Source organism: Nonomuraea sp. NBC_00507, from assembly GCF_036013525.1.
In the GTDB taxonomy this organism is placed as follows: domain Bacteria; phylum Actinomycetota; class Actinomycetes; order Streptosporangiales; family Streptosporangiaceae; genus Nonomuraea.
In genome coordinates, this window is sequence record NZ_CP107853.1 from 10064773 (window position 1) to 10180115 (window position 115343).

At 69.8% G+C, this 115343-nt stretch carries 99 protein-coding genes (2 of these 99 only partly in view); 37 read left to right on the forward strand and 62 right to left on the reverse strand.

Annotation, left to right across the window (positions count from 1 at the left end; genetic code table 11):
* The 10 genes in view from OHA25_RS48400 to OHA25_RS48445 are tightly spaced (at most 35 nt apart) and all read right to left on the reverse strand, a layout consistent with a single transcriptional unit that may run on beyond the window.
* Positions 1 to 889, reverse strand: the 5' portion of a protein-coding gene (locus OHA25_RS48400; RefSeq protein WP_327583592.1) for a phosphotriesterase family protein. Its footprint begins 62 nt before the window's first position; the window shows 889 of its 951 coding nt (coding positions 1-889); the start codon lies at positions 887 to 889; the stop codon falls past the left edge of the window.
* Positions 886 to 2109 carry an FAD-dependent oxidoreductase gene (locus OHA25_RS48405; protein ID WP_327583593.1) on the reverse strand — a complete coding sequence of 408 codons (1224 nt, stop codon included), beginning with the start codon at positions 2107 to 2109 and terminating at the stop codon, positions 886 to 888. Before OHA25_RS48405 ends, OHA25_RS48400 begins: the two co-directional genes overlap by 4 nt.
* Positions 2106 to 2798 carry an SDR family oxidoreductase gene (locus tag OHA25_RS48410; protein ID WP_327583594.1) on the reverse strand — a complete coding sequence of 231 codons (693 nt, stop codon included), beginning with the start codon at positions 2796 to 2798 and terminating at the stop codon, positions 2106 to 2108. Before OHA25_RS48410 ends, OHA25_RS48405 begins: the two co-directional genes overlap by 4 nt.
* The gene (locus OHA25_RS48415; RefSeq protein ID WP_327583595.1) at positions 2795 to 3559 is read right to left on the reverse strand and encodes an SIS domain-containing protein; all 765 of its coding nucleotides are present in this window, start codon (positions 3557 to 3559) and stop codon (positions 2795 to 2797) included. Before OHA25_RS48415 ends, OHA25_RS48410 begins: the two co-directional genes overlap by 4 nt.
* Positions 3556 to 4443, reverse strand: a complete 888-nt coding sequence (locus OHA25_RS48420) for an ROK family protein (RefSeq protein WP_327583596.1) — start codon at positions 4441 to 4443, stop codon at positions 3556 to 3558. Before OHA25_RS48420 ends, OHA25_RS48415 begins: the two co-directional genes overlap by 4 nt.
* Positions 4440 to 6416, reverse strand: a complete 1977-nt coding sequence (locus tag OHA25_RS48425; protein ID WP_327583597.1) for a GH36-type glycosyl hydrolase domain-containing protein — start codon at positions 6414 to 6416, stop codon at positions 4440 to 4442. Before OHA25_RS48425 ends, OHA25_RS48420 begins: the two co-directional genes overlap by 4 nt.
* Positions 6413 to 7213, reverse strand: a complete 801-nt coding sequence (locus tag OHA25_RS48430) for a carbohydrate ABC transporter permease (protein WP_327583598.1) — start codon at positions 7211 to 7213, stop codon at positions 6413 to 6415. Before OHA25_RS48430 ends, OHA25_RS48425 begins: the two co-directional genes overlap by 4 nt.
* The gene (locus tag OHA25_RS48435) at positions 7210 to 8127 is read right to left on the reverse strand and encodes a carbohydrate ABC transporter permease (RefSeq protein WP_327583599.1); all 918 of its coding nucleotides are present in this window, start codon (positions 8125 to 8127) and stop codon (positions 7210 to 7212) included. The genes OHA25_RS48430 and OHA25_RS48435 overlap by 4 nt, the downstream gene beginning before the upstream one ends.
* Positions 8124 to 9410, reverse strand: a complete 1287-nt coding sequence (locus tag OHA25_RS48440) for an extracellular solute-binding protein (protein ID WP_327583600.1) — start codon at positions 9408 to 9410, stop codon at positions 8124 to 8126. The genes OHA25_RS48435 and OHA25_RS48440 overlap by 4 nt, the downstream gene beginning before the upstream one ends.
* Positions 9411 to 9445: 35 nt before the next feature.
* Positions 9446 to 10213 carry a GntR family transcriptional regulator gene (locus OHA25_RS48445; RefSeq protein WP_327583601.1) on the reverse strand — a complete coding sequence of 256 codons (768 nt, stop codon included), beginning with the start codon at positions 10211 to 10213 and terminating at the stop codon, positions 9446 to 9448.
* Positions 10214 to 10339: 126 nt separating this feature from the next.
* Between OHA25_RS48445 and OHA25_RS48450 the strand changes: the two genes are divergently transcribed.
* Positions 10340 to 10489: a hypothetical protein gene (locus OHA25_RS48450; protein ID WP_327583602.1), complete on the forward strand. Its 150-nt coding sequence runs from the start codon at positions 10340 to 10342 to the stop codon at positions 10487 to 10489.
* Positions 10490 to 10993: 504 nt separating this feature from the next.
* On the opposite strand, the gene OHA25_RS48455 is transcribed toward OHA25_RS48450, so the two are convergent.
* The 5 genes from OHA25_RS48455 to OHA25_RS48475 form a co-directional block, all read right to left on the reverse strand.
* Positions 10994 to 11818: a carbohydrate ABC transporter permease gene (locus OHA25_RS48455; RefSeq protein ID WP_327583603.1), complete on the reverse strand. Its 825-nt coding sequence runs from the start codon at positions 11816 to 11818 to the stop codon at positions 10994 to 10996.
* A 1-nt stretch (position 11819) separates the two neighbouring features.
* Positions 11820 to 12776, reverse strand: a complete 957-nt coding sequence (locus tag OHA25_RS48460) for a carbohydrate ABC transporter permease (protein WP_305916297.1) — start codon at positions 12774 to 12776, stop codon at positions 11820 to 11822.
* Positions 12777 to 12848: 72 nt separating this feature from the next.
* Positions 12849 to 14120, reverse strand: coding sequence for an ABC transporter substrate-binding protein (locus OHA25_RS48465; protein WP_327583604.1), 1272 nt, complete (start codon positions 14118 to 14120; stop codon positions 12849 to 12851).
* Between the two features lie 169 nt (positions 14121 to 14289).
* Positions 14290 to 15984 carry a hypothetical protein gene (locus OHA25_RS48470; RefSeq protein WP_327583605.1) on the reverse strand — a complete coding sequence of 565 codons (1695 nt, stop codon included), beginning with the start codon at positions 15982 to 15984 and terminating at the stop codon, positions 14290 to 14292.
* A 134-nt stretch (positions 15985 to 16118) separates the two neighbouring features.
* Positions 16119 to 17516, reverse strand: coding sequence for a hypothetical protein (locus OHA25_RS48475; RefSeq protein ID WP_327583606.1), 1398 nt, complete (start codon positions 17514 to 17516; stop codon positions 16119 to 16121).
* Positions 17517 to 17641: 125 nt separating this feature from the next.
* Here OHA25_RS48475 and OHA25_RS48480 point away from each other — a divergent pair, with 125 nt between their 5' ends.
* The 6 genes from OHA25_RS48480 (at position 17642) to OHA25_RS48505 (ending at position 28333) form a co-directional block, all read left to right on the forward strand.
* Positions 17642 to 19108, forward strand: a complete 1467-nt coding sequence (locus OHA25_RS48480) for an extracellular solute-binding protein (protein ID WP_327583607.1) — start codon at positions 17642 to 17644, stop codon at positions 19106 to 19108.
* A gap of 184 nt (positions 19109 to 19292) precedes the next feature.
* Positions 19293 to 21086: an HSP90 family protein gene (locus OHA25_RS48485; protein ID WP_327583608.1), complete on the forward strand. Its 1794-nt coding sequence runs from the start codon at positions 19293 to 19295 to the stop codon at positions 21084 to 21086.
* Positions 21083 to 23872: a hypothetical protein gene (locus tag OHA25_RS48490; RefSeq protein ID WP_327583609.1), complete on the forward strand. Its 2790-nt coding sequence runs from the start codon at positions 21083 to 21085 to the stop codon at positions 23870 to 23872. Before OHA25_RS48485 ends, OHA25_RS48490 begins: the two co-directional genes overlap by 4 nt.
* Before the next feature lie 392 nt (positions 23873 to 24264).
* A complete protein-coding gene (locus OHA25_RS48495; protein ID WP_327583610.1) occupies positions 24265 to 24414 on the forward strand; it encodes a hypothetical protein in 150 nt (49 codons plus the stop codon).
* Between the two features lie 150 nt (positions 24415 to 24564).
* On the forward strand, positions 24565 to 25464 hold the full coding sequence (locus tag OHA25_RS48500) for a golvesin C-terminal-like domain-containing protein (protein ID WP_327583611.1): 900 nt from the start codon (positions 24565 to 24567) through the stop codon (positions 25462 to 25464).
* A gap of 193 nt (positions 25465 to 25657) precedes the next feature.
* Positions 25658 to 28333, forward strand: a complete 2676-nt coding sequence (locus tag OHA25_RS48505; RefSeq protein WP_327583612.1) for a helix-turn-helix transcriptional regulator — start codon at positions 25658 to 25660, stop codon at positions 28331 to 28333.
* A gap of 9 nt (positions 28334 to 28342) precedes the next feature.
* On the opposite strand, the gene OHA25_RS48510 is transcribed toward OHA25_RS48505, so the two are convergent.
* Positions 28343 to 29521 (reverse strand): NAD(P)/FAD-dependent oxidoreductase, encoded by a 1179-nt coding sequence (locus OHA25_RS48510; RefSeq protein ID WP_327583613.1) that lies wholly within the window; start codon positions 29519 to 29521, stop codon positions 28343 to 28345.
* Between the two features lie 209 nt (positions 29522 to 29730).
* Between OHA25_RS48510 and OHA25_RS48515 the strand changes: the two genes are divergently transcribed.
* From OHA25_RS48515 to OHA25_RS48530, 4 genes are all read left to right on the forward strand, one after another.
* Positions 29731 to 30093 carry a DUF6223 family protein gene (locus OHA25_RS48515; protein ID WP_327583614.1) on the forward strand — a complete coding sequence of 121 codons (363 nt, stop codon included), beginning with the start codon at positions 29731 to 29733 and terminating at the stop codon, positions 30091 to 30093.
* A gap of 56 nt (positions 30094 to 30149) precedes the next feature.
* A complete protein-coding gene (locus OHA25_RS48520; protein WP_327583615.1) occupies positions 30150 to 30560 on the forward strand; it encodes a hypothetical protein in 411 nt (136 codons plus the stop codon).
* Positions 30561 to 30605: 45 nt separating this feature from the next.
* Positions 30606 to 32069, forward strand: a complete 1464-nt coding sequence (locus tag OHA25_RS48525; protein WP_327583616.1) for an MFS transporter — start codon at positions 30606 to 30608, stop codon at positions 32067 to 32069.
* Between the two features lie 148 nt (positions 32070 to 32217).
* Entirely contained in the window at positions 32218 to 33354 is a 1137-nt protein-coding gene (locus OHA25_RS48530; RefSeq protein WP_327583617.1) for a hypothetical protein, read from the forward strand.
* Positions 33355 to 33528: 174 nt separating this feature from the next.
* Here the strand turns inward: OHA25_RS48530 and OHA25_RS48535 are convergent, their stop codons facing one another.
* Entirely contained in the window at positions 33529 to 33711 is a 183-nt protein-coding gene (locus tag OHA25_RS48535) for a hypothetical protein (RefSeq protein WP_327583618.1), read from the reverse strand.
* Here OHA25_RS48535 and OHA25_RS48540 point away from each other — a divergent pair.
* From OHA25_RS48540 to OHA25_RS48560, 5 genes are all read left to right on the forward strand, one after another.
* Positions 33699 to 34154 carry a hypothetical protein gene (locus tag OHA25_RS48540; RefSeq protein ID WP_327583619.1) on the forward strand — a complete coding sequence of 152 codons (456 nt, stop codon included), beginning with the start codon at positions 33699 to 33701 and terminating at the stop codon, positions 34152 to 34154. The two genes, OHA25_RS48535 and OHA25_RS48540, sit on opposite strands and share 13 nt — an antisense overlap.
* A gap of 233 nt (positions 34155 to 34387) precedes the next feature.
* Positions 34388 to 35923 (forward strand): AAA family ATPase, encoded by a 1536-nt coding sequence (locus tag OHA25_RS48545; protein ID WP_327583620.1) that lies wholly within the window; start codon positions 34388 to 34390, stop codon positions 35921 to 35923.
* A gap of 42 nt (positions 35924 to 35965) precedes the next feature.
* A complete protein-coding gene (locus OHA25_RS48550) occupies positions 35966 to 36103 on the forward strand; it encodes a hypothetical protein (protein WP_327583621.1) in 138 nt (45 codons plus the stop codon).
* A 443-nt stretch (positions 36104 to 36546) separates the two neighbouring features.
* On the forward strand, positions 36547 to 37167 hold the full coding sequence (locus OHA25_RS48555) for an L-threonylcarbamoyladenylate synthase (protein WP_327583622.1): 621 nt from the start codon (positions 36547 to 36549) through the stop codon (positions 37165 to 37167).
* Between the two features lie 3 nt (positions 37168 to 37170).
* A complete protein-coding gene (locus OHA25_RS48560) occupies positions 37171 to 37293 on the forward strand; it encodes a hypothetical protein (RefSeq protein ID WP_327583623.1) in 123 nt (40 codons plus the stop codon).
* A gap of 97 nt (positions 37294 to 37390) precedes the next feature.
* Here the strand turns inward: OHA25_RS48560 and OHA25_RS48565 are convergent, their stop codons facing one another.
* On the reverse strand, positions 37391 to 38698 hold the full coding sequence (locus OHA25_RS48565; RefSeq protein ID WP_327583624.1) for a jacalin-like lectin: 1308 nt from the start codon (positions 38696 to 38698) through the stop codon (positions 37391 to 37393).
* A 109-nt stretch (positions 38699 to 38807) separates the two neighbouring features.
* Between OHA25_RS48565 and OHA25_RS48570 the strand changes: the two genes are divergently transcribed.
* On the forward strand, positions 38808 to 40409 hold the full coding sequence (locus OHA25_RS48570) for a PHP domain-containing protein (RefSeq protein ID WP_327583625.1): 1602 nt from the start codon (positions 38808 to 38810) through the stop codon (positions 40407 to 40409).
* A gap of 218 nt (positions 40410 to 40627) precedes the next feature.
* Here the strand turns inward: OHA25_RS48570 and OHA25_RS48575 are convergent, their stop codons facing one another.
* From OHA25_RS48575 to OHA25_RS48605, 7 genes are all read right to left on the reverse strand, one after another.
* Positions 40628 to 41881, reverse strand: a complete 1254-nt coding sequence (locus tag OHA25_RS48575; protein WP_327583626.1) for a hypothetical protein — start codon at positions 41879 to 41881, stop codon at positions 40628 to 40630.
* Between the two features lie 157 nt (positions 41882 to 42038).
* The gene (locus OHA25_RS48580) at positions 42039 to 43595 is read right to left on the reverse strand and encodes an arylsulfatase (RefSeq protein WP_327583627.1); all 1557 of its coding nucleotides are present in this window, start codon (positions 43593 to 43595) and stop codon (positions 42039 to 42041) included.
* The gene (locus tag OHA25_RS48585; RefSeq protein ID WP_327583628.1) at positions 43592 to 45229 is read right to left on the reverse strand and encodes an alpha-amylase family glycosyl hydrolase; all 1638 of its coding nucleotides are present in this window, start codon (positions 45227 to 45229) and stop codon (positions 43592 to 43594) included. The genes OHA25_RS48580 and OHA25_RS48585 overlap by 4 nt, the downstream gene beginning before the upstream one ends.
* Positions 45222 to 46130 (reverse strand): dihydrodipicolinate synthase family protein, encoded by a 909-nt coding sequence (locus OHA25_RS48590; RefSeq protein WP_327583629.1) that lies wholly within the window; start codon positions 46128 to 46130, stop codon positions 45222 to 45224. Before OHA25_RS48590 ends, OHA25_RS48585 begins: the two co-directional genes overlap by 8 nt.
* Positions 46130 to 47740: an FAD-dependent oxidoreductase gene (locus OHA25_RS48595; RefSeq protein WP_327583630.1), complete on the reverse strand. Its 1611-nt coding sequence runs from the start codon at positions 47738 to 47740 to the stop codon at positions 46130 to 46132. The genes OHA25_RS48590 and OHA25_RS48595 overlap by 1 nt, the downstream gene beginning before the upstream one ends.
* A gap of 26 nt (positions 47741 to 47766) precedes the next feature.
* Positions 47767 to 48111 (reverse strand): ABC transporter permease, encoded by a 345-nt coding sequence (locus OHA25_RS48600; protein ID WP_327583631.1) that lies wholly within the window; start codon positions 48109 to 48111, stop codon positions 47767 to 47769.
* On the reverse strand, positions 48108 to 49163 hold the full coding sequence (locus OHA25_RS48605; RefSeq protein ID WP_327583632.1) for a LacI family DNA-binding transcriptional regulator: 1056 nt from the start codon (positions 49161 to 49163) through the stop codon (positions 48108 to 48110). The genes OHA25_RS48600 and OHA25_RS48605 overlap by 4 nt, the downstream gene beginning before the upstream one ends.
* Positions 49164 to 49371: 208 nt before the next feature.
* Here OHA25_RS48605 and OHA25_RS48610 point away from each other — a divergent pair, with 208 nt between their 5' ends.
* Positions 49372 to 50043: a glycosyl hydrolase family 28-related protein gene (locus OHA25_RS48610; protein WP_327583633.1), complete on the forward strand. Its 672-nt coding sequence runs from the start codon at positions 49372 to 49374 to the stop codon at positions 50041 to 50043.
* Here OHA25_RS48610 and OHA25_RS48615 read toward each other — a convergent pair.
* Positions 49950 to 51119: a DUF5685 family protein gene (locus tag OHA25_RS48615; protein WP_327583634.1), complete on the reverse strand. Its 1170-nt coding sequence runs from the start codon at positions 51117 to 51119 to the stop codon at positions 49950 to 49952. The two genes, OHA25_RS48610 and OHA25_RS48615, sit on opposite strands and share 94 nt — an antisense overlap.
* 96 nt (positions 51120 to 51215) lie before the next feature.
* Between OHA25_RS48615 and OHA25_RS48620 the strand changes: the two genes are divergently transcribed.
* A complete protein-coding gene (locus OHA25_RS48620) occupies positions 51216 to 51512 on the forward strand; it encodes a hypothetical protein (protein WP_327583635.1) in 297 nt (98 codons plus the stop codon).
* 62 nt (positions 51513 to 51574) lie between these two features.
* Here OHA25_RS48620 and OHA25_RS48625 read toward each other — a convergent pair whose 3' ends face one another.
* Positions 51575 to 52939, reverse strand: coding sequence for an ankyrin repeat domain-containing protein (locus OHA25_RS48625; protein WP_327583636.1), 1365 nt, complete (start codon positions 52937 to 52939; stop codon positions 51575 to 51577).
* Positions 52940 to 53070: 131 nt separating this feature from the next.
* A complete protein-coding gene (locus OHA25_RS48630; RefSeq protein ID WP_327583637.1) occupies positions 53071 to 53304 on the reverse strand; it encodes a hypothetical protein in 234 nt (77 codons plus the stop codon).
* A gap of 230 nt (positions 53305 to 53534) precedes the next feature.
* On the opposite strand from OHA25_RS48630, the gene OHA25_RS48635 reads away from it, so the two are divergent.
* Both OHA25_RS48635 and OHA25_RS48640 read left to right on the forward strand, forming a co-directional pair.
* Entirely contained in the window at positions 53535 to 54746 is a 1212-nt protein-coding gene (locus tag OHA25_RS48635) for an extracellular catalytic domain type 1 short-chain-length polyhydroxyalkanoate depolymerase (protein WP_327583638.1), read from the forward strand.
* Between the two features lie 100 nt (positions 54747 to 54846).
* The gene (locus OHA25_RS48640; protein WP_327583639.1) at positions 54847 to 55776 is read left to right on the forward strand and encodes an LLM class flavin-dependent oxidoreductase; all 930 of its coding nucleotides are present in this window, start codon (positions 54847 to 54849) and stop codon (positions 55774 to 55776) included.
* A 51-nt stretch (positions 55777 to 55827) separates the two neighbouring features.
* On the opposite strand, the gene OHA25_RS48645 is transcribed toward OHA25_RS48640, so the two are convergent.
* The 5 genes from OHA25_RS48645 to OHA25_RS48665 form a co-directional block, all read right to left on the reverse strand.
* On the reverse strand, positions 55828 to 56859 hold the full coding sequence (locus OHA25_RS48645; RefSeq protein ID WP_327583640.1) for a LacI family DNA-binding transcriptional regulator: 1032 nt from the start codon (positions 56857 to 56859) through the stop codon (positions 55828 to 55830).
* Between the two features lie 302 nt (positions 56860 to 57161).
* Positions 57162 to 58517, reverse strand: a complete 1356-nt coding sequence (locus OHA25_RS48650; RefSeq protein ID WP_327583641.1) for an ABC transporter substrate-binding protein — start codon at positions 58515 to 58517, stop codon at positions 57162 to 57164.
* 44 nt (positions 58518 to 58561) lie between these two features.
* On the reverse strand, positions 58562 to 59506 hold the full coding sequence (locus OHA25_RS48655) for a carbohydrate ABC transporter permease (protein WP_327583642.1): 945 nt from the start codon (positions 59504 to 59506) through the stop codon (positions 58562 to 58564).
* Positions 59507 to 59518: 12 nt separating this feature from the next.
* Entirely contained in the window at positions 59519 to 60463 is a 945-nt protein-coding gene (locus OHA25_RS48660; protein WP_327583643.1) for a carbohydrate ABC transporter permease, read from the reverse strand.
* Positions 60464 to 60466: 3 nt separating this feature from the next.
* A complete protein-coding gene (locus tag OHA25_RS48665; protein WP_327591155.1) occupies positions 60467 to 62605 on the reverse strand; it encodes an alpha-galactosidase in 2139 nt (712 codons plus the stop codon).
* Positions 62606 to 62913: 308 nt separating this feature from the next.
* Between OHA25_RS48665 and OHA25_RS48670 the strand changes: the two genes are divergently transcribed.
* Entirely contained in the window at positions 62914 to 64542 is a 1629-nt protein-coding gene (locus OHA25_RS48670; RefSeq protein WP_327583644.1) for a hypothetical protein, read from the forward strand.
* A gap of 19 nt (positions 64543 to 64561) precedes the next feature.
* Here OHA25_RS48670 and OHA25_RS48675 read toward each other — a convergent pair whose 3' ends face one another.
* From OHA25_RS48675 to OHA25_RS48705, 7 genes are all read right to left on the reverse strand, one after another.
* Entirely contained in the window at positions 64562 to 64852 is a 291-nt protein-coding gene (locus OHA25_RS48675) for a hypothetical protein (RefSeq protein ID WP_327583645.1), read from the reverse strand.
* Complete coding sequence (locus OHA25_RS48680) at positions 64836 to 64994, reverse strand: hypothetical protein (protein WP_327583646.1); 159 nt, start codon at positions 64992 to 64994, stop codon at positions 64836 to 64838. The genes OHA25_RS48675 and OHA25_RS48680 overlap by 17 nt, the downstream gene beginning before the upstream one ends.
* Positions 64995 to 65334: 340 nt before the next feature.
* Positions 65335 to 66966 carry a ricin-type beta-trefoil lectin domain protein gene (locus OHA25_RS48685; protein ID WP_327583647.1) on the reverse strand — a complete coding sequence of 544 codons (1632 nt, stop codon included), beginning with the start codon at positions 66964 to 66966 and terminating at the stop codon, positions 65335 to 65337.
* A 9-nt stretch (positions 66967 to 66975) separates the two neighbouring features.
* Positions 66976 to 68994 carry a glycoside hydrolase family 2 protein gene (locus OHA25_RS48690; protein ID WP_327583648.1) on the reverse strand — a complete coding sequence of 673 codons (2019 nt, stop codon included), beginning with the start codon at positions 68992 to 68994 and terminating at the stop codon, positions 66976 to 66978.
* A 27-nt stretch (positions 68995 to 69021) separates the two neighbouring features.
* The gene (locus tag OHA25_RS48695) at positions 69022 to 69864 is read right to left on the reverse strand and encodes a carbohydrate ABC transporter permease (protein ID WP_327583649.1); all 843 of its coding nucleotides are present in this window, start codon (positions 69862 to 69864) and stop codon (positions 69022 to 69024) included.
* Positions 69861 to 70727 (reverse strand): carbohydrate ABC transporter permease, encoded by an 867-nt coding sequence (locus OHA25_RS48700; RefSeq protein ID WP_327583650.1) that lies wholly within the window; start codon positions 70725 to 70727, stop codon positions 69861 to 69863. The genes OHA25_RS48695 and OHA25_RS48700 overlap by 4 nt, the downstream gene beginning before the upstream one ends.
* Complete coding sequence (locus tag OHA25_RS48705) at positions 70724 to 72091, reverse strand: ABC transporter substrate-binding protein (protein ID WP_327583651.1); 1368 nt, start codon at positions 72089 to 72091, stop codon at positions 70724 to 70726. Before OHA25_RS48705 ends, OHA25_RS48700 begins: the two co-directional genes overlap by 4 nt.
* Before the next feature lie 125 nt (positions 72092 to 72216).
* Between OHA25_RS48705 and OHA25_RS48710 the strand changes: the two genes are divergently transcribed.
* A complete protein-coding gene (locus OHA25_RS48710) occupies positions 72217 to 73227 on the forward strand; it encodes a LacI family DNA-binding transcriptional regulator (protein ID WP_327583652.1) in 1011 nt (336 codons plus the stop codon).
* A 79-nt stretch (positions 73228 to 73306) separates the two neighbouring features.
* A complete protein-coding gene (locus tag OHA25_RS48715; RefSeq protein ID WP_327583653.1) occupies positions 73307 to 74506 on the forward strand; it encodes an aminoglycoside phosphotransferase family protein in 1200 nt (399 codons plus the stop codon).
* Here OHA25_RS48715 and OHA25_RS48720 read toward each other — a convergent pair.
* The 13 genes from OHA25_RS48720 to OHA25_RS48780 form a co-directional block, all read right to left on the reverse strand.
* Positions 74496 to 76790: a polysaccharide lyase 8 family protein gene (locus tag OHA25_RS48720; RefSeq protein ID WP_327583654.1), complete on the reverse strand. Its 2295-nt coding sequence runs from the start codon at positions 76788 to 76790 to the stop codon at positions 74496 to 74498. The genes OHA25_RS48715 and OHA25_RS48720 overlap by 11 nt on opposite strands.
* Before the next feature lie 78 nt (positions 76791 to 76868).
* The gene (locus OHA25_RS48725) at positions 76869 to 77495 is read right to left on the reverse strand and encodes a cytochrome P450 (protein WP_327583655.1); all 627 of its coding nucleotides are present in this window, start codon (positions 77493 to 77495) and stop codon (positions 76869 to 76871) included.
* Complete coding sequence (locus OHA25_RS48730; RefSeq protein WP_327583656.1) at positions 77435 to 78019, reverse strand: hypothetical protein; 585 nt, start codon at positions 78017 to 78019, stop codon at positions 77435 to 77437. Before OHA25_RS48730 ends, OHA25_RS48725 begins: the two co-directional genes overlap by 61 nt.
* A 173-nt stretch (positions 78020 to 78192) precedes the next feature.
* Positions 78193 to 78939: a hypothetical protein gene (locus tag OHA25_RS48735; protein ID WP_327583657.1), complete on the reverse strand. Its 747-nt coding sequence runs from the start codon at positions 78937 to 78939 to the stop codon at positions 78193 to 78195.
* Positions 78940 to 79028: 89 nt separating this feature from the next.
* Positions 79029 to 79862, reverse strand: a complete 834-nt coding sequence (locus tag OHA25_RS48740) for a hypothetical protein (protein ID WP_327583658.1) — start codon at positions 79860 to 79862, stop codon at positions 79029 to 79031.
* 269 nt (positions 79863 to 80131) lie between these two features.
* Positions 80132 to 80275, reverse strand: a complete 144-nt coding sequence (locus OHA25_RS48745; RefSeq protein WP_327583659.1) for a hypothetical protein — start codon at positions 80273 to 80275, stop codon at positions 80132 to 80134.
* Between the two features lie 219 nt (positions 80276 to 80494).
* Positions 80495 to 81541, reverse strand: coding sequence for a trypsin-like serine peptidase (locus tag OHA25_RS48750; protein ID WP_327583660.1), 1047 nt, complete (start codon positions 81539 to 81541; stop codon positions 80495 to 80497).
* Positions 81542 to 81738: 197 nt separating this feature from the next.
* On the reverse strand, positions 81739 to 82530 hold the full coding sequence (locus tag OHA25_RS48755) for an alpha/beta hydrolase family protein (protein WP_327583661.1): 792 nt from the start codon (positions 82528 to 82530) through the stop codon (positions 81739 to 81741).
* Positions 82527 to 85118: a glycoside hydrolase family 78 protein gene (locus OHA25_RS48760; protein WP_327583662.1), complete on the reverse strand. Its 2592-nt coding sequence runs from the start codon at positions 85116 to 85118 to the stop codon at positions 82527 to 82529. Before OHA25_RS48760 ends, OHA25_RS48755 begins: the two co-directional genes overlap by 4 nt.
* Before the next feature lies 1 nt (position 85119).
* Complete coding sequence (locus OHA25_RS48765) at positions 85120 to 85947, reverse strand: carbohydrate ABC transporter permease (RefSeq protein ID WP_327583663.1); 828 nt, start codon at positions 85945 to 85947, stop codon at positions 85120 to 85122.
* Positions 85944 to 86876, reverse strand: a complete 933-nt coding sequence (locus tag OHA25_RS48770) for a carbohydrate ABC transporter permease (RefSeq protein WP_327583664.1) — start codon at positions 86874 to 86876, stop codon at positions 85944 to 85946. Before OHA25_RS48770 ends, OHA25_RS48765 begins: the two co-directional genes overlap by 4 nt.
* Positions 86873 to 88174, reverse strand: a complete 1302-nt coding sequence (locus OHA25_RS48775) for an ABC transporter substrate-binding protein (RefSeq protein ID WP_327583665.1) — start codon at positions 88172 to 88174, stop codon at positions 86873 to 86875. The genes OHA25_RS48770 and OHA25_RS48775 overlap by 4 nt, the downstream gene beginning before the upstream one ends.
* Before the next feature lie 276 nt (positions 88175 to 88450).
* Positions 88451 to 89473 (reverse strand): zinc-dependent alcohol dehydrogenase family protein, encoded by a 1023-nt coding sequence (locus OHA25_RS48780; RefSeq protein ID WP_327583666.1) that lies wholly within the window; start codon positions 89471 to 89473, stop codon positions 88451 to 88453.
* Positions 89474 to 89619: 146 nt separating this feature from the next.
* On the opposite strand from OHA25_RS48780, the gene OHA25_RS48785 reads away from it, so the two are divergent.
* The gene (locus OHA25_RS48785; RefSeq protein WP_327583667.1) at positions 89620 to 90516 is read left to right on the forward strand and encodes a helix-turn-helix domain-containing protein; all 897 of its coding nucleotides are present in this window, start codon (positions 89620 to 89622) and stop codon (positions 90514 to 90516) included.
* A gap of 147 nt (positions 90517 to 90663) precedes the next feature.
* Here the strand turns inward: OHA25_RS48785 and OHA25_RS48790 are convergent, their stop codons facing one another.
* Positions 90664 to 91677, reverse strand: a complete 1014-nt coding sequence (locus OHA25_RS48790) for a LacI family DNA-binding transcriptional regulator (protein WP_327583668.1) — start codon at positions 91675 to 91677, stop codon at positions 90664 to 90666.
* A 621-nt stretch (positions 91678 to 92298) separates the two neighbouring features.
* On the opposite strand from OHA25_RS48790, the gene OHA25_RS48795 reads away from it, so the two are divergent.
* Positions 92299 to 95523: a family 78 glycoside hydrolase catalytic domain gene (locus OHA25_RS48795; protein ID WP_327583669.1), complete on the forward strand. Its 3225-nt coding sequence runs from the start codon at positions 92299 to 92301 to the stop codon at positions 95521 to 95523.
* A 93-nt stretch (positions 95524 to 95616) separates the two neighbouring features.
* Here the strand turns inward: OHA25_RS48795 and OHA25_RS48800 are convergent, their stop codons facing one another.
* Positions 95617 to 96522, reverse strand: a complete 906-nt coding sequence (locus tag OHA25_RS48800) for a helix-turn-helix transcriptional regulator (RefSeq protein WP_327583670.1) — start codon at positions 96520 to 96522, stop codon at positions 95617 to 95619.
* Positions 96523 to 96695: 173 nt separating this feature from the next.
* On the opposite strand from OHA25_RS48800, the gene OHA25_RS48805 reads away from it, so the two are divergent.
* The 4 genes from OHA25_RS48805 (at position 96696) to OHA25_RS48820 (ending at position 100698) form a co-directional block, all read left to right on the forward strand.
* Positions 96696 to 97673 (forward strand): aldo/keto reductase, encoded by a 978-nt coding sequence (locus OHA25_RS48805; protein ID WP_327583671.1) that lies wholly within the window; start codon positions 96696 to 96698, stop codon positions 97671 to 97673.
* Positions 97674 to 97747: 74 nt separating this feature from the next.
* Positions 97748 to 98596 carry an aldo/keto reductase gene (locus OHA25_RS48810; protein WP_327583672.1) on the forward strand — a complete coding sequence of 283 codons (849 nt, stop codon included), beginning with the start codon at positions 97748 to 97750 and terminating at the stop codon, positions 98594 to 98596.
* Positions 98597 to 98710: 114 nt separating this feature from the next.
* The gene (locus OHA25_RS48815; protein WP_327583673.1) at positions 98711 to 99331 is read left to right on the forward strand and encodes a flavodoxin; all 621 of its coding nucleotides are present in this window, start codon (positions 98711 to 98713) and stop codon (positions 99329 to 99331) included.
* A 212-nt stretch (positions 99332 to 99543) separates the two neighbouring features.
* On the forward strand, positions 99544 to 100698 hold the full coding sequence (locus OHA25_RS48820) for an aromatic ring-hydroxylating oxygenase subunit alpha (protein WP_327583674.1): 1155 nt from the start codon (positions 99544 to 99546) through the stop codon (positions 100696 to 100698).
* 30 nt (positions 100699 to 100728) lie between these two features.
* Here OHA25_RS48820 and OHA25_RS48825 read toward each other — a convergent pair whose 3' ends face one another.
* Complete coding sequence (locus OHA25_RS48825; RefSeq protein ID WP_305916199.1) at positions 100729 to 101286, reverse strand: HhH-GPD-type base excision DNA repair protein; 558 nt, start codon at positions 101284 to 101286, stop codon at positions 100729 to 100731.
* Between the two features lie 238 nt (positions 101287 to 101524).
* Between OHA25_RS48825 and OHA25_RS48830 the strand changes: the two genes are divergently transcribed.
* From OHA25_RS48830 to OHA25_RS48840, 3 genes are all read left to right on the forward strand, one after another.
* Positions 101525 to 102466 carry an NmrA/HSCARG family protein gene (locus OHA25_RS48830; RefSeq protein ID WP_327583675.1) on the forward strand — a complete coding sequence of 314 codons (942 nt, stop codon included), beginning with the start codon at positions 101525 to 101527 and terminating at the stop codon, positions 102464 to 102466.
* Between the two features lie 58 nt (positions 102467 to 102524).
* On the forward strand, positions 102525 to 102905 hold the full coding sequence (locus tag OHA25_RS48835; protein WP_327583676.1) for a DoxX family protein: 381 nt from the start codon (positions 102525 to 102527) through the stop codon (positions 102903 to 102905).
* 89 nt (positions 102906 to 102994) lie between these two features.
* Entirely contained in the window at positions 102995 to 104008 is a 1014-nt protein-coding gene (locus OHA25_RS48840) for a pirin family protein (RefSeq protein ID WP_327583677.1), read from the forward strand.
* A gap of 77 nt (positions 104009 to 104085) precedes the next feature.
* Here the strand turns inward: OHA25_RS48840 and OHA25_RS48845 are convergent, their stop codons facing one another.
* The 6 genes from OHA25_RS48845 to OHA25_RS48870 all read right to left on the reverse strand — a co-directional run bounded on the left by OHA25_RS48845 (position 104086) and on the right by OHA25_RS48870 (position 110305).
* A complete protein-coding gene (locus OHA25_RS48845; RefSeq protein ID WP_327583678.1) occupies positions 104086 to 104937 on the reverse strand; it encodes a carbohydrate deacetylase in 852 nt (283 codons plus the stop codon).
* Positions 104934 to 106325 carry an MFS transporter gene (locus OHA25_RS48850; protein ID WP_327583679.1) on the reverse strand — a complete coding sequence of 464 codons (1392 nt, stop codon included), beginning with the start codon at positions 106323 to 106325 and terminating at the stop codon, positions 104934 to 104936. Before OHA25_RS48850 ends, OHA25_RS48845 begins: the two co-directional genes overlap by 4 nt.
* Positions 106326 to 106499: 174 nt before the next feature.
* A complete protein-coding gene (locus OHA25_RS48855; protein ID WP_327583680.1) occupies positions 106500 to 107441 on the reverse strand; it encodes a ThuA domain-containing protein in 942 nt (313 codons plus the stop codon).
* A 177-nt stretch (positions 107442 to 107618) separates the two neighbouring features.
* On the reverse strand, positions 107619 to 108404 hold the full coding sequence (locus tag OHA25_RS48860) for a citryl-CoA lyase (protein ID WP_327583681.1): 786 nt from the start codon (positions 108402 to 108404) through the stop codon (positions 107619 to 107621).
* Positions 108401 to 109558 (reverse strand): CaiB/BaiF CoA transferase family protein, encoded by a 1158-nt coding sequence (locus tag OHA25_RS48865; protein ID WP_327583682.1) that lies wholly within the window; start codon positions 109556 to 109558, stop codon positions 108401 to 108403. Before OHA25_RS48865 ends, OHA25_RS48860 begins: the two co-directional genes overlap by 4 nt.
* A 15-nt stretch (positions 109559 to 109573) precedes the next feature.
* Positions 109574 to 110305: an IclR family transcriptional regulator gene (locus OHA25_RS48870; protein ID WP_305916188.1), complete on the reverse strand. Its 732-nt coding sequence runs from the start codon at positions 110303 to 110305 to the stop codon at positions 109574 to 109576.
* A 246-nt stretch (positions 110306 to 110551) separates the two neighbouring features.
* On the opposite strand from OHA25_RS48870, the gene OHA25_RS48875 reads away from it, so the two are divergent.
* From OHA25_RS48875 to OHA25_RS48890, 4 genes are all read left to right on the forward strand, one after another.
* Positions 110552 to 112000, forward strand: a complete 1449-nt coding sequence (locus OHA25_RS48875) for an aldehyde dehydrogenase family protein (protein WP_327583683.1) — start codon at positions 110552 to 110554, stop codon at positions 111998 to 112000.
* On the forward strand, positions 111997 to 113814 hold the full coding sequence (locus OHA25_RS48880; protein WP_327583684.1) for a thiamine pyrophosphate-binding protein: 1818 nt from the start codon (positions 111997 to 111999) through the stop codon (positions 113812 to 113814). Before OHA25_RS48875 ends, OHA25_RS48880 begins: the two co-directional genes overlap by 4 nt.
* Before the next feature lie 109 nt (positions 113815 to 113923).
* Positions 113924 to 115066, forward strand: a complete 1143-nt coding sequence (locus tag OHA25_RS48885; protein ID WP_305916185.1) for an ABC transporter substrate-binding protein — start codon at positions 113924 to 113926, stop codon at positions 115064 to 115066.
* A 1-nt stretch (position 115067) separates the two neighbouring features.
* Positions 115068 to 115343: the start of a branched-chain amino acid ABC transporter permease gene (locus OHA25_RS48890; protein ID WP_327583685.1), read on the forward strand. 594 nt of this gene lie beyond the right edge of the window; only the first 276 of its 870 coding nucleotides appear in the window; the start codon lies at positions 115068 to 115070; the stop codon falls past the right edge of the window.

The window sequence follows — 115343 nt, forward strand, 5'->3', positions numbered from 1 at the left end:
CCTCGCCGAGCCCCTCCGCCTCCAGCCGCGGCACGAACCGCTCCAGCAGGTACGTCAGCCCCGGCCCGCCACCCAGCCCCGGCCAGTACGACCGCCGCGCCAGGTCCATGCCGAACAGCAGCCGATGCCCCAGCCCGCGCCCGGCCAGCTCGGCGACGAGCGCCACGATCTCGCTGTCGGGTCCGTACTTGATCCGCCCGGGGCGGTCGAAGGCCAAGTAAGCGCCTCTCTCCGCCAATGAGGCGAGATATCCGGCGTCGGGATTGTGGTCGATGTGCCCGAGCACCACCCGATCGGCCTCCACGCCGTCGGACGACAGCGCGTCCAGCAGCTCGTGCCCCATCGTGCCCTTGTCGCAGTGGGTGACGACCGGCACGCCGGTACGGAGGGCGGCCGCGGCCACCGCGCCGATCAGCCGCTCCACCCCGCGCCCGAACGCGTGGTACGAGGTCGCGATCTTGATGCCTCCCGCCCGCGCCGGCGACCGCCGAACCAGCGGCCCGACCAGCCCGTACTCGTCCATGCCGAGCTCGATCTCGGCCACCAGCAGCTCGGCGATCTCGTCGGGCGAGTAGCGGCGCAGCCAGTGGGCGTCGCTGTAGTAGGTGCTCTTGTGGAAGCCGGTCACCGCGATCACGTGCAGCCCGGTCCGCTCGGCCAGCGCCTTCATCAGCGACGGGCTGCGGCCGAACCCGAGCGGCGTCATCTCGACCACTGCGGACAGCCCGAGCCGCTGGGCCGCCGTCACCTCGGCGACGGCCGCGTCCAGGGAGTCGAGCCGGTAGTCGGGCTCGTTGCGGACGGGCCAGTCACCGGTCATGAAAAAGTGCTCGTGCGCATAGGTGACGCCGATCTCCTCGACGTCCCCCAGCACCGTGCGAACCGTCACAGGAGCGCTCCTTCCTCGCGTAGCCGGGCGCGCAGCAGCTCCACGTCCACCGCCGCAGGCTCCACCCCGGCCTGTACGGCCAGCGCAGCCGCCGTCCCGGCCGCCTGCCCCATCGCCATGCACTGCCCCATGGACCGGGCCGAGGCGTGCGCGTCGTGCGTGGCCGACAGGCACCGCCCCGCGACGATCAGCCCGTCAACCTCGACCGGCAGCAGGCAGCGGTACGGGATCCCGTAGGTCCCGTAGTCGTGCACGTACTCCCACCGGGTGGCCGCCCCGGCGGCGTGGTCCTCGATGGGGGCGCCGCACCGGGCGATCGTGTCGGGAAAATCCCTCCCGGCCAACACATCATCAGAAGTCAGGACATATCGTCCAACGAGCCGCCGCGACTCCCGCACCCCGATCCGCACGGACGTGCTCAGCAGCACCGCCGACTCGTACCCGGGCACCTTGGCCCGCAGGAAGCGGACGTACTCCCGCACCTGCGCACGTCCCTCGCGTTCGGCGCGCGACAGCTCGAACGGGTCGGTCGGGGCAAGCCCGCTCACTCTGGTCAGGTTGGTGTGCACGATCCCGTCGTTGACGGTCCCGTGCACGGAGCCCTCGCGCCTGGGCAGGTCGGCGTCGGCCATCAGCGCGTGCAGCTCGGCCGTGCTGGTGGCGGACAGGTCCACCCCGCCCAGCCGGAACGTGGCCGTCATCGGCTGCGACCGCATGCTCGGCCGCTCCAGCGTGGCCCCGGCCCGCCAGGCGACCTCGCCGTCGCCCGTCGCGTCCACGACCACCCGGGCCTTGACCAGGAACCAACCGGCCACGGTCTCCACCTCGACCCCGGTCCCCGGCACGTACGCGCACACCCGCGCGTGCAGCAGCACGCCGGCGCCGGAGGTGAGCTCGTCCCAGACGAGCTTGAGCTCCTCCGGCTCATACGTGACGCCGGTGCCGGCCCCGTACGTGTTGGGCCGCTCGAAAGCGGCTCCGGCGGAGAAGAGCCGTTCGCACACCTCCCAGCCGATCCCGCCGACGACCCGCCGCGAGACCGGGCCGGGGGCGTAGAAGCCGTAGAACGTGTCGAGCACGGCGACGCCGGTGCCGCCGAGGAAGCCAGCCGGCTCCACCAGCAGGCACGACGAGCCGGCGCGGACCGCCGCCGCGGCCGCCGCGCACCCGGCGCTGCCGCCACCGGCGACGACCACGTCGCCTTCCCACAGGACGTTCACCGCAGATGCCACCCTCCGTCGACGGGAATGACCGCGCCCGTGGTCCGCCCCGACGAGGGCGAGAGCAGCCACAGCACGGCCTGCGCGACCTCCTCCGGCCGACAGGGGCTCGCGCCGAGGGGCATCAGCGCGGGCATCCTGGCCTGGACGGCGGCGGACGTGCGGGCACGGACGCTCATCGGCGTGGCCACGAGGCCGGCCGAGACCAGGTTGACCCGCACCCCGCGCGGCGCGGCCTCGCGGGCCGCGGTCCTGATCAGCGGGATCAGCGCGCCCTTGGCCGAGGCGTAGGCCACGGTGCGGAAGTCGTCGTCGATCGACGTGCCGAGCGCCGAGCCGATCACCACGATCGACCCGCCCTCGGCCAGCGCGGGGATCGCCGCGCGCAGCAGCCGGAACACCGACTCGTGGTTGACCCGGTGCACCTCGTGCCAGGCCTCGTCGGTGCACTCGGCCACACCGCCGTCGCCGAGCCTGCGGCCGGACATGCCGACCGCGTGCACGACGCCGGCCAACCGCCCATGCCGGGCTGTGGCCTGGGCCAGCGCCTTCTCGACCCCGCCGGGCTCGGTGATGTCGATGCCGTCAGCGAGGTCCACGCCGTACGCGCTCGCGCCGGACGCCTCGACCGCCTCCACGCAGGCGCGGCCGATGCCGCCGTCCGAGCCCGCCACCAGGACGGCGCTCATGGCTTCCTGAGCACGGCGGCGGCGCGGCGCGCGTGTTCAAGGTAGGCGGCCTCGAACAGCTCGTCGGAGCGGGAGGTGCCGACGAGCTTGGCGCTGGAGATGACCGGCGGCGTCCAGCCGCCCGCGACCAGCAGCTCGGCCGTGCGGACCTTGATCTCGTTGACCACGGAGACGGCCGCCAGCGTGCTGCCGGGGCCGACCGGCTCGGCCAGCCCTTCGACGTGGCACAGCGCGTCGCCGACCGGGGTGCGCAGGTCGATCACCACGTCGGCGTGGTCGGCCAGCCGGGTGCCGCTGGGATGTCCGGGCTCGACGGCCATGGTCTCGTTCATCGAGGTCACGGCCACGACGGACAGGCCCGCCTTGCGCAGGCCCATGGCCATCTCGATGGGCACGGCGTTCAGCCCGCTGACGCTGAAGACGATGGCCGCGTCGCTCGGCCGCAGCTCGAAGTTGGCCAGGATGGCCTCGGCCAGCCCTTCGACCCGTTCGATGAACATGGCCTGCCGCATCCCGTTCGAGCCGGCCACCTGGGTGTAGAAGGTCGTGGACAGGTCGACGATGGGGTGGAAGCCGGGGTAGGAGCCGTAGCGGGGGAACATCTCCTCCACGCCCATCCGCGAATGTCCGGTTCCGAACGTATGCACCACTCCTCCGCCGAGTATCGCCTCAGAGGCGATGCGAGCGGCTTCGGCAAGGGCGTCCTCCTGTGTCCGTTCGATCTCGCCGAGCAGCTCCATGGCGCGGCTTATCCACTTCATCCAGATCTCCTCCCGTAGAGTGCGGCGCCGATGGCCCCCGCCATCTGGCCGAGTACGGCGGGCAGCACAGTGACGTCTCCGATCAGCGGTCGTCTGCGCGCGAGTTCGGTGTGCAGGGTGGTTCGCATGAGGTCGAGCGCGCCGGAGACGCCGCCGCCGACGACCACCGAGCCGACCCCGAAGAACGCGGCCGCGTCGCCCAGCGCCACGCCGAGCGCCCATCCGGCCTGCTCGAACACCTGGGCCGCCCGCCCGTCCCCGGCCCTGGCCGCCTCGGCGACCTCCGCCGCGGTGACCTGCGCCTTCGCCCCGGCGATCTTCGCCGCCGCCCCCGGGCCGAGGGCCCGCACGATGCCCGGTCCGGCGGCGAACGTCTCCACGCAGCCCCGGTTGCCGCAGCAGCAGACCGGCCCCCGGGGGGAGACGGTGACGTGGCCGATCTCGCCGAGGTTGTCGCGCGGCCCGACGAGGACGGCCCCGCGCAGCGCCACGGCCCCGCCCACGCCGGTGCCGAGCACGGCGAACAGCACGTCGGCCAGCCCACGGGCGGCGCCCAGTGCCAGCTCGGCGCGCGCGAAGGCGCGGGCGTCGTTGACGACGGAGACGGGGACCCCGGTCAGCGCGCGCAGCCGGGCCCCCACGGGGTAGCCGTCCCAGTCACCCGGCGGATTCGGGACGAACAGGGCGGTGCCGGTCTCGCGGTCCACGTGGCCGGGGAGCCCGATCCCGATGGACTCGGCGTGCGGGGCCAGCGAGGCCGCGAGCTTCACCGTCTCCTCGGGGCCGGGCGGCGTGGGGACGGTGCCCGAGCCGGAGACCGCGTCGCCCTCCAGCGTCACCCATTTGGTGTACGTGCCGCCGACGTCGATCCCAAGCGCCGTCATGGCCCGACCTCCAGCGCCCGGGAGGCGAAGCGGGCCCCGCCGCGCGGCCGCCGGAAGGGCTCGACACCGAGCAGCCGCAGGTAGGCCAGCAGCGGCTGGGAGTGGCTGTGCAGGTTCGCGACCGGGTAGGCCTGCATGGCCACGCCGACCTCGGCCAGGTCCCAGGTGCGCCCCGGGCGGCCGGTCTCGGGGGCCAGGTAGGCGTCGGGGCCCGACAGCGTGCCCTCCCAGACGTCCGGGTAGGCGGTCGTATGCGCGGCCAGCGTCATCCGCCGCCACCAGTCCCAGGCCAGGTCGGGGAGGTGTTCGGCGGCGGCCCAGACGAGCGTCATGTTGATCGCGTACCAGATCGTGCCGACCCCGCCGGGGCCGTACCCGTCGCGGGCGGGCCAGCGCAGCCGGGCGCCCAAAGGGGAATCGGCGGCGGAAGTCCGCTCGATCGTGCGCAGCAGCTCCACGGCCCGCTCGGGCGGGGCGGCGCCGCACAGAACGGCCCAGGGCTGCACCTCCAGCCACAGATCGTCGTCGCCGACGACCGCTCCCGGGCCGTACGCGCGGCGGTACCAGCGCCCGTTCCACTCCCCCGCGACCAGTTCGCGCAGCTCCTCGCCGAGCTTGCGGGCCTCGGCGGCGGTCGCGTCGTCGCCCAGGCGCTCGGCCAGCGTCGCGTAGCGCGGCAGGACCCAGGCGGCCATGGCGGAGTTCAGGACGGACTCGCCCTGGGCGATCATCACCTCGCGGGGCACGCCACTCTCGGTGATGGCCATGTCGTTCCAGTCGGCGTTGAGGATGCGGACATGCCCGTGCTCGCCCCGTCCGACCACATCGGCGAAGAATCTGAACTGCCTGCGCAGGTTCTCCCGCAGCGGCACCTCGGGCGCCTCGTGGATCGGGTGGTACCGCACGTCCGCGTGGAAGGCGGCCTCGTCGCCCGTCGCGCTCAGGTACTCGGCGGCCAGCCACAGGGCCCACAGGTTCTGGTCCGACGGGCGGAACAGGTCGGTCCAGGGCCGCTTGTCGGGTCCGAGCGCATAGGGCAGGTCGCCGTCGGGTCCGCCCCATGCGCACGTGTTGCGCAGCACGGACAGCGCCAGGTCGGGCTCGATGTGAACGAGCGGGAGCGCGTGCTGGAGCGGGTCACGGGCGGCGCCGTTGAAGCCGTGCCGAAAGGAGTAGCAGGATCCCTGGTCGAGGGTGTGGCCCCCGAGCACGCCGTCGGCGCAGGCGGCGCCGGTGAGCAGGGCCGCGTGCCAAGGGATCTCCCGCTCGGCCTCGGGCGCCCGCGCGGCGGACGCGCGCGGCAGCCGGGCGCGCAGGGCCTCCAGGCTCCCCTCGAACGCCGCGGTCTGGGAGGTGGAACCCAGCAGACCGTAGCGGAGGTCCAGCACCCGCTCCTCGCCCGCCGCCAGCTCCAGCGGGAGCGCGAGCCGTCCGGACCGCGTCCGGGCTCCGCCGATCAGCTCCAGCTCGAGCCCGGGGTCGTCCGCGTCGGCGGCGCCGGTGATGAGCTCGACCCGGGCCGTCCTGGCCGCCCACGCCTCGGTCAGCTCCAGCTGCGCCGGCGCGTCGAGCAGGTTGCGCACCCGCAGCCTGATCAGCACCCACGGCTGCTCGCCCTCCGGGCAGAGGACCGTGCGTTCCAGCGCCACCCGCTCGTCGGCCACCCGGACGATGGTGAAGGCGGGCCCGAAGATCCGCTCAGATCCTGAAATATCGGTGGAAAGCTTGCCAACGCGGGTCACGCCGGTCCCCCGGGTGAGCCACAGCAGGCCGGTGTGTTCGTCGAACAGGTCGCTCAGCCCGTAGTTGTCCGACACCAGCGTGATCCGCCGGTTGCCCACGTGCGCGAAGTGCCGCCGCGTGGGCGGGTCCAGCACGGGGTCCCACTCGGCGCGCGGGTCCCGCTCCTGGTCCAGCGTGTACGCGAACGCGGGCAGCCCGTACGCCGTCGTCCACTCCCCGTACGAGCTCATTTGCGCACCCCTCCCAGGGTCAGCCCGGCGATGTAGTAGCGCTGCAGCAGGAACATCAGCGCCAGCGGCGGCACCGCCGTGATCAGCGCGGCGGTGCTGACCAGGCCGATGCTGAAGTCGTACTCGGTCTGGAGCTGCGACAGCCCGACCGGCAGCGGCCACAGCTCCGGGTTGTTGGCCACAATGAGCGGCCAGAGCAAGTTGTCCCACTGCGCGAGGAACTGCAGCAGGAAGAGCGTCAGCAGCGCGGGCCGCAGCAGGGGCACGCCGATGCGGGCAAAGATGCGCAGCTCACCGGCCCCGTCCACGCGCGCCGACAGCAGCAGCTCGCGCGGCAGCGCCAGGGCGAACTGGCGGACCAGGAACACCCCGAAGGCGCTCATCATGAACGGCACGATCATGCCCTGGAAGGTGTCGATCCAGCCCAGCGCCTTGACGATGAGGTACATCGGCACGAGCACCACGATCGGCGACAGCGACAGCGTCCCCACGATCACCGCGAACAGCGCGCGACTGCCGGGGAAGCGGAGCTGCGCGAGCGCGTACCCGCCCGCGGCGGAGAGGATCACCTCGAGCACCGCGATGCCGAGCGAGAGGATCAGGCTGTTGCGCAGGTAGAGCGGGAAGCCGCCCTGGCCGAACAGCTGCGCCACGTGCGCACCGAGCTGGGAGACGTCGAACGACAGCCCACCCAGGTCGCTCGCATCCGAGGCCGAGGAGACCGCGAACATCGCGTACACCGGCAGCAGCATGACGGCCACGACCAGCGTCAAGACGGTCCCGCGTAAGACCTTCACCCGTCCTCGCCTCCCCGCAGCACGCGGAACTGCGCGATCGAGAGCATCAGCATGGCCACGAGCAGCACCATCGCGATGGCCGACGCGTAGCCCATGCGCTCGAACGTGAAGCCGGTCGCCCACATGTAGAGCGGCAGCACCTCGGTCGCGCCCGCCGGGCCGCCCTTGGTCAGCAGGAAGGCGGGCACGAACGACTGCATCGCCCCGACCACCGCGATGACCAACACGAACAGCAGCGTGCGGCGCAGCAGCGGCAGCGTGATGCGGAAGAAGATCCGCACCGGCCCCGCCCCGTCGAGCCCGGCGGCCTCGAAAACGCTCAGCGGCAGCCCCTGGAGGCCCGCGGTCAGGATGATCACGAACAGGCCGAGGTGCTTCCACGTCGTCATGATCACCAGGGCCCAGAGCGCCAGGCCCTCGTCGGTCAGCCACGTCTTCGGCTCCGCGCCGGCCAGCCCGATCAGCGCGTTGGCCAGGCCGTCCTCGGCGAAGATCACCGACCAGGTCAGCGAGGTGGCCACCAGCGGCATCGCGGCCGGGATCATGACGAGCGCACGGAGGAAGGCGTTGTAGCGGCCCGGCTTGCTCAGCGGCACGGCGATCGCTAGGCCGAGCACGATCGAGGGCACCACGGAGCCGACGGTGTAGACGGCGGTGACCCTGGCCGAGTTCAAGAAGCCGGGGTCGTCCAGCATCCTGCGGTAGTTGTCCAGGCCCGTCCACTCGGGGGCGCCGGCGAGGTCGTAGCTGGTGAAGCTGAGGTAGACCGCCGACACGAACGGCACGAACCAGAAGACCAGGAAGTACAGGGCGGCGGGGAGGGACAGCAGGGCGCCGGTGCGCGCCTCCGCCCAGCGCTGCCCGTTGCCCGAGACCCGCGCCACGCGAGGTGCGAGCCCCAGCGACAGCGTCATAGGGCGATCCGCATCGCCTGGTCGAAGCCGGCCGCGGCCTGCTCGGGCGTCTTCTTGCCGAACGCCACCGCGTCGCCGGCGTCGGTGAGCGCCTTGGCCATCTCGTTCCAGACGGGCGTCTGCGGGCCGAAGTCGGCGTGCGGGGCGGCGGCGGCCATGATGTCGATGGCCTTCTGATCGGCCCCGGGCAGCTTCTCCCAGCCCTTGACCGGGGTGAGCAGACTGGCGTTCTTGAGTTGCTTGGCGGCCACGTCCTCGCGCTGGAGGTATTCGATGAAGTGCCAGGCGGTGTACTGGAGCTTGGACTTCTGGGCGACCGCCCAGCCCCAGGTGTAGGCGGGCGCGACCGGCTGACCCGACTCCCAGCGGGGCATCGGCGCGATGTCGAAGCCCTTGCCGAAGGTCAGCTTGGGGTTCAGCGTCGGGAACAGGTCCATCCCGAACAGCCCGGACACCAGCATGGCCGCCTCACCGGTGGCGAACAGCCCGAACCCGGACAACGGGTTCGATAGCTTGGGGTTGCCCAGGCTGCCGTAGTAGCGCAGCGCCTCGACCCCGGCGTCAGAGGCGAGCGTGGCCTTGGTGGCGTCAGGGCTGAGTATCGTGCCGCCCTTGCCCTTGACCAGGGCGAGCAGCTGCATCAGCGTCCACTGCGGGCTGCCCAGGATCCACTGCAGGCCCACCTTCTTGCCGTCGGCCGAGGTCAGCCGCTTGCTGTACTCGGCGACCTCCTCCCAGGTGGTGGGCGGCTTGTCCGGGTCGAGCCCGGCTTCGGCGAACCTGTCCTTGCGGTAGTAGAGGTAGCAGATCGTGTAGTCGATGGGGGCGCCGTACAGCTTGCCCTCGTACGACAGCGAGCCGATCGCGTGCTCGTCGTACGCCTGGACCAGCGCCTTCTCGTCGGCCACGCCCATGGCCTTGGGGATGATCGGGGCGAGCCGGCCCTTGCGCGCGTGGCCCGGGATCGTCCAGCCGCCGATCTTGACCAGGTCGGGCGGGACGTCGCCGGCGAAGGCAGTCAGCAGCTTGGCGTCGAGCTTGTCGACCGGCACGTACAAGGGGGTGATGTCGACGCCGCCGAACTCCTGCATGTAGCTGTGCAGCAGCGGGTTGAAGACCTTGTCGTACGCCTTGGTCTGGTGCAGCCAGACGGAGAGCTTGCCGCGCGGCACCCCGTCGGCGGGGACCGGGGCGGCCGGTTCCGAGCCGCAGGCGGCGAGCAGGCCGGACGCCGTCGCGAGAGTGGCGGTTCTGAGCAGGGCACGGCGGGTCAACCTGGTCATGCTCGACCTCCCGGTAGTGGGCCGGTATAGGGGGGTTACTGGCCCATGAGTGCGTTGTTGGGGTCGTTGAGCTCCACGGAGAAGACGGTGAGATCGCCGCGGGCGTGGCGGATGGTGTATTCGAGGGCGATCCCGCTCTCAGTGCACGTGCTGCGGGCGGTGGCCAGCAGGGCCGCGGCCATGGGCACGCGCAGCAGCTCGGCGAGCCGGTAGTCGGCGTTGACCGCGCCGATCGTCTCCCGGCCGCTGGTGGGGCTGAGGCCGTACTTGGTGCGGAGCAGGTCGTAGAGGGAGCCGGTCAGGTCCTCGTCGAGGATGCCGGGGACCAGCTCGACGGGCAGGTGGGCGCTCTCGAGCATGCAGGGCACGCCGTCGAGCAGGCGCAGCCGCTCGATGAAGACGATCTCCTGGTCCTCCCGCACGCCGAGCGCGGCGGCGGCGTCGGGCCCGGCCTGCTGGAGGTGGGCCTTGAGCAGCCGCGTCGCGGGCTTGCGGCCCAGCCGCGCCATCGTCTCGGTGAACCCGACCGGCCGCGAGCCCAGCTCGGGGGCTACGGCCTGCGGGGCGGTGTAGGTGCCGCTCCCCTGCCTGGCCACCAGCAGCCCTTCCTGGACCAGGTCCCCGATCGCCCGCCGGGCCGTGGCCCGGCTCACGCCCGCGTAGACCATCAGGTCCTTCTCCGCGGGGATCATCGTGTCGGGCTCGCAGTCGCGGATCACCGCCCGCAGCCGCTCACGCAGCTGGTAGTAGAGCGGCACCGCGGCTGACGGGTCGAGCGCCAGCCTGCGTTCCCAGTCGGTCATGACATCTCCGCCTAAGCCTAAGTTGTACGGACGACCGTATCTTTTCTGCTCACTGGGCGAGTGTCAACCATGTGATTCCGCAGAGGCGTAAGCTCGTGGCCTAGGCCCAGGTCCACGCGGCTCTCTATGGTCACGCCAGCCGGGCAGCCCGACCGCGACGCTGCCCGGGAACTGCTGGCCCGACTGCGGATGCTGCACCCGCAGCTCACCCTGGTCTGGGGCGACAGCGCCTACGCCGGGACGCTGGTGGAGTGGGCCGCCGCTTTCTGCGCCTGACCTTGAAGATCGTAACTAAGCGGCCTGGTCAGACGGGGTTCAAAGTGCTCGCAAGACGTTGGATCGTCGAGAGGTCCCTGTCCCGGCTGATGAACGCTCGTCGCAATGTGGTCGACTTCGAACGCAGACCGTCGCACCTGACCGTTGCCTCGATCATGCTCATGACCAGGCGGCTAACTAGGAAAAGGCCGCAGGCATGGACCCGAAAGCCAGCGTTTGCGCCGCGAGCCGCCTGAGAGTACTACTGGCCCGGGAGACTGGCACGGGGACGATCAGGCAGGGAGGGTACCTGCGAGGCGATCTTGAATCATCTGCTGGCGTTCCGCTGGAAGGCGGCGAGCATTCATAGCCGAGTGCAGGAGCCATCCCGTCCAAGATCGAGGTCGGCGTCTGCGGCTCTCAGGGCCGTAAGTGCCGTGTCCAACGTGGTTGTTACATCTGTCAGCCGCAGAGATGGTTCACCGTCGCCCATGAGGCCAGAGTATCGATCATCGAAGACAGGCACTAATCCTTCAGGCCCGCGCTGAGGTCGGCGTTCATCACGTACTTCTGGAAGATCAGGTAGATCACGACAAGGGGGATCATGGACAGGACCGACGCCCCGAGCAGGACGGACCAGTTGACGTTCTCCGCGCCCACGATGCTCGCGACGCCGATCTGCAGGGTGAACTCGTTCGGGTCGTTGAGGACGATCAGGGGCCAGATGTAGTCGTTCCATCGCCACTGGAACGACATGATGGCGAGGGTCATGATGATCGGCCGGGAGAGCGGGAGCATGATCCGGATGAAGGTCGACAGTTCCCCGCTGCCGTCGATGCGGGCCGCGTCCAGCAGGTCGCGCGGCACGCTCAGGAAGAACTGGCGGAACAGGAAGGTGCCCGTCGCCGTGATCACCGAGGGGGCCACGACGCCGGCGAGACTGTTGTACAGGCCCAGGTCGCGGACGATGAGGAACAGGGGGGACAGGATGACCTCGCCCGGCAGCATCGTGGTGGCCAGGACGCAGATGGTGAACGCCCGCAGCCACCAGTTGGTGTACTTCGCCAGGGCGTACCCGCAGGTCGCGCTCGTCACGATGGTGATGAGGGTCGCGGACACGGCCACGATGAGGGTGTTGCCGAAGTAGCGGCTGAAGTCGAAGCTCGTCCAGGCGTCGGTGAAGCCGGAGATGGTCGGCTGCTTCGGGAAGATGGTCAGCGGATAGGAGAACAGCTCTCCCGCCGGTTTGAAGGAGCTGAGCAGGAACCACAGGACGGGAATGCCGTACAGGGCGACCATGAACCACAGGGCCGCCGTCGCCCAGACCTTCTTCGGCAGCAGGTAATCCATCTCAGGAGTCCTTCCGGCGGTTGATGACCAACTGCGTGATAGCGATGATCATCAGAATCAGCATGAGCACGAAGGACGCCGCGCTCGCGTAGCCGATTTGGGCGCGGCGGAAGCCGGTCGTGAAGATGTACTGGATGAGCAGGTTGTTTTCGGTGCCCGGACCTCCGGCGTTGACCGCTTGGATGAGCGCGTACTCCTTCATCGAGTGCAGGGTGGTGAGCAGGATCACGATGAAGGACGTGGGCGCGATCGAGGGCAGCGTGATGTGGCGGAACTTGGCCCACGCGCCCGCGCCGTCCAGGGACGCGGCTTCGTAGTACGCGGTCGGCACGTTCTTGATGGCCGCGACGAACATCAGCATGTTGACCGCGGTGCTACCCCAGGCTGCGGCGATGACCACGATGATCAGGGACAGGTTCGCGTTGGACTGCCACGGCACCGCCTCGCCGCCGAGCGCGATGATGACGTAGTTGACGAGCCCGAAGTTCTCACCGAAGATCCAGCGCCAGATGACACCGGCGATGATCGGGGAGATGAGCCAGGGCACGAAGAAGATCACCCGCGCGACCGGCTTGCCACGGCTGTACGGGCTGACGAGCAGCACGGCTGCGCTCAGCGCGGCGACGTACGTCAGCGGAACGACGGCCACCGTGAAGATCACGGTACGGACCAGCGCCGCGTAGAACGCCTCGTCGTTCAGCAGTCGCTGGTAGTTGTCCAGACCGACGAACGGCGCCGAGCCGACGCCCGTGTAGCTGGTGAAGGAGTATCCCAGGCCGATGACGGCCGGCCAGACGAAGAAGAGCAGGAACAGGGCGAGGTTGGACGAGATGAGCAGCAGGGGCGCCAGGGTGTAGCGGTCATGCCGCCGGGTCCGTCGGCGGGGCCACCGCCGCGACGCGATCAAGGCCGATGTCTCGTCGGCGAGCCCCGTCGACTGTGGGACACTCTCCGCCATTGTGCTCTCCTCTTTTCCGCATTCGTCCACGCTCGGCCCGCCGGCGCGGGGAAGCGCCGGCGGGCCGGACGATCAGCCGACCTGCTGGTTGAGTCCCGACACGATGTTGTCGACGGTCTTCTTGATGTCCTGCTGACCGTTGATCAGCTTGGCCATCTCGTCCTTGGTCGGGTCGTCCTGGATTGCCTTGCCGGCGAGCAGGAGCTTCGTCCCGTTCTGGTGTCCCGAGGAGGAGATCGGGTCCGCCAGCTCGATCTCCTTGAGGTAGAGCTGGAACGCGTCCAGGGCCGCCTGGTTCTTGAACGGGTAGTTCAGCGTGAGACCGGACTCCACCGGCAGGTAGCCGTTGATCTGCGCGAGCTTCGTGTAGTTCGCGGGCTGGAAGATGTAGTCCACCCACTTCTTGGCGGCCTCGGCCTTGTCACCGTTGTTGAAGGCGACCACCTTGCCACCGAGGTTGATGTCGGTGGCGTGGATGGGGCCCGGCGTCGGCGCGCTGGCCCAGTCGAAGCTCGTGATGCTTTCCGCGAAGTCCGCCACCTGCCAGACGCCGGAGAAGTACGCGACGACCTGGCCGCTCTTGAACAGGGCGTTCGGGTCGGCGCCCGCGCCCCAGACGGACTTCGGCATGACCTTGTCGTCGTTCAGTGAGGCGAACTTCGACATCGCCTGCACGGTGGCGTCGTCGGGGGTGGCGTACTTGTTGTCCGCGCCGAGCTGGAAGCCCTTGCCGCCGTGGCCGTAGATGAAGGCCCTGATGCGCGCGGGGGACTGGTCGTAGACCAGGTCGTACTTGGCGCCCGTGGCGGTGCGGACCTTCTTGGTGGCGGCCAGGAACTCGTCCCAGGTCCAGGTCTGGCTCGGGTCGGCGGGAATCTCGACCTTGGCCTTCTCGAACAGGGTCTTGTTGACGAACAGGCCGGCCGCCGTCAGGTCGGAGGGGATGCAGAGGACCTTGCCGTCCTGGACGGTGAGCAGGTCTTTGTTGATCTTGTTGGCCGGTGCGTTCGCCGTCGCGGCGAGGTCCTGGAGCTGGTTGATCCAGATGGTGTCGAGCGAGGGCACGCTGGCCGCGTCGGGCAGGGAGTTGGCCTGCGCCGCCTGGCGCAGCTTGTCCTGGTAGCCGTCGTAGGGGACGTTGACGATCTCGACCGTGACGCCCTCCTTGGCCTGGAACTCCTTGGCCAGGTCGTGGTAGCCCTGCGCCTGGGCCGAACTCGCCGAGAGCCAGAAGGTGATGCTCTTGGCGCCGGAGTCCCCGCCCGAGCCTGCGTCGGAGCTGGAACCGCATGCGGTGAGGGCGATCGCCGCGGCGACGGTCACTGGCAGCCAACGCCAGCGCATGAGTCGTCTCCGGGCTGTCGCAGAAGTCGTCATGGCGTCTCCTTGAACGTTGTCTGCCTGTGGCGTGGGACGGTAACTGGAAAGCGTTTGCCGGGTCAATAGTCAGTACGTAAGCTGTTTAAGATCTTTTGACATATAGACATCAGGACAAAGCTCACTAGCTGCGGTTTTATCCCGAGTCATGAGCAGCTGCGAGACCTAAACGCAACCTTCCCGGGATCCGTCCGGCGACGTAGAGCCGCTCTCCCGACACGGCGTCGGTGCCCCCGAGGAACCGGTACTCCTCGCCGGGCTCGTACGCGGGAACCGCATGGGAAGCGGCCATCGACATGGCGAGCACCGTGACCGTGATCGAGTCGTCGCCAACGCGGTAGACCGCGGGCTCGCCCGGGTCGAGCTGCCAGGCGTGCTCGTCCAGGGCCACGGCGCCCGTCATGCGCCCGCCGGGCCGGAAGGCCAGCTCCAGCGCCCAGTCCACGGCCGGGCCCGCCAGGTCGACGGTCAGGTCGGTCCCGGTGTCCGTGATGGCCACGTGGACGGCGGTGGTCAGCGTGACCTCGTCCCGCGTGCGCAGGCCGAAGTCCATCGCCGAGCTGAACCGGCCATCGTCCACCAGCCCGTAGTGGCCGCGCGCGTCGCGGTTCTGATCCGTCATCGGCTGGTAGTAGGAGGCCGACACGGATTCCGTGAGCATCGCGGTCGTGCCCCCCTGATCGTCCTCGACCAGCAATCGGGCGGCGCGGAACGGCCCCAGGCCGAAGAAAGCACGCGAGAGACGCACGTCTCCCAGGACGGCCGCCCCGGCGAACAGGCGGAGAAACGTCGGGGAGTTCGCCAGCCCGGAACGGATGCGTCTGTGGCGCGGATAGTCGGAACCGCCGAAGACCACGGTCGTCGTCGCGGGCCGATGGTCGACGAGCAGTCCCGCGGCACCGAAGACGCGTTGCCGCGGTCTCCGGGGCGGGACGGGTTCCGGCAGCTCCCGCGCGATGCCGGGGTCGAGGATCAGCTCCGTGGCCGCGCGCGCCGGTGAGACGACCCCCTGGGACAGCGCGAGCCCGGCCGCCCAGGCGAGGTCGCCGCGGCCGCGCAGCAGCGCGATCCGGCGCAGCGGGAGCAGGTAGGGCGCCAGGGGCAGCGGCTGCCGCTGGTCCTGGCGGCGCGACAGCACCGTCTCGACCGACCCGTCCGGCAGCAGCAGATCGAGCGTGGCGTCGAGGTTCCGTTCGACGGCGTCGACCAGGTCAGGACGGTCGAACACCTCGGCGATGGTGAGCAGCGACGGGTTCGACACGTACGCGGCGTAGTTGGCGCTGCGTTCGGAGTAGAGCCCGTCGTCGTCGATGTCGACTCCCTCGGCCAGCCACTGGCCGACCCGTTCCGCCAGCACCCGATCGGGCGCGAGCCGGTGCAGCCTGGCCAGGGCGGCCGAGATCTCCCAGCGGTGGTTCGGGGTGTGCACTCCACCCCGCGCCAAGGCCGGGGTGACCGCCGTCAGCAGGTCGTCGAGCAGGTCCGCCAGCCGGTGCTCGGCCGCGCCGGGAGGGTCGCGCCGCAGCAGCCGCAGGGCGTCGGCGAGATCGTTGACGCTGAACGCGGAGTCCGGCGGGGAGTCGACGTTGTCACCGCCGGTGAACAACCCACCGGGACCCTGTAGCTCGCGCAGCCGGGCGGCGAGCCGGGCCGCGTGATCGAGCAGCCGGCCGTCCCGCCCGTACGCGACGAGGGCCAGGATTCGTTCGGCCAGCCGGCGGTGTTGCAGGTGACCCCCGCCATCGCCCTCGTTGAGGATCGCCTTGACCTGCCCGGTCAGGGCAGCCTGGACCGCCGCGGTGAACGCAGCGTCAACATGTTTGTCGTTCATCTCTGCATCGACCAGCCATGAGCGGGTTCATCTGGAAGCTGTAGCGGGCCGCGGCGTAGAGGTGCGTGCCGTACTCCACGGGCGTGCCGCTGTCGTTGTAGGCGACGATGCCGGCCGGTTCATGCTGATCTCCTTCAGAGCGGCGAGATCTCGAGGGTGAGGCGGAGGGGGCCTGGGTAACGGATTCGGTAGGGGGCGGGTCTGGCGGCGGCGCCGGTGGAGACGGTCACCGACAGGCCCGGCAGGAGCCAGCGGTCCGCGCCGACGTCAGCCCGGCAGTCCGACTCGAACTCGAGGTCGCCCGCGGCGGTGACCTCGAGCACGCCGTCCTTGGTCACGGTGGCGTCGACGCCGGCGGACGGCATGACGCGCAGCCAGTGCGGCGCGCCGTCGTCGCCGCGCCAGTGGACGGTGACCGGGTGGTACTGATCGTCCGCATCTGTCTTGGCGCCGCCGGTGTCCTGGGCGCCGATCATGTGGTGCGGCCCGAGCCACGACGTGGCGATCCGCCGCGGGGACTCGGTGACGGTGGTGCTGACCCAGCGCGGTTCCTCCGGGGCCGGGGCGAGCAGCCCGGCGGCCTTGGGGTGGGCGCCGAGCAGGGCGAAGCAGGGGGCGAAGCACAGGTCGTGCGCGTGGACCGCCTGTGAGGGGTCGCCGGCGGGCAGCGGCGCGCGCTCCAGGCCGTCGGCCAGCGCGATCCATTGGCCGATCAGGGACACGTAGCCGGACAGGTCCATGCCGTACGAGCGGTCGTACGGACCCGCCAGGTTGCGCAGGCCGGGGTGGTAGCGCCGGCCGATCTCCGTCCAGAGGCCGACCTCCATCTCGTCACCGAGTTCGCGCAGGACCGGCGATGAGCTGCCGCGCCAGAGGGCCAGAGCGAACAGGTCCACTCCGTAGTAGGTGGGCGAGTTGAATTCGGCGAACGTCCGCGTCCGCCGCCAGATGTCGAAGACCTGCCGTCCCAGGCCCTCGCCGGCCGCGGCCAGCGCGGGATCGCCGCTCCGGACGCCGACCTCGTGCATGAGATGCGCGCTCATCAGGGCGATGTTGCTGTAGTGCGGCGACACCGCGCGTTCTCTGGCGTTGCCGGCCGCCAGGGCGAGCGCCCCGGTGATCCGCCGGACCAGGTCGTCCGGCAGCGTCTCGCCGTACTCGTGCAGGACGAGCAGGAGCGTGCAGCCGACGAACTCGCGCCAGTTCGGGTCGTAGTCGTTCCACAGGACCGGGTCGGCGGGGGGCTGCGGCTCCTGGGGCGAGCGCCGCCAGGTTCCGTCGTACGGCGTCCCCGGCGCCATGTACTGGTGCGTCAGGACCGAAGCCAGCGCCTCGGCGGCCCGCTCGGTGTCGGCCCTCATGAGCAGGCCGAGCGCGTACCAGGAGGTCTCCCTGACGCCATGGGTGCGCCAGGCGTGCGAGGACCTGGCGAGGGAGGTCGCCGGGTAGCGCAGGAGCCGCACTTCGGGGTCCCACAGCGAGTCCATCCACGCCATGGCCCGCGCCGCGAGCTGATGGCCTGGTCCACTCACAGGATCTACCTTTCACCTGTTGTCATGACATTCGGTGATTAGACCTGAAGGAGATGCGCAGTGTCAATAGTGGCAAATAGGATGGCAAAAGAACGGTTTCGAGCGTGCTGCACCAAGGGAGCGTGATGTCGCACAGTCAGCCGCCACCGCTGTACGAGCAGCTCAAGGCCCGCCTGGTGGCGGACATCAGGGCCGGGCGCTTCGGTCCGGACGGCAGGATCCCCACCGAGCAGGAGCTGTGCGAGGAGTTCGGGCTGAGCCGCACCCCGGTGGCCAGGGCGCTGACCGAGCTGGCCCAGGAGGGAATCGTCCTGCGGCAGCGGCGGCGCGGCACGTTCGTCAACCCCGCGTGGGCCAGCGGGGCGGCTCCGGCGGAGGAGGAGCAGGAGACGGCCGACCTGACCGTCCTGGCGACCGGCACGGTCAGCGTCGACCACCTGCGGACGGCGGCGGCCGGCGCGGCCGTCCGGCCGCGGATCCGCACGGTGCGATTCGACGAGCTCCACGCGGCCTTCCTGCGGGCCATCGCCGAAGGGCGCGGCCCCGACCTGGCCGTGCTCGACTCCGTCTGGGTGGCCGAGTTCGCCAGGGCGGGCTTCCTGACCCCGCTGGAGGACCTCGACGCCGACGGCTGGCTGGCCAACGAGTACACCCGCGACCTGCTGCCCCCGTTCTCCCACCGGTTCGGCGGACGGACGCCGGCGGTGCATGCACCGGCCGACGTCACCGGGCTGTGGTACCGGCGCGAGACGTTCGAACGTCTCGGGCTCCGCGCGCCCCGGACCTGGGAGGAACTGCGCGCCACCGGCCGGCTCCTGGCCGGGCGTCGTCCGGGGTCCGGGCACGTCCTCGTCATGCCGGGCGGGCGCCGGGCGGGGGAAGAGACCACGTACGCGCTGACCGGGCTGCTCGCCGCCAACGGCGCCCTCGTCCTGGGCGAGGCAGGCGAGGTGGTCCTGGACAGCCCGGCAGCCGCGGAGACCATGCGCCTGGTCCGGGAGCTGATCGCTGACGGGGTGCTGTCGCCGGACGTCGCCGGCTTCGGCAAGGACGAGGCCGTCGAACTGCTGGCCGCGGGCAGAGCCGAGATGTGCGTCGGCGCGAGCTACCAGGCCGGTGCGCTGGCGAAGGTGATGAGGCTCTCGCTCGATGAGGTGCACAGCAGGTTCGGCTTCGCCCCGATGCCGCGCGGCCCGGAAGGCCGCTCCGCGGTGATGTGCGGCGGGATGGTGTACGTGATCCCGCGGCAGGCCCGCCGTCCCGAGGCCGCGATGCGGCTGCTGCGGGCCGCCATGGCTCCCGACGCCCTGGTCCGGCTGTGCCTCATCACCGGGCAGCTGCCGCCGCGACGGACCTCGCTCCAGGCGGCCGCCGCCGTGTCGGCCTTCCACGCCCAGACCGCCGCGCTTCTCGACCGTGCCGTCCTGCGTCCGGTGAGCCCGGTGTACGCGCTCGTTTCCGCTCAGCTCCAGGTCATGATCGAGGAGGTTCTCCGCGGCGAGCGCGGCCCGGCCGCCGCCGTCGCCCGCACCGCCGATCTGATCCGCGCCGTCACGATGGCCGCTGACGTGACGCGACCTGCAGCGGGCTGACTACGGGGACCACCTCCGCCGCACGGTCAAGGCACGCTCCGGTGACAGCGCCTGTCCGCTCCGGGGCAGAAGCGGTGGGGCGGAAGCGACCATGTCTGATCATGATAGGACGATGCCCGCAATGAGCCGGCTTTCCGGCACCACTACTATGGCCGGCTGGTAACAACGACCGAGGAGTGAGGACGTGGAACGTACGTTCCAGGTCGATCTGCGAGGGATCGTCGACCTGTTCAGCCGACACCTGTACGCCAGTCCACGGGTGTACCTGCGGGAGCTCCTGCAGAACGCGGTCGACGCCATCACCGCGCGCCGGGCGATCGACCCGGATGCGCCGGCCGTGGTGTCGATCGAGCCACCCGAGGTCACCGGCGACGGGACACTGCGCATACACGACAGTGGTATCGGCCTGTCCGAGCCCGAGGTGCACGAGCTGCTCGCCACGATCGGGCGTAGCTCCAAGCGGGACGACCTGGGCCTGGCGCGGCACGAGTTCCTCGGCCAGTTCGGCATCGGACTGTTGTCCTGCTTTCTGGTGGCCGACGAGGTCCGGGTGACCACCCGCTCCGCACACGGCGGGCCGACGGTGGAGTGGACCGGCCTGGCCGACGGGCGCTATCGCGTGGCCCCCGCGACGCGCGATCGCACAGAGCCCGGTACCACGGTGACGCTCAGCCCGGTACCCGGCATGGCTCGCTGGCTGGCCGGCGAGATGGTGAACGACCTGGTGACGTCGTACGGGGACGCGTTGCCGGTGACGATTTCGATCGCCGGGCGGCGGGTGAACTCCGGTGCGCTGCCCTGGCAGCACGGGTACCCGTCGCCGGCCGCGCGAGCCGGGGCACTGCGCGCGTACGCCGAACGCGTCTTCGGCTTCGCCCCGTTCGACGTGATCGACCTGGCGGTCCCCGAGGCCGGGCTGACCGGGCTGGCGTTCGTCCTGCCGATGGCGGCCAATCCCGCGGCCCAGTCGGGTCACCGGGTGTACCTGCGCCGGATGCTGCTGGCCGACGGCGTCGACAAGCTCCTACCAGAGTGGGCGTTCTTCGTCCGGTGCGTGGTGAACACCGGCGAACTCCGCCCGACCGCCAGCCGCGAGGCATTGTACGAAGACGACCTGCTCGCCGACACGCGGGAGGCACTCGGCGCGCAGGTGAGGGACTGGCTCGTGCGCCTGGCCGCGACCGAGCCGGACCGCCTCCGGCAGTTCCTGGCCGTCCATCACCTGGGCGTCAAGTCACTGGCATTGCACGATGTGGAGATGCTGCGGGTGGTGGACCGGTGGTGGCCGATGGAGACCGACGCCGGGCCGATGACGCTCGCCGATTTCCGTCGACGACACCCGGTGGTGCGCTACACGGCGACCGCCGACGAGTTCCGCGTGCTGGCCGCGGTCGCCAGCGCGCAGAACTTCGGCCTGGTCAACGGCGGCTACGCGTACGACATCGAGATCATGCGCCGGCTTCCGCTGCTGGACCCGGCGATCGTCGTACGCCGGCTGGACCCCACCGAGCTGGCCACCCGGTTCGAGCCGCCGGACCCGATGCTGGAGGCCCGGCTGCGGCCGTTCCTCACAGCGGCCGCCGGCGTCCTGCGGAACCTGGCATGCGACGTGGTACCGCGTTCCTTCGACCCGCCTGCCCTGCCGGCCCTGTACCTGACGAGCCGGGCCGCGGTGCAGGCGGCGGAGATGCGGACGGCCCGGTCGTCGGCGGGTGAGTTGTGGTCCGGAGTGCTCGGCGCCGTGGACACCACTGACCCGCTGCACCGGCCGCAGCTGATCCTCAACCTGCGCAACCCCGTCGTGCGGCGGGTCGCCGAGGTGCGCGACCCGGCCCTGGCCGCTCTCGGCGTTCAGGCTCTGTACGGTCAGGCGCTGCTGTCCGGGCACCATCCGCTCCGCCCGGAGGACGGCGCGATGCTCAACCGTTCCTTCCTGGACCTGCTGGACTGGGCCATCGGCGCGGCAGGCGCCCGATGAGCCGGAGCGGGGCCGAGCTGGCCACCATGCTGGAGCAGGCCAGGCGGATGGGCCACGGCGAGGCGCAGACCGCGCTGCTGGAGGACCTGGTGCGGCACGCCGACGCCGGCGGACTGCACCGGCTGGCCTTCGCCGCGCGCCGCAGCCTGGCCAACGCGTACAGCATCGGTCGTCAGTGGGACAAGGCGTTCCCGCTGTTCTCCCGCTGCCTGAGCGAGTACGACGCACGGCCCGGCGAGTTCGGGCCGGAAGAGGATTGGTCGCTGCGCAGCTGGTACGCGAGCATCGCCCAGTCGATGGCCGAGTTTCCCGAGATCAGCCTGGCCCAGATCTACGGCGCCTTCGAGGACATGGAGCGCCGTTTCCGCGCCGGTGGTCACAGTCTGCGGCAGGTGTACGACGCACGCCGGTGGGTGGCACAGCTCGCCCGCGACTGGCCCGAGGAGGAGCGCTGCCACCAGCAGTGGGAGGCGGCCGGCGGGCCCGATCCGGACTCGGTGTGGGACTTCGAGGTCCAGGTCGAGCGGCTGGTCCTGCGCGGCGACGACGCGTCCGTCGCGCGGGCGCTGGCCCTCGCCGGGCCGGTGCTCGCGGGTGAGGTCACCTTCACGGAGCCGTCCGCTCCGATCCAGTGCCTGATGTTGCTGCCGCTGGCCCGCGCCGGGCGACTGGAGGAGGCGGCGAAGGCGTTCAACCGGGCACGCCGTGCGATGTACCAGGGCGTCTACCGATACGAGTACGGCGGCATGAAGATCGAGTTCTGTGCGCTGACCGGTAATGAGGAGACCGGGCTGTCGGCTCTGCGGGAGCAGCTGGCGGGCTTTCCCACGCTGAACCGGCCGAACGGCAAGATGGAGTTCGCCACCGCCGCGGCGGTCCTGCTCCGGCGGCTGACCGCGGCCGGCCGGGGCGACGAGACGGTCCGAGCGAACGGCAGCGACCTCACCTGGTCCGTGGCCGAGCTGTGCCACGAGATGGAGAGCACCGCGCGGGACCTGGCCGCCCGGTTCGACGCGCGCAACGGCACCACCTGTCAGGGGGACCGGATCCGCGCCCGGCTGACCGCGCCTCCCGTCGTCGACTTCCTGCCGCTCTCTCCGGGCGCCCGCCGACCGGTACGGCTGGAGATCCCGTCCGGCCTGCCGCCCGAGGCGTTGCTGGACCGGGCCGAGTGGCACGAGCGACGGGACGAGTCCGCCTTGGCCCGCCGGTATGTGGCCGCCGTCGGCACACCCCCGCTGCACCTGGCCGCGCGCCACGCCGAGCTGACCGCTCTGACCGACTCCGAGCGGGCCGAGGAACGGTTCCGCTGGGCGGCGGAGGCCTATCGGCAGGCCGGCGACCAGCAGCGCTACCTGCTGTGCACGTGCCGGCTCGGCAACTGGCTGTGCAAGCAGGACCGGTTCCACGAGGGCCTGCCGATGGTGACCTGGGCGATGGGCGAACTGCGCCGTACCGGCCGGCACGAGCTGATCGCCCGGGGCGAACTGCTCCATGCCCGTTCGCTGTCCTGGGCCGGGAAGGTGCCGAAGGCGTACCAGACTCTGGCGAATGGCGTCCGGCATGCCCTGGCCTGTGGCGATCCGATCCTGATCGGCTCGCTGGCGCTGACTGAAGGCCTCTGGCGGGAGTTCGACCGATTCCCGCCTGCCCAGGTGATCGGCCTGGCCGACACGGCACGGCAGGCGTTCGCCGCCGCGGGTTCACCCGGTCAGCTCGTCAGGGCGTTCGAGCTCCGGCGCCGCGGCCACGAACGGGCCGGCGCGCCGCATCACTTCACCGACCTGGTCGAACAGGAACTCGCCACGCTACCGCCGTCAGCACCGGCACAGCTGCGCGGCTACCTCCGGTATCGGCGCGGTGTCGCCCTCGTCCTCGCCGGTCGCGCGGCCGACGCACTCGACGACCTGATCGACGGAGTCGGCGAGGCACGCTCCCGCGACGCCGACACCGCCGAACAGGGCTATCACCTCGCCGTGGCGTACCGGGCTGCGGGCCGGGCCGAGGACGCGATGGAGACGGCCGCCGACGTGGCCGCGTGGCTGGACCACTTGCGGGAGCTAGGAAAGCTGGCCGAGCCGGACAAGGCCGACTGGAACCGTCTCCTGCTCGCCGAGTGCCATCAGATCCTCGGCCACCACGCCTCCGCGCTCGAAGAGTACGAGAAAGTCGCGGCCTCGGCCCGCGGCCGGAACGACGCGAGACTGCTTCTCCAGGCGCTGATGCCATCGGCGAAGATCCACGACCTCCTGGACGAGGACGCGGAGGCGGCCGCGACCTACCGGGAGGCCGCCGATGCCGCGGCCGGGCTCGGCGACGTGCACGCGGCGGCCGTCTGCCGCGCGTCCGAGGCGCTGTCCCTGCAGCGGACCGGTGACCTCGAGCGGGCCCTCGCCGTACTCGCTCAGGCTGAGGCCATGACCGGCGCGCTGCCCGCCGAGCCCGCGGAGCGCCTCCCGCGGAACTGGGCGATCACGTTTCGCAGCGCCGCGCACGTGCTGTCCGCGGCGGGCCGCCTCCAGGAGGCGGCGGACCGCGCGGCACGTGCGGCCACGGCCTTCCGGCAGGTGGGTGAGGTGACCGACGCGACGACCATGGACTTCCTGCATGCCCGTACCCTGGTCCGGCTGGGCCGTCCCGACCTCGCCGAGCCGCTGTTGCGAGCCATCATCGAGGCCGCCGGTCAGGACACGCCGCTGCACCAAGCGGCGGCTCGGGCGCTGGCGGAGACCCTGGAGCAGCTCCGCCGATCCGCCGGACCCAGCCGGAGCGCTCCCAACGGTTGAGCGGATGCCTGGATGCGGGGAGATCATGGCACAGCGCGTCCGCCGCCGAACTCGGTGGCGTGACGGTTGACTGGTTGCGAGCTCCGCGCGGACCTCGCCTTCCTCGGTTACAAACGATCGCTCAGGACGGTTGGCTGGGCGAACCCATCGAGATCACCAATCTGAACGAAATCCGCCAGGTCGAGCAGGTACACCGTGCGGTGTTCGGATCACGGACGATCGGGACGCCGGAGAGTATGGCCCGCCTGGGCCGCCACCTCCGCCTGCCGAACCGCCCTGCTGATCTGCAGTAGCGAGGGGTGTCGGAAGCTGATCCCGTGTAGGGCGCTTACGGCACCTCACCCCTATTCCGCAGACGCCAGCTCCAGCGTCGCAGTTCCGTAGCGCAGGTCGTGGTGCTGCATGTCCGCGATCAGGTCCTGGCCGCGATGACGGGCCGGCAAGTCAGGGGCGGCCGCCCCGCCACGCACCCGTCACCGCACAGGAAGTGGCTCGGCCGGCCGGTCTGGAACTCCGGCCGCGACGCCTGGGCCAAGAACTGATCTATGTAAATATCTTTCATTGACGCTCGCAGGTTGGTTAGATACTTTCGCCCGCGCTTCCCCTCAACCCCCCGGAGGGACCAGCTCGTGAAAATCATCACTCGTTTATCGGCCGCCGTCGTAACAGCCTCTCTGGTTCTGCTCGGCACTGTGGCGCCCGCGACCGCCGCAACCACCACGGTCGACAACGCCACCCCCGGCCAGTTCACCGCCGGCGCCGACTGGGGCACATCGGCATGGTCCGCGCAGCGGTACGGCGCGGACTACCGGTTCGCGACACCGAACACCGTCGCGAGCGACGCCGCCTGGTTCAAGGCGTCGATCGCAGCGGCCGGGGCCCACCTGGTCGAGGTCTGGTACCCAGCGGACGCCGGCTACAACAGCGCCACCCCCTTCCTGGTGGCGACCACCGACGGCACCCGTACCGTGGTCATCGACCAGCGCGCCAACGGTGGCCGCTGGGTCAGTCTCGGCACGTTCACCCTCGCCGCCGGCGACTACAACGTGGTCGGCGTCAGCCGCTGGACCAGCCAGCCCGGCTACGTCGTCGCCGACGCGGTCCGGATCACCTCGTCCACCGGAGGGGGCTCGTTCTCGCTGCCCCTTCCGCGCAACGCGCTGCCGCGCAGCGAGTACGACGACCCGCACCACGACTATCCCGCGATCGACCTCCCGGTCGGCACCGGCACCCCGGCGTACGCGGTGCGCGCCGGCACGGTGACGGTCATCGACGACAGCCTGTGCGGGCGAGGCATCAACCTGACCGGAACCGATGGGGCCATCTACACGTACTGCCACTTCTCGTCGTGGTCGGTCTCCAACGGCGCGTCGGTCGGCGCCGGGCAACAGATCGGGCTGACCGGCAACACCGGCAACTCGACCGGTCCGCATCTGCACTTCGGCATCCGCACCGGCAGCACCCGGCGGTGCCCGCAGAACTTCCTGCTGGCCGTCTACGACGGCGCCACCCCACCGGCGGCGAGCAGCCTGCCCACCACGGGCTGCTTCTACGCCAGCCGGTCGACGGAGCCGGTCATTCCGCTCGGCTAAGGGGCATCAACGGCCGGCCCGCCAGTGCCCACCGCAGACGCGAGCCGATGACGTTCGCGGTGCTGTCGGCGCTGCTCGGCCTCACCGCCGAGCGGCGCCGGCTGTGCCATGCCCGCGCGCGCCGTGGCCATGCTCAAGGCCTTGTAGCGGCGTTCTTGACTAGGGGAGCGATCCCCACCTAGCGTCTGTCCCGATGCTTTACGGTCGAGAAAAAGAGCAGGGCGAAATCGATCGACTTCTTGGCCGAATTCGTTCCGGTGAAAGCGGTGCGCTGCACATCTGGGGCGAGCCTGGCATCGGGAAGTCCGCGCTGCTCGAGTACGCGGCCTCGCGGTCCGACCGTGCGCGGGTGCTGCGGATAGCGGGAGTGGAGAGCGAGGCCGAGCTGCCCTACGCGGCCTTGCACCTGCTGTTACGCCCGGCGCTGCACCGGATGGACGCGCTGGCCGAGCCGCAGGCGGACGCCTTGCGTGGCGCGCTGGGATTGACAGGCGCAGTCGGCGCCGACCGCTTCCTCATCGGCCTGGCCGCGCTGACCCTGCTGGACGAGCTGGCCGGCGACGGGCCGCTGCTGTGTCTTGTCGACGATGCTCATTGGCTGGACGGCCCTTCGGCCGAGACCATGGTGTTCGTGGCCCGCCGGCTCCAGCACGAAGGCATCGCTCTGATCTTCGGCGCCAGGCCCGGGTTCGCCGCACCGGGGGTGACCGAGCTCAAGCTCGGCGATCTCGACCGGGAATCGGCGAGCTTGATCCTCGACACGCAGGCTCCCCGCCTCCCCTGGCACCTGCGCGACCGGGTGCTGGCTGAGGCCGAGGGCAACCCCCTGGCGCTCCTGGAGCTGCAACACCTGGCAACCGGCCCCACCACGCTGCCGACCGGACGCCTGCCGTTGCCACAGCGGATCCAGGACGCCTACCAGCGGCGCATCGGTGAGCTTTCGCACCCCGCCCAGGCAGTGTTGACCATCGCCGCGGCCGAGGAGACCGGCGCGCTGGACGTTATTCTGCGTACGGCCGACGCGCTCGGCGTCGTGGATGGCCTGGACGAGGCCGAGGCCGCGGGCCTCATCAGGATCATCGGGCCGGTGGTGACCTTCAGGCACCCGCTGGTACGGACGGCGGCCTACCAAGGCACCCCGTTCTCCCGGCGGCTGGCCATCCATCGCGCGCTGGCCGCGGTGCTGGACGGTGAGCGGGACGCCGACCGCCACGCCTGGCATCTGGCCGCGGCCTCACCCGGCCCCGACGAGAGCGTCGCCGCGGCCCTGGAATCGGCCGCCGGACGCGCCCGGGAACGCAGCGGGTACGCCGCGGCGGCTTCGGCTCTCGCCCGCGCCGCCCAGCTCAGCGAGGGCGACACCGAACGGGGCCGCAGGCTCCTGGCCGCCACCCAGGCGGCCGCCCTGGCCGGTCTGGCCGGCCTGCAGGAATCCCTCGCCGAGCAGGCCGAGCGCCTGCTCACCGACCCCTACCAGCGGGCGGCCCTGAACTCCGTCCGCGCCGAGCACGCCTTCAACATGGGCTCCCTCCATACCGCCGTCGACCTGCTCATCAAGGCAGCAGAGCTCACGACACCCCTGCCCGGCGCCCTGGACAAGGCCGCCGCATTGCTGGCCCAGGCGAGCCTGGCGGCGTTCTATGCCGGTGATCCCGGGCTGTCCCGGCGCGTGCACCACTGTTTCGCGCAGCTTGCGGGTGCGCCGGGGCATCCGGGCTTCGCGCTGGTCACGGCGACCGTGGACTTCCTTGTGGGGTCCCTGGACAAGGCCCTGCCGGAATTCCGTGCCAGGCTCACGGATCCGGCCGCCGCACAAGAGCACCTCGCCGGGTACGCGATCGCGGCCGGCCATTTCGGGGTCGCCCGTGACCTCGCGGCAGCGCAGGTGGAAGCGTGCCGTACGACCGGAAGGATCGGAGCAGCCCCGATGGCGCTGGCTCAGCTCGCCGCCGCCGAGTTGTACCTCGGCCGGCTCGAGAAGGGTGAATCGGCGGCGACCGAGGGGCTGCGGATGGCCGAGGACACCGGGCAGTCGCATCGCGTGGCCCACCACCACGGCGTGCTGGCCTGGATCGCCGCCGTTCGCGGCGAGGAGGAGCGGTGCCGCGAGCACGCCGCGCGCAATCTCGGGCCTTTCGCGGTCGAGCTGGTCTCCATCAGCGCCGGGTGGGGCGTCTGGGCGCTGGCCATGCTGGACCTCGGCTACGGACGCTGGGAAGCGGTGCTCGACCGGCTCGCGACTGCCGCGCGTGGCCCGATCGGCCACCAGGTGAGCGCCGTCTGCTTCGCGGCGGACGAGATCGAGGCCGCCGTACGGCTCGGCAACGCCGACGCGGCGGTCGTCCCCTTCGAACGGCTCCGCCGCTGGGCCGAGGCCGCCGCACTGCCCTGGTCGGACGCCGTCCTGGCGCGCTGCCGCGCCCTGCTGTCCCTGGACGACGACCCGGAGGCGCACTTCACCGCGGCGGTGTCCTGTGCGGACCGGCCGTTCGAGCAGGCCAGATCGGCGCTGGTGTACGGCGAGTGGCTGCGCCGATCCCGCCGCGCCTCCGACGCCCGCACCCAGCTGCGCCACGCCGCGGAAGCCTTCACCCTCCTCGGCGCGACGCTGTGGGCCGGGCGCGCCGCCGCGGAACTACGGGCGGCGGGTGAGACCACGCCTACCCGTGCCACAGGCCACGACCTGGTGGCCCAGCTCACCGGCCAGGAGCTTCAGGTGGTGCGCCTGGCCGCCACCGGAGCCACGAACAAGGAGATCGCCGCGAAGTTGTTCCTTTCTCCCAAGACCGTCGGCCACCACCTCTACCGTGCCTTCCCCAAGCTGGGCGTCACCACCCGTACCGAGCTGGCGCGGCTTCAGCTCGCCTGACACGCGCGGTCACAGCGGCATGAACGGCTTGCGCGTGGCGCGCCCGCCCTTGGACAGCGCGGCGGGCAGCGGGTAGCGCCGCACCCATCCGTACATCGTGATCGGGCTCCTGCTGATCATTTCCTTGTACGCCACCGCGGCCTTGCCCCTGAGATACCAGTGGCGCGGAGAGTCGTCGTGGCGGACGAACTGGATCACGGCGTCTTCGCGACCGAGGCTGACCGGTTGGTGGAAATATCCGAACCGGAACGGCCTGACCTTCTTGCCGGACATCTCGCGGGCGATGCAGTCAGCGGCGTGGGCGCCCGACGGCATCCCGCTCTGGGAGGTGCCGTGGATCGGCCCCCACGCCTGGCGGACGGCTGCCGCATCCCCGACCGCGTAGATCTCCGGATGCGACTGCGACCGCAGCGACGCGTCGACCAGCACCCGGCCGCCGCCGTCCACGGCGATGCCGGATTCGGCGGCCAGCGCGGGCGAGCGTACGCCGGCCGTCCACAGGCAGACGTCGGCCGGCACGGTCTCCCCGCCGGCCAGGGCAACGGCGCCGGGGAGCACCTTGGTGATCTCGGCGTTCGCCAGCACGGTCACGCCGAGCCTGGCGAAGGCGGCGATCACATGGGCGCGCGCCTTCTCCCCCATCATCCAGCCGGGCCGCTGTCTGCTGATCAGGGTGACGCGCAGGGCCGGATGGTTCTCGGCGATCTCGGTGGCCGCCTCGATGCCGGTCAGGCCCCCGCCGCACACCGCGATCGTCCCGCCGATCTCGTCCAGGGCCGCCATCCGCAGCGCCATGCGACGAGCCAGCCGCGGGTCGTTGAGGGTGTAGGCATGATCGCTGACACCGGGCACGATCCCGGCGTCGGTGGAGCTTCCCAGCGCGTACACGAGCCTGTCGTACGGCAGCGCCCGCATCCCGCCGGCCGCGGACACCGTGACCTCACCCCCGACGGTGTCGATGGCCTTCGCGCATCCCTGGACGAACACCACCCGGTTGCCGAGCAGGTCGGGAATGCGGTGGTGAGCCAGTTCGTGCCCGGCCGCGACCTGATGCATCCGCAACCGCTCGACGAACAGCTCGGACGGGTTGACCAGCGTGATGGAGACGCCTTTGCCGCGGGTGCGCCGCGCCAGCCGGGCCGCGCTCATGACACCGGCGTAGCCACCACCCAGGACCACGATGTTCATCAGCGTTTCTCCCCTGCACGTCATCTGCTCGCTGTTTCGTGCAGATCCAAACGCTAGGAACGGCCGGCGTCCCGCGGTATCGGGCATGTGCCTTAATCGCGGGCCTGCCCCGCAGGGCACGGCAATTAGGGGCACATGCCCGATACCTCCGACGGCGTGCCGTTCCTAGCGTGTGATCCAAGAACTTCACCGAGAAAAGGAGAAGGCAGATGAACATCGCCCTGGTTCAGCCGGATTCGTCCGTTGGCTACGCCCTGACCTCCGGGCGTCTCGTGCCGACGGTGGTCGCGCTGATCGCGCTGGCCGGCGTGGTCGTCGGCGGGCTGGCACTGGCCCGTCCCGGCGGCCGGTTCGGCCGGTCCCGGAAGGCGGCCAACGCGGCCCTGACGGCGGGACTGGTCAGTGTGGCCGGCGGCGGCGTGTGGGCCGCCACCACCGCTGGCACCGGCTTCGGCACTGGCAACGGATTCGCCGGCGCCCTCGTCGCCGTGATGCTCGGCCTGGTCAGCCTGGCCCTCGGCGGACTGGTACGGGCCCGCGCCCGCAACGGGCACCCGGCCCGGTCCGCGTGAAGGTCACCGCCACACAGTTCGCCCGAAAACTTCACTGAAAGAGAAGGAACCTCACCATGCCCCCGCGCACGACGACGAAGCGAGGCAACCTCGCCTTCTTGCGGACCGCGATCGCCTTGCAAACCGTGGCAGTCTTCATCCAGGCGATCACTGCCGGGCTGTTGCTGTCCGTACCCAGCGGTGGGGTGCTGCACAGCGCTGGGGCGTACACGGCGTTCATCGTGACGCTGATACACCTGATCGCCGCGATCTTGGCGTGGCGGCCGGGCGGCGGTTCGCCCCGGCCCATCCTGTACGCGGCCGGGTTCTTGGGGCTCATCTCGGCGCAGGTAGCGCTGGGCATCGCGCAGGTGACGGCCCTGCACATCCCCTTGGGCGTCCTGCTGTTCGGGATGAGCGTCCTTCAGCTCGCCTGGATCCGGACCGGCCGCCGCACTCACCCGGCCGAGCCGCACGTACGTTGCTGATCAACCGGATGTGACCAAGCGACTCAACGGGTGAGGAGCGTATCCGTGTCCACCGTCCCCCCGGCCCGCAAGAGCGGACGATCCTGGGCGCTGCTGCTCGTCCTGTGCGGCACGATCTTCCTCGAGGGCAGCGACGTCGCCATGCTGGCGGTTGCCATCCCCACCATCCGCGCCGACCTCGGCCTGACCACCGGCACCGCGGCGTGGGTGATGAGCGGCTACGTGCTCGGCTATGCCGGTTTCACCCTGCTCGGCGGCCGCGCCGCCGATCTGCTGGGCAGGCGACGCATGTTCCTCACCTGGCTGGGCGTCTTCCTGGTCTTCTCCATGCTGGGCGGCTTCGCGACCGACGGCTGGATGCTGGTCGTGGCCCGCTTCGTCACCGGCGTGGCGGCGGCCTTCATGACCCCCGCCGCCATGTCGATCATCACGACCTCCTACCCGGAGGGGCCGCAGCGCGACAAGGCCCTGCTGGTCTTCGCCGGCGTCGGCGCCGGCGGCTTCTCGCTGGGCCTCATCATCGGTGGCCTGCTGACCGAACTCGGCTGGCGCTGGGTCTTCTTCGCCCCGGTGTTCCTGGCCGGCGCCATCCTGCTCACGGCGCTCAGGCTGCTCCCCGCCGAGGCCCGCCCTGAGCCCGCACATCGCGGCTACGACCTGGCCGGCGCGGTCAGCCTCGCCGCCGCGATGCTGCTGCTCGCCTACGGCATCGTCCGGCTCGAGCACCGCGGCGAAGGGCTCGGGCCGGCCCTCGGCGCGCTCGCCGCCGGGCTGGCGCTGGTGGCGGCATTCATCGTGATCGAACGGCGCGCCAAAGCGCCGCTCGTCCGGCTGGGGATCTTCCGCAAGGCCGCGATGGTCCGGGCCAACCTCGCCGCGCTGCTGTTCCTGGGCGCGTTCTTCGGCTTCCAGTTCATCGTCACGCTCTACCTGCAGGAGCTGCGCGGCTGGTCCTCGCTGCAGACCGCGATCGCGCTGATCGTCATGGGATGCGACGCCGTGCTGGCTCCCATCCTCACCCCCCGCCTGGTGAACCGGTACGGCCACGCCCGGGTGATCTTCGGCGGCTTCCTGCTGGCGATCGTGGCCTACGGGCTCTTCCTGCTGGTGGAGATGGACTGGTCGTACGCCGCGATGTTCCCGACCCTGATCATCGCAGGCACCGCCTTCGCCCTCGCCTACGGTCCGCTCACGATCGCGGCCACCGACAGCGTGGCGGAGGAGGAGCAGGGTCTGGCCGGCGGCCTGCTGTACACCTTCACCCAGTTCGGCTCGGCCGTCGGGATCTCCGCGGTGACCGCGGTGTACGGATTCGCCGCGGCCGGCGCCGATGGTTCACCGGGCGCGGTGCTGGACGCCTACCGCACCGCGCTCGTCGTCCCGGTGATCATGGTGCTGCTGGGGGCGGCGGTCTCCGCCTTCGGCCTGCGCAGCGCCAGGCCCGCCGGCCAACGGAAGGGCGCGGCGCCCCCGGCCCACGACGAGGTCGGCGACGGCGTTCCGGGGTGACTGGTTTTCTCGTGCTCTTCCTCGAAGCTGCTACTTGTCAGCGACATCGTCCTCCAGCGGAAACGATCGCTGTCGCTCAGCGAGACCGCGGATGCTCCATGCTGAGCATGTCCCAGCCGCCTTTCCTGGCTGTCCGTGAGGAGTCCCATTGACCCGGTACGCCATCGATCGCAGCCGCAACGCCCTCATCGCCTGCTGGAGCACTGGGCTGGGGGACACCGCGGTGGTCGTAGCCGATCTTGCTTCCGGGATCTCCAGCCGCGACGCCCTGAATCTGGCCAGGGCGCTGACCCAACTGTCCGAAGCGTGCTGGCGGTGCTACACCCATCCAGCCAGCGCCGCAGACAGCCACGAGCCCCACTCCGAAGGCTGGCGCCGGCAAGGCGAACGCGACGCCTTCGCCGTCGTCCCCACCGCGTTGACGAGCCCCAACCTGCCCTCAGACGGCCACATGATCCAGTCCTACATCCGTGTCGAAGAAGCCGCACACCGGGTCGGCCGAGCCCTGCACACCCTCGACGCCGCCGAGCTGACCACCCGCGTCACCATCGACGTCGCCGCCGAACTGGCCGCCATTGAGCAAGCCGAGTTGGGCAACCTGGCCGAGCGTGCCCGACAGGCTGTCGCCCTCACCCGCGAGGACGCCTCGCCTGTCCAGGTGGCCCAAGCCGACAGCATGCTGCATGACGACCCCTTCGGCCACGAAACGCTCTTCACCGAGATCGACCCGGCCGCGGCTGCCGTCGCCGCCGCGCATTGGCTGCATGCGGCGGCCACCATCACCGCCGAGTATGCCGGGCTGCCCGCCACGCAGATCGTGGCCGAGGCCGACAACATCGAGGCCCTCCCCCACGAGACCCCGACCCTCGTCCTCGAGTTGATGGCCGACGGCGCCTCCCCCCGCCAGGCGGTGATGCCCATGATTCGCGCTGCCCTGCGTGTCGCGGAAGGCGAAATCCCCAACATCGCGGCACTCAAACAACGGATCATCGCCGCCGAGCAGATGATCGACAAATGGCGTGACGCCCAGCCCGAGGTGAGCCTGGACACCCTCAACCTGCGGATCACACCCCTGGATCCCACCCGCCCGGCTCTCGACCTACTCGAAGACCTGCTCAGCGGAATTCGCGGCTGCTGGCTGCTGTATGCCGAGTACGCGATCGATCGCGATGAAGCAGGTGATCTCGACGATGAGGATGCAGAGGACTGGCAGGAGCACCGCACCGCATCGTTCTTCGCGGAAGTCCGGGGAGAAGCGGCCGACCAGCGCAAGCGCCTGCTGTAGCGCCACGCCCCACCGTCGCCCCCTCGACCCGCGGCCGCGTCCACACCACGCCCTTCGCCTTCTCCCCCGGGTCCAGCTCCACCAACGCCGCGGCGTTGAAGGTGACGAGGTGCTGCTGGTCTTGCCCCACCGCGGCCAGTGGTACTCCCTACTCCGCAACACGCTGCGTTATGGTCACGCGGCAAGGCCCTGCTTGAGAGCCGCGGCCATGCGGACGACGCGCTCTGCCTGGTGGCGGGCGGCGTTACGGGTCTGGTCGCCGATGGGATTGGTGCCCTGAGCGTCGATGTGCGAGGTGCCGCACGGGCTACCGTCCGCGAACTTGACCGGGTCGGTGTAGCCGGGTGAGACAACCATGGCTGGTCAACGCCCTCGCCTATGAGATCACTTTCGAGATGGGGACGAGCGGTGCCATCACCGCCGGGCAGGTGGAAGAGGCCAAGGAGCGGCTCATCCGGGAGCGCCCCATCCACCTGGACGCTCTCATGGCGCGACTGTACGAGCCCAGGGTGGAACGGGTGATCCGGGCGATCATGGCGGGAACGTTGCCGGGCACGGACGCTTCCTTCGACGATGACGTCTCCTACGTTCATGATCTGGGTCTCATCCGGGGAACCGGAGAATCGGAGATCGCCAACCCGATCTACCGAGAGGTCCTGCTGCGGCGCCGGCTCCTGGATGTCGACCTGCTACGCCACCAGGAAAAGCACGGACCTTTCACCGACGAGGAGCTTGCCGAGGCTCGCCTGAGGATCTCCGGAGCGGCAGATTTCGGCGACGCTCCGAGTGGGCCATGCTGACATCCGACAACCTGATTGCGACATGTGTCACGTGAGGAGATCGATCGGCGGCGGTGTCGGCGAGTCGGCGGATCGGCCTCGCATCGGTCTCTCCCACTCTGCAATGCTCGCGCGACGCCCGAGATGGCCTTTCTCCGGCAGCCAGATAGGAGCAGTGGCAGACTGTGAGTATGCGGCCACCCCGAGCGAGGTACTTCAACACCACCGGCCCGTGCGGTCCCCAGCATCACTATATGCTGCCCCCCACACCACGGCTTCCCGAGGCGCGGGCGCTGATCGAGATGGACCGCTACTTCGTGTTGCATGCGCCCCGGCAGACCGGCAAGACGACCATCCTGGACACCCTGGCGTCCGAGCTAACCGCCGAGGGCGACCTCGCCGCCCTGTCGTTCTCCTGCGAGCGTGCCAAGACGGCCGGCGACGACATCGCCGCCGCAGAGACGATTCTGCTGGACTCCCTTCGCGAGGCCGCCGACCTGTCAGGATGGCCGGACGAACTGCTGCCGCCGGACCCCTGGCCACAGAACCCAGTGCGCACCCAGTTCGGTAAGGCGCTGAGCGCGTGGTGCCGCCGCTGCCCGCGCCGGGTCGTGCTGTTCCTCGACGAGATCGACGCCCTGCAAGGCGACAGCCTGATCAGCATCCTCAACCAGCTCCGCCACGGCCACAACGCGCGGCACAAGGGGCTTCCGTTTCCCGCCTCGGTGGTGCTGTGCGGGTTGCGCGACCTGCGCGACTACAAGGTCGCCTCGGGCGGCGACCCCGCACGGTTCACCCCGGCCAGCCCGTTCAACATCCTCGCTGACTCACTGCGCCTGGGCGACTTCACCACCGACCAGATCGCCGAACTCTACGACCAGCACACCCAGGCGACCGGCCAGGAGTTCACCAAGGACGCGGTGGACCGGGTCTTCGAGCTGACCCAGGGACAGCCGTGGCTGGTCAACGCCCTCGCCAACGAGGTCATCATGGAGATGGAGGTGAGCGGCGCCATCACCACCGCCCAGGTGGACGAGGCCAAGGAGCGGCTGATCCGAGCGCGTGCCACCCATCTGGACGCCCTCGTGGCGCGGCTGTACGAACCACGGGTGGAACGGGTGATCGAACCGATCGTGGCGGGAACGTGGCCAGGCACGGACACTTCTTTCGACGATGACGTCTCCTACGTCCATGACCTGGGCCTCATCCGGGGGACCAGAGATCTGGAGATCGCCAACCCGATCTACCGAGAGGTCTTGCTACGGGTCTTGGGCGATCGCACGGAGCGGTTCGTGAAGGCTAATCCGCACAGCTTCGTGCTCCCGGACGGCCGTTTCGACCTGCCGCGACTGCTGGAGGAGTTCGTCGTGTTCTGGCGCGAGCACGGCGAGGTGCTCATCCAGCAGGAGGGCTACCACGAGGCCGCCTGTCAGATCATCCTCATGGCCTTCCTGCACCGCCTGGTCAACGGCGGCGGCCAGCTCGACCGCGAGTACGCCGCCGGCACCAAACGCCTGGACGTACTGGTTCGCTGGCCCTACACCGGCCCCGAAGGCGAACGACTGGTGCAACGCGAGGCCATGGAGCTGAAGGTCTGGCGGGCAGGCGAGAACGACCCGATGACCGACGGCCTCGCCCAGCTCGACCAATACTTGGACCGGCTCACCCTGGCCACTGGCGCACTGGTGATCTTCGACCGGCGCCCCGAGGCCCCACCGTGGAAGGAGCGAGGCGGCTTCGAGCAGGCGACCACACCGTCCGGCCGCCAGGCCACCGTCCTGCGTGTGTGAGGGGTGTCCTGGGTCGGTGGACGTGCTGTCATGCAGCCCCGGATGGCCGACCTTCTGGTGCCGCCCTGTCCGTCCGAGCGCTGGCTGTATGTGGCCGAGGAAGTCGCGGACCCGCTACCTGTCCCTGTGCTCCGTGCGTTGCTGGACCGCCGGCTGGGTGACCTGCGGCCGGAGCCGTAGCACCGCGCTCGCGGCCGCCGAACGGCGATCTGGCCGTGACGGAGCAGACGCCGTGGAGGTTCGAGGACGGCTGGCTGGCCGGACAGCGACGGAGCCACCGCGCGCGCCATTCGGGCTGGCCACAGCGACGTGACTCGCTCACGCGCCCTCGGGTGACAGTGAAGGTCGCCGGGTTGCCGGGGGTCAGGCCGTAGACACCGCGCTGGTCCTCCGGGCATGGTGCGGCTCAAGCAAGAACGAATGCGGCGACCGCAACGTGTTTCGGGGTGAATGTAGTCGCCGGTGTCCGGGAGACGCCGTGAGGCGTGAAGATCGAGTGTGGTTGCTCGCCGACGTCGCGACCGGCGAGGAACTCGACTTGCTTCGCGGTGGAAGGCCCGTAGATGTAGAAAGTCGAGGCCATCGTGTCATGCGCTGGATTGTCTGCTTCTAAGCTCCCATGCATGGCAAAGTACTTCGATGTACATCCGGACAACCCGCAACCTCGAATGATCCGTCAGGCGGTCGATCTCCTTCACACGGACGGGCTGATCGCGTACCCGACGGACTCGTGCTACGCGTTAGGGTGCAGGCTGGGCAACAAGGAGGGCATCGACCGGATCAGGGAGATCCGGCGTCTCGACGACGACCATCACTTCACCTTGGTTTGTAAGGACTTTGCCCAGTTCGGCCAGTTCGTTCACGTGAACAATGCGCTCTTCCGCTCGCTCAAGGCGGCAACTCCCGGCGGCTACACGTTCATCCTGCCTGCGACGAAGGAGGTGCCGCGGCGGTTGCTGCATCCCAGGAAGAAGACGGTCGGTGTTCGGATACCCGATCACGTCGTCACGCAGGCGTTGCTGACCGAACTCGGCGAACCGCTGCTGTCCAGCACTCTGCTGCTGCCGGATGAGACCGAGCCGATGACGCAGGGCTGGGAGATCAAGGAAAGACTGGACCACGTCGTGGACGCTGTGATCGACTCCGGCGAGTGCGGTGACGAACCGACGACGGTCATCGACTTCTCGCAGAACGAGCCCCAGATCCTTCGCAGAGGCACCGGGGACCCATCCCTCTTCGAGTAGGTGATGCCCTTCGCGCAGCGCAGCACCATGTCGATCGGCATCTTCGGCTGGGCCGAGGCCGAATCGCGGGACGTCCTGACCGGCCCCGATGCAATGACCGAGCTCGCGACGAGGCCGGCGACCTGAATCCATGGCCGATGCTTTTCCGGTTCGCGGAGTTGCCACACGTAGCGACGCACGATCTGCCTGCCCATTCGGATGGGAGGCGCACAATCCCCAACGATCAACGCTGGGTGTAGATCACACCCACCTTGTCCAGTTCGGCGCCGGAACGGCCGTGGAATCCGGCGATCTGCCAGCCCGCCGGAGCGGCAAAGGTGGTGCAGTCGGAGGTGGTGGATCCGCCCGCGAGCGTCCGGCCGAGGTTGGTGGTGAAGCGCGCATAGAAGATGCGCGTGTGCTCGTTCCGGACACCACGGCACAGATACAGCGACGAGGCATACTCGTCCGCGCCCAGTGCCAGTGTCCTGGCTGTGCCACCGGTGCCGCCATGCGCCAGCGTGGTGCCGTCTTGCAGGGTCAGCCCGATCCGGTCGACGCGAGAGCCGGCCTGGAGCGACAACACGATCGCACGGGCGCGTGCGGGCACCACGTCGGTGAAATAGGTCCCGTGGGGGCCGCCGAACTGCTCGCTGAGCTGGAACGAGGGGTTGAGCGACCAGGAGAACGACGCGCTGATCGGGTAGTGGTCGGACAACATGGCACCCGCCGCGTCGCGGAAGGCGGCATTGTCGTTGTTGTAGCCGGTGGCGGTCAGCGTGACGTAGGAGCCGCTGCGATAGAGGATCTTGTCGACCACCTCACACGCGTTGGTCACCGCCGCATCGTCACAGACCAGCGCGGGTGATCCCGCCTCCGGCGGGGTGCCGCCACGCACGTGCTGCACCCACACGTCGGTAAGGCCGTTCTGCGCGAGCAGGTCACGGATGTTGTCGCCAGTGCGGGTGTAGCGCGTGTTGGTGTCGCCGTAGACGATCACCGGGTGCCCCGCCGAGTGCGACTGGATGAACGCCGACAGCTGCAGCAGGTTCGCCCGCCGCGCAGCCAGGTCGCCGCTCTCGCTCCCGGCGTCGGCGTGCAGGTTGTACAGGTGCGCGTAGACGCCCGCGGCCAGCCGTACCCGCATGAACGTGAACCCCTTCGGGGTCAGGCAGTCGCCCGAGCCGATCGAGCACGTGCTCCAGGCGACGCGCTCGAAGTCATCAGCGTCATACGGTCGGCCGGACAGCGTGTTGAGGCCACTGCCGAATGGGACGCCGCCGCTGGTCGGGGTCCGGTACGGATGGTTGTCGGCGGCGTAGAGCGCGGCGTGGTAATTGAAGTCCTCCTGGACATGCACGATGTCGTACGGCGCCAGGCGCGCCCCGATGATCGGCGTGTTGGTGGCCGGGTCGCCGCCGGAGATGACGTCGGGCAACCCGGCGATGTTGTAGCTCAGCAGGGAGAACGTGCCGGAGGCGGCGTGCGCGGGCAGCGGCGCCCAGATCGCGACCAGCAGGACGAACAGCGGGAGTAAGCGCACAATCCTCATGGCCGCGACGGTAGAGAGCGAAAGTTACGCGTGTACATAGCAGCGTTCATGAGGAATTCTCGTCTCTGCGGTTGTTCCCTTGCCCGGCGATCCCGGAGAAAGAGGACCTGTGAACGTAAACAAGGATCGGCGAGCGCTCCTCGCCGGAGCGGGCCTGGTGGGCGCGGGCGCGGTGCTCGCCGGCCCGGCAGCGGCCCGGGCTGACTCTCCCAGGCGCCCTGAGCGCCGGCGCGGCTATCTGTGGCTGGCCGGTGACCACCACCTGCACTCCCAGTACAGCAACGACGCCATGTACCCGATCGCCGCGCAGGCCGAGCGCGCGGTGGCAGGCGCTCTGGACTGGATCGTCATCACCGACCACGGCAACGTGCCCTTCGCCACCCACAGCGTCAACCCGCTGGTGGCCGACATCCGCGCGGCCAGGGAGCAGCACCGCGACAACCTGCTGATCTTCACCGGGCTGGAGTGGAACATTCCGGCCGGCGAGCACACGACGCTGATGCTCGCCCCCGGCCGCAACGAAGCTGCCTTCCTGCAGGAGTTCGTCTCCAAACACGACGCCAGGGTGAACGGCACCAGGGACGGCACACCCGCCAACGAGGAGCTGGCCGTCAAGGCCATCCAGTTCCTGCGCGAGGCCGTGCGGCGCGGCCGGATCGACGACGCACTGGTGCTGCCCAACCACCCCGCGCGGCTGGGCATCAACTCCCCCGCCGAGACCCGGGCCTGGCGGGACACCGCACCCGAGATCGTGATCGGCATGGAGGGCGCGCCCGGCCACCAGGCCGCCGGACTGCCCGCGCCCGCCATGGCCAGGGGCCGCGGCCTGTACGACTCCAACCCCGGCACCTGGTCCTTCCCCGGCTACCCCGCCGAGGCCTACCGGACCTGGGGCGGCTTCGACTGGATGACCGCCGCCGTCGGCGGGCTGTGGGACAGCATGCTGGCCGAGGGCCTGCCGTGGTGGATCACCACCACCTCCGACGGCCACCAGGGCTGCGGCGACTGGGTGAAAAACCCGGTCGACCCGCTCAACCAGACCGGCTACGACTCCATCCCCTACAACGACCGGGGTGACACCTTCACCTCGACCGGCCGCTTCCCCGACCCGGTCAACGCCGGCCGGCCGATCACCGAATACAGCTCCCTGCCCCCCGGCGCCTACAACAAGACCTGGGTCGGCGCCACCGGCTTCGGCTACCGCCAGGTCATCGAGGCCATGCGCGCGGGCCGCATGTGGGTATGCTTCGGCGACCTCATCGCCGGGCTCGACCTGCGGCTGGGCCACACCTCGATGGGCGGGACCGAGCGGGTACGGCGTGGCGAGAAGGTCAAGGTGACGGTCACCGTCGACCTGGCCGACCGGCCCAACGCCACCGGCCTGATGCCCCGCACGGCCCGCGTGGACCTGATCCTCGGCACCGTCACCGGCCCCGCCGCCGACCGCAGCACCTTCCGCGCCCCCGACACCCGCGTGGTCAGGTCCTGGGACGTCTCCGGTCGCACCGGCACGGTCACGCTGGAGCACGAGGTCACCGCCGAGACCTCGTTCTATGTGCGGGTGCGCGGCACCGACGGCAAGCGCAGCGCCCCGGGCTACTTCGGCGCCGACGTCGACCCGGCCGGGCCCGCCATCGACGTGCCCGGCCAGGCCAACCCGTGGGAAGACCTCTGGTTCTACTCCAACCCGGTCTTCGCGGCGGTGCGGTAACGCCCGGGCGAACCCACGGCGCGGTGGCAGCCGGGGCCTGCCTCGAAGGACGTGCCATCGGGCAGGGTGACCGTCGCCGTGGTGCCGGGCGGGACGGGCAGCAGGTACGGCGTGGCGGCCCCGAGCTCATCCCGATGGCGAGGAAGCCATCGCTGCGACGTCCATGATCTGCTGGTGCCGCGCGTTCTCCAGCACCGCGATCCGCCTGCTGGCCGCGATCATTCAGCCGAGCTTCTCCTCGGCACGTGCTCGACACTGTCCTCGACATCACCGGCTGGCTCATCTTGCTTTGTGCAGGGGCGAATCGCGTGGCGGACGGCAAGGTAAACCGCACGCACGGCGAGAATGCGCTCGATCCTGTCAATGATTGGCGCGAAGAACTGCCGCCGGTGGTCGGCGCTGGTCATCGAGGTGACGGCGAAGTACATGGTGCCGAACCCGGCGAACAGTGTGCCGATGCGCAGCAGCGCCACCGGCACCATGGGAAGCAGGACCGAGGGCGCCGGTTCGGCGCCGATCCACTGCTCGGCCGTCTCGGGCGTGACCACGAGCAGGCCTAGGACGAGGAAGAACGCGAACAGTGCCACGCCGACCACGGCTGCCTGCACCAGTTGGCGGACGGCGAGCATCAGCAGCAGGTTGCGAATCTCGCGCCCGCCCAGCGGCACCGCACGCAGGGGGGTACCTGAGGTCAGGTCCTCGATCGGCACCTCCGCCAGAGGCGTACCCTGACACGCCGCTGCCAGCCGGCGCGGGCTGAGATCCTGCTCGACCCGGCCGATCTCCTCGCGCAGGCGGGTGGCCGCCGCCAGCACGGTGACCACGGCGAACAGGGCGACGACCAGCGCCACCCGCCACCAGGACAGCCGGTTCATCGCCTGCCACAACTCGCCAGTGAAGAAAAGGAAGAGCGTCACGAACAGCAACGGCGGCAGTGCCCGGCCCACCAGATGCAGGCTGTTACGCAGGTCGGAAAATGTGCGCCGGACCGCCCGGCGCAGCAGCGCGCCCAGGCCGTACGTCGTTGCCAGCAGCGTCGCCACGAACACGGCGGCGAAGAAGATGACGAACCCCAGCAGCCCGACCACCTGGCTCGCCGGCGGCGTGACAGTTCCGTCGACGACGAGCTGCAACAGCGGTACGGCCACCGGCATCGCCGCGTATCCGGCGAGGATCGCGATGGTTCCCGCGCGGGAGAAGCGGAGCGACCGCTGGACGAACGCGCTCGTCGTCGCCCATACGATCACCGTCACCACGATCACCCCGCCGAGTAGTGCCCAGAGTCCCGACCCGGCCGTCCTGAACGGCACCAGCCAAACCAGGCTGGCGAGCGCCACGAACGCCAGCGCCGGAAGCATCCGGGGGAGCACGTGCGTGACGAAGCCGTACCCCTCGATCATCGTGGGCGCACCACGGCGCACGAACCACCGTTCGGTCTGGCGCACCAGGGCGGGAGAGACGGGGGACTGCACGGATCGCATCCTTCCCTAGCAAGTCGCGGCAAGGCGAGAGCCGACTTCGCGCTTCTGCATGCTCGGTCCGGTCGCCGCCAGGTCCGAGGCAGCTTACGTCCGGTCGAGGCAGGGACGAATGCCCACGTCGAAACCGAGGACCCCATGCGCCACGCCGCTAACGCGCCCCTTCGCGGGAAATGACGCCGACCCGCTGCGCCCAACACTGGTACGCGGTGGCCAGCTCCGCGGCGAGGTCGGGGCGGCGCTCGGCGAGATCGGTCACCTCGGAGCGGTCGGTGTCCATGTCGTAGAGCTCCCATGGCCCCGCGTGCTCGCGGACCAGCTTCCACCGCCCCCGGCGTACGGCGGCGTTGCCGAGGTGCTCCCAGAACAGGGGCGTGTCCGGGACCGACGCGCCACGCAGGGCCGCCACCATGGTGCGCCCCTCAAGGTGCGGCACCGCCCGCCCTCGGTACTCGCGCGGGTAGTCGACGCCGGCGGCACCGAGCAGGGTGGGCAGCACGTCGGTGAGCTGAAAGGGCGTTCGGACGATCCGCCCTGCGGACAGGCCGCCCGCGGGCCAGTGCACGATGAACGGGGTCGCGATGCCTCCCTCGTGGACCCACCGTTTGTAGAGGCGGAACGGGGTGTTGGACAGGTTGGCCCACGCGGGACCGTAACTCGCGTAGGTGTCCTCCGGGCCGGGGTCGATGCCCGGGATGTTGCCGACGCGCAACTCGGCGCCTTCCCGGGTGGCCGCCGGCACTATCTGCCGCTTGGCCCGGAATTCCTCGGGGTCACCGAGCGGCAGCGTCTCGGCGCAGCCGCCGTTGTCCGACAGAAACACCACCAGGGTGTCGTCGGAGACCCCGGATGCCTCCAACCGGTCGAGGATACGGCCGATGCCCCGGTCCATCCGCTCCACCTGGACCGCGTACACCTGCATGCGGCGTGCCTCCCACGCCTGATCCGGTGCCGAAGCCCACCGTGGTTGCGCCGGGTCGGGCGCGGACAGTGCCGACTCGGCGCCGAGGAGGCCTTCGGCGCGCAGCCGGTCGAGCCGGCGAGCGCGCAGTTCGTCCCAGCCCGCTGCGTAGACGCCGTCGTACCCGGCGATGTCCTCCTGGGGCGCGTGCAGCGGCCAGTGCGGCGCGGTGTAGGCGACATAGGCGAAGAACGGACGACCGGCGGCAGCCTCCCGGCCGATGAACTCCACCGCGTGATCGGTGATCGCGTCGGTGTAGAAGAACTGCGGATCTCGGGTCTCAGCGCTCGCGTCCATCTCGCCGCGGTACAGGGTCGCCGGGTCGTAGTAACTCCCGCATCCGCTGAGCGTCCCGAAGAAGTCGGCGAATCCTCGCCGGGTGGGCCACGAGTCGGCCGGCTCCCACAACGGCCCGCTCAGGTGCCATTTGCCCGACATGCCGGTGGCGTATCCGGCGTCTCGGAGCACCTCGGCGACGGTCACGCAGCGGTCGTTGAGGCTGCCCGGGTACCCTCCGGGTGCGTCGTTGCCGGCCAGGACGCCGATACCGGTCTGGTGCGGGTGCAGCCCGGTCAGCAGGGACGCGCGCGACGGGCTGCATCGTGCCGTGTTGTAGAACTGCGACAGCCGCACCCCGGACCGCCCGATCCGGTCGAGATTCGGCGTGCGGATCTCACCGCCGTAACAGCCGATGTCCGAGTACCCCAGGTCGTCGGCGAGGATCAGCACGATGTTGGGCTGTCTCATGTCGTACTCCCGCCCTGCGGACGCAGCCAGGCGGCCGTGTCCGGCCCGAGCGGATCGCGGCCCGCGTCGAGGGTGTCGCTGCGCAGGAGGGTGACCGTGTTCGCGGGCACCGGCACCTCCGTGGCGCCGAGATTGACGACGCACGCGAAGTCCGGTCCGCGCCGGAAGTGCAGGACCGGGCCGGCTCGGCCCACCCAGTCGAGCTCCTGCGGGACATCCAGCTTCCGCCGGATCCGCAGCGCCCGCGCCACGAGGTGATAGGTGGAAGCCGGGTCGTCCACCTGGTTCGCCACCGAGAGCCGTCCCCACCCAGGGGGCTGCGGCAGCCACGGGTCCGCGGACCCGAACCCGGCGCCGTCCGGTGCCGACGTCCAGGGCAGGGGCACTCGGCAGCCGTCGCGTCCTCGGCGCCGCCCGCCGGAACGGGTCCAGATCGGATCCTGGAGGCGATCGTCGGGGATGTCCATGTAGTCGGGCAGCCCGAGTTCCTCACCCTGATAGAGGTAGGCGACACCGGGCAGCGCCAGCATCAGCAGCAGCGCGGCCCTGGCGCGGCGGCGGCCCAGGTCCTCGTCGACCGGGCCCAGCTCGTGACCGGACCTCCCCTGATGCTTGCGGGTGTCGGCACGGCCGTAACGGGTCACCGTCCGTTCGACGTCGTGATTGGACAGCACCCAGGTCGGCGGCGCACCGGAGAGGGACATCGTGCGGAGCGTGGAGTCGATCACCGTGAACAGATCGCCCGCGTCCCACGCGGACTGCAGAAAGGGGAAGTTGAAGGCGGTGTGGAGTTGGGCCGGCGCCACGTACCGGGCCAGCCGCTCGGGATCCGCCACCCACGCCTCGGCCACGAAGACCCTTGGCGGGTCGTACGCGTCGGCCACCGCGCGCCAGCCCCGGTAGATGGCGTGCACCTCGTCGCGATCCCGGTGCGGATGGTCCGGCACGTCAGTCAGGACGAGCAGGTCTTCCTCCCGGTAGCCCAGATCGGGATAGCCGGGGTGCTTGATCAGACCGGTGGCGACGTCGATCCGGAACCCGTCGACCCCGCGGTCGAACCAGAAGCGCAGCAGGCCCAGGAACTCCGCGCGGACCTCGGGGTTGGACCAGTTCAGGTCAGCCTGGCTGGGATCGAACAGGTGCAGGTACCACTGCCCGTCGGGCACCCGGGTCCAGGCCGAGCCGCCGAACGTGCTGCGCCAGTCGTTGGGCACGACCTCCCCGGTGGGTCCCCGACCGTCCAGAAAGTGGTACCTGGCGCGCTCCGCGGAGCCCGGCGGAGCGGCGAGCGCGGCCTGGAACCAGGGGTGCTCGGTGGACGTGTGGTTCGGGACGACGTCCAGGATGACCCTCAGGCCATGCCGGTGCGCCTCCGCGATGAGTTGCTCGGCCTCGCGTACGTCGCCGTATTCGCGGGCGATGGCGCGATAGTCGGATACGTCGTAGCCCCCGTCATTGTTCGGCGACTCGTACCACGGCGTGATCCAGATGGCGTCGACACCGAGGCCGGCCAGATAGCTCAGGCGGCTGCGGATCCCGGCGATGTCGCCGATCCCGTCGCCGTCGCCGTCCGCGAACGACCGGATGTAGACCTGGTAGATCACCGCGGTACGCCACCACTCGACGTCACCCATCGGCGGCTCCGATCAGTTCCGGCTCGAGGCCGGTCAGGAACTCGCGCAGCGCCGCCAGCTCGCCGTCGTCGAGGGTCCGCAGCGGTGGGGCGACCGCGGCCCGGCACAGACCCCGCATGGCCAGGGTCGCCTTGACGACCGGGACTCCGGCCCTGATCCGGTGCACCCCGAGCAGCCGGATGACCCGTTTCTGGGCCAGGAGAGCACGCTCCTGATCGCCGGCGTGATACGCGGCGACCAGGTCCAGCGCGACGCGCGGGGCGATGTTGGCGATCCCGGGGGTGATCCCGTCCGCGCCCGCGGCCAGCGCGTCGAGCATCGTGCCTTCGGCTCCCTGGTTCACCCCGAAGTCCGGCCGGTCGCCTTTGACCTCGAGCCACTGACGCAGGATGTCCGTCTCACCCGAGCTGTCCTTGACGCCGACGACGTGCTCCATGTCGGCGACGGCCGCGATCGAGCCCTCCGAGAACGGCGGCGCGTACCGTGGGATGTTGTACGCGATCACCGGCACGGCCGCGGTACTGATCGCTCGGTAGTGTTCGATGATGTCGCGCTCGTCATGGTGGAAATAGCAGGGCGGGCTGAGGGCGACCGCGTCACACCCGGCCTCGGCGGCGATCTCGGCCCGGCTGAGCGATTCACGGGTGCCGGCTGCGGAGACGTTGACGATGACGGCGCCATCCGGCACCAGCCGCCGCCAGTGGTCGACGGCGTCGCCGAGGAACGCGCCGATCTCCGCCGTCTGGTGCAGCGGCCCCTCGCCGTTCGTGCCGAGGAGCATGATCTTCGTGATGCCCGCGGCGGCGAGCGCCCCGAAGTATCGCAGGCCGGCCGCGAGGTCCGGTCGTCCGCTCTCGCCGATCGGGGTCACGGCGGGGACGATCACGCCTGACACAGACATCAGTACCCCCGGATCTCTGGCCAGGCCAGCTCGACGCCGTCGGCCTTCAGCGCGCTCTGGAACGCCCGCAGGTGTCCCTCCTTGCGCCGGACGTCATGCGGCTCCACCGTCTCCCCCAGGCAGTAGGCCACCAGCGAGGCGGCGGCCTCGCCGATGTTCCACTCCACCGGGTGGAGCCGGTAGCAGCCGTTGGTGATGTGCGTGCTGCCGATGTTCTTGCCGGCCGACAGCAGGTTCCTCATGCGCACGGGCAGCAGGGCGCCGAGCGGGATCTGGAACGGGCAGCTGGCGACGTCGATGTAGTTGTCGCCGCCCGTTGAGGGGTGCAGGTCGATCCGGTACATCCCGATCCCGACCGTGTCGTCGTACTGCGTCGCGCCCGCCGCACCCCGCACGGCGAGAGACACGTCCTGTTCGACGACCGTGTACTCGGCCCTGATCCGCCGGGACTCGCGGATGTACGGCGCGGCGGCGAAACCGTCGGGAGTGTCCATGACATCCGGCCGCAGCCGCAGTCCCGGCCAGCCCCGGCCGCCGTCCGGCCGCGGCGCCTCGGTCTGCAGCCAGTAGAGCATGCTCGCGGAGAGCTCACGCGCGCCGGCGAGATGGCGGGCCTTCTCCTCCTCGCTCACCCCGATGATGGGCCCCGCCACGTAGTCGATCATCGGCCAGTTCACCAGGGTGACGTCGCTGGTCACGAAGCCGGGTTCGTACTGCTCGCGGGCGACGGCCCGGCGGAACTCCCACAGTTCGCGGTCCCCTGGGTCCTCGCTCTGGTCGGCGAGCACAGGCCCGGACCGGATGTTCGGAGTGAACGTCCGCGTCAGCGGCTCCCGCGTCCGCGGGTCCGGGGCGGTCAGCCCGATCTGCGGTCCCGGCCAGTAATCCGGACGGTACGCGCGCCAGTGGTCGTACGCCGCCGGCCGGGCGATCACATGGTCCTCGCCCTCCCGGTGATCGACGGCGAACACCCAGGAGAACGCCTGCATGTTGCCGGGCTGCGCCACCTCGGGCGCACTCGGCTCCCCGGTCTCGTGCCGGGACTCGAACCCGGTGACATGCTCCGCACCGGCGAGCGGCAGGACGTCGCCGAGCTCGGTGGCGTCCAGATAGTACGGGCTCGCGATGTGCACCAGGCCGACGTCCGCGCAGTCCACCGTCACGCTGCGGACCCGGTCGCCGTCGGTCTCCGCCGCCACCGGCCGCGCACCGAGCAGGATGCGCAGCCGGCCGCTGCTCAAGTAGGGGTCGACCAGCGCGCGCAACACCGCACCGCTGACCCGCGGCTCATGGCACAACGCACCGACCCGGCCCAGACCGGGATTCAGGTGTGGCTCGTTCCTGGCCGCCGCGGTGAGGGGATACCACGTCCGATAGTAGTCGCGAACCGCGGTCCGGTAGCGGCGGTAGGAGGCGGTGCAGCCGAACTGCTCGATCCACCTGTGCTCATCCGGGGGCACGCCCTGGCTGGTGAACTGCCCGCCGATGCGGTCGCCTTCCTCGGTCAGGACCACCCGCAGCCCGTGTCGCAGAGCTGCGAGCGCGGCGGCGACTCCGCCGACACCGCCGCCGATGATGGCCAGATCCGCATCAGTGATCCGCGATTCCAACGTGTTCCCCCTGTGTGCATGTGGATTCAGGCGCCCTCTAGGTCGAGGGCGGCGTTCGCCACCAGGGTGAGCTCCACCGAGGCCGGCAGCCGGGACAACACCAGCTCGAACGCCGGCTGTCCGAAGCGGTAGGACTCCCCGAAGTCGAGCGTCGCCAGCTGGGCCAGATAGTGCCAGTACTGGACCGGCAGCGGCTGGTCCAGGCCGAGCCGGGTCCGGGCGGCCGCCACCTCGGCGCCTGTGGCGTCCGGTCCGAGCAGCACCAGTGCCTGGTCTCCGGGGGGGAGCCGCATGATGAAGAACACCAGTGTGGCGGCCCCGAAGATGATCAGGACGCCCGTCGCCGCCGTGCGCAGCGCATACCTGGTCATCGCCGGACCACCCGGCTGATCGAGTTGCCGCGTACGTCCGTGCACGGCACGACCAGCTGAAGAGGCGGCTGGTCCGCACCCTCGAGCAGGTTGACCAGCAACTGCACCGCGGCCCGGCCCATCTCCACCCGTGGTATCTCGAACGACGTCCAGATCCTGGTCGCGGTCGGCGCCGGGGCGGAGCCCAGGAACGCGACCGACAGGTCGTCCGGGATGCGCAGGCCGGCCGCCTCGGCGACCTCGGCCAGGGCGAGGCCGGTGGCGTTGTCCTCGGAAGGCTCGACCAGGACCGCCGTGATTCCCGCCCGCACCCATCCGGTGACCCGGTCCGCGCCGATGTCCTCGGCACCGGAGGAGAACTCGACCACGAGGTCGTCCGGGCTCAGGCCCGCGGCCTGAGCACCTTGGCGCAGGCCGAGCTCGCGATCATCGCCCGGCTCGGCGCCGTCGGTCTGCCGCAGGAGCAGGATCCGCTGATGCCCGAGCGCGACCAGCTCCTCCACGAGGGCCGCGGTCGGAGCGACGTAATCCGGGGCGACGTAGGACAGCTCGGTTCCCTCGATGTCGCGCCGTCCGATGAAGACGAACGGGAAGCCCTCCTTGACCAGGTTCGCCAGGTCGTCCCGCGAGATGTGCCGGCCCAGCAGGACACAGCCGTCGGCTTTCAGCAGCGCGTTGCGCCCCCTGGCGTAGACCCCGCCTTGGGCGGTGTTGGCCGAGGTGAACAGCAGCAGGTCGTAGCCGAGCCGCGCCGCCTCCTCCTCCACTCCGACCAGGAACGGGTGGTAGAAGTCTCGCTGGTCGACCGGGAACACCGACTCGAACGTGTAGAGCCCGATGGTCTTGACGGTCATCCCGCGCAGGGCACGGGCGGCGGGGTTGACGGCGTACCCCAGGTCTTCGATCGCCTGTTGAACCCGCCGGCGGGTCTCCTCGGCCACCTGCACGCCCGGGCGCTCACTGAGCACGAGGGAGACGGTGGCCTGGGACACTCCGGCCCGCTGGGCGATCTCGACTTGAGTGGGGCGTCGCGGCCCGGCTCGTTTTCGCATGGCGATCCAGTTGACTAATACGTAACGACTCGGAGGCACTCTAGGGACCCGGCGGCGGTCTCCACAAGGGGTAGGTTTCCCGGATATTGCCATTTAATGTCGCAAACCAGTCCCATTAGGAGCATTTGTTGCCTCTTGTGAGGCGGATATGGCGTCTGTACGATCCTCGATCTATACGTATCAGGTCGCTTCATGAGAGGTAGAGGCCATGTCCGAGGGGACCGATCGTCGAGCGCTGTTACGGATCGGCGGTGCGGCGCTGGGCGCGGCCGCGGCAGCCGCGTCATGGGGACCCTCACCCGCGGCGGCCGCCGCCGTGGACCCGCAGGATGTCGTCACACCCCAGCAGTTCGGCGCGGTGGCCGACGGGCAGCACGACGACACCGACGCCATTCAGCAGGCCATCAACGCCCAGCAGACCCGGCTGAACCGGATCGTCGTCTTCCCGCCGGGCACCTACCGGATCACCCGCACCATCGTCATCCCCGACCTGCCCGGGGAGCCCTTCAACCGCATCCAGCTGCGCGGTGACAGCACCATGACGAACCGCGCCTCGATCATCCAGGTGACACACGACGGAGTGGGCATCGACGTCCGGTGCTCCCTCGCCGCGATCTACGGCCTGGCCTTCGTCGCCCCTGCCAAGACCGCCGGCAATGTTCCGCGGCGCCGTGACGGACGCCGTGACCACACTGCGTCGATGCGGCGACCATCGCGCCCGCCAGGAGCCGGTAAGAGCATGCCCAGGCCCGCGTCCATGTCCACGACGCCGAGGAGATCAAGCGGTCAGCCGCAGTCGCAGCCGCAGCCGTCGCAGCAACAGCCGTCCTCGCCCGGGCAGCAGGAACCGCAATTGCTGCAGTTGCCGCAGCAGTCGTAGCCGGAGCAGTCGAAGCGCTCGCAGCAGGAGCCCTCGCGGTCCTCGTCCCAGGGGGGCCGGTACAGGCCGCACGTGCAGCAGCTCAGCGCGGTGCACGCCAGCGACAGCAGCCCGCCGGGATCCCGCTTCGGCGGCTGTTGTTTCGGCGGCGCGCCGGGATCGCCGGGCGCGTGTCCTGGCGGATGGCCGGGGCCGTGCGTTCCGGCGGTGGCGAAGGCTCGGGAGACGGCGCTGCCGGTCTCCCGCACCAGCAGGGCGCGCGTCAGGGCGGGGCGGGGCAGGTCCAGCTCATCCACGGCGGCGCGCAGCTCGGCGTGCGCGGCGTCGCAGTGGCGGCGCGCCTCGTCCAGGCCGGTCCCGGTGGCGGCCAGCGGGTTGTACGCCCCGGACGCCTGGTCGTCAGCCAGGTCCTCCACCGCGTCGATCAGGTGTGCCAGCTTCCCGAATCCGCGACCGGCCGCCTCCAGGGCCTCCCGGTTGTGCGGCTTCCCCGCGAGCACCGCGGTGTGCGCGAACGCGGCGGCGACGGCGTCCTCAGTGGGCCCCGTCAACTCTCGTAACCCGGGCGCCGCGCCGCTCCCCGGGGGCGCCTGGGCGGGGGCGCGTTCCAGGAGGGCCTGGCGGCCGGCCGCCGCCGTCAGCGGGGTGGGGTCGAACCCCAGCGTGCCGGCCATGGCCGTGCCGGCCGAGGACCAGCGGCCCGCCAGGCGGGTGGCGCCGGCGGCCACCGGGCGGCGGGCGTACACGCCGTCCCCGTCCGCCACGTGGTCGCTCACCTTGCCGGCCGCCAGGAGCAGCGACACCGAGGCCGCCAGCCGTACCCCCTCGGACTCCACTACGTCGGCGCCCTTGAAGCCGCGTAGCGCACACGGGCCCGCCCTCCGGCGCGACGCGGACGCGGGCGACTGGGCCTCGGTGAGGACGGACACGAGCAGGCCGTCGTAGTTGGTCACCAGGCGGGACAGATGTCCGTGCTCGTCGCGGAGCGCCAGGCAGAGCCCGCACAGGTGGCCCATCCAGTCCGCGTAGAGCCCCTTGCACATGACGTGCCGACACGGGCGGACAATGCCGAACATACGTCCCCTTATGTGCGTATTAGAGAGCCAACCGTAGCACCAGGCCGCCGACGGTTTCCGGCGATCAACGCGGAGGTGGACTGATACAAATGGGGCATGAGCGAATCCGTCGGGTATCCCCCACAGCGGAACGTGCCGCCGGCCCGGCGTGTCTACAGCCGGACCTACCGTGTGTGGGCCCACGTGCTCCTGTGGACGCCGATCGTGCTCACGGCGGCCGGCGTCGCCCTCGGCCTGGGGCTGTTCGCGGCCGCTGACGCCGACCCGACGTACGGTTCGTCCGCACTCGGCTATCTCGGCATCGTCGTGTGGGGCGCCCTCGCGGTCCTGTCACCGGCCCTGCTCGGGTCGTTCATCGGCGGGCTGGTCATGCTGAGCCGCTCGCGCCGCTGAGGCTGATGGGCGCGCCCAGGCGGACAAGCACAAGATGCGATCTTGACACCCGCACCGGTATCTCAGCGCGATCGACTCTCGATCAGATCGTGGAGCTGCTGAGTCAGGGGATCGTGCGGGCGAGCGGCGTGGGACATGTGCAGCCAGCCGTCGGCGTCGATCTGGAAGAGATCGTCGCGGATGGACGGGTCGGCACCGCGTTCCAGGAGCAGGCGGATCACCTCGACATGATCGCCCGGGATCGCCCAGTGCAGGCCGGTCCGCCCGAGATAGGGCGCGACGTCGGGGTCGACGCCGCGGTCGAGGAACCAGCGTGCGACCTCGATCCGGCCGTGCTGGCAGGCGTGGACGAACGCCTCCCCGACGATCTCCTCCGGGTCATCGGTCGCCGGCAGCCGGGACGGAAAGCCGGCTGTAGCGTCCGCGAGGTTGGGGCGCGCCGACGCGGCGTCCGGACGTAGCCTGCCGTCCGCGTCGAAACAGGCCCGCACCAGATCCAGCCGGCCGCAGGCGGCATACGTCCAGAGCGCCTGCGGGACGATCCCGTGCTCGGCGAGTAGGTCCACGACCTCCGTGTTGTCGAGGAGGATGGCGTTCTCCAGCGGGGTGCTGCCCCACTTCCGGGTGCCAGGGTCCGCGCCGGCTTCAAGCAGCAGGCGCACATATTCGACCCGGTTGGAGCGGGCAGCCCAGATGAGCGGGACGTTCAGGTCGGTGGCCTTGCTGAGCAGGACCTCCACTGCGGCGCGCGGCACGCCGAGCTCCTTCTCGAGCCGGACGCCGGGGATCGTCTCGGGGCCTGCGAGCATGTCCAGCAGGGTGTCGGCCTGCTCGGCGGTCAGACCGGCCAGCCGATCGATGTCGCCGGCCAGCAGGGCTTCGGCCTCGTGGTGCAGCCGCCGCCGCTTCTCGTGGCGTTCGTCGAGATCGCGCCTGGATTTCTCGGTGAACGATAGGAGTTCCCGCCAGGTTGGGAAGCCCAGCTCCCGCGCGATGATCAGCTGCGCGTCGCGAAGCTCGGCGCTCGCGGCGGAGGTCGCGGTGGCGTGCCGGGGCACATAGGCCCGCAACCGTTGCAGCGCACCGGGATCGTCGCGGCGCAACTCGACGAGGAGGGCGTCGGCCATCGAGGCGTAGATGCCCGGCCTGATTCCCATGAGGCGGGAGACCGGCCGTTCTTCGGTGGTGCTGCGGCTCTCGACGTGGGCGCGGAACTCGGCCCAGGTCCGGAATCCGTGTTCCTGGGCGAGCACGAACTGGGCATCGCTGAGCAGGAACCGCTTGGCGGCTCGATCGCCCAGCACGTCGGCAACCCGGGCTTCGGCTGCCGCATCGCCCGCCGCATACGCGTGATGCAGGTGCTTGGCCTGCTTACGGTAGTAGTCCAGGTTCGGATGGGCCGGCAGCTCGAAATGACGATCGGACATCGCAACCTCCTTCGTCGCCGAGGTCCGCTTGCCCGGCCGGAAAGAGGTTGGTCTTGTCCAGTGCGTTGACGTGCTGCTCGAGGTGGGAAAATCCCTGCCCGCGGACTGGCAGCGCCCTCGCACGCTCCCTTTCAGAGTAGTGATCGGCTCTGCGTGGAGGCAACCGTCAGGAAACGATGCCGTGCACCGCCTCCGGCACGAGCGGCATCCTCGATGACGTACACGTACCGGTCCTCGGCCAGCTGCCACACCGCTTCGACATCGTTGGGCCAGAACGCCGGATCCTTGCCGAGGAGCTTGGTGTACCACTCCACGGCGCTCTTGCAGTCGCGGACAGGGATGCCCGCGAAGATCCCCACTGTCACGGTCGGATCTCCTCTCCATCGGGGCCGGGAAGGACCCAGCTCGCCAAAGGAATCGACTCCGCGCGTCTGCGGAAATCATCGGTGTCAGGGGACGTCACCAGAGGCACAGGCCCGGCCGCTTGCCCACAACCCCGGGTTGAAAAAGTGTGTTCTGGCGATATGTCCGGACGATCGCCGCCACTCTAGCCTGCGCTGAAGACCAGTGATCCAGGTCACAAAGGAGCGGCACGATGAGCTTCCTCTCTCCCCTGCGCAGACCATGGGCCGTCACCGTGCTAGGCGTTCTCCTCGGGCTGGCGGGCCTGTTCACCACAGCGCTGACCACGCCGGCCGCGCGGGCGGCGTCGCTGGTGCAGGTGTCTTCCTTCGGCACCAACCCGGGCAACCTCGCGATGTACGCCTACCGCCCCGACGGTCTGCAGAGCGGCCGCCCGCTGGTGGTGCTGCTGCACGGGTGCACCCAGAACGCCAGCGGCTATTTCACGAGCAGCGGCTGGCGGAAGTATGCCGACCAGTGGGGCTTCGCGCTCGTGCTGCCCCAGACGAGCAGCGCCAACAACTCCTCGAGCTGCTTCAACTGGTTCGAGACCGGTGACACCACTCGGGGGGCGGGCGAGGCGGCCTCGATCCGCGCCATGGTCGCGTACGCCGTCGCGAACTACGGTACCGACCCCGCCCGGATCTACGTCAGCGGCCTGTCCGCGGGCGGGGCCATGTCGGCCGTCATGCTGGCCACCTATCCGGATGTGTTCGCCGCCGGCTCCATCGCGGCCGGGCTGGCCTATCGCTGCGCAAGCAGCCTGACCCAGGCGTCGAGCTGCCAGTACGGCCCCACCAGCAAGACGCCGCAGCAGTGGGGCGACCTGGTGCGCAACGCCTGTGCCGGCTGCGCGGGCCCGTACCCGCGCGTCGCGATCTGGCAAGGTCTGTCTGATTACACCGTCGTTCCGGCCAACGGCACCCAACTGCGTGACCAGTGGACGAACGTGCGCGGCGTCTCGCAGACCCCCACGTCCACACAGTCGCTCACCGGCGGCACTTCTCTCCAGGTGTACGGCGACGACGACGTGCGCCTGTACCAGATCACCGGAATGGGGCACGGCCTGCCGATCGACCCGGGAAGCGCTGCCGACCAGTGCGGCACCACTGCGGCGTACTTTCTGGACACCATCTGCTCTGCCTACCACGACGCGCGTTTCTTCCGCCTGGACGGCGGCCAGACCACCCCACCGACCTCCACCCCCACGCCCACGCCGACACCGACGACTTGTGTGTACGCGAGCAACTACGCCCACACCACCGCGGGCCGCGCCTATCAGTCCGGCGGCAACACCTACGCCAACGGCTCCAACGACGCCATGGGCCTATGGAACACTTTCGTCACCCACACGCTCAGGCAGACCGGCCCGAATTACTGGGTCCTCGCCGACGGCCAGTGCTGACCTCCGAGGTACCGGCTGCGCGTGTACGGGTCATGGTGCAGATCGCGGAACTCTCGCTCCGGACGATGGTGTGTCGGACCCGAGCGATAGCCTGTCGGCCATGCGAGTGGGCATCGTGATTCTGCCTGACCAGCGGTGGTCGGAAGCGTCGCGGCGGTGGCGCCAGGCGGAGGAATACGGGTTCGACCACGCCTGGACCTACGACCACATGGGCTGGCGGGACCTCGTCGACGGCCCTTGGTTCGACGCCGTGCCGGTCTTGACCGCCGCGGCGCTGGTGACCTCCCGCATCCGCCTCGGCACGATGGTCGCCTCACCCAACTTCCGCCATCCGGCGCACTTCGCCCGCGAGGTGACCGCGCTCGATGACATGGCCGGTGGACGGCTCACCCTTGGCCTGGGCGCCGGCGGCATGGGATATGACGCCACCGTGCTCGGGCTGCCCGCGATGTCCCCGCGCCAGCGGGTCGACCGCTTCGCCGAGTTCGTGACGCTCCTCGACGGGCTGCTGCGGGACGGCAGTGCCGACTTCAGCGGGGAGCACTACCGAGCCGTCGACGCCCGCAGCACTCCAGGGTGCGTGCAGCGGCCGCGGGCGCCGTTCGTCGTCGCGGCCAACGGGCCGCGTTCGATGCGCCTGGCCGCCCGATTCGGACAGGGCTGGGTGACCACCGGCGAGCGCTGCACCGATCTCGGCGCGTGGTGGCAGTCGGTCGCCGAGCTGGCCAAGCGGTTCGACGATGTGGAGGCCGCTGCCGGGCGGGGCCCGGGCGAGCTCGACCGCATGCTCTCGCTGGACGCCGCACCGGTGTTCTCCCTCTCCAGCGCCGGCTTCTTCGCCGACGCTGCCGGGCGGGCCCGCGAGCTGGGCTTCACCGACGTGATCACGCACTGGCCGCGGTCCGACAGCTGGTACGCCGGCAGCGAGGCCACCTTGGAGACAGTGGCGACGAACGTGTTGCCTGCCATCCAGCAGACAGCGCCCAGGCTCGGCCCGCCTACGTCGACGTCCCGCGTCGAGCCGCGCTGACTGTCGTCGGGGCCTCCGCCGACGATGCGGTCGTGTCGATCCCGAGACCGGCTAGGCCGAGCCGCCCACGAGGATTTCGGTCGGCAGGTAGATGCCCGGCTCCCCTGTGGGGCCTTCCTCGATCTCGAGCAGGCAGCGCTCCACCAACGCGGCCGCGGCCTGCTCGAACGGCAGCCGCACGGTCGTCAGCGGCGGATCCGTGAGCCACTGAAGAGGGCCACCGTCGAAGCCGGTCACGGCCACGTCGTGGCCGACCCGCAGCCCCGCCGAGCGTACGGCGCGGATCGCCGCGACGGCCAGCCAGTCGGCCGCGGTGACCACCGCGGTGGGGCGCCGACGCCCGCGCAGCAGCCGGCCCACGGCGGCCTCGACCTTCGCCTCCGGCTCCTGCACCAGCCACGAGCCGGGCACGGACAGGCCGTGATGCCGCATGCGGGCGCGGAAACCGTCCACCCGCTCGATGAACCAGTAGCCCGGCAGGCGGGGCCCCACGTAGGCGATGTCCTCGTGTCCTTTGCTCACCAGGTAGTCGACCATGGAAGCGACGCCCGCGGCGTTGTCCACGTCGACCCACGACTGCGGCAGGTCGGCCTCGGTGCGCCCGAACGAGGCGAAGGGCATCCCCACTCCCGCGAGATAGCGGGCCCGGGGATCGTCGATGCTGGAGTCGGTGATCACGAATCCGTCGACTCCATGGGCCGCGACGAGCTCGCCCAGCCTGTCGGTCACGTCGCCGGGCGAGGTGAAGACGAGGATCTGATATCCCCGCCGCTCGGCCTCACGCAGCAGAGGCGAGACGAAGGACACCGCGAAGACCTGGTTGGACTCCAGCAGCGCGCCGGAGACGTGGAACCCGAGCTGGCGGGTGCGCTGCAGGCGCAGGCTGCGTGCCTGCCGGTTGGGCTGGTAGCCGAGATCCTCCACCGCGGCCAGCACCCGCAGGCGGGTCTCCTCGGGGATGCCGCTGCCCGGCCGCTCGTTGATGACGAACGAGACCGTGGTCGGCGAGACGCCGGCAAGGCGGGCCACGTCCGCCATGGTCGGGCGCCGTCTGCGTCCCCGGGCCCCCTGCCTGGTGCTCATCGGCCGCTCCGTGCTGATCGCTCCCCCACTGCTCCCCGGTCGCTCCGTGCTGATCCCGCGTCCGCCATCCTGCGGGCCGTCGCCACCGCGACGCCCCGGCGGTGACGGTGTGGTCCGGCGGCTTCACGCGTGCGCATGCGCCCGGCCCCTCGGCCGGGCGTGATCAGCGTAGCGCAGGTGGTACGGCCGATGAGTACCTCCGGCCGCGTGACTCTTGCGTGCGTATCGGACATGTGGACCCCGTTCCGGCGGCAGACCCGGCACCGGCCGTGCCGTGCCGGGCTGCCCGCATCTCGCCCCGCTCACTTGAACAGGGCGTTGACCTGCTCGTTGGCCTTGCTCAGCGAGCTCGCCGGGGCGCTGCCGCCGATCACGGCGTCCATGGCCGGCTTCATGACGGATTCGATCTCGGCGGCGTGGTCGGTGATCGGGAAGAGGAAGGTCGTCTTGTCCTTGACGTTCACGGTGAACGCCTCGACGTCGACGCCCTTGTCCGCGAACGTCTTCTGGGCGACCTCGACCGCGGCGGGGATGGCGGGGAAGACGACCGCGTGCTGGGCGACGACGTTCTGGCAGGCAGGGGAGGCGAGATACTTCACCCACTGCCACGCGGCGTCCTTGTTCTTGGTCCCCGCGTAGATCGAGTCGGCGAGGCCGTTGAACATGCTCATCCGCGTGCCCGTCGGGCCGGCGGGCAACGGGGCGAGTCCCGGCTCGAACGTGCCGGACTTGGCGCCGAACACCGAACCGATCATCCAGCTGCCGTTGGTCGCCATGGCACCCTTACCCGCGGACAGCATGTCGTTCCAGGCCACGCCCTCGGTCGCCTTGAGCGGCGGCATGTAACCCTTGTCGATCAGGCTCTTCCACCAGGTGATGGTCTCCTGGAACTTGGGGTCGCCGTAGTTGTACTGGCTGCCCCACGGGTTCTTGTCGGTGAACTTCCAGCCGTTGCTGGCGGCGTACATGCTCCACTGGGTCTGGCCCACGCCGTTGCCGGAGCTCTCCAGCCACAGGCCGTAGGTCTCGACCTTGCTCTTGTCGAAGCCGGGCTCGTCGCCGCGCTTGCCGTTCTTGTCCACGGTCAGCTTGGCGATGATCTTCTCGTAGGTGCCGCCGTCGGCAGGGTTCCAGGCCATGTTCTTCAGCTGCTCGTCGGTGATCCCCGCCTTCTCGGTGAGCTTCTTGTTGTAGAAGACGGCGATGGTGTCCCAGTCCTTGGGCAGGCCGTACCGCTTGCCGTCGGCGCCGACCCACAGGTCGGCCAGGCCCTCCGCGTAGATGCCGGTGTCCACCTTGTCCTGCTTGACGAGGTCGTCGATCGGCAGGATGGTGCGCTTGGTGACGAACTCCGGGTATTTGGCCAGGTGGTCGGTGAAGACGTCCGGCGCGGACCCGGAGACGAAGCCCGTGGTGAGCTTGGTCCAGTAGTCGTCCCAGCCGAGCTGGGTGATCTTGACCGTGATGTTCGGGTTGGCCTTCTGGAAGTCGGTGGCGCACTGCTGGTATGCCGACTGCTGGTTGGCGTCCCAGAGCCAGTAGGAGATGGTCGCCTTTCCGCCGGCGGAGGCGGACCCTCCGCTGGTGCCGCCGCCGCACGCGGCGAGGGCCAGCGACAGCAGGGCGACGCCGGCGACCGCCGGCAGCTTTTTGATCATCAAGGTGTCCTTTCCAGTGGGGGGTTGACGCGAAGATCCGGCGGTCACTTCAGACCGGAGAACTGGATGGAGTTGACGATGCGCTTGCCGAACGCCGCGAACAGCACCAGCACCGGAAGCGCCGCGACGAGAGTGGCGGCCATCAGCCCGGCCCAGTCGGGGCTGCCCTGCGGCGTCTGGGACTTGAACACGCCGAGCGCCACGGTCAGCACGCGGACGTCGTCGTTCGTGGGATCGGTGACCAGCAGCGGCCAGAAGTACTCGTTCCAGGAATTGATGTACGTGAGGATGGCCAGCGTGGCGATCGGCGCCGCGCTCATGGGCAGGATGAGCCGGAAGAAGATGCGGGGATAGCCGGCGCCGTCGAGCATCGCGGCCTCCTCCACCTCGCGGCTCACGTTCAGGAAGAACTGCCGCAGGAAGAAGACGGCGAACGGGGTCATGAACAGGTACGGCAGCACGATCCCGGCGAAGGTGTTGAGCAGCCCCATGTTCTTCATCAGCTCGAAGTTGGGCAGGTGGATGAAGATCGGCGGGACCATCAGCGCGGTCAGGAACAGGAAGAACACCTTGTCCCGGCCGGGCCAGCGCAGCCGCGCGAACGCGTAGGCAGCCATGGCGCTGAAGAACACCTGGCCGATCGTGATGACCGTCGCGACGATCACGGAGTTGCGCAGGTAGAGCCAGAAGCTGATGGAGGCTCCGGAGCCGCCCTGCGCCTGGGCCTCCTGGATGGTGGCCAGCCCGAACACCCGCTCGTACCCGCCGAGGGTCGGGGCCACCGGCAGCCAGGACGAGGGGTCGGAGAACAACATCCGGTTGTTGGACAGCGAGGTGCGCAGCATCCAGTAGAACGGGAACAGCGTGAGCAGGACGAAGATCCAGAGCACCACCCAGGCGGCGATCCGGCCGATGCGGGTGCGACGTCCTTGGCGCGCGGCCGGCCTGGCCACCGCGGTCTTCGCCGAGGGCATGCTTATCGCGGTCATGACAGCGCTCCTCTAGGACAGGTCCGACTCGCCCGCACGCAGCAAGCGCATCTGAAGCAGCGAGACACCGGCGAGGATGGCGATGAGGGCGACGCCCATCGCGGAGGCATAGCCGAAGTCGAACTGGCTGAAGGCCTTCTCGAAGATGTAGTAGTAGATGACCTTGGAGGCGTCCGCCGGGCCGCCCTGGGTGGTGACGGCCACGGTGTCGAAGATCTGGAACGACCCGATGACCGTGATGACCAGCACCATCGCCAGCACCGGCCGCAGCAGCGGCAGCGTGATCCGCCAGAACGAGCGCCACTCCGTGGATCCGTCCACGGACGCCGCCTCGTAGAGCGACCTCGGGATCGCCTGTAGACCGGCGAAGATCAGCAGCGCCGTGTAGCCCATGTGCTTCCAGACGTTCACCAGCGCGATCGTCGGGATCACCAGGTGCTCTTCCCCGAAGAACCCCAGGGGCTCGAGCCCGATCCAGCCGATGACCTGGTTGACCACACCGAGGGTGTAGTCCGCCATCCAGTACCACACGAGGGCGACGACCACGCTCGCGACGAGGTACGGCAGCAGCAGCACGCCGCGCAGGAAGCTCGACTTGGTCAGCCGGTGCATCATGACCGCCAGGACGATCGCGACGATCGTCTGCACCGAAATGTTGATGACGACGTATTCCAGGGTCACCGCGAGGGAGCGCCAGAAGGAGCCGTCACCGATGAGCTTGACGTAGTTCGCCGCCCCGGCCCATTCGGGCGGAGCCAGCAGGCTGTAGTCGGTGAAGCTCAGGTACACGCCGCGGATCGTGGGCCAGAGGTAGAAGACCGCGAACCCGAGCAGCGCCGGGAGGATGAAGAAGAGCGCCGCCCGATGGTCCCTCCTCTCCTGCGATCGGGCCTGCGGCTCGTGGCGCCCCGCGGGCGCCCCGGGTCTTGGTGTGGGAACGGAGACCGTGTTCGCCATCGATCACTCCCTAGTCAGCCGGAGCAGCAGTAGGTGTTCTGGATAGAGATCGGGGGCCTGGATCCCGGCCTGTTCCAGGACCGAGCCGGGAAGCCGGAGCTCGCCGCGGGCCAGCCACGACGGGAGTACGTGGTTGATGCCGGCGGCCACGTCACCCGGCGCCAGCGGTTCGACCCGGTACGTCGCCTGTGGGTCGAGCCCGGGCAGCCGCACCCGGCCGGGCGGCGCGACGACCGAGGTCGCGACCGCGACCAGCGCGAAGATCGCCTCGGAGCGGTCCTGCGCGACCACGCCGTGCACCCACAGCGCGGAGTCGGGGTGATCGGCGCGGACGATCCGCCCCGTGTGCAGCAGGCCACGCACGTCCTTGTAGAGCGCGATCCAGCGGGTCAGCTCGGCTCGCTCGGCCACCGAGGCCGAGGTGAGGTCCCATTCGATGCCGAAGTGGCCGAACAGCGCGGTTCCCGCGCGGAAGGCGAGGTCGTGGCGCCGGCCGGTGGTGTGCGCGTGCCCGGCTCCCACGTGCGAGCCGATGAGCTCGGGCGGGAGCAGGAGCTGGGTCCAGCGCTGGATCGACTGGCGTTCCAGGGCGTCGATGCAGTCGCTGCCCCACACCCGGTCCGTCCGCTGGAGGATGCCGAGGTCCACCCGCGCTCCCCCCGAGGAGCAGGACTCGATCTCCAGGCCGGGGTGGCGGCGGCGCAGCTCGTCCAGCAGCCGGTAGACCGCCAGCGTCTGCCGGTGGACGGCCGCCTCTCCGCGCGGGCTGTGGCCCGCGTCGATCAGGTCGCGGTTGTGGTCCCACTTCAGGTAGTCGATGGCGTACTCGGCGACGAGCCGGTCCAGGCGGTCCAGCACGTACGCGTACGCCTCGGGGTGCACGAGGTCGAGCACCTGCTGGTGACGCACCTCAGGCGGCGTCCGCCCGCCCGTCGACATGATCCACTCCGGGTGGGCCCGGGCCAGGTCGGAGTCGGGATTGATCATCTCCGGCTCGACCCACAGACCGAACCGCATCCCGAGCGCCCGCACGTGCTCGACCAGGGGGTGCAGGCCCTGCGGCCAGACGTCCTCGTCCACGTACCAGTCGCCGAGGCCGGCGTAGTCGTCGCGGCGGTGGCGGAACCAGCCGTCGTCCAGGACGAACCGCTCCGCTCCCACCTCGGCCGCCCGGTCGGCGAGCGCGCGCAGCTTGGGCAGGTCGTGGTCGAAGTAGACGGCCTCCCAGGTGTTCATGACCACGGGACGCGGGTCCGCCGGGTGGCCCGCCCGGGCGCGCAGGTGCTGGTGGAAGCGGTCCGACACGTCGTCCAGCCCGTGGCCGTAGGCCGCGTACAGCCGCGGGGTGGTGTACTCCTCCCCCGGTTCCAGCCGTACCTCGCCCGGCAGGAGCAGCTCGCCGCCGCCGATGACGGCCCGCCCGTCCGGCAGGCGCTCGGCGTAGGTGACGTGGTTGCCACTCCAGCCCACGTGCACGGCCCACACCTCGCCGGAGCGGAATCCGAAGCCGGGGACACCGGCTGCCAGGAGCAGCGACGCGTCCGCCCCTGTGCGGCCGCGGCGGCTCTCCCTGACCCGGGAGCCCACGGTGAACGGCTGGCGCTGCGGTGACCGCTCGCGCAGGTGCCGCCCGGTCAGGTCCAGCAGCGCGGCGGCCTCGGCGGGCACCGGCAGGTTGAGCACGAGGCCGTCCAGCACGTACGGCTCGGCCGGATGCCGGTTGCGCACCGCGGCCCGCAGGGTGATCAGGCCGGTCGCGTCGAGCGCGATCCACACCGTCAGCTCCAGGCCCGCGGCCTCGTCCACGGCTTCGACGCGGACCTCCGTGCCGGCGGCGTGCGCGGAGGTCACCGTGAACAGCGGCGACCAGGCCGTGCCCCCGCGATGCCCGCGTAGTCCCGGCAGCCCCGGCCAGCCGGTCGCGTGCTCGGCGAGCACCGAGAGTTCCGCGGGCGTGTCGAGACCGCTGGAGACGACGGCGGGAATGGCGGCGAGGGCCAGCTCGCGCAGCTGCGCCGGAGTGATGTCTCCGAGGTCGCCGCCCCAGTGCAGCACGCTCGGCAGGCGCGGCCCGCCGACATCCAGGACCAGGCTGACGCCGCCCGCCCGCAGGTGGATCGGCTCCGGCCGGCTCGCCGCCACGCCGTACGGCGCCGTCGGCTCCTCGGCTCGCGTGCTGGTCTCCTGGGGCACTGCGGCACCTCCTGATGAGGAACTAAGCTTTAGTAAATCGATTTAGGCAGCACGATTAACCATGGCGATCAAGAGGAGAAAGCCACGGTCGGCGCGGGACCATTTCGATTTACTAATTGCTTTTAGTTGTTAAGCTGGCCTCAAAAGTGCCCCCACCTGAACCGCATGTCAATCCTTCGTTACGAGTCCGTTACGCGGATCCCACACCCGGCTCCGCGAGCCTGTGACACTCCACCCCCCATCCGCCTTGGAGCGCCATGAGCGAGGTACGCGTGCCCGATGAGGTGTTCGTCCTGCACGACGACGACGACGGCCGGCCGGCCCCGGCCCGGCGCGGTCACACCGGCTTCGCCACCCCGGACGTGGCGGTCGACCTGAACCCGGCGGGCGAAGGCCTCGAGATCCACCTGAGCTCCCCCCGCCGCGGCCTGTCCCGGGTGGCCCTGCGGTGGCATGATCCGCTACCGGAGCCGGCCCTGATCCTGGGCGACGCCTGGGAACGCTCCTACGGCGACCTGCAGTGGCGGCACCGCCAGCCGGACCGCGTCATGCCTTGGTATTGGCTGGCCCACGACCCCGCCACCGGCCGCACCGAGGGCATGGGCGTGCGGGTCCGGCCCGCCGCCTTCTGCTCGTGGAACCTCGACGAGGACGGCGTCACGCTCTGGCTGGACGTACGCAATGGCGCCGCGCCGGTCGAACCTGGCGGGCGGCGGCTGCACGCGGCCACCGTGGTCCGGCTCGGCCCGCGCGCGGACGTGTCACCGTTCGCCGCGCTGACCGAGTTGTGCCGGGCCATGTGCGACGACCCGCTGCTGCCGCCCGAGCCGGTCGTCGGCGCCAACAACTGGTACTACGCCTATGGCCGCGACTTCGGCCCGGGCGAGGTCCTGCGGGATGCGGAGACCATCGCCGACCTCGCCGGCGGCCACCCGGTCCGGCCCTTCTGCGTGGTGGACGCCGGGTGGAGCCCCGGCGGCGGGTGCCCCGGCGGGCCGTGGACGGCCGGACTCCCCGGCCTCTTCGACGACATGCCCGGCCTCGCCGCCGGCATCGCCGCCGCAGGAGCCCGGCCCGGCATCTGGCTCCGGCCGGCGGCGCTGTCCGTCGTGGACGACCCGAGCCGACTGCGGGCCGGCCCGCGACCGGTGCCCGAGCAGCCGCTGGACCTGAGCATCCCGGACAACCTGCACGCCATCGGCGCCGACGTCCGCCGCCTGACCGGCTGGGGCTTCGAGCTGATCAAGCATGACTTCTCCACGTACGACCACTTCGCCCGGTGGGGTTTTCACATGGGCCGGCGGCTCACCGAACCCGGCTGGGCGCTGGCCGACCGCACCGTCACCAACGCCGAGGTGCTCCTGAGCCTGTACCGGACCATCAGGCAGGCGGCCGGTGACGCGCTGGTGCTCGGCTGCAACACGGTCGGCCACCTGGCCGCCGGCCTGGTCCACCTGCAGCGGACCGGCGACGACACCTCCGGCAGGTTCTGGGAGCGGACCCGCCGGATGGGGGTCAACACTCTGGCCTTCCGGCTGGCCCAGCACCACACCTTCTTCGCCGTGGACGCCGACTGCGTGCCCTGCACCCCGGCCACCCCGTGGGAACGCAACCGGGAGTTCCTGGACCTGGTGGCCCGGTCGGGCACCGCGCTGTTCGTCTCGGTGGACCCGCGGGCCCGCACCGCCGGCGTGGACGCCGACCTGCGCGCCGCCGTGCGGATCGCGCTGGACGGCGGCGTGCCGGGCGGCGTGGAGCCCTTGGACTGGCTGCACACCAGCAGCCCGCGCGACTGGCGGACCGGTGACGGCCACCGCCGCTACCGGTGGCTGGAGCCGTACGGCGCCGGGCCGCTGATGGACGGCACCGAGCTGCTCGGGTTGTGACACCTCGCCCGCACCTTGCTCATCGGGACGACGTCATGACGCCGGCGATGGCGGCATGAACGAAAGCCTTCTCATCGCTGGTCAGATCCATGGGGCGGTGGGTGAAGGCTACGTCCAGCAGGGCACCGCGCAACGTCGAGGTGGTCCAGATGCCGGCGGTCTGGTCATCGAGGTCGAGGTGGACACCGGCGACGACTTTTTCGCACCATTCTTCGCCGGCCTGCGGAGCTTGAGGGGAGGGTGGGGTGACCTCGGCGGCGTGGCCGACTGCCACCTTGATCTGCTGAAGGCCGTCATAGGCCCACTCCACACGCCAGCCGGGCCAGGTCCGGGCGAGTGTTGGCCAGGGCCGCGAGCCGGTAGCTTTGGTCGCCATCGCAGTGGCAGAACAGCAGCAGTCGCCGTTCGTCATGGTCGATCAGGCAGGCGCCGTCGCATTCGCCCTCCCACATCCATGAGCTCTTCTCGCGCTGGCGGCGGGCGAACCGGGTTGCTGGTTCAGGGCCGGGCAGGAGATCCCGGACTTGCGGCAACAGGGCCGCGTCCGCGTGCCTCTGTTGGACTTTGGCGTATGGATCAGCGCCGGTACTTCCTCCGGGCTGCGTGGCGAGCTCGCCCCCGCTCATGCGCGCACAGGATTGGGCTGCCTTCGGAGCGCCTCCCACCGACAAGTTCACGCCGATCGTGTGGTGGAGTTCGCCGGGTATCCCGAGCGGTGTTCGTGGACAGGGTGACCACGAACACCGCCCAGGCCGCCGGCGCGGCCAGTGCGCATCTGAGCTGCAGAAACGCCTAGGCCGGGAGGTTCCACTTCTGCGGGTCGAGTCCGTTGCAGTCGTAGATCTGCAGGCGGGTGCCGGCGGCGGTGGCGCCGCCGGGGCTGTCGAGGCAGCGGCCGGACTGCGGGTTCAGCAGGGCGCCGTTCGGCTGCGAGCGCCACTGCTGGCCGCCCGCGCCGTTGCACTCCCAGAGCTGGACCTTGCTGAAGTTGGCGGTGGCGTTGGCGTCGATGTCCAGGCACTTGCCGAAGGCGCGCAGAGTGCCATCGGGGTGCCGCGACCAGCGCTGGCCGGTGGCGATCCCGCAGTCCCACAGCTGCACGGGGTTGCCGTTGGCGTTCGTGTTGGTGTCCACGTCCACGCACTTGCCGGCGCCGGCGGGGCCGGTGATCTGGCCGGCGGTGCCGGACAGCGTGCCGATGCCGTACTTGACCTGGCACTGGTTGCCGGTGAGCTGGGTGGCGGCGAGGTAGAGGAAGCCGGTGCCGTTCGCGGAGGGCACGATCGGCGAGCTGTAGCCGGGGCAGGACGGCTCGCCGGTGTTGTAGCCGCCGGTGGGGTTGACGTTCACCGGCGCCTCGATCTCGGTCCACGCGCCGGCGCCCAGATTGGTGTTGGCGAACAGGACCTGGCCGGACTCGCCGAGCACGGTCTTGTTGCCGGTCGGGCCGGCGACGACGCGCTGGCCGGACATCAGCAGCGTGCCGTTGGGGCCGCCGCCAGGCAACCAGGCCACGTACGGCGTGTGCAGCAGCTCCCGCTGGTCGGAGGTGCGGACCAGGGTCCCGGTGCCGGAGCCCCAGTTCAGGCCGTCGGAGCTGGTCTTGACGTACACCTCGCAGGCGTGGTCGGGGTCGGTGGCGTCCCGGCACATCTCGTACGCCATCAGGAATGAGCCGTTCGGCAGCCCGGTCACGATTGACATGCCCGGCCTGGCCAGGTTGTCGGCCGGGAAGGCCACGTCCTGGGTGAGCGTGGCGCTCCACGACTGGCCGCCGTTGGTGGAGGTGTAGTGGCCGATGACCTGGTTGTTGGTGGGCGTGTTGGCGGGGCGCTCGTCGGAGATGAAGCAGGCGAGGGTATTGTTCGGGGCCAGCAGGAACCACGGCTCCCAGATGCCGTGGCCCCACGAATTGGGCTGGCCGCTGGTCTGCGTGCAGTTCGACAGGTACGTCCAGGTCGCGCCGTGGTCGGTGCTCTTGAACACCTCGACCTTCTGGGCCGTGTAGTCGCCGACGTCCCAAGCTGTGCCCGCGGCCAGCAGGTCGCCTTGGTTCAGCCCGTTGGCTGTGCGCGGCACCTCGTACAGAACCGGGGCCTCCAGGTCCCAGCCGGGCGTGTGGGAGGTGATCGTGGAGATCGGGTTCGCTGACCAGGTGCGCCCACCGTCGGTGCTGCGGTAGATCGGCAGCGACGTGGGCGCGTTGTGGTTGCGGCGGGCGAACGTCGCGAGCATGGTCTCGTTCGGCGAGCCGTCGTGGTCGAGTCGGATCGCCCGCGGGTAGCTGGCGTCGCCCTGCGGATACGTGCCCAGGTTCGGCGCGTAGAGCACCTGGCCGGGCGGAGCCGCCTGGGCGGGACTCGCGGACCCGGCCAGGCAGGCTCCGACCAGGGCTAACGCGGCAATGGGGGGTGTGAGGCGCACGCTGTCTCCTTAGTTCGAGTCGTCTCCGATGACGGGGGCGGTGCAGGTGTCCACGTCCACGGCCGAGCGGGCGACCACGGCGCCGTCGCTGACCAGGGCGAGGTGCAGGCGGCCGCTGGTCCAACCGGCCGGGAGCTCGGCGCTGACCTCGGCGGGGGCGCTGAGCAGGAACGGCTTGGCCTCGATCCACGGGCCCGGCGCGCCGGGTGCGTCGGGGGCGGGGCGCAGCACGGGGGTCCAGGCGGTGTGCAGATGGCCGTTGACCGGCTCGGCGCCGTGGTGGGAGACGCGTACGGGCACGGTGATCTCGCGCGCCTCGGTCAGCAGGTCCCGGCCGGGCGCGACGGGGACGACGTCGAGGACGAGCGTGGTGGTGGCGTTCACGTGCGCCGGGTCCACCCCGGCCAGGTCTTTGGCCCGGCGCTCGAAGTCCAGCAGGCCGGCGGACTCATGCTCGATGTCGTACAGCTCGGTGTAGACGTAGCCGGCCAGGCGGTCGTGGCGGCGCAGCTCCTGGGTCTGCCAGCGCAGGTGCCAGGCGCGTTCCACGCTGGTGAAGCCGCCGCCGTACTCGCTGTTGAGGTTGGGCAGGCCGCGCAGCGGCTGGGACGGCGCGCCGGCCAGCTTCTTGCGTACGACGTAGTCGGGGCCGAGCCGGACCGGGAAGTCGTCCTGCGCGCCGTCCAGCAGGGCGGCCACCGTCCGGCCCCAGGAGGCGGCGGACTCGTCGTAGTAGTGCCAGTCGAGGAGGTCGGTCTTGACGTGGGTCCAGCCGGAGTTGTCCACCGCCGGGCGGGTCGGGTCGAGGGCCTTGAGCAGGTCGTACGCCCGCGCGGCGGCCTCCTGCTTGGCCGGGTCGCCCGGGATGTCCCAGTCCAGGCCCCACTCCTCGTTGTACAGGCCCCAGATGACGATCGCCGGGGAGTTGCCGTCGCGTTCCACCATGGGCGCGATCTGCTCCTCGAACGCCGCCACGGACTCGGCGGAGAAGCGGCCGGTGGCGGCGGGCTCGGCCCACAGCAGCATGCCGAGCGTGTCGGCGTGGTGGACGAAGCGCGGGTCCTCCAGCTTGAGGTGTTTGCGGACCAGGTTGTATCCGGCCGCGGCGGCGAGGTCGAGGTCGTGGCGGAGCGCGGCGTCGTCGGGTGGAGTGATGCCGGTGCGTGGCCAGTAGCCCTGGTCGAGCACGCCGCGTACGAACAGGCGGCGGCCGTTCAGGTACAGGTCCTCGCCGATCACCTCGATCCGGCGCAGACCCGTGTAGGCGGCGACCCGGTCGGTGCCGTCGGCCGAGGTCAGCTCGGCGTCCACGTGGTAGAGGTGCGGGTCGTCCGGCGACCACAGACGCGGCTCGGCGACCGGCAGCACGCCCCGTACGGTCCCGCCGGCGACCGGCAGCTCGATCGTCGTGTCCGTCCCGCGCAGGGTCAGCCGGAGCACGGACTCCGCCGGTCCCGCCACTCGGGCCTCGACCTCGATGGCGTCCAGTCCCGCCGACGGGCGCAGCTTCAGGGCGGCCAGGTGGGTGGCGGGGCGGGCTTCCAGCCAGACGCTCTGCCAGATCCCGGACGACGGGGTGAAACACACGCCGTCGAAGTCGTCTCGCGGGATGCTGCGCTGCTTGCCGTGCGCGATCTCGCGCTTGTCGAGCGGCGCGGAGACCCGTACCACGACCTCCTGGGCGCCGCCGTCGCGCAGGGCGTCGGTGATGTCGGCCTCGAACGGCGTGTATCCGCCCCGGTGGGCGACCACCTCGACGTCGTTCACCCAGACGGTGGCCTCGTGGTGCACGGCGCCGAAGTGCAGCACCACCCGTTGCCCGGTCCACTCCGGCGGGATGGTGACCCGGCGGCGATACCAGGCCACCGGCAGCCAGTGGGCCTCGATGCCGGACGCGGGGGTCTCCCAGGCGAAGGGCACGGTGATGGTCCGGTTCCAGTCCGGCTCGGGGCCGGCCCGGAAGTCCCACTCGCCGTTGAGGCTCGACCAGGAGTGCGACCGGTCGAAGTGGGGGCGGGGATATTCCATGGTGCTCTCTTCCGTGAGGACGGGGGGTCAGCCCTTGACGCTGCCCGCGAGGATGCCGTTGATGAAGTGGCGCTGCAGCAGGACGAAGATCACCAGCAGCGGCAGGAGCGCGATGCTGCCCGCAGCGAGGAGTTCGCCCCAGACCGTCGCGAAGTCGGCGCCGATCCTGTTGCCGGTGACGTTCTGCGCCAGCGTGGCCAGCACCACCTGCAGCGTCTGGTGTGAGGTGTCGTTGACGGCGACGACCGGCCAGACGAAGTCGTTGTAGACGTTCATGGTGGTCAGCACCGCCAGCGCGGCCAGGCCGGGCCGGATCACCGGCAGCACGACCTTGGCGAAGATGCCGAACTCGCCCGCGCCGTCCACCCGCCCTGCGTCGATCAGCTCGTCCGGGATGGCGGCGATGGTCTGCCGCATCCAGAAGATGCTGAACGCGTCGATGCTGCCCGGCAGGATCAGTGCCTGGTACGTGTTCACCCAGCCCAGCGCGCTCATCTCCAGCAGCAGCGGGATGATCAGCACCAGCGTCGGCAGCATCAGTGTCAGCAGGACCACGCCGAACAGCAGGTTCTTGCCGGGGAAGTCGTACTTGGCGAAGGCGTAGCCCGCCAGCGGGCAGAAGAACATCGTCATCGCGCCCCTGACCACCAGGACCAGCGCCGTGTTCGCGAATCCGGTGCCGATCGGCACGTCGGTGAACATGGCCCGGTAGTTGTCCAGCGTCAACGCGCCGATCGACAGCGGATCGGAGACGATCTCGGCCGCCGGCTTGAGCGAGGAGCTGACCGCCCACCAGATCGGGTAGAGGAACACGATCGCGAGCAGCGCCAGCACCGCGTACTGCAGGGGGCCGGGCCTGGTCTGGTTCATGACGCCTCGTCCTTCGGCCGCAGCAGCCTGACCGACACCAGCGACAGGCCGAAGACCAGCAGCACCAGCAGGAACGAGTTCGCGGCGCCGGTGCCCAGGTCGGAGGCGGTGATGTGGTCGTACAGGTACAGGCCTGCGGTGGTGGTGGAGCCGTACGGGCCGCCCTCGGTGACCACGAACGGCTCGGCGAACATCTGGAAGACGGCCAGCGTCTGCACGACCACCAGGAACGCCATGCTCCGGCGCACCAGCGGGACGGTGATCGACCAGAACTGGCGGGCGCGGGAGGCGCCGTCGAGCGCGGCGGCCTCGTACACGCCGCCGGGCACGGCCTGCAGCCCGGCCAGCAGAATGATGATCGCGAACCCGGTGGTCTTCCACAGGAACAGCAGCGCCAGCGTCGGCTTGGCCCACGCCGTGGACGTCAGCCAGCCCACGTCCGGCAGGCCCACCAGGTTGAGCAGGTGGTTGACCGGGCCGTAGTCCTGGTCGAACACCACGATCCACACCTGCGCCATGGCCACCAGCGGGGTCACGAACGGCGCGATGAACGCCACCCGGAACAGCCCGCGCAGCCGTAGCTTGGCGTTGGCCAGCAGCACCGCGCCACCCAACCCGGCGATGACCTGGATCGGCACGATCAGCAGCCACATGACCGCGCTGTTGCCGAGCGAGGCCCAGAAGTCCGGGCTGGTCAGCAGGTAGAGGTAGTTACCGAGCCCCACCCAGTGGGCCTCGCCGGCGCCCCGCCAGCGCATGAAGCTGAGCTGCAGCGCGTAGATCAGCGGGTAGATCCCGAACGCGGCGAAGACCACGAAGAACGGAGCGATGAACAGGTACGGCGACAGTCGAACAGACCTCATGAGCGGTCGATGAGGTTGCGCTGGATCTTCTGCGCCGACTCGGCGATCACGTCGTCGGGCGCCATCTTGCCCTCCATCAGGCGCTGCACGTTGTTGCCGAGGTAGTCCACCGACTGCGCCCACCACCACGGGATCGGCGCGGCGGCCGGGATGGTGGCGGCGGCGTCCACGGCCACCTTCCACAGGTCCTGGCCGCCGAGCGCCTCGATCGGCTGGAACAGCGGCTTGGCCGGGTCGAGCGCGGGCTGGTAGCTGGGGATCGAGGTGGACAGGCCGCCGGGGTAGACGCTGTTGGGGCCGTACACGGCGGTGTAGCCGGGCTCCTTGAAACACAGGAACTCATACAGCAGCCAGGCCAGCTCGGGGTTCTTGGCCTTGGCGGGGATGACGAAGCTGCTGCCGCCCATCGCGCCGCTGCGCGCGCCGCCCGGCGTCCAGGCCGGCAGCGGCGCCGCCCGCCACTTGCCCTTGGTGGCCTTGAGCAGCTGCTGCGGGGCGAAGGACCACCAGATCGCCCACGGCACGAACACCTGCTGGCCGCTCTCCAGCGTGTTGACGTCGGCCGGCTCCAGGTAGGGCGCGTGGGTGACCAGGCCGTCCTTGACCGCGGTCTGGATCCAGGCGAAGATCCGCCGGTATTCGGCCGAGTCGAGCCGGAGCTTGCCCTGGGCGTCGGTGAGGCTGGTGCCCTGCTGGTTGGCCAGCATCTCCAGCCACAGCTGGCCCAGGAACGGGCTCTTGTCCAGGTGGATGGGCCTGGTCTTGGGGTCCTTCTCCTTGATCGTGCGGGCCGCGGTCAGCAGGTCGTCGTACGTGGCCAGGCTCGCCGGGTCGATCCCCGCGCCCTCCAGGACGTCCTCGCGATACCAAAGCAGGCCGGGGTCCAGGTCCCACGGCACGCCGTAGATCTTGCCCCCGACGGTGCTCACCGACACTTTGTACGGCGACGTCTGCTCGCGGTACGGCGCGATCAGGTCGGTCAGGTCGAACAGGTGCTCGGCCTGCCCGCCGATCTTGGCGTCCTCCCAGAAGCTGCCGTCGGGCACGTCCGTGCCGCTGATCAGGGTGTTGGCCAGCTTGGCGTCGATGTCCACGGCCTGGTGGTTCACCGTGACGTTCGGGTACGCCTCGCGGAACTTGGCGATCGCCGCGTCGAACACCTTGAACAGGTCGCCGGACCGGTTCCAGATGGTGATCTGGCCCTTCGCGGACGCGGCCGAGGCGGTGGGCTTGGCGAGCTTGCTCGGCTGGGCGCCCGGGGCGCCGGGGGCGCAGCCGGCCAGCGCGCCGCCGGTCGCGGCGAGCGCGCCGAGGCCCAGGGCTCCCTTGAGAAATCCACGGCGGTCCATGGGTGGTTCGGACATCTCTGACTCCTCGGCCTCGCCTCAGGTGAGGGCTCTGCAACGATGCAGACATCATGCATACTTGTCTGCAACGATGCAAGAGCGGTTAAGATCTAGTGAGGTTTGGAAGGGCGTAAAGGAGACGCATGGCCGGTGCAACTCTGCGCGACGTCGCCAAGCGGGCGAACGTCTCGATCCGCACGGTGTCCAACGTGGTCAACGGCTACGCGCCGGTCTCCGAGGAGCTGCGGGTCCGGGTCCAGGCGGCGCTGGACGAGCTCGACTACCGCCCCAATCTGATCGCGCGCAATCTCAAACAGGGGCGCACCGGGATGATCGCCCTGGTCGTGCCCGAGCTGGACGTGCCGTACTTCGCCGAGCTGGCCCGGCAGGTGATCACCGCGGCCCGTGCGCACGGCTACGTGGTGATGATCGACCAGACCGACGGCGACGGGGATCGCGAGCGCGAGCTGCTCGGCCGGGACTCGCGGGCCACCATGTTCGACGGGCTCTTGCTGAGCCCGCTGACCGTGTCGGCGCAGGAGCTGCGGTCCCGGGGCAACCGGATCCCGATCGTGCTGCTCGGCGAGCACATCTTCAACGGCAGCTTCCATCACGTGGCCATCGACAACGTGGCGGCGGCCCGGGACGCCACCGCGCACCTGCTCGGCCTCGGCCGCCGCCGCGTGGCCGCCATCGGCGACCAGCCGTACGCGACCGGCGAGACCGCGCAGCTCCGCACGGCCGGCTACCGGCAGGGGCTGGCGCGGGCGGGCCTGGAAGTGGACGAACGCCTGATCGTGTCCACCCCGCACTTCCACCGGCGGCTCGGCGCCGAGGCCATGGAGTCGCTGCTGGCACTCCCCGAGCCGCCCGACGCCGTGTTCTGCTACAACGACCTGCTGGCCCTCGGCGCGATGCGGGCGCTGACCAGGGCGGGACGGCGCATCCCCGACGACGTGGCCGTGGCCGGCATCGACGACATCGAGGAGGGCCAGTACAGCACGCCCAGCCTGACCACGGTCGCCCCCGACAAGGGCGAGATCGCGCGCCGGGCGGTGAACATCCTCCTCGAAGCGATCAGCGGCACCGCCGCCGCGCCCGCCGAGATCGTGGTGCCTCACCGGCTGATCGTCCGGGAGAGCACGGCGGGCTAGGACGCCTCATCCCGCGATCTCGTACCGCGCGGCCGGATATTCCGTGGCGGGCGTCGCGGGGAGCGATCACACTGAGCGGATGGACAGGACAGTCAGCGCATGGATCACCTCGGGTGACGATCGGCTCGGTGTCATCGGCCCGTTCGCGGTGGATGTGCCGTGGTGGGCCGATGTGGAGCCGGTGGTCGCGCACCTGCGCCAGGCGCTCGGCGTGGACGTGCTGGTGCTGCGCCTCCTGGACGTGGACGGCGGCGAAGGCGGCCGCGGTGGTCATGTGACCTATCACGTCGAAGCGCTGGAGCGGCCCGCCCCCGGGCGGCTGACGGCTCCGCTGCCCGCCGATCAAGCGGTGCTGGACAGGCCCGAGCGGCTGCGGGCGCCGTGGGCGCGGATCGACGGGCTGCGGGAGCTGTTGAGCTGGGCGGCGGACGCGCTGAGGGCGGCCGGCCGACCGCTGACCGGGCCGATCCGGCAACGCAGGACCTGGAATCTGGCCGGGCTGTTCCTCCTGCCCACCGCCCAAGGGTCCGTATGGCTGAAGGCCACGCCGCACTTCGCCACCGACGAGGCCGCCGTCATCGGCGCGTTCGCGGCCCTGGACCCGGGCCTGGTTCCCACGGTCGTGGCGTCGGGACCGCGGCGGGTCCTGCTGGAGCACCTTCCCGGCGAGGACTGCTGGGACGCCCCCGTCGAGATCATCGACAGCGCTGTGACGCGACTGGCCGCCGCACAGGCCGGCCTGGCGGGCGCGATCCCGCCCGGGTTGCCGGACCGGCGCGGACCCGTCGTCGCCGACCGGGTCCGCGAGCTGCTCGCCGGTGACGTGGCCCGCGAGCTGACCGCCGAGGAGCTGGAGGGTGCGTACGAGCTGGTCGAACGGTGGCCCCTGCTGGCCGAGTGCGGCCTGCCCGACACGGTCGTGCACGGCGACTTCCACCCGGGAAACTGGCGCAGCGACGGCGGCCCGCCGGCCGTGGTGGACTTCGCCGACGCGCACGTCGGCAACCCGGTGCTGGACGGAATACGGGCCCGCGACTGGCTTCCCCCCGCCAAACGACCCGCCGCTGCCGAGGCCTGGATCGAGGCCTGGACCGCCTACGCACCCGGTAGCGACCCGGCCCGAGCACTCGCGATCGCCGAACCACTGTCCCATCTGGACTACGCCGTCCGCTACCAGGAGTTCCTGGACGGCATCGAACCGTCGGAGCGGATCTATCACCTCGGCGACCCAGCCACCAGCATCCGCGCCGCCCTGCGCTCCGCCGTGATCATGGACTGACGTGCACCACCGCGGTGTGGGCGTGCCCGCGGCTGCCACCGACTTCCACCTTGACCGCTCTCTTGGCCTTGCGCACGCTCCGGTCGTTTTCCTTGACCGCCTTCACCGGCCAGGGCAGCGTGATCTTCACCTCGTCGGCGGTCCTGGACGGGTCGGAGACCGCGAGCCGTACCCGCTTGTGGTCGCGGCGGATGAGCAGCGTGCAGGGGCCGTCGGCGGTGAGCGGTCCATCCGCGGTCTCGACGGTCCCCGCGCGCCAGAAGACGGCGGCGAGCAGGTTGTCGCGGGAAATGGCCTGCACCGTTCTGGAGTTGGCGAGGATCTCGATGCGCCCGCCGTAAGCCGCGGTCTGCGCGATGGAGGCTTCGGGCAGCACGGCATAGGCATAGCGTGCCTTGCGCGGATCGACGCCGTGGTCGATGAGGATCGTCGTGTAGTGCCTGGTGACGGGCGTCTTGTCGCCTCCGGTGGTAGCGCCCTTGTCGATGTCCCGCCAGCGGCCGGTGCGCTTCTTGCGGATCACCTTCGCGTCGGCGCCGTCGAGCAGCGCGTAGCCGGCCACGCCGGACAGGTGGACCCAGCCGTCGCCCCGGGTCAGCGGCGGATGCCAGTCGTGGGTGTTGCGGTTCTCCACGATGGTCTCGATGCGGCGGCCGTCGGAGGCGGCGATGCCGGCGCCGAGGGCGATCACCGCGTCATCGAGAAGGAACCACGCCTTCTTGGCCCGCAGCGAGGAGCCGTCGGCGATCAGCTTCATGGCCGCCACGCCGTACTCGCCGTCGAGTGCCACGCCGCCCGCCCACGGGGTGGGTGGCAGGCGACGCTTGCCGTGCGGGAGAGCGGCGCGTCGCCGCGTGTCGACCGTCGTGCCCGGCAGCCGGTACGGGTCGATCGTGGGCCACAGGTCGTCGTTCCAGTGGGTGAAGTCGCCGGTGTAGAGGTAGGTCATGCCGTCGCCGGTGTACCAGCCGTGCAGGTTCTCCCGGTTCATGGCCTCGGCCGTGCCGATCCGCTCCGAGCTCATCGCGATCGCGTAGGCCCAGGTGGGGCGGCGGTGCACGACCCGGTCCATGTCGGCGAAGACGTACGTGCCCGTCGTGCGCGGGCCGACCGGCACCGACGGGTCCTCCAGCAGGGCCGTGGCCTTCGCGATGCTCGCCAGCGGTGCGAGCGTGTCGTAAGGGGTGGCCTGGTTGCGGGTGAGCCAGCCCTTCACCAGCGGCCGCCAGCGCTGGGCATGGCGCTCGGGCGCCGTCTCCAGCAAGGTGAGGATGGCCTCGACCGCTTTCTGCCCCGAGTGGTAGTCGCGATGGCCCTGCACCGAGATCTGCCGGCCGCGTACGCAGTCCATCATCAGCCCGTCGAAGATGAACGGCGCGAACGAGCGATCCACCAAGTCGTACACGTTCCCGATTCCGGTGATCTCCCACGGTGACCGGGAGAGCATGGCGATCAGCTTGGCCACGCTCTCCAGGTAGTCCACGCCGTAGCTGCCGGTGTAGGGGTACACGTCGTGCTGGATGAACGACCCGTCACGGTAGAAGCCGTCACCTGGACCCCTCGTCGGCCGCAGCAGGTCGGAGACCGCGTCCCTGGCCCGCTTGATGAGGCGGGCGTCATGGGTGAGCAATCCGCGCATCGCCACCGCCGTGGCCTTGCCCGCCCGGTTGGCGCCGGTCTCGACGACGCCGGGATGGCTGACGCGGCGTTCCGGGTCGGGGCACCAGCGGCGCAGCGGTCGCAGCCAGCGTTCGAGGCGGTCCTTGGGCAGGCCGTCGTAGAGCAGGGCGCAGGTGTCGGTCAGCGCGCGGGGGACGCCGATCTCCCACCAGAACCAGTTGCTGCCCCGCCGGTCGAGCCCCTCGTGATAGGCGTGCTCGTACAGGAAGTCCAGCGCCCTGACCGCGGTCTCGGCGACCTGCCCGTCCCGGTGCATGGCGGTGCCCGGCGTGGCCCAGCCCAGCGCCAGTGTGCGCATGCGGTTGTAGGCACGGTTGAAGTTGCCCGTCCCAGGGTCGCCGAGCGGCAGGTCGGGCCACAGGCTCGGGCGGTCCGGGGCGGGCTTCAGCTTGCGCAGCACCGCATGGGCCGAGCCCTCGATCGCCTGTGTCTTGTCGGTATAGGCGGAGTTGTACGACCCGCCGGCCAGCAAGCTCACCCAGCGCTCACGCGCCGCGTCGAACGCGGCGGCGCCGACCGCCTCGGCCGGTCTTTCCCACAGGGCGAGACCGGCCACGGCCGCGGCGCCCAGCAGGGCGGACCGCCGACTGAGGGGGTGGATCATGAAAGCCTTCCGACAATCGCGCAAATATCAGGTCAAAGGATCATATGTCGGCAGGCAGGCTTCAACGGGCTTCGATGGTCAGAGGATGCGGAGGGGGAGGGCGCGGGGGCCGCGTACCTGGCCGGCCGCCCACGTTACCGCCGCCGGGTCCGCCAGGTCGAAGGCGGGGATGCGCTCCAGCCAGACCTCCAGAGCGACCCGGAGCTCCAGACGGGCCAGGTGGGAGCCCACGCAGCGGTGGATGCCGAGGCCGAAGGCGGCGTGCCGGTTCAGCTCACGGTCGATGAGCACCTCGTCCGCCCGCTCGAACTGGGCAAGGTCGCGGTTGGCGGCGGGGAAGGACAGCAGGATCCAGTCGTCGGCCTTCATGTCCACGCCGTTCCAATGCATATCCTGCTTGACCAGCCGAGCCATGGTGACCGGGGCGTAGGCGCGCAGGAACTCCTCGATCGCGGTCGGCAGCAGCCCCGGCTCGGCCACCAGTCGCTCGCGGTCGGCCGGGGTCTTGGCCAGGTGCCACAGGGACGCCCCGATGGCGCTCCACGTCGTGTCGATGCCGGCGATGAGGAGCAGCATCATCGTGCCCACCACGTGCATGGGGTCCAGCTTCTGCCCATGGAGTTCGGCGTTGATGAGGTACGTCGTCAGATCGTCGCGCGGCCTGGCCACGTGCTCGTGGATCTGCGCGACGAGGTAACCGGCCAATTCGTCTTGGCGTGCGAGCCGTTCCTCGGCCGGCTGGTTGATGCTCTCCAGGACGTTCTCGACGAACTCGCGGAAGCGCGGCCCGCCCGCGTCGCCTCCTCCTGCTCGGCCACCGCTGCCTTGGTGAACATCGGCAGCAACAATTGCCGGGCATCGCGGTGGAACGGCGGGTCGGACGTGATGGGCGGGGCGTCGCCTACCGGGGCCAGGTCGAGTGGCGGTTTGTTGTTGCTGACGATGATCGACCGGGAGGAGAAACGCTCGGTGTCGTACGCGACGGCCGCCACGTCCTTATAGCGCGTCGGCAGCCACACGCCGCCGAACCGCTCGGTGTGCGCGATCGGGCAACGCTGCCGCAGCTCGTCCTGGATCGGATAGGGACCGGCGGCCCAGACGGGATCGACATGGGAGAAGTCGGTCGCCCAGTCCGTAACCGGATCGGTCACGACCTCGCTGGCTGTGCCCAGCAACCGGTTCTTCCGTGCCTCTCCCACGCCTTGCCCGAAGCGGTGGTCCACGGTCATCACGCAGCTCCATCGTTGACGTCGGGCCCCATGCGTGTGATACGTCCAGAGTTCGCCGCCGATGTGGCAGGCCCGCGACGCGCGTCCGCGGGCCTGCCGCATCCGGCTGGCGGTTCAGGTCCTGGGGCCGGTCCGAGCTCGGGCAGGCAGGGCCCCGGTGGAGACGGCAGCGGTCAGTCGCCCGTGTCGGTGGTCACCGTCTCGGGGTCCGGCGCCTTGATGGACACCTTGGTGCCCCATCCGGTGAAGCGGCTGTCGATCGTGATCGTCTTGCCTTCAAACCCGTTGGTGTCGAACACGCCCGTGGCCGCGTACGACGACTTCACCCTGCTCACCAGCCCGGCAGAGGTCAGCGTGAGCGTGTAGGAGACCTTCGTGTCGTTGTGCATGCGCAGCGGGATCGACGCCCCGAACCAGCGCGACACCTTCTCCAGCTCCTTGAAGGTGATCTTCCCTGTGAGCGTGCTCCCGCTCAGCTTGCCCTTCTTGACCAGCGCCGCCAGGGTCGTCGGCTCGACGGGGTTGATGACCTGCCCGTAGAAGCCGCTGCCGCCGCCGAGCAGGCCGTTGCCCTTGAGCCAGGACTTGCCCGCCGGTAAGCGGTCTTCCCATAGGCCGCCCGAGGTGTAGCTGACCTTGCCGACGCTGATCGTGCGCTCGCGGGGGCGGCCCACGGGGGTGGCGGTGATGTCGGAGGCCGCCACGCCCTTGGCGTTGAACTGGAAGGTCCCCTTGCGGCTCTGAATCTTGATCTTGTCGTCGCCCGAGAGCGTGGTCGTCTCGGTGAACCGCACGCCGTGCCCGGAGGTGAGCTTGCTCTTGAGGGCGCGTACGGGGTCCTTGGGAGCGGCCTGGGCGGGCGCGGCTGCCGCCAGTAGGCAGCCGCAGGCCACCAGGGCTGTGATCGTTGTCTTCTTCACGAGCCGATCTTGCCGCAAGCGGATCACGATCGGAGACCGCTGGAGGGCATCTGGTCATTTTCGCCTGCGTAGATCCTCCACCCCGAGAGTTACGGACTGGGCGCGGCGTTGGGGTTCTCGTAGGCGCCGACGATCTGGCCGCGGTCGTTGATGCCGGTCGCCAGGGTCCTGGGCGCGCCCGGGAAGCTGATGGGAGTGACGGGGCCGTCGACGCCGTTGCGCAGCAGGAAGCCGCGGGCTCCGGACAGAGTGGCGGCGTCGGTGAGGGTGCTGCCCACGATCTGGCCATGGTCGTTGATGCCGAAGGGGATGGTGATCGGGACGCCGGGGACGTCGATCGTGGTGAAGCGGCCCTTGTCCCAGAGGAAGCCGTGGATCGGTCCCGTGCCGGAGCCCTCGCCATAGATGCCGACGATCTGGCCATGGTCGTTGATGTCGATGGGCTCGGAGTAGGCGGCGCCGGGGACGTCGATGGTGGTGAAGCGCCCCTTGTTCCAGAGGAAGCCGTGGGAGGTGTCGCCGGCGTCGGTGAAGACGCCCACCACCTGCCGGCGGTCGTTGATGCCGGCCGCCTCGGTCTGCACTGCGCCGGGGACGTCGATTCTGGTGACCTTGCCGCGGTCAAGCAGGAACCCGTGCGCCATCCCGTTGGGGTCACTGAGGAACGGGACGGTCCGGCTGTAGGCGCCCGCGATCACGCCACGATCGTTGATCTTGACGACCTCGGTTGCCGTGGCGCCGGGGAGGTCGACCTTGGTGACCTTGCCGCGCCTGTCCCGCAGGAAACCGGACTCGTTGCCGGGGCCGAGGTACTCACCCGTGATCTGGCCGCGGTTGTTGATGCCTGCGGGCAAGAGCCGCACGCCGGTCTCTGGCGGGTCGAACGTCGTGTATCGACCCCGGTCCAGCAGGAACCCGGGCATCGGGGAGCGGCGGCCCGGCGCCAGGGCGGGCGCTGGGAATGAGGCTGAGGGTGCTGCCGGCGCCGAGCCGGGTCAGCCCCACGGCTGAAGTCCCCCTCGGAGTCGTCGCCGAAGCTCCGACTGTCCCCACCGCGAGCCCCGTGACTACGACCGCGCCGATGATGGCCAGGCGGATGTGACGGCGGACCTTGCAACGCGCTGTTGCGGCCATGCCAGTCTCCTCCTGTACGGGTCTGTTTCCCGGTATTCGCACCATCGGCGCCCGCGGATCAGTCCCCGTAAAGCTGGGGCGGGCGGGCGCGCCACAGGCACAGGCCACGTGCACGCCGGTGCGGTGGGACGCGGTCGAGGTAGCCGGCCAGCCGGCCACTGTTGGTGCGATCCACCTCGCCATCGACGGCGACTAGCGTCATGCCGGGAAGGCGCTGAGAGATCAGCGTCAGCGCCGGGGGCGATGCCTTCGCCGGGCGAGGCGAGGGCCAGGTCGCCCAGCCGCTCGCCGGTCAGTCCCAGGTGCTCGCCGTGGACTCGTACCAGGTCGCGGAGGAAGCCCAGGCCGGGGGCCGATGGGGCAGCGCACCGCCGGACCCGGGCGGGCCTGGCGGTGGCTGATCCGGATCACGACGACCCGATCACCCGGGCAGGACCGCTCCGCTCCAGTGTGTGCTGGCGGCGGAGTAGACGGCCGCCAGCTCGCCGTCGAAGTAGGGCGACAGGCTCGTGTCGTACCGCAGGTCGGCGTCGGTGTCGGCCACGCTGATCGTGAGGCCGTTGAGGTAGCCCCTGCCGCTGGCCTTGTCATAGCGCAGCATCCAGGCGGAGCCGAGCGACCCTTCCCCGGTGAACGGGGAGTCGACGGCCTGCAGGTTCTCGCCCTTCAGGCTGGGCGCCATGGCGGTGATCGTGCGACCACGGGAGGATTCGAGGGTCTCCCCCGTGTACGGCCGCTTGCCGTCGGGGTGCTGGCCGGCCGGGTAGCCGAAGACGTCGACCGTGGAGCCCATCGGCTGGTTCCAGGCCAGGCCCTGCCCGCCGACGTTGTCGCCCAGCCTGCCGAAGTTGGCCAGCCCGCCGGTGGGTGAAGGGACGACGCCCTCGTACACGACGACGAAGGCGTAGTCGCGGTCGTAGTCGCGGTAGGCGTCGAAGTCGTAATGTCCGAAGAGCTGCTTGCCGACGTAGAGGCCCGACGGGATCGTGCCGCCGGCGTAGCCCGGCACGAAGACCCACTTGTCGAGCGTGGAGTCGAAGCGCTCGGTGTCGTACACGCAGTGCGCCGCGGTCGCCACGACGTTGCGGTACTGCGACTGCACGGCGGTGCCCGTGCACCAGTGCGGCTGCCCGTCGGCGCCGACGAAGAACACCTTGCCCGCGGTGGTGGGCGCCGTCCCGGTGGTGGCAGGAAGCGACGGCGGGGTGGAGCCGGGCTTGGTGTCGGGTGAGATGCCGCCGCCACCGGTGGTGATCTTGTCGACGGCGGTCTGGACGCTGTACGGGGTGGCGGCGGCCAGGTTGGCGCCGCCGCCGCTCAGCCAGAACGTCGCGATCTCGGCGGCGGCCGCCTGCGAAGAGGCCAGCGGGTCAGTCGCCACGCCGGCGCTGACGGCTGCGGTCGGCGCGGCCACAAGAAGGGAGGCCAGGAGGCTGACAGCTAATGCACCTAAGGTTCGATTGGTCACACACATCTCCTGATCGGCATGCAAGGTCTGGCAACAATTCGAACACGTGATCGTCGCCAAGCAAGAACGCTACCTGCCGCCCCCGTTATGATCAACGGTTTTTGCGCGCCGAGACGGTGTCCGCCGCGGACTTGGCCCGGCAGCGTCACCCAGGGCGGCTGGCGTCAGCGGGCGAAAAGGGCGCAAGGGCCACGAGCTCATCGACCATCATGCGGCGGGCTTAGATTCTCGCGGAGGAACTGCAAGGTGGACTGATGCAGCCGGGTGCGGTGGGGCACGGTGGACCAGCCGTGGTCGGCGCCCTCGACGACTTCCAGCTCCGCGTTGCCGCCGTAGTGATCGAGGTAGCGACGGGCGTAGGAGACAGGGGCGATGTCGTCCTTGTCGCCGTGGATGATGCGCACGGGCCCGGCATACGCACAGGACCGGCCGTAGACGTCGAGGTTAGCGATGTCGTCGACCAGGGCCGGGCTCATCCGGTGGCTGTCGGCGTCGAAGTATCCCTTCTCCCCGATCTCCGCCGCGATGTCACGGCCCTTGAGGTGGCCGGAGCCCACTTCGAAGGGGGCGACAGCGGCCGGCGACCACAGGCAGACGGCGCGGATGCCCGGCTCCTCTGCGGCCACGATGCCGGCGACGACGCCGCCCATGCTCATCCCGACCAGGCCGATGCGGTCGGGAGCGACGAAGTCGAAGGAGCGCACGGCCCGCACGACGGACCGGGTTTCGGCGATCTCGCCGATGATGGTGACGTCGAAGAAGTCGCCGTCGCTCTCCCCGTGCCCGGACAGGTCGAACCGGACCGATGCGATGCCGGCCGCCTCCAGCATCCGCGACATCAGGACGAACGAGCGGTTCTCCATCCGGTTGTTGGAGAACCCATGGACGAACACCACCGTCGGCAGGCCAATGGCACCCCGTTCCTCGGGAATGTGCAGCGTGGAGCGCAGAATCCGCCCGTTGTGCTCGAAGTCTTGATTCCTGATCACAGAGCCGCCTTTCCTGGCACGCACTGGAAGACATGGCGTCCCGCCCCGACCTCGATGGCGTTGTCCGGGTCGGTGGGCAGATGGACGGCGGCGGTGGTGTTCGCGGGCAACACCACCACGAGCGTCACCTGATCGCCGGTTCGTTTCCAGCTGACCTCGGCCCTGCCGTACGGGGTGTCGAGACTCGCGCCGGCGTGGGTGAGGCCGCCGCCGGGGCGAGGACGGATGACGAACCGGCGGTAACCCGGAGCCGCCGGGGCCAGGCCGGCGATGGTGCGGTGCATCCAGTCGGCGACGGCGCCGAACGCGTAGTGGTTGAAGGAGGTCATCTCGCCCGGGTTGACCGTGCCGTCGGGCAGCATGCTGTCCCAGCGTTCCCAGATCGTGGTGGCGCCCATGGTGACCGCGTACAGCCAGGACGGGCACTCGGTCTGTAGGAGCAGCCGGTAGGCGTCCTCGACGGCCCCGGCGTCGGTGAGCGCGTCGCAGATGAGCGGCGTGCCGACGAAGCCGGTGCCGATGCGGTGACCGTTCGCCCGCACCAGCTCCACCAGCCGCTCCCCCGCGTGTGCGCGACGTTCTGCGCCGTCGAGGAGCCCGAAGCGCAGGGCGAGGGCGTAGGCCGTCTGGGAGTCGCTGCTCACTTTGCCGTCGCACGTCGCGTACACGGTGTCGAAGGCGGCCCGGACCCGCTCGGTCAGCTCGCGGTAACGGGCGGCGTCGCCGGTGCGGCCGAGCAGCGTGGCCGTCTCGGCGACCAGCCCGGCCGAGTGGACCAGGTAGGCGGTGGCGACCAGAGCCGGGTCGGTCTGCGCCTCGGAGGGCCGTTCGGGTGGGGCGGTCGGGTCGAGCCAGTCGCCGAGCTGCGGCCCGGTGTCCCACAGGAAACTCTCGCCGGCCAGGCCGGCGATCTGGTCCACCCAGGCACTCATGCTCGGGTACTGCTCGCGCAGCAGCTCGAGGTCGCCGGTGCGCTGGTAGAGGGTCCAGGGCACGACGACCGCCGCGTCGCCCCACGCAGCTGTCGGCAGCACGTCGGGGACGGGCTCGAGCGCGATCCAGGGCACGAAGACGGGGACGGTGCCGTGGCGGCGGTGCTCGGCGGAGAGGTCGGCGAGCCAGGACTTCAGCGGACCGGCGCAGTCGTACAGGAAGGACGCTGTGGGGGCGAAGACCTGGATGTCGCCGGTCCAGCCGAGCCGCTCGTCGCGCTGGGGGCAGTCGGTGGGCAAGTCGACGTAGTTGCCGCGCATGCTCCAGCGGACGTTGTCGTGCAGGCGGCTGAGCAGCGGATCGGAACAGTCGAAGTCGCCGATAGGCCGCATGTCGGTGTGGCAGACGACCGCCACGACGTCGCCGTGCCGGAGGTCTCCTGGCCATCCGTCGATCTGCGCGTAGCGGAAGCCGTGGACCGTGAAGCGCGGCTCCCAGGTCTCGGGCTCGGCGTCGCCGCGCAGGATGTAGCGGTCGTGGGCGGCGGCATGGCGCAGCGGTCGTAGTGCCAGGGCGCCATTGTCCAGGACTTCGGCATGACGCAGCGAGACGGTGTGCCCGGCCGGGCCCTGGACGCGGATGCGCAGCCGTCCGGCGATGTTCTGCCCGAAGTCCAGAATGGTCTCGCCGTTCGGGCCGGTGAGGACGCCGATCGGGTGAAGGACTTCGGTACGGCGTACGGGCGGCCCGGTCGGGGCGACCAGAAGGGCCGTATCGTGGTGGAGGACCTCGGCGGGCAACCAGGTGGAGGCGTCGAAGCCGGGCTCCGACCAGCCGTCGGGAAGCAGGCGGGCGTCGTGGGTCTCGCCGTCGTAGAGGCTCGCGGCCGTGACCGGGCCCGGTGCGCAGCGCCAGGCACTGTCGGTGGCGACCGTGTCCGTCGTGCCGTCGAGGTAGGTGATCTCCAGCTGGGCGATCAGCGAGGTGCGGTCGCCGTAGATGCCGGATCTGCCGCCGGCGAAGCCGATGCGGCCGCGGTACCAGCCGTCGGCGAGGGTGGCGCCGATCGTGTTGGGGCCCTCGCGCAGCAGGGCGGTGACGTCGTGGGTACGGTAACGCAGGCGGTGGTGATAGCTGGTCCACCCGGGGGCGAGCACGTCGTCGCCGACGACCCGGCCGTTGATCTCGGCCTCGTACGTGCCGTGCGCGGTGACGTACAGGCGAGCGCGCTCGACCGGCCCGCGAAGGGTGAAGTCGCGGCGCAGCAGCGGCGCCGGGCCGTCGGAATCGGCGAGCAGGTCCCACGGCGGCGCCGCCGCCCTCGCCTGCCAGTCGGCCGGGTCGAGCAGCCCCGCCTCCACGTATGACCAGGGGCTCCACCCGCTGGCCGAGCCGTCGGCGCCGTGCACGCGCACCCGCACGCCACGCCGCTCGCGCGAGCCCAGCGGTTCGCCCGGCCACGGGACGAGGACCGACTCCCCCGACTCGACGAAGCCGGTGGAGGTGCCGTCGCTGAGCTCGATCTCGTACGCCTGCTGCAGCCAGCCGGGGATGTCGGTCTGGATGATCCAAGACAGGCGCGGGGCATGCTCGCCGATGCCGAGAGGGTCTCGATGATGGTCGAAGGTGACCGGTTCGACGTTCAGGAAGGTCATGTCATCCCTTGATGGCGCCGGCGGTCATGCCGGCGACGATCTTGCGGTTGAAGAAGACGAAGGCCAGCAGCGGGGGAATCGTGATCAGGACGATGTCCATGAACAGCAGGTTCCATTGGGTGCTGTACTGGCTCTGGAAGTTGTAGAGGGTGACCTGCACGGTGGCGTTGTCGTCGCCGGGCAGGAAGTACAGCGGGTTGACGAAGTCGTTGAAGACGGCCACGGACGTGGTCAGGATGACCGTGATGGTGACCGGCCGCAGCAGGGGGAAGATCACCCGGAAGAACAGGGCGAGCCCCGTGCAGCCGTCGATCTGGGCGGCCTCGTCCAGTTCATGCGGGATGGCCGCGATGAAGGCGCGGAACAGCAGCACCGCGTACGACAGGCCGAAGGCGACCTCGACCAGGATCAGTCCGGGCAGGGTCTTGAACAGGCCGAGCCCTTGCAGCAGCCAGATCGTGGGCACGATCGCGGGCGGGATGATCAGCCCGGACAGCACCAGGAAGTTGGCCAGCGACCCGATCTTCCCGGCCCGGCGCTGCAGCACGAACGCGGCCATCGCGGCGAAGATCACGATCAGCGCGACCGACGCGACGGTGAGGACGGTGGAGTTGACGAAGGCGCGCAGCAGCACGTAGTCGCGCGCCTCGACGACCTCGACGAGGTTCTCCACCAGCCGCCACTCGCCCGGCCACCCGAAGTCCAGGTCCGCGGACTGCGCCTGATCCTTCACCGCGGTCAGCAGCATGAAGGAGAAGGGCACCAGGAAGATCGCGGTGGCCAGGACCAGTGCGACCGTCTCGGCGCTGAGCTTCTTGAGAGCTCTCATACGGCGACCTGCCTCTTGCCGAGGATGTAGTTCAGCGGGACGACGATGGCGGTGACCATGAGGAACAGCAGCACGTTGCCGGCCGTGGACAGGCCGAAGAAGCCGGCCTGGTACTGCTTGTAGATGATCGAGGCGATGGTGTCGCTGGTGAAGCCGGGCCCGCCGCGGGTCATCGTCCAGATCAGGTCGAACGAGCGCAGCCCGCCGATGAAGGAGAGGATGATCACGGAGTAGGTGGCCGGCCAGCTCAGCGGCAGCGTGACGTGCCGGAAGCGGTGCCAGGCGCTGCCCCCGTCGACCGCGACCGCCTGGTAGTAGTCACGGGGAATCGACATGATCCCCGCGATGTAGATGACGGTGGCCAGGCCGACGCCCTTCCACACGTCCACCATCGCCACCGACAGCAGGGCAGAGTTGGCGTCGCCCAGCCAGTCCGGGCCGTCGATGCCGACCAGGGCGAGGGCCTTGTTGACCAGGCCGGTGTCCGGTCGCAGCAGCGCGCTGAAGGTGATGCCGACCGCGACCGTGCTCACCAGCACGGGGAAGAACACCACCGAGCGTAGGAAGCCGCGCAGCCGCAGCCGCGAGGTGAGCAGCACGCCCAGCAGCAGCCCGAGGACGACCTTCAGCCCGCTCGTGACCACGGCGTAGACGATGGTGTTCTGGAAGCCGATGCGCAGGTTCTGCTCCGCGAGGAAGTCCCGGAAGTTCTGGAGTCCGACGAAGGTGCTGTCGAACAACGTCCAGCGAGTGAGCGCGAAGTAGAAGGCCATGGCCGTCGGCACCAGGAAGATCACCAGGTAGACGACGGCGGCCGGCAGGTACAGCGCATAGGGGTAGGCCGACTTTCGCCTGGCCACCGGGCGGGCGTGCCGCTGTGCGGGCGGCGCGCCGGGCCCCGTGCGGGGCCCGGCTTGGTGCTTGGTCACCACCCTGCCAGGCCCAACTGCTTGGCCTGCTTCTCCACGTCCTTGTCGTACTGCGCGGCACCCTCGGCGGGCGGCGTCAGCCCGGAGCCGACCGCGACGGTGATCTGTTCCAGCGACGGGCCCTTGATGGGCGACAGGAACTCCAGCGCCGGCGCCGTAGCACCCTTGTCGATGTAGCCCTGCAGGTCCTTGGCCACCTGGATGGCGTCCTCAGGCAGCTTGGACCCCTTGATGCGATACGGCCCCGACGGCCGCACCGCCGCGGTCACGGCCTCCGTACCTGCCGGCGAGGCGACGAAGGCGAGGAACTTCTTGGCCGCTTCCAGGTGTTCGGTGGTCTTGGCGATGTAGATGGCGGGGGGCTCCCAGACGGTGGCGCCGCTTTTGGCCGGGTCGGTGCCGGGGACGCCGAAGAAGCCGACGTCAGTGGCCGTCTGCGGGTTAGTGGCCAGAAGCGGCGGCAGCAGCGCGCTGAGCATCGCGTAGTGTGCGCCCTTGCCCTCGACCAGCATCTTCAGGCCCTGATCGAGGGTGGCCGAGCCGAAGCCCTTGTTGAGGTAATCCTTGGCGTGCACATCGGCGAGGTGCTGGAACCCGCCCTGCGCGGCGGGCGTGGTGGCGTACTTCGCCTTGCCCGCCGTGTAGTCCTGGGCGAAGGTCGGTGCCGCCGCCTGGACGTTGTAGTAGTCGGCGAGCACGAAGATCTGCGACGTCCACGTGTCCTTGAACGTGCTGATCACGGGGGTGATCCCGGCCGCCTTGATCTTGTCGTTGTTGGCCATGAACTCGGCCCACGTCTTGGGGATCTCCAGGCCCAGCTGGTCGTAGACCTTGCGGTTGTACAGGATGCCGCCGCCGGCGAGCGTCGTGGCGGGAACGCCGTACACCTTGCCGCCTTGCGTGACCACGGGCAGGTAGTCGGTCTGGACGTTGGCGAGGACGGGGTCATTGCTGAGATCGACGAGGGTCTGGGTGGGGTTGAGCGCCTGCAGCAATGAGCCCGAGTTGTACCAGAACACGTCCGTCATCTCGCCGGTGGACAGGCGGGTCTTGACGATGTTGTCGCCCTCGCTGCCGCCCGGCTGATGCTCCATCTCGATCTTGATGGTGGGGTTGGCCTTCATGAACGCGTTCGCCAGCGCCCTGGACGTGTCCACGGTCGACTGGTCGCTGCCCGTCATGAAGGAGAGGGTGACGGTGCCGTCAGCAGCGGGCTCCGAACCGGAGCCGCAGGAGGTCAGGGCCGCCATCGCGAGCACGGCCACGGCCGTCGCAAGCGTGCGGTGGGAGGTCTTCACACACCCCTCCAGGGTTTATTGAATCGTTTTAAGCGACTCCCCGATGCGGTTAACGTAGGCGTTACGTGGAGGAGTGTCAAGACACATTTTGGGTAACGGTTCCCATCCTTTTCCCAGGCCAGATCGCTGATATCGCGATTTTTTAGGTAACGTTTCTCCAGCTTCGCAAAGGAACGGCGCGCCGGGCCAGCACCCTGGTGGCCCGGCGCTCGGCCATGGCCTCGCAGCCTGCGGCCCTGCCTTCACTCATCGGCGAGTCCTGGGTGCGCGCCCGGGTTACGGGCGCAGGAGCACCTTGATGGCGCGGCGTTCGTCCATGGCCTTGTAACCCTCGGCGGCCTCGTCGAGGGGCAGCTCAAGGTCGAAGACCTTGCCGGGGTCGATCTGACGGTTCGAGATGAGGTCGATGAGCTCCGGCAGGTACTGACGGACCGGGGCTGGGCCGCCGTGCAGGTGCACGTGGGAGAAGAACAGCTCCTCGCCGGGCAGTTCGACGCCGTGCGCGACGCCCACATAGCCGACATGCCCGCCGCCCCGGGTCGAGCGGATGGCCTGCATCATCGACTCCTGGGTGCCGACCGCCTCGACGACCGAGTGCGCGCCCAGGCCGCCGGTGAGCTCCTTGATCATCCTTACGCCCTCGTCACCGCGCTCGGTGACGATGTCGGTCGCGCCGAACTCGCGGGCGAGCTTCTGCCTCGGCTCGTGGCGGCTCATCGCGATGATCCGCTCCGCGCCGAGCTGCTTGGCGGCCAGCACCGCGAGCAGGCCGACCGCGCCGTCGCCGACCACCGCGACCGTCTTGCCGGGACCGGCCTGCGCGGCTACGGCACCGAACCAGCCGGTGCCCAGCACGTCCGATGCGGCCAGGAAACTCGGGATCAGATCGTCGGAGGGGATATCCGGCGTGGCCACGAGCGTGCCGTCGGCGAGCGGGACGCGCAGCAGCTCCGCCTGGGCCCCGCCCGCGGTCGCGAACTCGCGATTGACGCAGGAGGTCTGGTAGCCGGTCCGGCAGATCTCGCAGGTGTTGTCCGAGGCGAAGAAGGACCCGATCACGAACTGGCCGGGCTTGATCGTCTTCACCGCACCGCCGACCTCCTCGACGATGCCCACGTACTCGTGGCCCATCGGGGACGGCCCGTCCACGGCGTCGATCCCGCGATACGGCCACAGGTCCGACCCGCAGATACAGGTCGCGGGCAGGCGGATGATCGCATCGGACGGAGCGATGATCTTCGGGTCCTGGCGCTCTTCCACCCGGACGTCACCGGGGGCGTGCATCACGGCACCACGCATGATGGTTCTCCTTGCTGGATGAGATCTGGTTGATGGCTGTACACAACGACCCAGGAAACACCAACCACCCTTGACCAGGGAGTTCTTGATAAAAGGTGTACTGGCAGGGCACCCCTCCCGCCCGAAGGGCCGCCTAGCCTAAGAGGATGGACAACCGCAGCGAGATCCGTGAGTTCCTGACCTCACGCCGCGCCAAGATCAGCCCGCAGCAGGCCGGGCTTCCGTCCTACGGCATCCGCCGGGTGCCGGGCCTGCGCCGCGCCGAGGTCGCCCAACTGGCCGGGGTCAGCGTGGAGTACTACTCCCGCCTGGAACGCGGCGACCTGTCCGGGGTCTCCGACAATGTCCTCGACGCCCTGGCCCGCGCGCTGCGGCTCAACGACGAAGAACGCACCCACCTGGAGCACCTGGCCCGCGCCGCCGGACCCGCCCCGCGCCGCCGGCACCGCCCCGCCCCCTGCACCGTGCGGCCCAACGTGCAGCGGCTCCTGGACGCCATGACCGGCGCGCCCGCGTTCGTCCTGAACGGCCGCTGCGACCTTCTGGCCACCAACGCCCTCAGCCGCGCCCTGTTCGCTCCCATGATCGGCTCCGCACATGGCGCCACACCCAACTTCGGCCGGTTCACCTTCCTCGATCCCCAATCCCGCCTGTTCTGGGGCGACTGGGAACGCGCCGCCGACGAAACCGTCGCCCTCCTGCACGCCCAGGCCGGCCGCGACCCGTACGACAAAGACCTCACCGACCTGGTCGGCGAACTGTCCACCCGCAGCGACGACTTCCGCACCCGCTGGGCCCGCCACGACGTCCGCCAGCACCACCAGGGCGCCAAGCCCCTCCACCACCCCGTCGTCGGCGACCTCCACCTCACCTATGAATCCCTCGAACTGGCCGCCGACAACCTCCGCCTGGTCGCCTACGGCGCCGAACCCGGCAGCGACTCTGCAGACAAACTCCGCCTTCTGGCCAGCTGGGCCGCCTCCGACACCAGCGATCTCCAGCCTCACGAAGCCCCGGGCCGCCGACCGGCAGACCAGGCCTGACCATCCCCCAGCCGCACCATCTCCGGCTATCCGGCACCGGTGACCCTGACCCGGCGGCACCAGCCGGCGTCTCAGCGAAGCGCCACGGCTATCGCGACTCCGCGCGCCCCGAATCCCGCCGCTCCAGACGGCGCGCCACCCGTTCGGCTACGGCTTCGGAGCATTCACCGAGCCCCCAGGCGGGGCCGTGGAAGTGCGGGCGACCAGGCTCGGGGTGACGGAGAAGCGCACGGGCGTCATGCGGCCCTCGATGCGTTCCAGCAGGAGCTTGCCCGCGGCGCGGCCCATCTCGGCGCCTTCCTGGTCAACGCTGGTCAGCGCGATGTTCGGCAGAGCGGCCAGGTGAGTGTTGTCGTAACCGGCGACTGAGACGTCCGCCGGGACGGACAGGCCGGCCTCGTGGAGCGCGGCGAGCGCGCCGAGCGCTGCCTGGTCAGCCCCCGCGAAGATCGCCGTCGGGCGGGAGGAACGGCTCAGCAGCTCACGGGCTCCCTCGTAGCCGCCTTTCTCGTGATAGAAGCTGGTGGCGATGGCGATCTCGTCGCCGAACCCGTGCTCGCGCATGACGCGTTCGTAGGTCGCCGACCGGATGTTGTGCAGCAGGTCGGCCGGCCTAGCCTGGCTGTCGTCCTGGTGCGTGATGTGCGCGATCCGGCGGTGCCCCAGCGCGATGAGGTGCTGCACGACGAGTTCGGCGCCCGCCTCGTCGTCATCGAACACCGAGTCGTAGTACGACGACCGCTCGTGCCGTGCCAGCACCACGGTGGGCTTTTCCTTCGCCACCTCTTCCAGCCGCGGCTTCGAAGCGAGCGGGGCGACCATGATGATGCCGTCCACCTGGCGGTCCATGAGGGCGTCGACCGCCCGCCTCTCGACCTTGCGGGTGGCGCCTCCTTGGATCATGAACGCCTGGTAGTCGGTGTTCTCGAGATACTCGGTGAGGCCGTCGAGAATGTCGGCGAAGAACGGGTTCCTGATGTGCGGCAACACCAGCCCGATCGTGAAAGTGCGCCCCCGCATCCCCCGGGCGACGGCCTGCGGCCGATAGCCGAGCTCCTCGATGGCCGTCTTGACCCGGTCCTTCATGGCCGGGCTCACGCCGTAGGCGTTGCGGATCACCTTGGACACCGCCGTGACGGAGACCTGAGCATGGCTCGCCACATCGGCGATCGTCACTCGTCGTCGACCAGGCGCGGCCATGAAACTCCATTTCCCGAGACGTGTACCGATTCTACGAGCTCAGGGCATCGCTCAGCTTGGGCGCTTGAGAAAACGTTTTAAGAGCCTACGTTCGCAGGCCGGTCCGACCACCCATGGCCGCGCCCTAGCCGTCCTCCTGTTCGCCGTGGTCAAGAGCTTGATCGGAACGGGTATCGTTACCCATTTATGTTGTGCTGCATCTCTTATACATCGGTCAATACCGGGAACCGTTGCTCGAGATGCCTCTTGACGCCGGACTGGGTTACGCCTACGTTAACGACAACGATGCGATCTTAAATCGATTTACCCCCTCGCGGAGGCGCATGGTGCGAGCCTTCCGTCACCCCCATCGCCCTGAACTGGTCGTTCCCCGCGGCCCACCCGACCGCACAGGGGTATAAGCCCGCCGCCCGATGTCGCGCATTCTCCGGAGCGGCGACTGCAGCGTTCACCCTCACGCCGACTCATTCGGCGGCCCGAGCGCCACCCTCGCGCCCGCCCTGGCATGGGCGCGACCCCAGCCACAAGCAGGCGAAGCAGCACCGGCCGGCGCGGAATGGCCGGCCGGGAAGGGAGTGACCTGTGTCGAAATCACGTCGTCGGATCCGCATGCTCGCGGGACTGGGGGTTTCCTTAGCCCTCGCTCTCTCGCAGCCCTTCGGCGCTCCACCGGCCGTCGCCGCCGGCGCGGTATCGCCCGTCCACGTCGTCGACCTCAACGTTGACGGCCGGTACGACGAATCTCTCGGCATCGACAACCTCACCCCCTCACTCGGGTGGCGGATGCAAGAGACACGACAAGCCGCCGCCCACCCGTGCCACCGGCCGCTCTCGCGGGCGGCGTGTCCCGGCGACGCGCAGACCGCGTACCAGGTCCAGGCCGCGACAAGCGAGGAGAACCTCAAGCGCGGCCGGCTGATCTGGGACTCCGGCAAGGTGAACTCCCCCGTCCAGTCCGGCGTCCGCTATGCCGGCCAAGCGTTGGGTTCACGTCAGAAGATCATCTGGCACGTCCGGGTCTGGGACGCCGACAAGAAGCCGTCGGACTGGAGCAAGCCCTCCTCATGGGAGATGGGCCTGCTGCAGCAGAGCGATTGGGGCGCGGCGCGCTGGATCGAGTACCCGGGCCGCACCGAAACGCAGCCCATGCCGATCTTCGCCCGTCAGTTCGACGTCGACCGCGGCAAGCGCGTGGCCGGCGCCCGTCTCTACCTCTCCGGCGTGGGCCTGCACCTGCCGACCTTGAACGGTCGCAAGCTCAGCGACGAAGTCCTCGCGCCCGGCTACTCCAACTACCAGCTCTCCAGTGAGTACCGCACCTACGACATCACCGACGACCTGCGCGCCGGGGCCAACACCCTCGGTGTACGGCTCGGCAACGGCCCTGCTTACGTGCGGCGCAGCGTCACCAACCCGGCCGTGGGCCGCACGGCGCCGTACTCATGGTGGCAGAGCCAGCTGAAAGGCAGCGGCTCCCTGGCCGCCGGGGCCGAGGCCGGCGCCACGACCGTGAAACTCGACAATGTCGCCAACTACCACATCGGCGGCACCATCAACATCGACACCGGCAACGGCGGCGACAACCTCGAATCGCGCACCATCACCGCGATCGGCACCGCAGGCGTTGACGGAACAGGGATCACCTTCACGCCGGGGCTGGCCAAGGCGCACTCCACCGGCGCGACGGTGACCGGCTCGGGCAACAACATCGCCGCCAGCGACCCGAGCGCCGGCGCCGCGGTCGCTCCCCGCATGATCGCGCGGCTGGAGATCGCCTACAGCAACGGCTCGACGGACGTCATCGTCTCCGACCGCAGCTGGCGCTCCGCCCTCGGCGCCCTCGTCACCGACGCTTGGTACTCCGGCTCCGACTATGACGCACGGCGCGAGCAAGTCGGCTGGGACCTGCCAGGCTCCGACCTGTCAGCCACCGCCAAGCGACGCGACGGCTCGGACATGTCGTGGGTGGACGCGGGAATAGCGCCGCCCCCGAATCTCGCCACCAAACTCGTGGCCCGGACGGCCGAGCCGGTCAAGGCCGTCGAAACGTTCACGGCGGTCTCGATGACCAACCCGACCCCGGGCACCTGGGTGTTCGACCTCGGCCAGAACATCAGCGGATGGCCACAGCTGAACCTCAAGGGCACTGTGCCCGGCGGAGTCACCATCCGGATGGCACCCGCCGAGTCTCTCGCCCCCGACGGAACCGTCGACCAGGCCTCTCTCATGGGAGGAGGCGGCAACCGGGGGCGCGACCTGTTCAACACCTACACCACGGCCGGTCTGCGCGGCGGAGAGACTTGGCACCCCGACTTCACCTACTTCGGCATGCAGTGGATCCAGGTCACCGGCCTTCCGGAGGGCTACACCCCCACGAAGGACCTGATCAAGGGCATCCGGCTGCAGGTCGCCACCCCCGTGGCAGGTGAGGTCACCACTTCCAACGCACGCGTCAACCGCATCCACAAGATGGCCCGCTACTCCTTCGCGTCGAACATGATGTCGGTCTTCACCGACTGTCCCGGCCGCGAGAAGCTGTCGTACCCGGCCGACTACACGATGCCGATGGGAGCCATCCACCGCAATTACGAACTCGCCGCCTACCTGCGGACCACGATGCGGCACCTCGTCGAGGGACAGTCGATTGCCGACACCCCCATGCGCGGAAACGTGGCGCTGAAGACGCCGGTCTACGACTGGGGCTACAGCGGACGCTTCGGCGACGAGATCAACTGGGGCAACGCCATCATTTTGGTCCCGGCGATGCTCTACGAGCTCTACGGCGACACCGAGACGATGACGCGGTACTACGACCAGATGGTCGACTTCGCCGACTACATCCAGCGACAGAAGGCGGGGACGGGCGAGAACGCGCACATTGTCGACGCCGCCCTCGCCGACTGGGTCGCGGCCGACCAGACCTCAGGCCGGATCACCGGCACCTGGGGCTACTACATCATGATCACGAAGCTGGCCAGGATGGCCGAGCTCACGGGTCACGCCGACGACGCCGCCCGCTACCAGACCCTCGCCGGTGACATCAAGAACGCCTTCAACGCCCACTTCTACAACCAGGAGCTGCGCCGCTACACCAGCACGGGCAACGCCGGGACCGCCGGCGCCACCCAGACGGCTCAGGCGCTCGCGCTCGACGCCGGGCTCGTCCCCGACAGCGAACGCCTGGCTGTCCTCGACGCGCTCGTCGAGCTTGTCTACGCTTTCCACCCCAACGGCGAGGGCCCGCACTTCAGTGGCGGCACCATCGGCATGGCCCCGACGGTCCGGGCCCTTGCCGACGGCGGCAGGGACGATGTCCTGTGGGACCTGCTGCAGGCTGATGACCAGCCGAGTTACGGGTTCTTCATGCAGCCCACCACCGCCAATCCGGGCGGCATGACCACGATCGGCGAGCAGTGGAACCGTGGAGCCTCGAAGAACCACATGATCCTGGCGCAGATCGAGGAGTGGTTCCACACCGGGCTGGCGGGCATCCGCGAGGCCGATGACTCCACCGCCTACCGGCGCCTCGTCATCCAGCCCAAGCCGGTCGGCGACCTCACCTCCGTAAAGGGCAGCTACGAGACGCCGCACGGTAGCGTGCGGTCCGCATGGACCAAGGGAGGAGACCGGTTCAAGCTGACGGTCGAGGTGCCGGCGAACACCGCCGCCGAAGTCTGGGTGCCGGCGAAAGAACAACGCCTCGTCGCAGCGCCGCACCGAGCGACGTTCCTCCGGATGGACCGAGACCACGCCGTCTACAGAGTCGCCTCCGGCTCCTTCACGTTCGTGGCGGCAATGGCAAGCTGATCCCCCTGCACTCGGTCTCCGCCTGTCCGACCAGGGCGGAGACCGAGCGGGAATTCACCGGTCGCGAGAGCCGATCGGCCCGGCGGATGCGGATCAGGACTGTGCCCGCGGCTGTGCCTCGTCCTTCGCGGCCGGCTCGGGGACGGTCATGTCCAGCAGCAGCATCGCGTCATGGTCAGGGGTGCCGGGCTCGGCGACATAGACGCCGAGGCGGTGGCCGGGGGTGCCCTCCAGGTCCATGGATTGGGCGGTGAGGTTGATGGTGCCCACGTGCGGATGGTGGAAGGTCTTGTGGGTGCGCTTGCGGCCGGTCACGTCATAGCGTTCCCAGAGCTTGGCGAAGTCGGAGCTCTTCACCAGCAGCTCGCCGATGAGGTTGGTCAGGTCGGGAGCGTCGGGTGCGGTGCCGGCCTGCGCGCGCAGGCGGGCCACGCAGCCGCGGACCTGGTTGTCCCAGTCGGGGAACAGCTCGCGGGCCGTGGGGTGCAGGAACAGGTAGCGGGCGAGGTTGCGCTGCTTGACCGGCCAGTCGTCCAGGCCTGCGTACAGGGCGAGCCCTCCGGGGTTCCAGGCGAGGAGGTCCATGCTGCGGCTGACGATGTAGGCGGGACTGGGACGCATCGTCTCCAGCAGCAGCTTCAGGTGGGGCCGCACGGTGCGGCTGGGTGGAGGCGGGGGCTCGGGAGCGTAGCGGGCGGCGTGGGCGGCCAGCTCGCGCAGGTGCTGGTGTTCCTGGTCATCGAGCTGGAGGGCGCGGGCGAGGGCGTCGAGCACCGAGGGGCTGGGGCGGGTCTCCTTGCCACGCTCGAGACGCACGTAGTAGTCGATGCTGATCCCGGCGAGGGTGGCCAGCTCTTCCCGGCGCAGCCCGGGAGTGCGGCGCAGGCCGGGCCCGATCGTGAGGCCCACCTGCTCGGGGCTGGTCTGGGTACGGCGGGCGCGCAGGAACCGGCTCAGCTCCGTGTCGCTGCTGCTGGTGGTGGTGCGCTGCTGTGCCATGTCTTCAGTCTCACACCGCGCCGACCTCCACGGTGGCCAGGTGGGGGGCCGTGTCATTACCCCGAACGCCACTCCCTGGCAATACCCGGCCTGGCACCGAATCTGGACCGGCGCGAAGGTGGATACCCCCCGACGTCCCCATCAAGCCATCATCAGAAACGGAAGAGACCGCAATGAAGCACATCATGCTGAGGGACCTGGAGGTCTCCCGCATCGGCCTGGGCGCGATGGGAATGTCCCACGGCTACACCGGCTCCGGCACCGACGAGCCCGAGTCCATCCGCACCATCCACCGGGCCTTGGACCTGGGCGTCACCTTGATCGACACTGCCGAGATCTACGGCCCCTACACCAACGAGGAGCTCCTCGGCCGGGCCTTGACGGGCCGTCGTGACCAGGTCGTGCTGGCCACCAAGTTCGGCCTGATCGCGCACGGTGGCGCGGGACCGTGGAACCTCGACAGCAGCCCGGCCAACATCCGTACCTCGGTCGAGGGCTCGCTCAAACGGCTCGGCACCGACCACATCGATCTGTACTACCAGCACCGGGTCGACCCGAACACGCCCATCGAAGAGACCGTCGGCGCGCTCGCCGAGCTGGTGGCCGAAGGTAAGGTCCGGCACATCGGGCTGTCCGAAGCGGGGCCCGACACCATCCGCCGCGCCGACGCCGTCCACCCGGTCACCGCCGTGCAGTCGGAGTACTCCCTGTGGACCCGCGGCCTGGAAGAACGAGTGCTGCCGCTGCTGCGCGAGCTCGGGATCGGCCTGGTGCCTTTCGCGCCGCTGGGCCGCGGCTTCCTCACCGGGAAGATCCGCTCCACCGATGGCTTCAAAGAAGGCGACTTCCGCCACGGCAACCCCCGCTTCACCGGCGAGAACTTCCAGCGCAACCTGCGCATCGCCGACGAGGTCGAAGCCGTCGCCGCCGCAGCGGGCGCCACCCCGGCCCAGGTCGCCCTGGCATGGCTGCTGACGCGTGGTGACGACATCGCCCCCATCCCCGGCACCAAGCGCGTCGGCCGCGTCGAGGAGAACACCGCCGCCGACGGCATCCACCTGAGCGCCGAGCAGATCGACAAGCTCACCAACCTCCCCCCTGCCGCCGGTGACACCCACACCGAGGCCGGCATGCGAATGCTGGAGCGCTGACCGCCGTCCATCCGGGCTGCCCAGCACAGGTGCAGTCCCACCATCAACACGCACACCTGCGAAATGGACATCCCATGCAGACCGTCACCTTGAACACCGGCGTAGAGATGCCGATCCTCGGCTTCGGCGTCTACCAGATCCCGCCGGAGCAGACCGAACAGGCCGTCACCGACGCCCTGGCCGCCGGTTACCGGCTGCTGGACACCGCCGCCGCCTACCGCAACGAGGAGGCCGTCGGCCGCGCGATCAAAAGCAGCGGCATCCCGCGCGAGGACCTGTTCATCACCACCAAGCTGTGGATCCAAGATCCCGGCGAGGACAACACCAAACGCGCCTTCGACACCTCGCTGCGCAAGCTCGGCCTGGACTACCTCGACCTGTACCTGATCCACCAGCCGTACGGCGACGTCTACAGCGAGTGGCGCGCCATGCAGGACCTGTACCACCAGGGCGGGATCAAGGCGATCGGGGTCTCCAACTTCTTCCCCGACCGGCTCGTCGACCTCATCGACAACAACGACGTCACGCCCGCAGTGAACCAGATCGAGACCCATCCGTTCTTCCAGCGCACGGCCGACCAGGAGATCATGCGCGAGCGCGGCGTCCAGATCGAGTCGTGGGGCCCGTTCGCCGAAGGCAGGAACGACCTGTTCACCCACCCGGTCCTGAGCGAGATCGCCGACACGCACGGCAAGTCCGTGCCGCAGGTCGTGCTCCGCTGGCTCATCCAGCGGGACGTCGTCGTGATCCCCAAGTCGGTCCGGCCCGACCGCATGGCGCAGAACATCGACGTCTTCGACTTCGAGCTCGCCGACGACCAGATGGCCCGCATCGCCACCATGGACACCGGAGGCTCGCTGTTCTTCGACCACCGCGACCCGGCCATGGTCGGCCGGCTCGGCCGGCTCCGCGTGAACGGCTGACACACACTCATCCACTGAGAGCAAGCGATGAAGGCAATCCCCGGCAACGATCGGTCCCCTGCGCTGGAGCGGCGTTCGTTCCTTCGTAGCGTGGTCCTAGCAGGAGGGGCCGTGATGGCCACTGCCCAGCTGAGCGGTTGCGCCCCATCTTCGCCCCGCCGGCCCACATCGAGACCGGCAGACCGGCCCGCCCCCTCCAGCCCGGCCGCGAAGTCCATCCTGCTGGCCTACTTCTCCCGCCCTGGCGAGAACTATTACTACGGACAGCGTCGTTTCCTCGGCGTGGGCAACACCGAGGTCCTGGCCCAGATGATCAGCAGCCGCATCGACTGTGACCTCTACCGCATCCAACCCGCCGACCCCTACCCCGAGGACTACTCAGAGACCGTCGAGCGCAATGTCCAGGAGCAAGACGCCGACGCCCGCCCAGCGATCGCCGGCCCTCTGCCCACGCTCGACCGCTACGACACGGTGCTGCTCGCCAGCCCCATCTGGAACGTCCGAGCACCCATGATCATGACGACGTTCACCGAGAAGCTCGACGTCCGCGGCAAGACCGTCTTCCCCCTCACGACACACGCCATGAGCGGGCTGGGAACGACTGAGCGCGACTACGCCGCCTCATGCCCAGGCGCGCGCTTCGGGGAAGGGCTCGCCATACGTGGCGAAGAAGTCAACGACGCCCAAGCCGAGGTCGACTCATGGCTGCAACGCACCGGCCTCCGCCGAGCATGACAAGCGGTGGCGGCCGCGGCCATGTCGATCCGCAGCCCCACCGCCCCGCGCGGCGCGGACGAGGCAGCGGGGCACGGCCACGACTGTGAGTGCTGAAGATGGGCCACCACTCTGACCTGGTGCTGGTCCGAGAACGATCGGTGGGCTTGAATCTTCACTAAAGGGATGCCATCTGGGCACCCGTGCGCTTGGTGCCAGGCATGGGAGGTACGGTGACGCCGGATTCGATCCCCGAAATCGACCACATCTCAGCCGGATACGACCCTGACCCTGCACTGTCGATGTCGTTGCACGCCGACGCCTACACCGATCCTCAATGGTTCGACGTCGACCAGCGGGCGATCTTCGCTCGTACGTGGCAGTGGCTGTGCCATGTCGAGAAGCTTCGGGAGCCGGGAAGCTATATGACGGGCACGGCGGCCGGCATGCCCATCGTCGCCGTCCGGGACGAGGCCGGAACGCTGCGGGCGTTCTACAACGTGTGCAAGCACCGGGCGCACGAACTGCTGTCCGGCACCGGCGTCCGGCGCAGCATCGTGTGCCCCTGTCACGCCTGGACCTTCGACCTGACCGGCCGGTTGAGGCGAGCGCGCAACACCGGTGACATGCCGGGCTTCGACACCTCCACGGTATGCCTGGACCAGATCCAGGTCACCGAGTTCGGGGGCATGGTCTACGTCAACCTCGATCCCGAGGCGGCCCCTCTGCCGGAGCAGGCCGGGGGCCTCGAGGCGGAGATCCAGGCAAGGGCGCCGGACGTGGCCAAGCTGACCCTCGCCCGCCGCCTCACCTATGACATCGCCTCCAACTGGAAGAACGTCGTCGACAACTTCCTGGAGTGCTACCACTGCCATGTGGCCCACAAAGACTTCGTGTCCCTGGTCGACATGAGCACCTACAAGGTCACCACCTACGGGATCTACTCGAGCCACATGGCGCAGGCCGGTACAACGGAGAACTCCGCCTACGACGTGTCACGCGCGACGGTCACCGAGCATGCGGTCTGGTGGCTGTGGCCCAACACCTGCCTGCTGCGCTATCCCGGCCGGGGGAACTTCATGGTGCTGCAGATCATCCCTGACGGCCCGGAACGGACTCGCGAAATCTGGGACTTCTATCTGGAGACCGCGGAGCCCGACGAGGCCGAGCTGGACAGCATCCGGTACATCGACGAGGTTCTCCAGGTGGAGGACATCGCCTTGGTGGAAAGCGTCCAGCGCGGAATGCGCACCCCCGCGTTCACCCAGGGGAAGATTGTATATGACCCCAACGGGTCCGGGTTGTCGGAGCACGCGGTCCACCATTTCCATGGCCTCATCCTCGATGCCTACCGACACGAGCTCGGACGATCCCGCACAACCTCCTGAGATGAGCTGCGGAGGCGGCTCCATAGTGGGCTAGCCCTTCGCCTTGGCTGCCTTCTTGAAGGCGCGGACCTCGGCGAGCGACTCCGGCCCCGTCACGTCGGCGATCGAGCGGTGCGAGCCCTCCTCGCCGTACGGACCGGCGGCTTCGCGCCAGCCCGGCGGCTGGACGCCGAGCTGCTTGCCGAGCAGGGCGAGGAAGATCCGCGCTTTCTGCTCGCCGTAGCCGGGCAGGGCCTTGAGGCGCTTGAGCACCTCCTTGCCGTCGGGGTCGCCCGTGGTCCAGATCGCCTCGGTGCGCCCGTCGTAGTGCTCCACGACATACTGCGCCAGCGCGTGCACCCGCCTCGCCATCGACCCGCCGTAACGGTGGATCGCCGGCTTGGTCACGCAGAGCTCGACGAACTCCTCGAGGTCGGATTCGGCGATCTTCGTGACGCTGAAGCCGCCCATCCGGTCCGCGATCTTCTTCGGCCCGATGAAGGCGATCTCCATGGCGATCTGCTGATCGAGGAGCATGCCCGTCAGCAGGGCGAACGGGTCCTCGGAGAGGAGCTTGTCGGCTTCTGGATCGTCGACCAAACGCACCATGCCACTACTCTACGAGGTGCCGCCGAGCGTCACGGCACATCCTGGCGAGGTGATGGGACAGGCGGCTCTGCTCCCAGTCCACCGTCTTGGCCAGGTCCTGGACCCCGAATACTTGACATGTCATGGGATCCGGCTAACGTACATGACACATCAATTGATGCGTCATGTATCTTCGTGAACGAAGAGATGACACATCATCTGTGCAGGTGCTTGGGCACCCGTAGATGAAGGAGAAGCTGTGGCGGACAAGAGAGTGATCGCGGTGGTCGGCGCGACCGGGGCGCAAGGCGGCGGGCTGGCGAGGGCGATCTTGGCTGATGGCGGCGCGTTCACGGTGCGGGCGCTGACCCGTAATGCGGCCTCGGACAAGGCGCGGGAACTGGCCGCCCAAGGAGCCGAAGTGGTCGAGGCCGACATCCGGGACGAGGCGCGGCTGACGGAGGCGTTCGACGGGGCCACCCACGCATACCTGGTGACGAACTTCTGGGAGCACATGTCGCCGGAGCAGGAGAAGCAGGACGCCGCGACGATGGCGCGGGCAGCCGAGAAGGCCGGGCTGCGCCACGTCATCTGGTCGACGCTGGATGACACCCGCGACCACATCCCCCTCGACGACGAGCGCATGCCGACGCTGATGGGCCAGTACAAGGTGCCGCACTTCGACGCCAAGGCCGAGGCCGACCGGTTCTTCATCGACGCCGGGGTGCCGACCACGTTCCTGCGGACCACGTTCTACTGGGAGAGCCTCCTCGGCCGGCTGGCGCCGAAGCGGGGAGAGGACGGGCGGCTCGTGCTCGCCCTGCCGATGGCCGACGGCAAGCTCGCCGGCATCGCGTCCGAAGACATCGGGAAGACCGCCTACGGCATCTTCAAGCGGGGCGACGAGCTCGCCGGCCGGACCGTCAGCATCGCCGGTGAGCACCTGACCGGCGTGGAGATGGCCGCGCACCTCAGCAAGGCGCTGGGCGAAGAGGTCGGCTACGTGCCGGTGCCGTTCGATGCCATGCGCGCGCAGCCCTGGCCCGCCGCCGCCGAGCTGGGGAACATGTTCCAGTTCTATGCGCAGGTGCCGCAGTTCGTGACCGACCGCGACCTCGACGTCGTCCGCGGCCTCAACCCGGAACTGCAGAACTTCGAGCAGTGGCTGGCGGCGCACAAGACCGCCCTCGCCGGCATCTGACCACGACCCCGGTCATCCCCCATCCGCATCCATCCCCCAAAGGTTCCTGGAAATCGTTGTGAACATCGTTTTGTGGGTCGTCTCCGCTCTGCTGGCGCTCGTCTTCCTCGGCGCCGGTGGCGCGAAGCTGGCTCAATCGAAGGAAAAGCTCATCGCTTCGCCGAACATGGCCTGGGCGGAGGACTTCCCGCCCGGCGCGCTCAAGACGATCGGCGCGCTGGAGGTGCTGGGCGCGATCGGGCTGATCCTGCCCCCGGCGCTCGGCATCGTTCCGATGCTCGCGCCGCTGGCCGCCCTCGGGCTGGCGGTGACGATGATCGGCGCCATCCTCACACACGCCCGGCGCAAGGAGTCCCAGCCGGTCGTGATCAACCTGGTGCTGCTCGCACTGGCCCTGTTCGTGGCCTGGGGCCGCTTCGGCCCGTACCCCTTCGCCTGATCACAGAGACCGCCATCGCCCGACCCCGGGCACCCATGACGTGGCGTGGTAGGTGAATATGGGACTTGATTGCGTGGGAGGTGATCTCGGTGAGCAACGTGGAAGCCGAGCCTGTCGAAATGCGGTGCGGAGAGCCGGTGGACGACGGGCGCCTGGCTGAGGAGCCGTCGGTTGACGTGCTCTCTGCGCGGGACGTGCCTCTGGGCGGGCCGCGGGCGATGTCCGTACGGCGGACGCTGCCACAGCGGGGCCGGACGTTGATCGGAGCCTGGTGCTTCGCCGATCACTACGGCCCCGACGACGTGGCCCGGACGGGCGGCATGGAGGTCCCGCCGCATCCGCACACCGGCCTGCAGACGGTGAGCTGGCTCTTCAGCGGGGAGGTCGAACACCGCGACAGCCTCGGCAGTCACGCCTTCATCCGTCCCGGTGAGATGAACCTCATGACCGGCGGGTACGGCATCGCCCACTCGGAGGTCTCCACTCCGCGCACCACCGTCCTCCACGGCGTCCAGTTGTGGGTGGCGCTCCCCGAAGAGCACCGCAACGCCGGACGGGACTTCCAGCACCACGTACCCGAACCCGTGCGGATCGACGGGGCCGAGATCAGGGTGTTCCTGGGCTCGCTCGCCGGAGACGTCTCCCCCGTGCGGACCTTCACCCCGCTGCTCGGCGCCGAGATCACCCTCGAACCGCATGCGGCGATCACCCTCGCCGTGGACACGGCGTTCGAGCACGGCCTTCTCGTGGACAGCGGGCACGTCCGCGTCGCCGGCGCCCTGCTGCGCCCGGCGGAGCTCGGCTACGTCCGCCCCGGCATCGACGCCCTGGAGCTGACGAACGCGTCAGACGGCCCGGCCCGGGCGATCCTGCTCGGCGGCACTCCGTTCAAGGAAGAGATCGTCATGTGGTGGAACTTCATCGGCCGCACGCATGAGGACATCGTCCGGGCGCGCGAGGACTGGGAGGCCTCCTCCGACCGTTTCGGCGTCGTTGACGGATATCCGGGGAACCGCCTTCACGCGCCCGTCCTGCCCAACGCCACCATCAAGCCGCGCGGAAATCCACCGCATGGCCAGCTCCGCCCGAAAGGCACCTCATGAGCCAGACGTCTGCCGCTCCGATCGTCGACGACGCCTTCGCCGGCCAGGACCTGGCCACGCGGTTGGCTTCGCCGACATCACCGATCCCGTGACCGCCGACGTCCCCACCAGCCTCCGACGACCTCGACGCTCTCCTTCTCGAGGGCCTTGTGCCACACCGGATCCCGCAGCAGCCGCGCCTCCCAGGTCCGCACGATGCCGTCCGGTCCTGTGACCGCGTCCTCGCGGGACGGGTGCAGGAACAACTCGCTCGTGCCCTCGGGGAGGGCCGCGAGCCGGCGGAGGTAGTCGTCCCGCAGTCGCTCGTAGGATCCGAGCTCGGGTGCGCTGCGCCGGTTGGTCGCGATCGTCTGCGGGATGGCCACGCCGAGTGCGTCGGCCAGGGCGACGGCGCGCTCGTGCGCTGCCGCGAGCGCCGGCGGGAGCGGCCCGCCGAAGTACGGCTCCGGGTCGCGGGGCAGCCGGAAAGCAAGGCCGTGGTGCGCACACCACTCAAGCGCCTCGGCGAGCCACGATCTGCCGTGCAGGCCGTAGAGGGTGCCGGCGTGGGAGTCGGCCGCCTCGGGCAGGGGACCCCGGTCGCGCATCCAGTGCAGCTGTGCGTCCGCCTCCCGGATGACATCCTGGGCCTCGCCGCGGGCTCCGAGAACCAGCGGATCGTCACTGAGCGTCCCGTCCGGATCGACGAGGCTCGCCGCGCCGTTGAGGGGCCGCCAGCGCGGGAGGCCGCGCTCGCTCGTGAGGGTCACGTGCAGCCGCGGCACGACGCCGAGCTCCCGGACCTGCTTCGCGGCTCGCTCCGCGGCCGGCGAGACGCAGATGAGGGTCGTCGCGGTGACATGTCCCTCGGCGAGCAGAGCGGCGATGACCTCGGTCGTCCCGGGTTCCCGGCCGAGATCGTCGGCGGTGATCACGACGCGGCGGGTCATCGGGGGCGCTCCACGGCGGACTCGTCCACGGGACCGGGGGGCGGCGGTTCGACCGGCTCAGCCGCCTCAGGCGGTGTCTCGATCGGGACCGAGATGAGGCGCGCCGCGACCGCGCCGATCGTCGTCAGCACGAACGGGTACACGCATAAGTACACCCGGAACGCGAGCCCGGGGTCGGCGCCGGGATCGTCGCCCGAGTTGTAGCCGAAGAACACGCCCAGCGAGGTGAGCGCGAGTCCGGTCACGATCCCGTTGAGCCGGCCGAAGAAGCCGAACGCGGACAGGAAGAGCCCTTCCCGATGCTCCCCGTTACGCGCGGCGTCGGCGTCCAGCACCCGCGCGACTATGAGGTCGTTCGTCGCGAGCATTCCCGACCACCCGGCCCCGACGAGCACCCCCGCGGCGATCGCGGTAACGAGGTCGGTGGCGAAGAACAAGGCCGCGAAGCTGGCCGCGAGGACCGCGAAGGCGAGCCGCCAGGTCCACAGCGCGCCGCGGCGCGCGACGACGCGCGTCCACACCACCAGGCCGCCGGCCGAGACGAGGATGACGATGCCCTGGAGGTAGAACGCGTTCGCGACCGGGAGCCCGAGCGAGTAGCGGACATACAGCTGGATGCCCGCGAGGACGAGCGCCATGGCCATCCCGTAACAGGCGCCGGTGAGCCCGACCGTCCAGAACGTCGGGTTGCGCACGATCGACCATACGCTCGGCAGCAGCAGCGGCCGCTCGCGCGTGGAGTAGCGGGGACGCTCGCGCGCGCCGAGCGCCATGAACACGATCACGACGAGCGCGACCGCGCCATAGATGATCGCTGTGATCTGGAAGCCTTGGGTGGATTCCTCGGTGCCGAACACGCTCGTCGTGAGCAACGGGGTGACCGCGAGCGAGATCACGAGCGCCACGAGCTGGAAGCCCTGGCGCAGACTGTTGGCCGCGGCGCGGTCGCGCTCCCGCGGGTAGAGCTCGGGGAGCAGCGCGCCGTAGTTGGCGTTGAGCATCGAGTCGAAGGCCTCGCACAGGATCGCGAACACCGCGAACCAGAGCACGAGGCCGATGCCCTCCAGAGACGTCGGCGCGGAGAAGAATGCGACCATGCAGGCCGCGAGCATCGGCGCGCCGACGAGCAGCCACGGGCGGCGCCGGCCGAACCGGCTCCGGGTGCGGTCGGAGAGGTGGCCGAGCAGCGGGTTGTCGAGCGCGTCGATGACCGCGTAGATCACCATGACCACGCCGTAAGCCCGCACGTCAAGCCCGAGAATGTCGACGTAGAAGACGATCATCGACCCTTTGATCATGTTGATCGGGATGGATGTGCCGAACATCCCGATCGCGTAGCGCCACGCGGGAGTCCGCCCCGGGGCGGAGGCCGTACCGGGCTGGGACACGCGATCACCTTCCTTGCCGTGCCGACGCTCTGCCCGGCGTCACCTTCGCACTCGAACGAGAACAGCGGGTGAAGCGGAGTCGTGCCACGCCGGACGTCGCCTGCCGGTCCGGTCCCAGTGATGCTGGTCTGCGATCGCGGGCACGTCAAGAACCTGCCCGGCCGCCCCCCGATGTCAGCGGCAGAACGGGACCATGCCGAGCACGGATTTGACGCCGCCCAGCAGATGCTGGGTGAAGTATTGGTCGCCGTCCATGGGTTCGTCGGTCCAGGCCTTGACGTCGTGGCCGAGGGTGGTGAGCCAGGCTTTGCCGCCGTCGTAGTACTGGCACCAGCTCACCGGGTGGTGCTCGCCGTGGCCGGGGTGTCCGAGGCTGCCGCGCACCCCTCGGGCCAGGGTGCTCTCGTCCACCTCGGCCAGCACGCGGACGCGGGTCGGTGCGGGGACGAGGTTGTACCACTCGTCGGTGAAGGCCCAGGTCCGGGGCAGGCCTTGGGTGGAGGCGTCGCGGTGGCCGACGGTGACGACGGTGCCGGGCTGGTTGGCGCTGTGGTCGTAGAAGTTGGCGTTGCCGAGCAGCCCCTCGTACCAGGGCCAGTTGTATTCGGTGCCGAAGGCGTTGTGCACGCCGATGAAGCCGCCGCCGGCGCGGACGTACTGGCGCAACGCGGTCTGCGCGGCGTCGTCCAGGGTGTCGCGGGTGGTGCTGAGGAACATGACCGCGTTGTACGGCAGCAGGCGGCCCGCTGACGACAACTGGGTGACGTCCTCGGTGTAGTCGACCGCGAAGCCGTTCTCCTGTCCGAGCTTGATCACCGCTTTGACGGCCACGTTGTTGTCGTTGAGCGGCGGGTTGAGTCCGGGGCCGAGCGGCGTGCCGAGGTGTGCGTGGCGGGGGCCGGCGGTGCGGCTGTAGACGAGCAGCTTGTAGCCCTTGGCCGGGTCGAAGTTGCCCCAGTCGTGGTAACAGCGGGGGTCGGTGCCCCGGCAGACGCCGTAGTCGGGATCACCAAGGTTCTGCGCCGGCACGGGGGACGCGGCGGAGCTGGGAGCAGTGGCGGTGAGCAGGAGGGCCGCCGCTCCGGTGGCGGCGGCGACGGAGAGTTTGCTGCGCATGGGCACCTCGCGTAACGATCCGCCAGGCGGATCGATTGGTCCACTCAGGGGCTTGAGCGTAACCACGGATCTTCGCCGGAACAAGCTCTTGTCTTCACTGCGGATCGGACTTAGAGTGCGTCCGTCACATGGATCCATCGGCCCACTAGGCGGATCGCCGAACGGGGTCCCTCGTGCTCAAAGCCAGGCCGGCAGGATGGACGGCGGGATCGGCCCCTTGTTCCTCCGCCCCTGGCCGCTCTCCTCCCAGGCGTGGGCCAGGATCCCGACAGACCTGCTGAGCACGAAGAGCCCGCGCGCCAGCGGCGCGGGAAAGCCGAGCTCGGCGTAGACCACGGCGGTCGCCCCGTCGATGTTCATCGGCACCGGCTCGATCAGCCGCTCGACCTCGATCGCGGCACGCAGGTGCGCGCCCGGCACCACCCCGTCCGCGACCGCTTCGGCCACGAGGCCGAGTAGCGGGTCGCGGCGCGGATCGCGCCGGTGGAACCGATGCCCGAAGCCGGGCAGGTATTTGTCACGCGCACGCCAGCGGGCGACCACGGCGGCCGCGTCTCCGTCACCGGCCACTTCCTCCAGCAGCGTGACGCATTGCTCGCCGGCGCCGCCGTGCACGTCGCCGAGCAGGTTGACACCCGTGGCGACGGCGTTGTTGAGCCCCACCCCGCAGGTGGCGGCCATCCGGGCGACGGCGATCGACGGCGCGTGCGGCCCATGATCGACCGACGAGACCAGCGCCGCCTCCAGCAACGCCGCCCGGCGCGGATCGGGCCGCTCGCCCCGGAGCATGAGCCAGATCATCTCGGTGAGGCCGATGCGCCCGATGAGGTCCTGGACCGGCTGACCCCGCAGCTCGATGACATCGGGCTCGATCCTCGACACCGCGGTCGCCCACCAGCCGGCCACCTCGGCTTCGACGTCGCCGCCTGAGGCACGGGGAGGGACCTCGGCTCGCTCGCTCATGACGCCACCCCGAACTCGTCGTTGTGCTCCCCGAGCCGCGGGGCGGACCCTCGTGGGCGGAGGGCGACGCCGTCGACGACCACGCCGTTCCCCGTGACGGTGACCTGCCGCTCGCCCGCTCCCGCGAACGGCACCTCCGTCAGGAAGCCACGCTGACGTACCTGGTGGAGTGCGAGCGCTTGCGGGACGGTGAGAATGCGGGCGGCGGGCACGCCCTCGCGGGCGAGCATCTCCTCCCATTCCAGCGCGGTCTTGGCCCGCAGCGCCTGATTGAGCTCACGGTTGAGGTCCTGCCGGTGGGTCTTGCGCGCTTCACGCTCGGCGAAGCGGGGATCGGCGGGCAGGTCGGGCCGCCCGATGAGCCGGCACAGCGTCTCGAACTGAGCCTGCTGGTTGGCGGCGATGTTGAGCGGCCCGTCGGCGGTCTCGAACGTGCCGGAGGGGGCGGCGGTGGCGTTCTGGTCGCCCATCGGCTCAGGCTCGACACCGCTGATCAGGTAGTTGGACACGGTCCAGCCCATCGCCGACATCGACGACTCCAGCATGGACAGGTCCAGATGGCAGCCACGCCCGCTGCGGTATCGTCCGGCCAGCGCGGCGGAGATCGCCAGAGCGGCCATCAGCCCGCCGATGGTGTCGCAGATCGGGAACCCCACCCGCAGCGGGGCGGTGTCAGCGGTGCCGGTGACGCTCATCATGCCGGACAACCCTTGGATGATCTGGTCGTAGGCGGGGGCCCCGCTCATCGGCCCGCTCTGCCCGAAGCCGGAAATGGCGCAGTAGACCAGGCCGGGGTTGAGCTCGCGCAGGCGGTCCCAGCCGTAGCCGAGCCTGCTCATCACCCCGGCCCTGAAGTTCTCCAGCAGGACGTCGGCATCGGTGACCATGGACTCGAAGGCGGCCCGCCCGGCTCGGCTCTTCAGGTCGAGCTCGACCGACTTCTTGCCGGCGTTCTGGGCCAGGAAGGATGCGCCCATCCGCGCGCGATTGAGCTCAGGGTCGGGACCGAGCCGCCGGGCGAGATCCCCGGTGCCGGGCAACTCCACCTTGACCACCTCCGCGCCGAACAGCATCAGTTGATAACTGCAGTACGGCCCGGCCAGAACGTTGGTCAGGTCCACGACCTTGACGCCGTCCAGTGGCAACTGCTGCATGCACGCTCCATAGAGTCAAGTCAGAGGATGGTCGAACCCGCGCTCCGACATCCGCTTCGCCGCCTCGCGCAGGTCCGCGGCGAATTCCTGTACGCGATCTTCGGTGAAGCGGATCGTGGGGCCGCTCAGCGTCAGCGCCGCCACCGTCGCCCGCGAGCCGCCCGTGACCGCGACGGCCACCGCCGACAGGCCCGGCTCGCGTTCGCCGTGACTGGCCGCGTAACCGTCGCGCGCCGCCTGATCGATCCAGTCCCGCAACGTCGCCACGTGCGCCTGACCGTAAGGAGAGGAACGGGCCACCCGCAGGAGCAGCCGCTCGGGCGCGTCCTTGAGCAGGATCTTCGAGGAGGCGCCCGCCCACAGGGGCAGCTCGTCGCCGACGCGCACCACGTGGCGCAGCGGCTGCGGGCTCTCCTGCTGGGCGATGCAGATGCGATGCACGTCGCGCAGCACGTAGAGATTGACGGTCTCCCGATGCCGGGCGCCCAGCTCGCGCATGAGCTGGACGGTCTCCGGCGGCAGCTCCCATGCCGAGCGGGCCAGGTGGGCCCAGCGCCACAGCGCGGGCCCGGCCGTGTAGCCCTTGTGCGTGGCCCACAACAGGCCCATATGCTCCAGGGTCTGCAGGAGGCGCAGCGCAGTGGTCTTGGCCAGGCCGGTCTCGTCGACGACCTCGCGAATCGTCAACGTCCGTCGGTCCTCGGTGAGCAGCGAGAGAATGTCGAACGCGCGCTGGACGCTGCGCACACCCCCGCTCTCCCCCGACGCTGCAGGAATGTTCGAAGGCACGGATCCTCACTAGTGAGTCGAAGGTGAACCTGCTGCTCACCTTCTCATGGGTCCGTACGCTAACACCGAGTCCGCTTAGCGGTCCATATGCTCCATCAAGCGGATTGCCTGGCCCCCTTGCCAGAACCTTCGCAGTCCTCATACCGTGAGGAAATCCATAGTGCGGACTATCAGAACCGCTGCGCGGATCCAGTGGGAGTCACCATGAACACCATCCACGAAACAGGGTCCTTAGTCGCCGGGGAGTGGCTGACCGAAGGTCCCCATGCCGACCGCATGGGTCCCTACCTCCGGGCACCTGTCAGCCGGGCGCGAACCGCACAACCTGCCGACATCACCACGGCCCTGACGTATGCCCGGCAGGCGGCCAGGCGGGTCGCGCGACTGGCGCCCGCCACCCGGGCCGACATCTTGGAACGGGCCGCCGCCGCGGTCACCGCGCAGGGCGATCGGCTGGCCGGCCTGCTGGCGCTGGAGCTGGGCAAACCGCTCAAGGACGGGCGTGGCGAGGTGTTGCGCGTCGCCGACACCTTGTCCGTCGCCGCCGCCGAGGCGAGGATGATCGGCGGCGAGGTGTTGCCGGTGGCGGGCTGGGGTCGCGGGGTCGGCAACACCGCGATCACCCAGAGAGTCCCGGCGGGCCCGGTGCTGGCGATCACGCCGTTCAACGCACCCGCCAACCTGCTCGCCCACAAGCTCGCCGCCTCCTTCGCGGCCGGCAACACCACGATCGTCAAGCCGCCGCCGCAGGCCCCGGCCGTCTCCACCGCGCTGGTCGAGCTGCTTCTCGAGGCCGGGATGCCCGTGGAGGCGGTACAGATCCTGCACGGGCGCGGCGACGTGGGCGCGCGGCTGTGCGCCGCGCCGGAGATCGCCGTCATCAGCTTCACCGGCGGCGTCGCGGCCGGCCACGCCGTCGCCCATGCCGCCGGCCCGAAACGGGTGATGCTCGAACTCGGCGGGAACGCCGCCACCATCGTCTGCGAGGACGCCGACATCGCCGGCGCGGCGCTCGTGTGCGCCCGCACCGGCTACAGCAACTCGGGGCAGAGCTGCATCTCGGTCCAGCGCGTCTACGTCCACCGCAGCCGGTTCGAGGAGTTCGCCGACGCGCTGACCTCGGAGGTGAAGGCCCTGATCGTCGGCGATCCCCTGGATCCGGGGACGGACGTCGGCTCGATGGTGGACGACGACGCGGCCGAACGGGTGGTCCGCTGGAGCGCCGAGGCGGCCGGCCAGGGCGCCCGGGTGACGACCGGCGGCACGCGTGAGGGCGCGGTGATGGCGCCGACCGTCGTCGTCGCCCCGCCCGCCGAGGCCAAGGTCGTCCGCGAGGAGGTGTTCGGCGCTCTGGTCGCCGTGCTGCCGTACGACGATTTCGACGAGGTCCTGGCGGAGTGCAACCGCAGCCCGTACGGGCTGCAGGCCGGGCTGTTCACCCACGACGTCCGCCGGATCGTGACCGCCTGGCGCGAGCTGGAGGTCGGCGGCCTGGTCGTGAACGGCTCGTCCAACTTCCGCCTCGACCACGTCCCGTTCGGCGGGGTGAAGGACTCCGGCATCGGCCGCGAGTCACCCCGCTGGATGATCGAGGACTTCACCGTGACCAAGACCCTCCTGCTCAAGGGCCTGACCATCTGGGGAGACAAGTGACTGAACGCAGTGAGCACCGTCACCTTGGTGTCAAGGCCGGCGGCCACGGCACCACAGCCGCCCACGCGCTCGTCGCGCAACTCGAGGAGCTCGGCGTCGAGTACGTCTTCGGCACCTGCGGGCACACCAACATCGCCGTCCTGGACGCGCTGGCCGACAGCCGCATCCGCTTCGTCATCGCCCGCCACGAGCAGGCCGCCGCGCACGCCGCCGACGGCTACGCCCGCACCTCCGGCAAGCCGGGTGTGCTGCTCGTGCACGTCGGCCCCGGCCTGACCAACGCCGCGACCGGCGTCATGACCGCCGCCCTTGACTCGGTGCCGCTGGTGGTGATCTCCGGCGACATCCCGTCCTACTACCACGGCCGCCATCCTCACCAGGAGATCAACCTGCACGCCGACGCCGACCAGGCGAGCGTGTTCCGGCCGTTCGTCAAGCGCGCCTGGAACGTGCACCGGGCCCAGGACCTGGGCCGCCTCGTCGAGCGCGCCTTCTGGACGGCGACCTCGGGCCGTCCGGGTGCGGTGCTGGTCAACGTGCCGATGGACGTCTTCTCCCGGCCCGCCGCGCCCTACCCCTCGGCCGGCCACGCGGCCCCGCCCGGCCTCCCGGATGCCACGGCGGAGCTGATCGCCGCCCGGCTGGCCGCCGCCGACCGGCCGCTGATCTACGTGGGCGGCGGGTTGCGTGAAGATGCCGTCGCGGACCCGGCGACATCAAGCACCGTCGCGGACGCGGCGACATCAAGCACCGAGGCGCTGATCTCTCTGGCCGAGCACCTCGACATCCCCATCGCCCATTCACTCATGGCCAAGGGCACCGTGCCCGACGCCCACCCGCTGGTCCTCGGGATGCCCGGTTTCTGGGGGCTGGAGCTCACCAACACCTATGCCCGCGAGGCCGACGTGGTGCTGGCCCTGGCCACCCGCTTCGCCGAGACCGACGCCAGCTCGTGGGACCCCCGCTTCACCTGGGACTTCTCGGGAAGCACACTCATCCAGATCGACATCGACCCGGCCGAGATCGGCCGCAACTACCCGGCGGAGATCGGCGCCGTCGCCGACGTGGGACTCGCGGTCAAGGCGATCGCCGACGCCACCACGTCTCATCCCGCGCGCACCAGGCCCGAGCTGCGGAAGCAGATCCTGCGGGCGCGGTCGGAGCTGTTCACGGCCAGCCGCGAGCGCGGCCGCAGCGCGGACTTCCCGCTGCGGCCCGAGCGCATCCTGGCCGACCTGCGCGCCTCGATCCCGGCCGACGCGATTTTGGTCACCGACGTGGGGTGGAACAAGAACGGCGTCGCCCAATGCTACGAACTGCCGGCCGAGGGCCGCTTCATCACCCCGGGAGGCGCCTCCACCATGGGCTTCGGACCGGCCGCCGCAGTCGGGGTCCAGCTCGCCCAGCCCGCCAGGACCGTGATCGCGCTCATCGGCGACGGCGGGATGAGCGCGCAACTGCCCGCCGTGCCGCTCGCGGTCGAGCAGGGCGCCGCGGTGATCTTCGTGGTGATGAACAACCGCTCCCACGGCACGATCTCCGACCTGCAGTCGGCGCACTTCGGCCGCAGCCACGGCTGCGACTTCACCGACCCCGCCGGGCAGCCCTACAGCCCTGACTTCGCCGCCTTCGCCCAGGCGTGCGGCGCCGACGGCTACACCGTCGCCACGCCCGCCGACCTCGGCGTGGCACTGCTCAAGGCCGTCGCGAACCGACGCCCGGCGGTGATCGACGTGCCGATGGTGAACGAACCGGTGCCGACGCCAGGTCACTGGAACATCAAGGACATCTACCAGGGACTCTTCGCCGACTGACCCACCCGAAACCGTTGCACGTTCGAGATTCCCTGAGTCGCATCCTGACGTTATAACTAACGCACTAGTCCGTGAATTAGTTCTCACCTACCCCCCTACGAGGTGAACCGTGCATTTCACGAGATTCTCCATCGCAGCCGCGGCCCTGATAGCCCTCGCTGCCTGCGCCCCTCCCGGCCCGTCCACCGGCTCGGAGGCGAACGCGACCGGCCCCATCAAGATCGCCAACGTCAACGCGCAGAGCGGCCAGCTCAGCTCGCTCGGCCAGTGGGAGCACAAGGGCGTCAAGCTGGCCATCGAAGAGGTCAACAAGGCCGGCGGCGTCAACGGACGGCAGATCAAGCTCGACCTGTTCGACAGCCAGGGCGACCCGACCGTCGGCACGAACGTGGCCAGGAAGATCGCCGCCGAGGGCTACATCGCCATGCTCGGCACCGCGGAGAGCGCGGTCACGCTGGCCATGGCGCCCATCCTGAAGGACGCCAAGATCCCCAACATCACCTCCGGCCAGTCGCCCAAGCTCGCCGAGCTGAAGAGCCCGTTCCTGTTCCTCAACGCGCCGACCAGCGTCACCTTCGACGAGACGCTCGCCAAATACCTGGTCGACGACAAGGGCCACAAGAAGATCGCGCTGATCAGCAACAACGGCGCGTACGGGTCCGGCGAGCACGACGCGTTCCTCGCCTCGCTCAAGAGCAGGAACGTCACGCCGCTGGCCGACGAGGTCGTCACCCCCGACCAGAAGGACTTCAACGCCAACCTCGCCAAGATCCGCGAGCAGGACCCGGAGGTGCTGTTCATCGGCGCCGAGGAGGTCCAGTCCGGGCTGATCGCCAAGCAGGCCCGCGAGCTCGGCATCAAGGCGGTCTTCGCCGGCGGCGCCCCCGTGGGCACCGACGTGTACGCGACCACGGCCGGGCTGGAGAACGCCGAGGGCACGGTGGTCAGCTCCCCGTACCTGAGCAACGAGGCCAGCCCGGAGATCAAGGAGTTCGCCGCGAAGTACAAGGCCGCCTACAACGAGGAGGCCCGCATGCACGTCGCCAAGGCGTACGACGGCGCGTCCATCATGATCGAGGCGCTGAAGCAGACCAACGGCGAGGGCGGCCAGAAGCTGGCCGACGCCATCCGCGGGGTCAAGCGGGCCGGGCTGCTGGGCACCTACAACTACGACGCCAACGGCGTCGGCATCCACGAAACGAAGATCGGCCTGGTCAAGGACGGCAAGGTCGTACCCGAGGCCGCGAGCTGACGTGCAGGTCTTCCTTCAGACCCTGATCGGCGGGGTCACGTTCGGGGCTGTGTACGCGCTGGTGGCGATGGGGTTCTCGATCGTCTACCGGACCATGGGCCTGGTCAACTTCGCCCACGGCAGTGTGGTGATGATCGGCGCGTACGCCGCCTCCACCTTCTACATGGCCAGCAAGCTGCCCTTCGCCGTGGCGATCATCGTGGCGATCGTGGTGACCGCCCTGATCGGCCTGGTCATCGAGCGTTTCCTGCGGCCACTGGAGAACAAGGACTTCACG

Excerpts from the sequence above, each read along its gene's own strand:
- OHA25_RS48470 (WP_327583605.1), bottom strand. The coding sequence starts at position 15,984 with ATGAACGACAAACATGTTGACGCTGCGTTCACCGCGGCGGTCCAGGCT.
- OHA25_RS48490 (WP_327583609.1), top strand. The coding sequence starts at position 21,083 with ATGAGCCGGAGCGGGGCCGAGCTGGCCACCATGCTGGAGCAGGCCAGG.
- OHA25_RS48815 (WP_327583673.1), top strand. The coding sequence starts at position 98,711 with ATGGCCACTGCCCAGCTGAGCGGTTGCGCCCCATCTTCGCCCCGCCGG.
- OHA25_RS48560 (WP_327583623.1), top strand. The coding sequence starts at position 37,171 with ATGCCCTTCGCGCAGCGCAGCACCATGTCGATCGGCATCTTCGGCTGG.
- OHA25_RS48780 (WP_327583666.1), bottom strand. The coding sequence starts at position 89,473 with ATGCGTGGTGCCGTGATGCACGCCCCCGGTGACGTCCGGGTGGAAGAG.
- OHA25_RS48760 (WP_327583662.1), bottom strand. The coding sequence starts at position 85,118 with ATGACCTTCCTGAACGTCGAACCGGTCACCTTCGACCATCATCGAGAC.
- OHA25_RS48785 (WP_327583667.1), top strand. The coding sequence starts at position 89,620 with ATGGACAACCGCAGCGAGATCCGTGAGTTCCTGACCTCACGCCGCGCC.
- OHA25_RS48670 (WP_327583644.1), top strand. The coding sequence starts at position 62,914 with ATGAGCGAGGTACGCGTGCCCGATGAGGTGTTCGTCCTGCACGACGAC.
- OHA25_RS48455 (WP_327583603.1), bottom strand. The coding sequence starts at position 11,818 with ATGGATTACCTGCTGCCGAAGAAGGTCTGGGCGACGGCGGCCCTGTGG.
- OHA25_RS48740 (WP_327583658.1), bottom strand. The coding sequence starts at position 79,862 with ATGCCCGGGTTCCTGCTGGACCGGGGTCGATACACGACGTTCGACCCG.
- OHA25_RS48875 (WP_327583683.1), top strand. The coding sequence starts at position 110,552 with ATGAACACCATCCACGAAACAGGGTCCTTAGTCGCCGGGGAGTGGCTG.
- OHA25_RS48680 (WP_327583646.1), bottom strand. The coding sequence starts at position 64,994 with ATGTGGGAGGGCGAATGCGACGGCGCCTGCCTGATCGACCATGACGAA.
- OHA25_RS48585 (WP_327583628.1), bottom strand. The coding sequence starts at position 45,229 with ATGGGTGACGTCGAGTGGTGGCGTACCGCGGTGATCTACCAGGTCTAC.
- OHA25_RS48720 (WP_327583654.1), bottom strand. The coding sequence starts at position 76,790 with ATGATCCACCCCCTCAGTCGGCGGTCCGCCCTGCTGGGCGCCGCGGCC.
- OHA25_RS48625 (WP_327583636.1), bottom strand. The coding sequence starts at position 52,939 with ATGTCCGATCGTCATTTCGAGCTGCCGGCCCATCCGAACCTGGACTAC.
- OHA25_RS48435 (WP_327583599.1), bottom strand. The coding sequence starts at position 8,127 with ATGACGCTGTCGCTGGGGCTCGCACCTCGCGTGGCGCGGGTCTCGGGC.
- OHA25_RS48825 (WP_305916199.1), bottom strand. The coding sequence starts at position 101,286 with ATGGTGCGTTTGGTCGACGATCCAGAAGCCGACAAGCTCCTCTCCGAG.
- OHA25_RS48545 (WP_327583620.1), top strand. The coding sequence starts at position 34,388 with ATGCTGCCCCCCACACCACGGCTTCCCGAGGCGCGGGCGCTGATCGAG.
- OHA25_RS48510 (WP_327583613.1), bottom strand. The coding sequence starts at position 29,521 with ATGAACATCGTGGTCCTGGGTGGTGGCTACGCCGGTGTCATGAGCGCG.
- OHA25_RS48615 (WP_327583634.1), bottom strand. The coding sequence starts at position 51,119 with ATGTTCGGCATTGTCCGCCCGTGTCGGCACGTCATGTGCAAGGGGCTC.
- OHA25_RS48445 (WP_327583601.1), bottom strand. The coding sequence starts at position 10,213 with ATGACCGACTGGGAACGCAGGCTGGCGCTCGACCCGTCAGCCGCGGTG.
- OHA25_RS48440 (WP_327583600.1), bottom strand. The coding sequence starts at position 9,410 with ATGACCAGGTTGACCCGCCGTGCCCTGCTCAGAACCGCCACTCTCGCG.
- OHA25_RS48855 (WP_327583680.1), bottom strand. The coding sequence starts at position 107,441 with ATGCGCAGCAAACTCTCCGTCGCCGCCGCCACCGGAGCGGCGGCCCTC.
- OHA25_RS48415 (WP_327583595.1), bottom strand. The coding sequence starts at position 3,559 with ATGAAGTGGATAAGCCGCGCCATGGAGCTGCTCGGCGAGATCGAACGG.
- OHA25_RS48800 (WP_327583670.1), bottom strand. The coding sequence starts at position 96,522 with ATGGCACAGCAGCGCACCACCACCAGCAGCAGCGACACGGAGCTGAGC.
- OHA25_RS48705 (WP_327583651.1), bottom strand. The coding sequence starts at position 72,091 with ATGTCCGAACCACCCATGGACCGCCGTGGATTTCTCAAGGGAGCCCTG.
- OHA25_RS48460 (WP_305916297.1), bottom strand. The coding sequence starts at position 12,776 with ATGGCGGAGAGTGTCCCACAGTCGACGGGGCTCGCCGACGAGACATCG.
- OHA25_RS48550 (WP_327583621.1), top strand. The coding sequence starts at position 35,966 with ATGGCCGACCTTCTGGTGCCGCCCTGTCCGTCCGAGCGCTGGCTGTAT.
- OHA25_RS48505 (WP_327583612.1), top strand. The coding sequence starts at position 25,658 with ATGCTTTACGGTCGAGAAAAAGAGCAGGGCGAAATCGATCGACTTCTT.
- OHA25_RS48810 (WP_327583672.1), top strand. The coding sequence starts at position 97,748 with ATGCAGACCGTCACCTTGAACACCGGCGTAGAGATGCCGATCCTCGGC.
- OHA25_RS48480 (WP_327583607.1), top strand. The coding sequence starts at position 17,642 with ATGTCGCACAGTCAGCCGCCACCGCTGTACGAGCAGCTCAAGGCCCGC.
- OHA25_RS48520 (WP_327583615.1), top strand. The coding sequence starts at position 30,150 with ATGCCCCCGCGCACGACGACGAAGCGAGGCAACCTCGCCTTCTTGCGG.
- OHA25_RS48555 (WP_327583622.1), top strand. The coding sequence starts at position 36,547 with ATGGCAAAGTACTTCGATGTACATCCGGACAACCCGCAACCTCGAATG.
- OHA25_RS48580 (WP_327583627.1), bottom strand. The coding sequence starts at position 43,595 with ATGAGACAGCCCAACATCGTGCTGATCCTCGCCGACGACCTGGGGTAC.
- OHA25_RS48700 (WP_327583650.1), bottom strand. The coding sequence starts at position 70,727 with ATGAGGTCTGTTCGACTGTCGCCGTACCTGTTCATCGCTCCGTTCTTC.
- OHA25_RS48465 (WP_327583604.1), bottom strand. The coding sequence starts at position 14,120 with ATGCGCTGGCGTTGGCTGCCAGTGACCGTCGCCGCGGCGATCGCCCTC.
- OHA25_RS48690 (WP_327583648.1), bottom strand. The coding sequence starts at position 68,994 with ATGGAATATCCCCGCCCCCACTTCGACCGGTCGCACTCCTGGTCGAGC.
- OHA25_RS48650 (WP_327583641.1), bottom strand. The coding sequence starts at position 58,517 with ATGATCAAAAAGCTGCCGGCGGTCGCCGGCGTCGCCCTGCTGTCGCTG.
- OHA25_RS48745 (WP_327583659.1), bottom strand. The coding sequence starts at position 80,275 with ATGACGCTAGTCGCCGTCGATGGCGAGGTGGATCGCACCAACAGTGGC.
- OHA25_RS48715 (WP_327583653.1), top strand. The coding sequence starts at position 73,307 with ATGGACAGGACAGTCAGCGCATGGATCACCTCGGGTGACGATCGGCTC.
- OHA25_RS48600 (WP_327583631.1), bottom strand. The coding sequence starts at position 48,111 with ATGACCAGGTATGCGCTGCGCACGGCGGCGACGGGCGTCCTGATCATC.
- OHA25_RS48645 (WP_327583640.1), bottom strand. The coding sequence starts at position 56,859 with ATGAGCACCAGGCAGGGGGCCCGGGGACGCAGACGGCGCCCGACCATG.
- OHA25_RS48410 (WP_327583594.1), bottom strand. The coding sequence starts at position 2,798 with ATGAGCGCCGTCCTGGTGGCGGGCTCGGACGGCGGCATCGGCCGCGCC.
- OHA25_RS48860 (WP_327583681.1), bottom strand. The coding sequence starts at position 108,404 with ATGAGCGAGCGAGCCGAGGTCCCTCCCCGTGCCTCAGGCGGCGACGTC.
- OHA25_RS48620 (WP_327583635.1), top strand. The coding sequence starts at position 51,216 with ATGAGCGAATCCGTCGGGTATCCCCCACAGCGGAACGTGCCGCCGGCC.
- OHA25_RS48420 (WP_327583596.1), bottom strand. The coding sequence starts at position 4,443 with ATGACGGCGCTTGGGATCGACGTCGGCGGCACGTACACCAAATGGGTG.
- OHA25_RS48565 (WP_327583624.1), bottom strand. The coding sequence starts at position 38,698 with ATGAGGATTGTGCGCTTACTCCCGCTGTTCGTCCTGCTGGTCGCGATC.
- OHA25_RS48765 (WP_327583663.1), bottom strand. The coding sequence starts at position 85,947 with ATGAGAGCTCTCAAGAAGCTCAGCGCCGAGACGGTCGCACTGGTCCTG.
- OHA25_RS48535 (WP_327583618.1), bottom strand. The coding sequence starts at position 33,711 with ATGGTTGTCTCACCCGGCTACACCGACCCGGTCAAGTTCGCGGACGGT.
- OHA25_RS48805 (WP_327583671.1), top strand. The coding sequence starts at position 96,696 with ATGAAGCACATCATGCTGAGGGACCTGGAGGTCTCCCGCATCGGCCTG.
- OHA25_RS48450 (WP_327583602.1), top strand. The coding sequence starts at position 10,340 with ATGGTCACGCCAGCCGGGCAGCCCGACCGCGACGCTGCCCGGGAACTG.
- OHA25_RS48590 (WP_327583629.1), bottom strand. The coding sequence starts at position 46,130 with ATGTCTGTGTCAGGCGTGATCGTCCCCGCCGTGACCCCGATCGGCGAG.
- OHA25_RS48730 (WP_327583656.1), bottom strand. The coding sequence starts at position 78,019 with ATGACCGTGGACCACCGCTTCGGGCAAGGCGTGGGAGAGGCACGGAAG.
- OHA25_RS48660 (WP_327583643.1), bottom strand. The coding sequence starts at position 60,463 with ATGGCGAACACGGTCTCCGTTCCCACACCAAGACCCGGGGCGCCCGCG.
- OHA25_RS48640 (WP_327583639.1), top strand. The coding sequence starts at position 54,847 with ATGCGAGTGGGCATCGTGATTCTGCCTGACCAGCGGTGGTCGGAAGCG.
- OHA25_RS48605 (WP_327583632.1), bottom strand. The coding sequence starts at position 49,163 with ATGCGAAAACGAGCCGGGCCGCGACGCCCCACTCAAGTCGAGATCGCC.
- OHA25_RS48865 (WP_327583682.1), bottom strand. The coding sequence starts at position 109,558 with ATGCAGCAGTTGCCACTGGACGGCGTCAAGGTCGTGGACCTGACCAAC.
- OHA25_RS48425 (WP_327583597.1), bottom strand. The coding sequence starts at position 6,416 with ATGAGCTCGTACGGGGAGTGGACGACGGCGTACGGGCTGCCCGCGTTC.
- OHA25_RS48695 (WP_327583649.1), bottom strand. The coding sequence starts at position 69,864 with ATGAACCAGACCAGGCCCGGCCCCCTGCAGTACGCGGTGCTGGCGCTG.
- OHA25_RS48610 (WP_327583633.1), top strand. The coding sequence starts at position 49,372 with ATGTCCGAGGGGACCGATCGTCGAGCGCTGTTACGGATCGGCGGTGCG.
- OHA25_RS48845 (WP_327583678.1), bottom strand. The coding sequence starts at position 104,937 with ATGACCCGCCGCGTCGTGATCACCGCCGACGATCTCGGCCGGGAACCC.
- OHA25_RS48710 (WP_327583652.1), top strand. The coding sequence starts at position 72,217 with ATGGCCGGTGCAACTCTGCGCGACGTCGCCAAGCGGGCGAACGTCTCG.
- OHA25_RS48515 (WP_327583614.1), top strand. The coding sequence starts at position 29,731 with ATGAACATCGCCCTGGTTCAGCCGGATTCGTCCGTTGGCTACGCCCTG.
- OHA25_RS48655 (WP_327583642.1), bottom strand. The coding sequence starts at position 59,506 with ATGACCGCGATAAGCATGCCCTCGGCGAAGACCGCGGTGGCCAGGCCG.
- OHA25_RS48635 (WP_327583638.1), top strand. The coding sequence starts at position 53,535 with ATGAGCTTCCTCTCTCCCCTGCGCAGACCATGGGCCGTCACCGTGCTA.